81 protein-coding genes and 2 tRNA genes are annotated in these 86,936 nt (G+C 69.5%); 50 read left to right on the top strand and 33 right to left on the bottom strand.

All coding sequences use genetic code 11. From position 1 onward, the window contains the following. Window positions 1-99 precede the first annotated feature (99 nt). A tRNA-Pro gene (locus tag MK177_04615) sits at window positions 100-176 on the bottom strand. A 68-nt stretch (window positions 177-244) separates the two neighbouring features. Continuing rightward, on the bottom strand, window positions 245-619 hold the full coding sequence (locus MK177_04620) for a response regulator (GenBank protein MCH2426599.1): 375 nt from the start codon (window positions 617-619) through the stop codon (window positions 245-247). A 142-nt stretch (window positions 620-761) separates the two neighbouring features. Here MK177_04620 and MK177_04625 point away from each other — a divergent pair, with 142 nt between their 5' ends. The 3 genes from MK177_04625 to MK177_04635 all read left to right on the top strand — a co-directional run bounded on the left by MK177_04625 (window position 762) and on the right by MK177_04635 (window position 2,860). Further along, window positions 762-1,106, top strand: coding sequence for an STAS domain-containing protein (locus MK177_04625; GenBank protein MCH2426600.1), 345 nt, complete (start codon window positions 762-764; stop codon window positions 1,104-1,106). Window positions 1,107-1,185: 79 nt separating this feature from the next. Continuing rightward, window positions 1,186-2,493 (top strand): hypothetical protein, encoded by a 1,308-nt coding sequence (locus MK177_04630; GenBank protein ID MCH2426601.1) that lies wholly within the window; start codon window positions 1,186-1,188, stop codon window positions 2,491-2,493. A gap of 106 nt (window positions 2,494-2,599) precedes the next feature. Continuing rightward, a complete protein-coding gene (locus MK177_04635; GenBank protein MCH2426602.1) occupies window positions 2,600-2,860 on the top strand; it encodes a WhiB family transcriptional regulator in 261 nt (86 codons plus the stop codon). A 24-nt stretch (window positions 2,861-2,884) separates the two neighbouring features. Here MK177_04635 and selB read toward each other — a convergent pair whose 3' ends face one another. Further along, complete coding sequence (gene selB, locus MK177_04640; GenBank protein MCH2426603.1) at window positions 2,885-4,603, bottom strand: selenocysteine-specific translation elongation factor; 1,719 nt, start codon at window positions 4,601-4,603, stop codon at window positions 2,885-2,887. A 6-nt stretch (window positions 4,604-4,609) separates the two neighbouring features. After that, window positions 4,610-5,914 (bottom strand): L-seryl-tRNA(Sec) selenium transferase, encoded by a 1,305-nt coding sequence (gene selA / locus MK177_04645; GenBank protein ID MCH2426604.1) that lies wholly within the window; start codon window positions 5,912-5,914, stop codon window positions 4,610-4,612. Between the two features lie 81 nt (window positions 5,915-5,995). Between selA and MK177_04650 the strand changes: the two genes are divergently transcribed. After that, a complete protein-coding gene (locus tag MK177_04650; GenBank protein ID MCH2426605.1) occupies window positions 5,996-6,526 on the top strand; it encodes an FxsA family protein in 531 nt (176 codons plus the stop codon). On the opposite strand, the gene MK177_04655 is transcribed toward MK177_04650, so the two are convergent. Next, the gene (locus MK177_04655; GenBank protein ID MCH2426606.1) at window positions 6,523-7,698 is read right to left on the bottom strand and encodes an Mrp/NBP35 family ATP-binding protein; all 1,176 of its coding nucleotides are present in this window, start codon (window positions 7,696-7,698) and stop codon (window positions 6,523-6,525) included. The two genes, MK177_04650 and MK177_04655, sit on opposite strands and share 4 nt — an antisense overlap. Window positions 7,699-7,795: 97 nt before the next feature. Here MK177_04655 and MK177_04660 point away from each other — a divergent pair, with 97 nt between their 5' ends. From MK177_04660 to MK177_04675, 4 genes are all read left to right on the top strand, one after another. Next, window positions 7,796-8,116, top strand: a complete 321-nt coding sequence (locus MK177_04660) for an iron-sulfur cluster assembly accessory protein (protein ID MCH2426607.1) — start codon at window positions 7,796-7,798, stop codon at window positions 8,114-8,116. 122 nt (window positions 8,117-8,238) lie between these two features. Continuing rightward, complete coding sequence (locus MK177_04665; GenBank protein MCH2426608.1) at window positions 8,239-9,792, top strand: 2Fe-2S iron-sulfur cluster-binding protein; 1,554 nt, start codon at window positions 8,239-8,241, stop codon at window positions 9,790-9,792. A 57-nt stretch (window positions 9,793-9,849) separates the two neighbouring features. Then, entirely contained in the window at window positions 9,850-10,218 is a 369-nt protein-coding gene (locus tag MK177_04670; protein MCH2426609.1) for a Rid family detoxifying hydrolase, read from the top strand. 67 nt (window positions 10,219-10,285) lie between these two features. Next, the gene (locus MK177_04675; GenBank protein MCH2426610.1) at window positions 10,286-10,474 is read left to right on the top strand and encodes a hypothetical protein; all 189 of its coding nucleotides are present in this window, start codon (window positions 10,286-10,288) and stop codon (window positions 10,472-10,474) included. A gap of 39 nt (window positions 10,475-10,513) precedes the next feature. On the opposite strand, the gene MK177_04680 is transcribed toward MK177_04675, so the two are convergent. Next, window positions 10,514-11,290: a response regulator transcription factor gene (locus MK177_04680; protein ID MCH2426611.1), complete on the bottom strand. Its 777-nt coding sequence runs from the start codon at window positions 11,288-11,290 to the stop codon at window positions 10,514-10,516. A gap of 7 nt (window positions 11,291-11,297) precedes the next feature. Continuing rightward, entirely contained in the window at window positions 11,298-12,656 is a 1,359-nt protein-coding gene (gene glnA, locus MK177_04685) for a type I glutamate--ammonia ligase (protein ID MCH2426612.1), read from the bottom strand. A gap of 129 nt (window positions 12,657-12,785) precedes the next feature. Here glnA and MK177_04690 point away from each other — a divergent pair, with 129 nt between their 5' ends. The 4 genes from MK177_04690 (at window position 12,786) to MK177_04705 (ending at window position 17,353) form a co-directional block, all read left to right on the top strand. Further along, window positions 12,786-13,853: a glutamine synthetase beta-grasp domain-containing protein gene (locus MK177_04690; GenBank protein ID MCH2426613.1), complete on the top strand. Its 1,068-nt coding sequence runs from the start codon at window positions 12,786-12,788 to the stop codon at window positions 13,851-13,853. Between the two features lie 174 nt (window positions 13,854-14,027). Continuing rightward, window positions 14,028-15,719 (top strand): NAD+ synthase, encoded by a 1,692-nt coding sequence (locus MK177_04695; GenBank protein MCH2426614.1) that lies wholly within the window; start codon window positions 14,028-14,030, stop codon window positions 15,717-15,719. 36 nt (window positions 15,720-15,755) lie between these two features. Continuing rightward, window positions 15,756-16,169 (top strand): hypothetical protein, encoded by a 414-nt coding sequence (locus MK177_04700; protein MCH2426615.1) that lies wholly within the window; start codon window positions 15,756-15,758, stop codon window positions 16,167-16,169. A gap of 245 nt (window positions 16,170-16,414) precedes the next feature. Further along, complete coding sequence (locus tag MK177_04705) at window positions 16,415-17,353, top strand: sigma-70 family RNA polymerase sigma factor (protein ID MCH2426616.1); 939 nt, start codon at window positions 16,415-16,417, stop codon at window positions 17,351-17,353. A 120-nt stretch (window positions 17,354-17,473) separates the two neighbouring features. Here the strand turns inward: MK177_04705 and MK177_04710 are convergent. Both MK177_04710 and MK177_04715 read right to left on the bottom strand, forming a co-directional pair. After that, a tRNA-Sec gene (locus MK177_04710) sits at window positions 17,474-17,569 on the bottom strand. A gap of 162 nt (window positions 17,570-17,731) precedes the next feature. Then, complete coding sequence (locus MK177_04715) at window positions 17,732-18,520, bottom strand: HAD-IB family hydrolase (protein ID MCH2426617.1); 789 nt, start codon at window positions 18,518-18,520, stop codon at window positions 17,732-17,734. A gap of 392 nt (window positions 18,521-18,912) precedes the next feature. On the opposite strand from MK177_04715, the gene MK177_04720 reads away from it, so the two are divergent. The 7 genes from MK177_04720 (at window position 18,913) to MK177_04750 (ending at window position 27,540) form a co-directional block, all read left to right on the top strand. Next, window positions 18,913-19,260, top strand: a complete 348-nt coding sequence (locus MK177_04720) for an STAS domain-containing protein (protein MCH2426618.1) — start codon at window positions 18,913-18,915, stop codon at window positions 19,258-19,260. Between the two features lie 38 nt (window positions 19,261-19,298). Next, window positions 19,299-19,703 carry an ATP-binding protein gene (locus MK177_04725; protein MCH2426619.1) on the top strand — a complete coding sequence of 135 codons (405 nt, stop codon included), beginning with the start codon at window positions 19,299-19,301 and terminating at the stop codon, window positions 19,701-19,703. Window positions 19,704-19,815: 112 nt separating this feature from the next. Next, window positions 19,816-21,198 carry a Na+/H+ antiporter NhaA gene (gene nhaA, locus MK177_04730; GenBank protein ID MCH2426620.1) on the top strand — a complete coding sequence of 461 codons (1,383 nt, stop codon included), beginning with the start codon at window positions 19,816-19,818 and terminating at the stop codon, window positions 21,196-21,198. Further along, window positions 21,195-24,266 carry a type I DNA topoisomerase gene (gene topA, locus MK177_04735; GenBank protein ID MCH2426621.1) on the top strand — a complete coding sequence of 1,024 codons (3,072 nt, stop codon included), beginning with the start codon at window positions 21,195-21,197 and terminating at the stop codon, window positions 24,264-24,266. The genes nhaA and topA overlap by 4 nt, the downstream gene beginning before the upstream one ends. Before the next feature lie 96 nt (window positions 24,267-24,362). Continuing rightward, window positions 24,363-25,826 (top strand): MFS transporter, encoded by a 1,464-nt coding sequence (locus MK177_04740; GenBank protein ID MCH2426622.1) that lies wholly within the window; start codon window positions 24,363-24,365, stop codon window positions 25,824-25,826. Next, window positions 25,823-26,422, top strand: coding sequence for a dTMP kinase (gene tmk, locus MK177_04745; protein ID MCH2426623.1), 600 nt, complete (start codon window positions 25,823-25,825; stop codon window positions 26,420-26,422). The genes MK177_04740 and tmk overlap by 4 nt, the downstream gene beginning before the upstream one ends. A 38-nt stretch (window positions 26,423-26,460) precedes the next feature. Then, a complete protein-coding gene (locus MK177_04750; protein MCH2426624.1) occupies window positions 26,461-27,540 on the top strand; it encodes a hypothetical protein in 1,080 nt (359 codons plus the stop codon). 64 nt (window positions 27,541-27,604) lie between these two features. Here MK177_04750 and MK177_04755 read toward each other — a convergent pair whose 3' ends face one another. Then, window positions 27,605-28,402 (bottom strand): SDR family oxidoreductase, encoded by a 798-nt coding sequence (locus tag MK177_04755; protein MCH2426625.1) that lies wholly within the window; start codon window positions 28,400-28,402, stop codon window positions 27,605-27,607. A gap of 152 nt (window positions 28,403-28,554) precedes the next feature. Here MK177_04755 and MK177_04760 point away from each other — a divergent pair, with 152 nt between their 5' ends. Continuing rightward, complete coding sequence (locus tag MK177_04760) at window positions 28,555-30,627, top strand: molybdopterin-dependent oxidoreductase (protein ID MCH2426626.1); 2,073 nt, start codon at window positions 28,555-28,557, stop codon at window positions 30,625-30,627. Between the two features lie 37 nt (window positions 30,628-30,664). Beyond that, complete coding sequence (locus tag MK177_04765; protein ID MCH2426627.1) at window positions 30,665-31,528, top strand: MBL fold metallo-hydrolase; 864 nt, start codon at window positions 30,665-30,667, stop codon at window positions 31,526-31,528. Window positions 31,529-31,567: 39 nt separating this feature from the next. Here the strand turns inward: MK177_04765 and MK177_04770 are convergent, their stop codons facing one another. The 6 genes from MK177_04770 to MK177_04795 form a co-directional block, all read right to left on the bottom strand. Beyond that, entirely contained in the window at window positions 31,568-32,659 is a 1,092-nt protein-coding gene (locus tag MK177_04770) for a zinc-binding dehydrogenase (GenBank protein MCH2426628.1), read from the bottom strand. Further along, complete coding sequence (locus MK177_04775) at window positions 32,656-33,678, bottom strand: zinc-binding dehydrogenase (GenBank protein ID MCH2426629.1); 1,023 nt, start codon at window positions 33,676-33,678, stop codon at window positions 32,656-32,658. The genes MK177_04770 and MK177_04775 overlap by 4 nt, the downstream gene beginning before the upstream one ends. After that, entirely contained in the window at window positions 33,671-34,201 is a 531-nt protein-coding gene (locus tag MK177_04780) for a carboxymuconolactone decarboxylase family protein (GenBank protein ID MCH2426630.1), read from the bottom strand. The genes MK177_04775 and MK177_04780 overlap by 8 nt, the downstream gene beginning before the upstream one ends. 19 nt (window positions 34,202-34,220) lie before the next feature. Beyond that, complete coding sequence (locus tag MK177_04785) at window positions 34,221-35,051, bottom strand: TauD/TfdA family dioxygenase (GenBank protein MCH2426631.1); 831 nt, start codon at window positions 35,049-35,051, stop codon at window positions 34,221-34,223. Window positions 35,052-35,118: 67 nt separating this feature from the next. Then, a complete protein-coding gene (locus tag MK177_04790; GenBank protein ID MCH2426632.1) occupies window positions 35,119-35,832 on the bottom strand; it encodes an alanyl-tRNA editing protein in 714 nt (237 codons plus the stop codon). 31 nt (window positions 35,833-35,863) lie between these two features. Next, on the bottom strand, window positions 35,864-36,358 hold the full coding sequence (locus MK177_04795) for a hypothetical protein (protein MCH2426633.1): 495 nt from the start codon (window positions 36,356-36,358) through the stop codon (window positions 35,864-35,866). 179 nt (window positions 36,359-36,537) lie between these two features. Here MK177_04795 and sucC point away from each other — a divergent pair, with 179 nt between their 5' ends. The 10 genes from sucC (at window position 36,538) to MK177_04845 (ending at window position 48,767) form a co-directional block, all read left to right on the top strand. Next, the gene (sucC, locus tag MK177_04800; protein ID MCH2426634.1) at window positions 36,538-37,707 is read left to right on the top strand and encodes an ADP-forming succinate--CoA ligase subunit beta; all 1,170 of its coding nucleotides are present in this window, start codon (window positions 36,538-36,540) and stop codon (window positions 37,705-37,707) included. A 3-nt stretch (window positions 37,708-37,710) separates the two neighbouring features. Continuing rightward, window positions 37,711-38,598 carry a succinate--CoA ligase subunit alpha gene (sucD, locus tag MK177_04805; protein ID MCH2426635.1) on the top strand — a complete coding sequence of 296 codons (888 nt, stop codon included), beginning with the start codon at window positions 37,711-37,713 and terminating at the stop codon, window positions 38,596-38,598. 159 nt (window positions 38,599-38,757) lie between these two features. Beyond that, on the top strand, window positions 38,758-39,351 hold the full coding sequence (gene purN, locus MK177_04810; protein ID MCH2426636.1) for a phosphoribosylglycinamide formyltransferase: 594 nt from the start codon (window positions 38,758-38,760) through the stop codon (window positions 39,349-39,351). Next, window positions 39,348-40,898, top strand: a complete 1,551-nt coding sequence (gene purH, locus MK177_04815) for a bifunctional phosphoribosylaminoimidazolecarboxamide formyltransferase/IMP cyclohydrolase (GenBank protein ID MCH2426637.1) — start codon at window positions 39,348-39,350, stop codon at window positions 40,896-40,898. The genes purN and purH overlap by 4 nt, the downstream gene beginning before the upstream one ends. Window positions 40,899-40,956: 58 nt before the next feature. Further along, window positions 40,957-41,814 (top strand): bifunctional 5,10-methylenetetrahydrofolate dehydrogenase/5,10-methenyltetrahydrofolate cyclohydrolase, encoded by an 858-nt coding sequence (locus tag MK177_04820; GenBank protein MCH2426638.1) that lies wholly within the window; start codon window positions 40,957-40,959, stop codon window positions 41,812-41,814. A gap of 151 nt (window positions 41,815-41,965) precedes the next feature. Continuing rightward, on the top strand, window positions 41,966-43,162 hold the full coding sequence (icd, locus tag MK177_04825; protein ID MCH2426639.1) for an NADP-dependent isocitrate dehydrogenase: 1,197 nt from the start codon (window positions 41,966-41,968) through the stop codon (window positions 43,160-43,162). 64 nt (window positions 43,163-43,226) lie between these two features. Then, a complete protein-coding gene (locus MK177_04830; protein ID MCH2426640.1) occupies window positions 43,227-45,032 on the top strand; it encodes an ABC transporter ATP-binding protein/permease in 1,806 nt (601 codons plus the stop codon). After that, window positions 45,029-46,870, top strand: coding sequence for an ABC transporter ATP-binding protein/permease (locus MK177_04835; GenBank protein MCH2426641.1), 1,842 nt, complete (start codon window positions 45,029-45,031; stop codon window positions 46,868-46,870). Before MK177_04830 ends, MK177_04835 begins: the two co-directional genes overlap by 4 nt. 136 nt (window positions 46,871-47,006) lie before the next feature. Further along, entirely contained in the window at window positions 47,007-47,639 is a 633-nt protein-coding gene (locus MK177_04840) for a PIG-L family deacetylase (GenBank protein ID MCH2426642.1), read from the top strand. Window positions 47,640-47,777: 138 nt separating this feature from the next. Further along, window positions 47,778-48,767 (top strand): malate dehydrogenase, encoded by a 990-nt coding sequence (locus tag MK177_04845; GenBank protein ID MCH2426643.1) that lies wholly within the window; start codon window positions 47,778-47,780, stop codon window positions 48,765-48,767. A 47-nt stretch (window positions 48,768-48,814) separates the two neighbouring features. Here MK177_04845 and MK177_04850 read toward each other — a convergent pair whose 3' ends face one another. After that, the gene (locus tag MK177_04850; protein ID MCH2426644.1) at window positions 48,815-49,183 is read right to left on the bottom strand and encodes an SCP2 sterol-binding domain-containing protein; all 369 of its coding nucleotides are present in this window, start codon (window positions 49,181-49,183) and stop codon (window positions 48,815-48,817) included. Window positions 49,184-49,349: 166 nt separating this feature from the next. Here MK177_04850 and MK177_04855 point away from each other — a divergent pair, with 166 nt between their 5' ends. Together MK177_04855 and MK177_04860 are read left to right on the top strand one after the other, a co-directional pair. Next, on the top strand, window positions 49,350-49,700 hold the full coding sequence (locus tag MK177_04855; GenBank protein MCH2426645.1) for a PEP-utilizing enzyme: 351 nt from the start codon (window positions 49,350-49,352) through the stop codon (window positions 49,698-49,700). Then, window positions 49,697-50,884, top strand: a complete 1,188-nt coding sequence (locus tag MK177_04860; protein MCH2426646.1) for a hypothetical protein — start codon at window positions 49,697-49,699, stop codon at window positions 50,882-50,884. The genes MK177_04855 and MK177_04860 overlap by 4 nt, the downstream gene beginning before the upstream one ends. Window positions 50,885-50,890: 6 nt before the next feature. Here the strand turns inward: MK177_04860 and MK177_04865 are convergent, their stop codons facing one another. Both MK177_04865 and MK177_04870 read right to left on the bottom strand, forming a co-directional pair. Then, entirely contained in the window at window positions 50,891-51,835 is a 945-nt protein-coding gene (locus MK177_04865) for a DUF368 domain-containing protein (GenBank protein MCH2426647.1), read from the bottom strand. After that, entirely contained in the window at window positions 51,835-52,272 is a 438-nt protein-coding gene (locus MK177_04870) for an acyl-CoA thioesterase (protein MCH2426648.1), read from the bottom strand. The genes MK177_04865 and MK177_04870 overlap by 1 nt, the downstream gene beginning before the upstream one ends. A 95-nt stretch (window positions 52,273-52,367) precedes the next feature. Between MK177_04870 and MK177_04875 the strand changes: the two genes are divergently transcribed. Further along, window positions 52,368-53,222 carry an alpha/beta fold hydrolase gene (locus MK177_04875; protein ID MCH2426649.1) on the top strand — a complete coding sequence of 285 codons (855 nt, stop codon included), beginning with the start codon at window positions 52,368-52,370 and terminating at the stop codon, window positions 53,220-53,222. A gap of 400 nt (window positions 53,223-53,622) precedes the next feature. Here MK177_04875 and MK177_04880 read toward each other — a convergent pair whose 3' ends face one another. The 4 genes from MK177_04880 to MK177_04895 form a co-directional block, all read right to left on the bottom strand. Then, complete coding sequence (locus MK177_04880) at window positions 53,623-54,405, bottom strand: succinate dehydrogenase/fumarate reductase iron-sulfur subunit (protein ID MCH2426650.1); 783 nt, start codon at window positions 54,403-54,405, stop codon at window positions 53,623-53,625. A gap of 79 nt (window positions 54,406-54,484) precedes the next feature. After that, window positions 54,485-56,437 (bottom strand): fumarate reductase/succinate dehydrogenase flavoprotein subunit, encoded by a 1,953-nt coding sequence (locus MK177_04885; protein MCH2426651.1) that lies wholly within the window; start codon window positions 56,435-56,437, stop codon window positions 54,485-54,487. Window positions 56,438-56,439: 2 nt separating this feature from the next. Further along, the gene (locus MK177_04890; protein MCH2426652.1) at window positions 56,440-57,339 is read right to left on the bottom strand and encodes a succinate dehydrogenase cytochrome b subunit; all 900 of its coding nucleotides are present in this window, start codon (window positions 57,337-57,339) and stop codon (window positions 56,440-56,442) included. Between the two features lie 175 nt (window positions 57,340-57,514). Further along, complete coding sequence (locus MK177_04895) at window positions 57,515-59,662, bottom strand: hypothetical protein (GenBank protein MCH2426653.1); 2,148 nt, start codon at window positions 59,660-59,662, stop codon at window positions 57,515-57,517. A 189-nt stretch (window positions 59,663-59,851) separates the two neighbouring features. On the opposite strand from MK177_04895, the gene MK177_04900 reads away from it, so the two are divergent. Beyond that, entirely contained in the window at window positions 59,852-61,270 is a 1,419-nt protein-coding gene (locus MK177_04900) for a magnesium chelatase (protein MCH2426654.1), read from the top strand. A 54-nt stretch (window positions 61,271-61,324) separates the two neighbouring features. Here the strand turns inward: MK177_04900 and MK177_04905 are convergent, their stop codons facing one another. Next, window positions 61,325-62,179: an enoyl-CoA hydratase gene (locus tag MK177_04905; protein MCH2426655.1), complete on the bottom strand. Its 855-nt coding sequence runs from the start codon at window positions 62,177-62,179 to the stop codon at window positions 61,325-61,327. Between the two features lie 206 nt (window positions 62,180-62,385). On the opposite strand from MK177_04905, the gene MK177_04910 reads away from it, so the two are divergent. The 4 genes from MK177_04910 to MK177_04925 all read left to right on the top strand — a co-directional run bounded on the left by MK177_04910 (window position 62,386) and on the right by MK177_04925 (window position 65,447). Next, window positions 62,386-64,398 (top strand): hypothetical protein, encoded by a 2,013-nt coding sequence (locus tag MK177_04910; GenBank protein MCH2426656.1) that lies wholly within the window; start codon window positions 62,386-62,388, stop codon window positions 64,396-64,398. A 138-nt stretch (window positions 64,399-64,536) separates the two neighbouring features. Beyond that, complete coding sequence (locus tag MK177_04915) at window positions 64,537-64,821, top strand: WhiB family transcriptional regulator (protein ID MCH2426657.1); 285 nt, start codon at window positions 64,537-64,539, stop codon at window positions 64,819-64,821. A gap of 54 nt (window positions 64,822-64,875) precedes the next feature. After that, window positions 64,876-65,055: a twin-arginine translocase TatA/TatE family subunit gene (locus MK177_04920; protein ID MCH2426658.1), complete on the top strand. Its 180-nt coding sequence runs from the start codon at window positions 64,876-64,878 to the stop codon at window positions 65,053-65,055. Between the two features lie 116 nt (window positions 65,056-65,171). After that, complete coding sequence (locus MK177_04925; GenBank protein MCH2426659.1) at window positions 65,172-65,447, top strand: hypothetical protein; 276 nt, start codon at window positions 65,172-65,174, stop codon at window positions 65,445-65,447. Window positions 65,448-65,608: 161 nt separating this feature from the next. On the opposite strand, the gene MK177_04930 is transcribed toward MK177_04925, so the two are convergent. Beyond that, complete coding sequence (locus MK177_04930) at window positions 65,609-65,869, bottom strand: WhiB family transcriptional regulator (GenBank protein MCH2426660.1); 261 nt, start codon at window positions 65,867-65,869, stop codon at window positions 65,609-65,611. 110 nt (window positions 65,870-65,979) lie between these two features. On the opposite strand from MK177_04930, the gene MK177_04935 reads away from it, so the two are divergent. The 4 genes from MK177_04935 to MK177_04950 all read left to right on the top strand — a co-directional run bounded on the left by MK177_04935 (window position 65,980) and on the right by MK177_04950 (window position 70,277). Next, window positions 65,980-67,155 carry a Na/Pi symporter gene (locus MK177_04935; protein MCH2426661.1) on the top strand — a complete coding sequence of 392 codons (1,176 nt, stop codon included), beginning with the start codon at window positions 65,980-65,982 and terminating at the stop codon, window positions 67,153-67,155. Between the two features lie 141 nt (window positions 67,156-67,296). Next, window positions 67,297-67,983, top strand: coding sequence for a hypothetical protein (locus MK177_04940; GenBank protein ID MCH2426662.1), 687 nt, complete (start codon window positions 67,297-67,299; stop codon window positions 67,981-67,983). A 73-nt stretch (window positions 67,984-68,056) separates the two neighbouring features. Next, entirely contained in the window at window positions 68,057-68,914 is an 858-nt protein-coding gene (locus tag MK177_04945; GenBank protein ID MCH2426663.1) for a hypothetical protein, read from the top strand. Between the two features lie 73 nt (window positions 68,915-68,987). Further along, a complete protein-coding gene (locus MK177_04950) occupies window positions 68,988-70,277 on the top strand; it encodes an MFS transporter (protein MCH2426664.1) in 1,290 nt (429 codons plus the stop codon). 48 nt (window positions 70,278-70,325) lie between these two features. Here the strand turns inward: MK177_04950 and MK177_04955 are convergent, their stop codons facing one another. Together MK177_04955 and MK177_04960 are read right to left on the bottom strand one after the other, a co-directional pair. Beyond that, a complete protein-coding gene (locus tag MK177_04955; protein MCH2426665.1) occupies window positions 70,326-70,619 on the bottom strand; it encodes a DUF1330 domain-containing protein in 294 nt (97 codons plus the stop codon). A gap of 48 nt (window positions 70,620-70,667) precedes the next feature. Beyond that, complete coding sequence (locus tag MK177_04960; GenBank protein MCH2426666.1) at window positions 70,668-72,020, bottom strand: zinc-dependent metalloprotease; 1,353 nt, start codon at window positions 72,018-72,020, stop codon at window positions 70,668-70,670. A gap of 79 nt (window positions 72,021-72,099) precedes the next feature. Here MK177_04960 and MK177_04965 point away from each other — a divergent pair, with 79 nt between their 5' ends. From MK177_04965 to MK177_04980, 4 genes are all read left to right on the top strand, one after another. After that, on the top strand, window positions 72,100-73,134 hold the full coding sequence (locus MK177_04965) for an NAD-dependent epimerase/dehydratase family protein (protein MCH2426667.1): 1,035 nt from the start codon (window positions 72,100-72,102) through the stop codon (window positions 73,132-73,134). A 115-nt stretch (window positions 73,135-73,249) separates the two neighbouring features. Then, entirely contained in the window at window positions 73,250-73,765 is a 516-nt protein-coding gene (locus tag MK177_04970) for a molybdenum cofactor biosynthesis protein MoaE (protein ID MCH2426668.1), read from the top strand. After that, window positions 73,762-74,007: a hypothetical protein gene (locus MK177_04975; protein MCH2426669.1), complete on the top strand. Its 246-nt coding sequence runs from the start codon at window positions 73,762-73,764 to the stop codon at window positions 74,005-74,007. Before MK177_04970 ends, MK177_04975 begins: the two co-directional genes overlap by 4 nt. Before the next feature lie 9 nt (window positions 74,008-74,016). Further along, a complete protein-coding gene (locus MK177_04980; protein ID MCH2426670.1) occupies window positions 74,017-75,021 on the top strand; it encodes a rod shape-determining protein in 1,005 nt (334 codons plus the stop codon). A 70-nt stretch (window positions 75,022-75,091) separates the two neighbouring features. On the opposite strand, the gene MK177_04985 is transcribed toward MK177_04980, so the two are convergent. Continuing rightward, a complete protein-coding gene (locus MK177_04985; GenBank protein MCH2426671.1) occupies window positions 75,092-75,925 on the bottom strand; it encodes a HEAT repeat domain-containing protein in 834 nt (277 codons plus the stop codon). Window positions 75,926-75,927: 2 nt separating this feature from the next. Then, window positions 75,928-76,431: a hypothetical protein gene (locus MK177_04990; GenBank protein ID MCH2426672.1), complete on the bottom strand. Its 504-nt coding sequence runs from the start codon at window positions 76,429-76,431 to the stop codon at window positions 75,928-75,930. A 109-nt stretch (window positions 76,432-76,540) separates the two neighbouring features. Between MK177_04990 and MK177_04995 the strand changes: the two genes are divergently transcribed. Together MK177_04995 and MK177_05000 are read left to right on the top strand one after the other, a co-directional pair. Continuing rightward, window positions 76,541-77,539 (top strand): PDZ domain-containing protein, encoded by a 999-nt coding sequence (locus tag MK177_04995; protein ID MCH2426673.1) that lies wholly within the window; start codon window positions 76,541-76,543, stop codon window positions 77,537-77,539. Window positions 77,540-77,654: 115 nt separating this feature from the next. Continuing rightward, window positions 77,655-80,675: a UPF0182 family protein gene (locus tag MK177_05000; GenBank protein MCH2426674.1), complete on the top strand. Its 3,021-nt coding sequence runs from the start codon at window positions 77,655-77,657 to the stop codon at window positions 80,673-80,675. On the opposite strand, the gene MK177_05005 is transcribed toward MK177_05000, so the two are convergent. Beyond that, entirely contained in the window at window positions 80,672-81,124 is a 453-nt protein-coding gene (locus tag MK177_05005; GenBank protein ID MCH2426675.1) for a hypothetical protein, read from the bottom strand. The genes MK177_05000 and MK177_05005 overlap by 4 nt on opposite strands. A 122-nt stretch (window positions 81,125-81,246) precedes the next feature. Between MK177_05005 and MK177_05010 the strand changes: the two genes are divergently transcribed. Continuing rightward, on the top strand, window positions 81,247-82,098 hold the full coding sequence (locus MK177_05010; protein MCH2426676.1) for an RsiV family protein: 852 nt from the start codon (window positions 81,247-81,249) through the stop codon (window positions 82,096-82,098). Window positions 82,099-82,130: 32 nt separating this feature from the next. Here the strand turns inward: MK177_05010 and MK177_05015 are convergent, their stop codons facing one another. From MK177_05015 to MK177_05025, 3 genes are all read right to left on the bottom strand, one after another. Continuing rightward, window positions 82,131-82,811: an MgtC/SapB family protein gene (locus tag MK177_05015; protein ID MCH2426677.1), complete on the bottom strand. Its 681-nt coding sequence runs from the start codon at window positions 82,809-82,811 to the stop codon at window positions 82,131-82,133. Between the two features lie 56 nt (window positions 82,812-82,867). Continuing rightward, window positions 82,868-84,448, bottom strand: coding sequence for a trimethylamine methyltransferase family protein (locus tag MK177_05020; protein MCH2426678.1), 1,581 nt, complete (start codon window positions 84,446-84,448; stop codon window positions 82,868-82,870). After that, on the bottom strand, window positions 84,445-86,936 hold a 2,492-nt coding region (locus MK177_05025; protein ID MCH2426679.1), incomplete at its 5' end, for an FAD-dependent oxidoreductase. The genes MK177_05025 and MK177_05020, both read right to left, overlap by 4 nt.

The following is an 86,936-nucleotide window of genomic DNA, read 5'->3' on the forward strand; positions in this document are numbered from 1 at the left end:
GGAGCCTCGTAGGAACGTTTCGCTGGGTCACTCTCCACCTGAGTCGCCGCAACTTGGGGATGACCGCTAGGGGTGGTTGAAACCTGCAGAGAGACCCCTTGGTCGGGTAGGCGGGATTTGAACCCACGACCTCCTCGTCCCGAACGAGGCGCGCTACCAAGCTGCGCCACTACCCGTGTAGGCGGAGAAGGGTATCGGTCACCTGTCGGGACCGGTCGGGCCGACGGCGGCCCGGAACGACCGGTCAGGCGTCGACCATGGCGTCGCGGGCGGTGCGACGGAGGGCCAGCGGATCGACCGGCTTGACGATCCAGGCATCGGCCTCCGCCCGCCTGGCCAGGAACACGTCGGCGTCACGGTCGAGCAGCATCACCACCCGTTGCGGTGGGATCCGTTCGGCCCGCTGCTCGAGGCGCAGGTCCAGGCAGGCGGCCATGCCGCCCATGTTGCCGATCTGCAGGTCCAGGACCACCAGGACGGGATCATGGTCGCGGACAGCGGCCAGCACCTCGGCTCCGGCGTGTACACGGACCACCTCGTGGTCGCCGTCCAGCGCTGCCGCGACCTTCTCGTGGACGTGGTCCGCGTCCGTGGCCAGCAGGACTGTCGAGGCGCTCACGGACCGGATCGTACCGGTGAGCCGACCGCCAGGGCCGGTTCGGGAGCCGACCGGCAGGGCCCGTCGACGCAGTCCCGCTCCGGGCGTCTACATTCATCGCACGGGTCCGGCCACATGGGCCGGGCGAGCGGAGGAGGCCCCGATGCTGGAGATCACGGTAGAACGACATGACGACTACGTGCTGTGCCGGCCGGCCGGCGAGTTGGATGCCTACACCGTGGCGCAGTTCCGCGAGGCGCTCACAGAGTTGTCCGACGAGTCGTACGTCCTAGTCGACCTGTCCGACGTGCCGTTCATGGACTCGGCAGGCCTCGGAGCGCTGATCGGGGGCATCCGGCGGGCCCGGGAGAACGATGGCGACGTAGCCGTCGCCTGCAATCGTCCGGCACTCATCCGTCTGCTCCACACCACGGGGTTCGACCGAATCGTGCCCGTCCGTGAGACGGTCGAGGAGGCCGTGCTGGCCCTCGGTGAGGCTGCGGACTGATAGATCGGAGCCCCGGCGGCCGGCCGTAGGCTGGCCCGCCTGTCGCCCCGACCCGGGGTGACCGAAATGCACCTGCACCATGTCTCGCCTCCGCCCTGTCCATCCGTCGTCCAGCCGCCTGCTCGCCGCTGTCGTGCTGACCGGCGCGCTCGTGGGGCTGAGCGCCCCGACGGCCGACGCGCATGCAGAGCACGCCGAGCATCGTCCAGTGGTCGACGTCGTCGAGGTGAGCGGCTTCCTGGATCCGGTGCTGGTCGGGATGATGGTCGACACCCTTGAGGCCCTGGACCCGGCCGAGACCGTGGCGGTCGTGTTCCAGGTGGACAGCACGGCCTCGGTCGTCGCCGACACCGAGTTGCTCCGGCTGGCCCGACTCGTCGTCGGTTCACCGGTCACAGTGTCGTTCTGGGTCGGCCCGTCCGGTGCCCGCGCCACCGGTCCGATCGCCCAACTGGTGGTCCTCGGTGACGATGTGGGCATCGCACCCGGGGCACGCCTCGGTGCGTTCGGTGACCCCGTCCTGCCGGTCGGCGAATTCGGAAATCCGCTGGCCACACAGGGCATGGCCGACCTCCATGACCTGACCGTCGGCTACGACGAGGCCATCCAGAGGGGCATCGCCAGGCCAGCGCCGGTGCTGCTCGAGCAGCTGGCCGGTGTCCCCGGCTTCGAGGTCAGGACGCTGGCAGGCGACGATGGTGACGTCGTCCAGCCGGTCACCACGACCCGCTTCCGCCAGTTGGACGTGGTCGACCAGTTCTTCCACACCGTGGCAAGCCCGGCCGTGGCCTACCTGCTGCTCCTGATCGGCATGGGGCTGCTCCTCTTCGAGCTCTACACGGCCGGGGTGGGCATCGCCGGGGCGATCGGTGCCGGCTCGTTCCTGTTCTCCACCTACGGGCTCGGCGTGCTGCCGGCGAGGGGTTGGGCTGTCGCGCTGCTGGTCGTGGCCATGCTCGCCTACGGCATCGACGTGCAGGCCGGGGTCCCCCGCCTGTGGTCGGTGATCGGCACGGTCACCCTGGTGGCCGGATCGGTCTTCCTATTCGAGGGTCCGTCGTTCTCGTGGATCACCCTGCTGGTCGGCGTGATAGGCACGGTGATGGCCATGGTGGGCGGCATGCCGACGATGGTCCGTACCCGCTTCTCCACGCCGACCATCGGGCGCGAGTGGATGATTGGTGAGACGGGGAGCACGGTGGATCGCCTCGATCCCAACGGCACGGTGACGGTACGCGATGCGATATGGCGGGCGACCACGAACCGGGCCACACCGCTGGAGCCCGGCGACGACATCAGGGTGGTGGCGGTCGACGGCCTGTGGCTGGAGGTCGAGCCCATCGAGGGCGCTGCCCGTGACTACCGCAGCCGAGGCGACGGTTCCTGACGGGCCGACCTCCACTCGATCCCCCTTCCACCCTTGCCCGCGTCCGGACGCGCGCCGTAGGTTCGGCGGAGACCCGTGGCGACGGGTCGGAACAGGGGGCGGGGGAGTGCCAGGCGAGATCACCTATCAGGGCTGGAGGGTCAGGGCGGCATGCCGCGGACCCAGGCCCGAGGTCTTCTACCCACCGGCTGGTGGTGAGCGCCGGGACGAGAAGTTGATGCGGGAGCACCGGGCCAAGGCCATCTGTGACCTGTGTGCCGTACGTGGGCAGTGCCTGAAGTTCGCCGTGGAGCGCCGGGAGGCACATGGCATCTGGGGCGGGACCAGCGAATCCGAGCGCCGTGTGCTGATCGGGGCGACCGGCTAGGGCCGGTCGCAGGCAGGCGTCCGATCAACCCTCGGGGAGGCGCGGCCCCGCGATCCTGACGTCTCCGCGTCGGCGGGTTACCCCGGTTTCGTCCAGGCGGGCCAGGAGTGGCATGGCGTGCCTGCGGGTGTTGCCCGCCGCCACGCGAAACGTCGACACCGTGAAGCCCTCGGGATGTTCGGCCAGGATGCTGGCGGCCAGCCCGGCGGCGCCGTCCAGCGCCGAAGCGGCGAAGAAGATCCCCTCCACCTCCACCACGATCCCCCGGCGGACCAGTTCCCGGAGCTCACCGCGGTCCACCCCTTCCGGGTCGGGGGGTGCGAACGGCGAGGCGGCCAGTGCGGCCACGAACGGGTGGTCGACCAGCGGGTCGACGGCATCGACCGTAGTCAGTCGACCCGCCTCGACGACCACGCCGTCCAGCAGCTCCACCGCGGCCCGACTGTGTTCGTTGATCGTCGAAAGGTCCAGGCCCAGCGGACCGGCGTCTACCAGGGCGGCCCGCAGGTCGACCAGCGTCGTGTGGAGTTCGGTCGGATCGACCACCCAGCGGTCCACGTCGGGGTCACGGCGCTCCCCGGTCAGGCGCTCCAGCTCCTCGGCATCCACCCAGCCGCGTTCGCGGACCACACGGTCCACCGACCGGTCCGGGCGGGCCCTCGACGCCCGCTCGGTGGGATCCACGTCGAGCACCTCGCCGCCACCCACCGTCTCGGCCCTGCCCGACTCCCGCAGGACGAAACGGTCGCCGGGCAGCAGCGGAAGCGGCATCGGCAGGTGGAGCCGGACCGATCCCTCGTCGCCAGGCTCCAACGCCTCCGGGCCCAGGATCCGCATCCGCACCGGATGCTCGCCCGACCCCAGGTAGAGCACGTGCGCTCCCCGCCGTGACACAGGGTGGTCCAAGCGGTCCAGTACCCGGAGGGAGGCGTCCACCACCGTGGTGTGGTGCCACTGGCCGGCCCGGACCAGGACGTCACCCCGTGCCACCTCGTCGTGGGACACGCCGACCAGGTTCACGGCACAACGGCTGCCCGGAGGCAGCTCGTCCCTTTCGGCGTGGTGGTTCTGCAGCGCCCGTACCCGGACGGTGGCGCCCGACGGATGGACCTCCATCTCGTCGTCAGTGTGGAGCCGACCACCGGTCAGGGTGCCGGTCACGACGGTTCCCGAGCCCCGGGCGGAGAAGGCCCTGTCGACCCACAGCCGAGGTCGGCCATGGTCTGTGGCCATCGGCGTGGTGGCCAGCAGGTCGTCGAGCGCGGCGCGGAGTTCCACTACCCCGACGCCTGTCGGCGCATCGGTCCGGATCACCGGCGCCCCCTCGAGGAACGTGCCGGCCATGCGCTCCTCCACCTCGAGGTGGGCCAACTCGACCAAGTCGTCGTCGGCGGGGCCGACCTTGGTGAGGGCGACGATGCCGTGCCCGACTCCGAGCAGCTCGAGGATGCGAAGGTGTTCCTCGGACTGGGGCTTCCACCCCTCGGTAGCCGCCACCACGAAGAGGCAAGCATCCACCGCACCCACGCCGGCCAGCATGTTCTTGATGAACCGTACGTGGCCGGGCACGTCGACCAGCGAGAGGACGGCGCCCGATGGCAGCGTGGTGTCGGCAAAACCAAGGTCGATGGTCAGGCCGCGCGCCTTCTCCTCGGCGAACCGGTCCGGGTCAGTTCCGGTGAGGGCCTCTACGAGGGTCGACTTGCCGTGGTCGACGTGCCCGGCGGTGGCGACGACGTGCACGTGGCGTCAGGCGACGAGGGTGGCGATGGCAGCAGCCACCACGGCGTCATCATCCGGGTGGACGGTACGAAGGTCCAGGATCGTCGAATCGTCTGCCACCCGGGCGATCACGGGCGGGTCATTGGCCCGCAGGTCGTCCACGCGGTCGCCGGGCAGCAACAGGCCGGCGGATGGGATCTCCACCCCGGGCAGCGTGCCACCGCCCGGCACGGCAACGGTGTCCAGGGCCAGTTCCGGGTCGATGGTCCGGGCCCTGGCCCGGAGTTCCTCGACCGGAGTGGTGGCCATACGCCAGAACGGGATGGCCGCACCGTCGCGGGCCAGGTAGGCGAGCGCCAGGTCCTGGAGGGCGTGGAGGACCAGGCTGCCCGGGCGCAGGGCCCTGGCGAGCGGATGTGCCGCGCAGGCGGCGACCATGTCGGCCCGGCCGGCGATGATGCCGGCCTGGGGGCCACCCAGCAGCTTGTCGCCCGAGAAGGTGACCAGAGCAGCGCCGGCCTCCAGGGTCTGCCGGGCGGCCGGTTCACCCCGCAGCCATGACGGCGGCCCGTCGACCAGCCACGGACAGGCGGCGTCCAGCAGTCCCGACCCGATGTCGGCAACGACCGGCACGCCCAGGCCTGCCAACTCGGCGACCGATGCCGACTCCGTGAACCCCTCTATGCGATAGTTCGACCGGTGGACGTTGAGCGTCAGGGCGACGTCGGCGCCCGGCGCCCCGAGGGCGGTGGCGAAGTCGGCCCGCCTGGTCCTGTTGGTGGTCCCTACCTCGATCAGCCGGGCGCCCGACTGTGCCATCACGTCGGGGATCCGGAAGCCGCCACCGATCTCCACCAGCTCGCCGCGTGACACGGCCACCCCGCGTCCCTGGGCGAGAGCGGCGAGTACCAGGAGCACCGCCGCAGCACAGTTGTTGACCACCAGAGCCGCCTCGGCCCCACAGGCCCTGGCGATCAGGAGTGGGGCCCGCTCCTGGCGGGACCCGCGGTCACCGGTTGCCAGGTCGAATTCGAGGGTGGCGTACCGGTCGCTGCCGACGGAGGCACCCCAGGGGGCGCGCCCCAGGTTGGTGTGGAGCAGGACGCCGGTGGCATTGACCACCTCGGTCAGCATGGCCCGTCGCGTCGCCTCCGCGATCTCCCGGGCCCGCTCAGCAGCTTCGGTGGGATCACCGTCGGCCACCGCGGCGCGCGCCGCGTCGACGAGCAGGGGGTGGGGCAGGCCGAGGTCGGTCAGCGACCGGGCCAGCCGGTCGACGCTCGGCGGTCGTTCGGCCGGCGTGCCCGGCATGGGATCGACGGGATGGGTCATGCGGTCGCGAGGATAGGCGGACCCACCGGCGTGTCACCCGGGCGAGGCGAGGCGGACCCGCTCCCGCCGTAGCATGCGCAGGTGCTCCTCCTCCTCTTCCTGGTCTTCCTGGTGACGCCGATCGTGGAGTTGGTGGTGATCGTGCGTGTGGCCGGCTCGGCCGGGGTGCTCAACACGATCGGCCTACTGGTCCTGGTCAGCGTGGTCGGCGCCTGGCTGGTCAGGCGGGAGGGGCTGGGCATCCTGCGTCGGGCCCAGCGTGAGCTGGCCGACGGACGCATGCCCGGAAAGGAGCTGGTGGACGGCCTGCTCGTGCTGCTGGCCGGCGCCCTGATGCTCACCCCCGGCTTCGTGACCGACGCCGTCGGGCTGTTGCTTCTCTTCCCACCCGTCAGGGCGGTGATCCGCCATGTCACCACCCGTCGACTGGGCCGATCGGTCCGGGACGGTCGTACCCGGTGGCAGGTCGGAGGTAGTGGTGCCGGCGCCGGGCAACGAGGCGACGGTTCGTCGGGTGGTCCATCCGATGACGGTCTCCTCGACGCCGACTCCTGGGAGGAGGACCTTGGAGGTGGAGGCGCCGGGGACAGTCAGGACCGGTTGGGGTCCTAGGCCGATGCCTCTGCGGCATCGAGGGCGTCCTCGGCGACAGCCAGGAGGCGGGCGGTGCAGCCGGCCATGTCGATGGGCGGGGCCTCCTCCGTGACCAGTAGGTCGACCACGGCCCGGTAGGCGTCGGCCGCCGGACCCTCGCCGAGGGCAACCGGTCGGCCGTTGTCGCCGGCGGTTGCAACCGCGCCGTCCAGTGGGATGCTTCCCAGCAACGGGACACCGATATCGGCGGCCAGCGCCCCACCACCGCCGGCCCCGAACAACTCGTGGCGTCGACCGTCCTCGGAGACGTAGGCACCCATGTTCTCGATCACCCCGACGATCCGGAGGTAGTTGGCCCGTCCCATGTTGGCCACCCGGACCGCCACCTTCTGGGCGGCCAGTGCCGGCGTGGTGATGACGACCATCTCGGCTTGGGGAAGCATCTTGGCCAGGCCCATCTGGACGTCGCCGGTGCCGGGTGGCATGTCGATGAGCAGGTAGTCCATCGCACCCCATGCGACGTCCTCGCAGAAGTGCTGGACGGCCCGGTTCAGGATCAGGCCCCGCCACATGAGGGCCGACTCCTCGTTCTCCACCAGGAAGCCCATGGACACGACCTTCAGGAGCCCGTCGCCCATCGGCAACTGGATGGGATCGATCTTTCCGACCTCGGGCGATCCGCTGAGCCGACCCTCGATTCCGAGCATCCGCGGGACCGAGAAGCCCCAGATGTCGGCGTCCATCACCCCGACGGTGAAGCCGCGTGAGGCCAGCGATGCGGCCAGGTTCACGGTGACCGACGACTTGCCCACGCCCCCCTTGCCCGACGCCACCATGAGCACCCGGGTGTTCGTCGGGATCTCGGTCTCGGGTGCGTTCCGGCTGACGTTGAACCTGGCCTTGGCCATGGCGGCGGCCTTCTCCTCCTGGGTCAGCTCGTCCCAGGTGAGGTGGACCGCAGTCACGCCGGGGAGGCCGCCGACCCGGCTACGGACGTCCCGTTGGATCTGGGCCCTGAGGGGGCATCCGGAGGTGGTCAGGGCGATGGTGACGTCGACCGTGCCGTCGGCGTCGACGCGTACGGCCCGGGCCATACCGAGGTCAACGATGTCCGTGCCCAGTTCGGGGTCGATCACCCCGCGGAGCAGCCCGAACACATCCTCGACCGTGGGGAGCACGGGATCGACCATGGGTCCATCGTACGACGGCCGGGTCTGGGTTCCAGAGGAGTCCACGGTTATGCTCGGTGTCAGCAAGTACGAGCACCGGAGTCCTCTGGAGGATCTGATGATCACACTGACCGACGAGGCCACCGTCAAGGTGGGAGCGTTGATCGCCAGCGAGTCCGAGGAAGGCCTGGCACTGCGGGTCGCGGTCCGTCCGGGCGGCTGCTCCGGCTTCAGCTACGAGATGTACTTCGACACCGAGAGGACCGACGACGACCTCGAGCAGGACTTCGGCGACGTCCGCGTGGTGATCGACCAGTCCAGCGCACAGCTCCTGGAGGGCGCCACGCTGGACTACAAGGACGGCCTGAACGAAGCCGGGTTCTCGATCAACAACCCGAACGCCCAGCGCACCTGCGGTTGCGGCCAGTCGTTCAGCTGACCTCAGCGGCCCCGTAGGGGTAGGTACGCGGAGCCGGCGCTGAGGCGCCGGCCTTCGTAGTTTTCCCCGCTGCACCGGTTTCGGCTGTCGGCCCGACGGCGACCAGCGGGCACACTCATACCATGACATCCACCGATGGGCCCGACGTGCTCAGCCTGGTGGTCGACGGTGTCCAGGTCACGGTGCCCGACGACGGCGGCACCCTTCTGGACCTACTCCGCGACCGACTCGGCAACCGGTCGGTGAAGGACGGCTGCAGCCCCCAGGGCCAGTGCGGGTGCTGCACGGTGCTGGTCGACGGGCAGCCCCGGGTCTCGTGTGTGACGCCGGCCCGTCGGATGGCCGGTCGGACGGTGACCACCCTGGAGGGCCTGGATCCGGCAGAGCTGACCGCATGGGCCGACGCCTTCTGCACCACCGGTGGGAGCCAGTGCGGGTTCTGCACCCCGGGAATCGTGGTGCGGTTCGCCGGTCTGCGGGCATCGGCCCCCGACGGGTCCCCACCCGACCGGGACCGGGCCGCACGGTCGCTTCACGCCCACCTCTGCAGGTGCACCGGGTGGCAGACCGTTCTCGAGGCATGGGACGCCTACGGGACTGCACCTACCGGAACCGCCGGGAACGGAGCGTCCGGTAGGCGGGCTGCGCTGGAGGGCCGCACCCCCCAGGTCGTCGGCCCCGAGGTGGTGCTCGGTCGCGGCGGGTTCGCCGCCGACACGGCACCCGAAGGTTCGCTCGTGGCTGTTCCCGACGGCGACGGCGGGTGGGTGGTTGGAGCCACGCCGGCAGAGGCGAGGCTGTCCGCCGCCAGGGTCCAGGGCCGCCGGACCACCGCGGGCGCCGTCCCGCCGCTGGAGGCCCCGGATGGAGACTGGGAGGCCGTGCTGCGTACACCGTGGGTCGAACCGGCCTACCTGGAGACCGATGCCGCCTGGTGCGAGCCGGGCGGACGACCGTGCAGCCCGCTGGCCAACGGCGGGGCCTTCGGCGCCAAGCTCGAGTCGGTGGCGCCCGCCGCTGCCCGGGAGCTGGCCGACGAGCACGGACGTCCGGTTCTGGTGGTCCTCTCCAGGGAGGACACGGTCCGGATGGGGGCCAAGCGTCCACCGGTGTCCGGCGGTGCACGGGCCGACGGGACGGGCGTCCTACGGGTGGTACGCACTCCGGGCATCGTTGAGGCGGTGGCCGCCGTGGCCCCCGGTCTGGTCGTAGAGGAGGTCGACGTGGCCGGCCCTCCGACCTCGTCGTCGATTCGGGCCGCCGGGTGGGCCGAAGCCGTGGTGCTGCTGACCGGCGCCGGGGCGATGGATGGGCCGGTGGTATCGCCCGACGGCGCATCTGCCACCGCAGCGGTGGGCGACGACGGGATCTCCGTCACCGTCAGGTGTGGCGATCCGCTGGACGCAACCGTGCTGCGCTCCTACTGCGTAGGCGCGGCACACATGGCCTGGAGCTGGATCACATCGGAGGCCCTGTCGGTGGACGGTGACGGCACCGTCCACGACCTGACGGTCCGGTCGTTCGGGGTGGTGCGGGCCACCGACACCCCGACGATCTCGGTCGTCATCGAGGACGATGACGGCGAGCCGGTCAACGGTTCGGATGCCGTCTTCGCCGCGGTCGCCGCCGCCACATGGTGCCATCGAGGACGCCCCCACGAGCTGCCCACCGGATAGCCGTTCCGGCCGGGTTGTGGCAGGCTCGGCGCCGTTGCTGAGGAACGGAGCCCTCCCATGAGCAAGACCGTCGGTCCCTACACCCCGGTCGTCCGAGCCGGCGATCTGCTGTTCGTCAGCGGCCAGGTCGGCATCGTCGACGGCGGCGTCGGTCCCGTGAGTGGCACGCTCGCCGATGGCGGCGTCGAAGCCCAGGCGGCCCAGGCGCTGGCCAACCTGCGGACCCAGGTGGAGGCAAACGCGGCGACGCTGGACCAGGTTGTCAAGACCACGGTGTTCCTGACCGACATGGCCGACTTCGCGGCCGTGAACGAGGTCTACTGCGAGGCGTTCGGCGACCACCGTCCGGCCCGTTCGTGCGTGGCCGTGGCCGCGCTGCCCCTCGGGGCGCTCTTCGAGGTGGAGGCCATCGTCCACGTCGGCTGACCTGCCGGCTGATCTGGCGGCTGGAGCGGGAGTGCACAGGCCCAGGTCCAGATGGCAGACTGCGCCCATGCTCGGCGCGGTCCTGATGGTCATCCTGCTGGTCATCGTGATGCCGGTCGGCATCCTCATCAGCGGCGCGCTGGTCGCGTCGCTGCTGGGCAGGTTGTTGAAGTCCGACGTGGACGCCAGCCACGAAGGGTCGGAACTGCTCAAGGTGAGCGAGGCCAACCCCTATGCCGGCCCTGTCGGCGACTGACCCTGCCGGATCTGCGGGTCGCCTCGACGACCCGGGGGCCTACGGCGCTTGGACGCCCCAGCGGGACTGGCCGAACCGGTAGCCAACCGACCGCACGGTGTGGATGAGGCCGGCGTGCTCCTCGCCCAACTTGGCCCGTAGCCGCCGGATGTGGACGTCGACCGTCCGGGCACCGCCGTAGTAGTCGTAGCCCCAGACCCGACTGAGCAGGGTCTCGCGCGTGAACACCTTGCCGGGATGGGCTGCCAGGAACTTCAGGAGCTCGTACTCCATGTAGGTCAGGTCGAGCGGTTCGCCGTCGACGGCCGCCTGGTATGTCTCCAGGTTCAGGGCCAGCGGTCCGTACTCGACCAGCTCCGGACGGGTACCCCGCCCGGTTCGGTAGAAGAGGTGCTCGATCCGTGCCTGGAGTTCGGCGGGCCTGACAGGCGTCAGGCAGAAGTCGTCGAATAGGTCGTCACGCAGCTCCAGGTCGGGCAGCTGGCCGCCTCCGACCAGTAGCAGGAGTGGCGCCAGCGGCATCTCCACCTTCCGGAGCCGACGGCACAGGGCGAACGCTCCCTCCGGGTCGGTGTCGGCAACCACGATGGCGCCGGCCCAGCCCTCGTTGGGTTCGTCGGACATTGCGGCATCCGGGTCGGCGACGGACTTCCACGCCCAGCCATCCAGATCGAGGCACTGGGCCAGTTCCGGTGGCGGTGGGTCTGGGTAGACGAGGAGGGTGTCCATGGTGTGGGCGGGGTTTCCGTCCCTCCAGTCTGCCCGGTCGGGCCCGAACATGTCCCTGTCAGCAGGGTGGTCCCGGCCGGCGGGCACCGGCCGCCTACCAGTTGGGCAGGTAGGTCTCGAGCTCGAACGGCGTTACCTGCCGCTGGTACTCGCTCCATTCCGCCCGCTTGTTCCGGAGGAACCACTCGAAGATGTGGTCGCCGAGGGCGTCCCGCACCAGCGTCGACTCCTCCATCTCGTCCAGGGCCTCGCTGAGGTTCGCCGGGAGCCCGGCCACGCCCAGGTCCCGCTGCTCGCCCCGGCTCAGGTCGTACAGGTTGGCCCGTGCCTCCGGCGGGAGTTCCAGGCCATCCTCCACGCCGCGCAGGCCGGCGGCCAGGAGTACCGAGAAGGCCAGGTACGGATTGCATGCCGGGTCGACGGCCCGGTACTCGACCCGGGTGGAGTCGACCTTGCCGGGCTTGGGTATCGGGACCCGGACCAGCGCCGATCGGTTGTTGCGGGCCCACGACACGTAGCGCGGCGCCTCGTATCCCTCGTTGATGCGCTTGTACGAGTTGACGAGCTGGTTGGTGATGGCGGTGATCTCCCGGGCGTGTTTCAGCAGGCCGGCTATGAACGCCCTGGCGGTGTCCGACAGGCCGTTCTCCGCGTCGGGGTCGTGGAAGGCGTTCACCCCGTCGCGGAAGAGTGAGAGGTGGGTGTGCATCCCCGAGCCCTGAACGCCGTTGAGGGGCTTGGGCATGAACGTGGCGTACACGCCGCGGTCCATGGCGATCTTCTTCACTGCCAGCCGAAGGGTCATGATCGAGTCGGCCATGGACAGTGCGTCTGTGTACTGCAGGTCGATCTCGTGCTGGCTGGGGCTGTCCTCGTGGAACGAGTACTCGACCGGGATCGAAAGTGCCTCGAGCATGTGGAGGGTCTGCTTGCGGAGGTCCGATGCCACGTCGGCGGTGGTGAGGTCGAAGTACGACGCCTGGTCGAGTGGCACCGGAGCCGACGAGGTACTGGCGTCGGCGAAGTAGAAGAACTCGACCTCGGGGGCACAGAACATCTCGAATCCGGCAGCCCGGGCCCGGTCCACGTTGCGGCGCAGCACCTGCCGGGGGTCTCCCTTGAAGGGTGTGCCGTCCAGGTCGGTGATGTCGCAGAATATGGTGCCCGACGGTTCCTCGGGATCGGCCCACGGAAGCAACTCGAATGTGGCGGCGTCGGGCCTGGCCAGGACGTCGCTCTCCTGGATCCTGCTGAACCCGTCGATGGCAGAACCGTCGAACTGGAGTCCCTCGTCGAGGACGACCTCCAGCTCGGCCGGTGAGATCGCCACCGACTTGTGCCGACCCAGCACGTCGGTGAACCAGAGGCGGATGAGTCGGACGCCCCGTTCCTCGACGGTCCGCAGAACGTAGTCCCGCTGGTCCCGTCGTCGATCCTCTGCTGTCGTGACCATGGTCCCAGCATGTGGGGAGTGGGACCGGATCACCAGAGTTGGAGCCTTCGTTCACATTGCGTTCACAGTCAGAAAACGTTCATGAAACGGCTTCCGACGTAGGTTTGTCGGTGACCGGCGGCATAGCCGGTGACCGCTGAAGAGACGAACGCCGGCCTGACCGGCCGACCGGGAGAGACCACGATGGCCATCAGGGCTGAGTACATCTGGATCGACGGCACGGAACCGCTTCCGTACGTCCGCTCCAAGACCAAGATCATCGACGACGCCGAGCACCTCCCCATCTGGGGCTTCGACGGCTCGAGCACCAACCAGGCCCCGGGTGACAACTCCGACTGCGTGCTGCGGCCTGTGTTCTCGTGTCCCGATCCGCTGCGCGGCGGCGACGACATCCTGGTGCTGTGCGACGTGTGCCTCCCCGATGGGGAGATGACCCCGCACCCGACCAACACCCGGGCGGCATGCGTGGAGGTGTTCGAGAAGTTCGCCGACCAGGAGCCGATGTTCGGCATCGAGCAGGAGTACACCTTCTTCAAGGAGGGGCGCCCGCTGGGCTGGCCTGTAGAGGGCTACCCGGCCCCGCAGGGTCCGTACTACTGCGGCGTGGGTTCCATCGAGATTGCCGGCCGCGACATCGTTGAGGCCCATACCAAGGCCTGCATGGACGCCGGCCTTGCCATCTCCGGCACCAACGCCGAGGTGATGCTCGGCCAGTGGGAGTTCCAGATCGGTCCGGTGGACACCGTGGCTGCAGCCGACCAGGTCTGGATGGCCCGCTACCTGCTGTACCGGGTGGCCGAGGACTTCGGCGTCGACGCCTCGGTGGCAGCCAAGCCCATCAAGGGCGACTGGAACGGTGCCGGTGCGCACACCAACTTCTCAACCAGAGCCATGCGCGAAGGCTACGACCCCATCATCGCCGCCTGTGAGGCGCTGGGCGCCAAGGGCAAGATCGCCGAGCACATCGCCGGCTACGGGCTCGGGACCGAGGAGCGCCTGACCGGAGCCCATGAGACACAGCGCTTCGACCAGTACAACTACGGCGTGTCGGACCGCGGTGCCTCGGTCCGCATACCGTGGCAGGTCCACCTGGACCAGAAGGGCTACATCGAGGATCGTCGCCCGAACGCCAATATGGACCCGTACGTGGTCACCCGTCTGATCACGAACACCTGCTGTGAGGCCCTCGCCGGCTAGCGGTACATACGGACCTGGCAGGTTGCCCCCGGATGGCTGCTTTGGTCGTTCACTTTGTTGGTCTCCAAGACCACCCGCCTCCACCCTCAGCCCATAGTCGGTGCAAGCCGACTGAGGGCAGCCCGACCGGCCTCCGGCACGGGCCGACTTCAGGCCCGTCGGTACGCTGAGCCCATGAACCGGATCCGACTGGCGCTGGTGCAGATCGGCACCGTCGTGGGTGACCTGGCGGGCAACGTGGAACGAGTCAGGCGTCGGCTCGACGAGGTCGACGACTGCGACCTTGCGCTGTTCCCGGAGATGACGGTGACCGGCTATCCGCTCGAGGACCTGGTCCACAAGCCCGGCTTCGTGGCCGACAGCCGGGCAGCGGTCGCCGAAATCGCCGCTGCGAGCGGTCGTTGCGCGCTGGTGGTCGGATTCGCCGATCCCGGGCCCGACGGGCTGGTCCACAATGCGGTGGCCGTCTGCCACCGAGGTCGGATCGTCGGCACCTACCACAAGGAGTGCCTGCCCACCTACGACGTGTTCGACGAAGGCCGGGATTACGAACCCGGTTCGGGCCCTCTCCGGTTGTTCCGGGTGGGCGGCGTGCGGGTGGGGGTCGCCATCTGTGAGGACCTCTGGGTCGTCGGAGGTCCGATCGAGCGCCTGGTCGACGGTGGTGCCGAGCTGCTCGTGACGGTGAACGGCTCGCCGTTCCACCGGGGGAAGCAGGCGGCCCGGGAGTCAGTGGTGACAGCCACGGCGACCTCGTCGGGTCGCCCGGTGGCATACCTGAACCTCGTCGGTGGACAGGACCAACTGGTATTCGACGGCGGATCGATGGTGGCCGACCCGTCAGGGCTGGTTGTCGGTCGAGCTCCACGGTTTCGGGAGGCCGTGGTCATCCTCGACGTGGACGTTCCGACGGTGGAGGCGGGCGACGACGACCTTCCGGTGGTGGAGGTGTCCGGGGCAGTGGAACGCGACGACCACCTCATGGCGCCGCCCTTGCTGCCGCTGGACGAGGTGGCAGAGCTCTACGAGGCCCTGGTGACCGCGACGCGTGACTACGTCCGCAAGAGCGGCTTCAGCGACGTCTGCCTCGGCCTCTCGGGTGGGGTGGACTCGGCGCTGGTGGCCACCATCGCCGCCGACGCCCTCGGTCCGGAGCACGTCCACGCCGTGTTGATGCCGTCCAGGTACTCGAGCGGCCACTCGGTATCCGATGCCGAGGCCCTGGTCGCCGCGCAGGGACTAGACGTGACCACCCTGCACATCGAAGACGTCCACATGGCGTTCGCCGGAACCCTGGCGGTGACGCCAGACGGTGAGCCGGCCGGGCTGACCGACGAGAACCTGCAGTCCCGGATCCGCGGGGTCCTGCTGATGGCCCGCTCCAACGCCAACGGCTGGCTGGTACTGACCACCGGGAACAAGAGCGAGTCGGCTGTCGGCTACACCACGCTCTACGGCGACACCGCCGGTGCCTATGCCGTGATCAAGGACGTGTACAAGACCCAGGTGTACGAGCTCTGTCGCTGGCGCAATGCCGGTGAGCCGGGCTGTGACGGCCGCCCCGTGATTCCCGACGGGATCCTCTCGAAGCCGCCATCGGCCGAGCTCCGGCCTGACCAGCGCGACGATCAGAGCCTGCCGCCCTACGAAATCCTGGATCCCCTGCTGGAGGCCTACGTCGAGGGTGATCGGACCAGGGCCGAGCTCATCGCCGACGGTCACGACCCCGACCTCGTAGACCGGGTCGTACGGCTGGTGGACGGCGCGGAGTTCAAGCGTCGACAGACCCCGGTGGGCCCGAAGGTAACCGTCAAGGGGTTCGGCCGGGATCGCCGTATGCCCATCGTCAACCACTACCGGGGTTGAGGCGTCCAGATGGGAGATGGCCGGGTGTCGGATCCCGTGACCACCGTCGAAGGAGCGGGCGAGTTCATCGTGTTGGCCGAGCTCTCGACGGCCCTGTCCGGCCGGTTGGCCGGGTGGTCGACCGATGGCGCCGATCCCGACACGTCCGCGACCATGGCTTCGCTGGCCGCCAGGTTGGGTGAGCACGCCGGCTGGTGGATGGACCGGACACCCGAGTCGGCGCTCCTCGAGGGCGAGCGGACGGCGGCGTCAGGTGCCGGCCGGCTAACCGACATCCTTGCGCTCCTCGACGTTCCACCGTCGGACCGGCGATCGGCGGTGGCCCCGGTGCTGGATCGCCTGGTGGCGTATCTGGGCGTCTTGTCCGAACGCCTATCACCGGTCGGTGACGCACCCGCGCTCCGGACCATCCGGCTGGTGTTGGCCGACCTCGAGGACCGTCCCCGTTGACCGGTGCGCCCCACGGTCGACTACCGGGACATCGGTGACTCGTGGGGGACGTTCCGCCATGATTCGTGACAACGGTCACGTTTCCACGTTGTGGTCCTGAGGGCTGTGGATAGGGTGACCGCCGATCGGGAGAGTGGGCAGCACCGTCGAGGTGGGCCGGCTCATCCGGTCGGATGATCGGACAGAGCGAACGATTCGGTGAGCACCAGCGAGACCGGTGCTCCCCCGGCTGGAGGAGATCGAGCGTGGCCAAGGAACGGGTCGAACGGGACGAGGAAGACCTCGTCAGGCTGTATCTCACCGACATCGGGCAGTACCCGCTCCTGACCAAGGAGGGCGAGGTCCGACTCGCCCAGCAGATCGAGGCCGGGGTCGAGGCCCGCACCGCGCTGGCCGAGAAGGACGACTCCCTCGCACCGGCCCGTCGACGTGAGCTGAAGCGGAACCTCAAGCGGGGCGAGGACGCCCAGCGCACGTTCGTCCAGTCGAACCTCCGCTTGGTGGTGTCTATAGCCAAGAAGTACCAGGCATCGGGCCTGCCGCTGCTAGACCTCATCCAGGAGGGCAACCTCGGCCTGATGCACGCCGTAGAGAAGTTCGACTGGCGCAAGGGCTTCAAGTTCTCCACCTACGCCACCTGGTGGATCCGACAGGCCATCACCCGCGGCATCGCCAACACCGGCCGCACCATCCGCCTACCGGTCCACGCCGGCGACACGTTGGCGCGCCTGCAGAAGGCCCGCTCCCGCCTGGAGTTGAAATTGGGTCGGCAGGCCACGCTCGCCGAACTCTCCGCCGAGGTGGAGATGCCGGAGGAGAAGGTGACAGAGGCACTCCGCTTCGCAGCCGAGCCTCTCTCCCTGAGCGAACCGCTGAGGGAGGACGGCGACGCCGAACTCGGTGATGTGGTCCCGGACCACCACGCCGAGTCGCCGTTCGAGGAGGCGGTCACCTCCCTGCTCCCCGAGGAGATAAGCCGGCTTCTGGCCCCGCTGGACACCCGCGAGCGCGAGATCCTCAAGTTGCGATTCGGATTGGACCGCGGTGAGCCCCGGACCCTCGAGGAGGTCGGGGAGCACTTCAACCTGACCCGTGAGCGCATCCGCCAGATCGAGGCCCGTGCCATGTCGAAGCTCCGCCATCCGAGCAGTGACACGGGCGCCCGTGACCTGCTGGCCGTCTAGGTCTCCGGGCCCGCGACCTGACTTCCGGGCCGGCTGATCGGTAGCCCCGCTCCGGTCCCACGGTCCGGAAAGGATCCGACTGCAGTGCACCGGTTCGCCGGTCGGTGCCCGTGCCTCGACTGGCGGAGGTGGACGGGAATCGAACCCGCCGGACGGGGATCGCCCGTCCCACCCGCTTTGAAGGCGGGGGAGCCCACCAGGTACTCAGACACCTCCACCGGTGACGGTACGGGTGGAGGCCCTCGAACACCACTCCGGGCATCTCGCCCGGTGTCGCCCGCGGCATCCCGGCCGTAACATGTGGTCCATGAAGAAGCTCGTGATGTTCAGTGCCCTGGCCGCACTGGTGGCCGTGGCGGTCCGGAAGGTCCGCTCGATCTAGCCCCGCCGGGCCCGACGACGGAGTCGTCGGATGCCGGCCACCGCGCCCAGGACGATTCCGGCGGTGAGAGCGCTGGCCGCGATCCAGTTCCGGTCGATCGGGACCCGGTCGCCCAGCGGGACCGGGTTGTCGAACTCCAGGATCAGCCATCCCCTCTTCTCCGCTTCGCGGCGTAGGTCCCGGTCCGGGTTCACGGCTACCGGGTGGCCCACCAACTCGAGCATCGGCAGGTCGGTTGCCGAATCGGTGTACGCCCATGACCCCGTGAGGTCCAGTCCCAGCTCGTGGGCGAGGCGGAGGATGGCCTCTGCCTTGCCCGGGCCGTGTGCGTAGAACTCAACCTCCCCGGTGTAACGACCCTCGGCGTCGATCATCGGAGTGGTGGCCACATACTCGTCGACCCCGAGGTGGTCGGCCAGCGGGGCAACGATCTCCACCGGGGACGCCGACACGAGGACGAGGAGCCGACCCTCAGCACGATGGTGGGCGAATAGGTCGAGTGCCTCGTCGTAGACGATCGGCTCGATCACCTCGGCCAGGTGGTCGCGGGCGAACCGTCGCAGGCCCTCCTGCTCCCAGCCGGCCGCCAGGCGCAGCGCCGTACGGCGGGCACGGTCCATGGTGGCCTCGTCGGCGCCGAAGAAGCGGAAGAGCAGCTGGCCCCAGGCCGCCCGGAGCACCATGGGCGCACTGAGGTAGCCGGCACGACGGAGGGCGGGCCCGTAGGCGGCCATGGAGGCACGGGCTATGACCGTCTTGTCGAGGTCAAAGAATGCTGCCTCCACCTGGCCGAGCCTAGGGCGGGCCGAGGTGGCCGACCGGTACGGGTGTCGGACCGCACCACCGTGCTCGTCCACCATGCCGCCCGGGAGGGGGCCCGGGTCGCTGCCGTGGGCGGGTCGACCCGTCAGGTGGAGGACACGGTTGTGGGATCCAGCGGGCTCCGGCTTCCGGGCATCGACGTCGAGCGCGTGGTGGCGGGCGAGGTGGTCACCGTGACCGTGCGGCACCTGGCCCGGACAGATGTGCCGCTCATCGGCATGCTGCTGCCGGACGTGGTGCTGTCGGCCACCGTCTCGATGCGGCGCGAGCGCAGGGGCGGCTGGCAACGACGTCCGGGTGGTACGACGGTCGTCTACCGTTGGGATGGTCGTAACAGTCGGCGGCGGGAGATCAGGTGCAACTTGACGTCCACCGCTATCCACGCGACAACTGCGTGGTTCTGGTCGTCCTCGGCGACCTGGACCTTGCCGGCGCCCCACGGCTCCGGCAGTCGGTGGTGGCCGAGACCGCCACCGGTACCCGCCACCTGGTGCTGGACCTGACGGCGGTCGACTTCATCGACTCCACCGGCCTGGGCGTGGTGGTCGGTTCCCTGAGACGCCTCAGGGCCCACGACGCAGAACTCTCGGTGGTCTGTCCCGAGCAGCGGATCCGTCGCGTCTTCGAGATGTGCGACCTCGACCGGGTGTTCACGCTCCATGCCACCGTCGCCGATGCCGTGGCCGATCGGGAGTCGGTGTGAAAGGCGGCACCAGCCCGAAGGGGGCTGTCGAGCTTCTCGTGCCCCCACGGTCCGAGTACCTGCAGCTGGTACGGGCGATCGTCGGGGCGACCGCCGCCCTGGAGGACGGCCTGCACTCCGGTCGGGTCGCTGACCTCCGCCTGGTCGCGTCCGAGGCGGTCGCGAATGCCATCGTGGCCCAGGGATCGATTCTCGCCGCAGATCCGATCCTCGTGCGGTGCGAGTTGGCCGGTGACCGGATCGTCGTGGAGGTCACCGACCATGGCCCGGGATTCGACCTGACCGCCGTCCCCGAACTCCCGGAGGTCGAGACACCGGAGCGCCTCCGCCACGAGTCGGGTCTTGGGGTGTCGCTCATGCATCGGCTCTCCGACACCGCCGAGGTGGAGAGTGGGCCCGGGGGCACGCTGGTGAGGCTCGTGATCGCCGTCGGGAACGCCTGAGACCAGCCACCGTCGGACGGTTCCGGGTGGTCGCCCGTACTGTCATCCGGTGGCATGGGGTGGGGCGACCACTACGGTTTCCCCCGGCCGAACCCACCAGTGGACGGGACCGATGGCAGGCAGGCAACCGACGACAGACCTCACGTGGCTGGGCAGCAACCGGCCCCTGGCACGCGCCATCGGCCGGCCCATGGTGCGCTTCCTCGACATTGAGGCGTCTGGTGGAATCCTGCTGATGGTGGCCACCTTGGTGGCGCTGGTGTGGGCCAACTCGCCCTGGTCGGGGTCCTACTACGACTTCTGGCACACCGAGGTCCACCTGGCGTTCGGCGACGTGGTGTCACTCGACCAGGACGGGCACTCGCTCACCCTGGTGGGGTTCGTGAACGACGTCCTGATGGCCGTCTTCTTCTTCGTGGTTGGCCTCGAGATCAAGAGGGAGATGGTCACCGGCGAACTCCGGCGACCACGGGCCGCCATGCTCCCGATCGCCGCGGCCCTCGGCGGCATGGTGGTACCCGCCCTAATCTTCCTGGCGTTCAACCGATCGGGTGCGGCCTCGACCGGCTGGGGAATCCCGATGGCCACCGACATCGCCTTCGCCGTGGGCGTGGTCTCGCTGCTGGGTCGGCGGGTGCCGACCTCGCTCAAGGTCTTCCTCCTGAGCCTGGCTATCGTCGATGACATCGGCGCCATCCTGGTGATCGCCGTCTTCTACACCTCTGACCTCGCCATGGACTGGCTGTTCCTGGGTGTGGCGACCACGGTGGCCGTGGCGACGCTGACCCGGTTGAAGGTCTGGTACACCCCCTTCTACATCCTGCTCGGATCGGTTCTCTGGTACGCCATGTTCAGGTCGGGGGTCCACACAACCATCGCCGGCGTGGCCATGGGCCTCCTGGCTCCGGCGAGGCCCCTGCTGGACAGGGCCGTGATGCCGCCGATCGAATTTGACCAGTTGGATGCCGAGGACCTGCGGGAGGCGAAGTTCCGCCTCAACGAGTCGGTCTCGGTGGCCTCCCGCCTGGAGCACCGGCTCCATCCCGTGACCGGTTTCGTGATCATCCCGGTGTTCGCCCTGGCCAACGCGGGAGTCGACATCAGCTGGGAGTCGCTCTCCAATGCCATGACCTCGGGCATCACCCTGGGCGTCGCCTTCGGCCTGGTGGTCGGCAAGGTCGTCGGAGTGTCGTCCTTCAGCTTTCTGGCGCTGCGCCTCGGCCTGGCCGTCTTACCGGCCGGGACGACCCGTCGGCACCTCGTCGGCATCTCGGCCATCGCCGGCATCGGGTTCACCGTCTCGCTGTTCGTCACCGGCCTGGCCTTCGATGCCGTCGCCCTCCAGAACGAGGCAAAGGTGGGCATCCTGGGAGCCTCCATTGTGGCGGCGGTGGTCGGCGTGATGATCCTTCTGGGAGCCCGGCCCGTGGTCGCCGAGGGCGACGGTGGGGGCACGGCGACGGTCGACGCAACCGGTCAGGAGCCGCTGGCATGACCAGGGCCCTCGTCATCGTCGAGTCTCCTGCCAAGGCCAAGACCATCGCCGGCTATCTGGGCGACGGATTCGTCGTGGAGTCATCGATCGGCCACGTCCGCGACCTCCCCCAGCGGGCCTCCGATGTACCCGAGGGCCAGCGGGGCGCTCCGTGGGCCAAGTTGGGCATCGACATCGACAACGGCTTCGCGCCGTACTACGTGGTGAACAGCGACAAGAAGGAGCAGATCGCCCGGCTGCGCCGCCTCCTGAAGGAGGCCGACGAGCTGTACCTGGCCACGGATGAGGACCGGGAGGGGGAGGCCATCGCCTGGCACCTGCTGGAGCTCCTGAAGCCGACGGTGCCGGTGAAGAGGATGGTCTTCCACGAGATCACCCTGACGGCCATCACCGAGGCCCTCTCCCACACCCGTGAGGTGGACCGCAACCTCGTTGACGCCCAGGAGACCCGACGGATTCTCGACCGGCTCTACGGTTACGAACTGTCCCCGGTCCTGTGGCGCATGATCGGCAAGGGCCTGTCAGCCGGTCGGGTGCAGAGCGTGGCCACCCGGATCGTGGTGGAGCGGGAGCGGGAGCGGATGGCGTTCCTGGCTGCCGGCTACTGGGACCTGACGGCGACGGTCACGACCGCTGACGCCGGGTCGTTCACCACCCGTCTTGTCGCCGTCGACGGCACGCGGGTGGCGTCGGGTCGGGACTTCGGCGATGACGGCCGACCCACCCGCGACGACATGCTGGTGCTGGACGAGGCCGCGGCGGGCGCTCTCACCGCCGGCCTGGTCGGGCGCCGTCTGACGGTGGCGGGGGTCGAGCCGAAGCCCTATCGACGACGGCCTGCCGCACCCTTCACCACCTCGACCTTCCAGCAGGAGGCGGGCCGCAAATTGCGGATGTCGTCCTCGCTGGCCATGCACGCCGCCCAGGGTCTCTACCAGAAGGGCTATATCACCTACATGCGGACCGACAGCACCACGCTGTCGGACACGGCCGTGTCAGCCGCCCGGGCCGTGGCCCGTGAACGGTTCGGTGCCGACCACCTCCCGGACACCCCACGGACGTATGCCAACAAGGTGCGCAACGCCCAGGAGGCCCACGAGGCGATCCGGCCGGCCGGCGACCGGTTCCGCCATCCTGACGATGTGGCCGGCGAGGTGCCGACCAGCGAGGCCCGGGTCTACGAGATGATCTGGCAGCGCACCGTGGCATCCCAGATGACCGACGTCGTGGGAGAGACGGTCCGGGTCACCCTCGCCGGTCCGGTGGGCCCAGAGGGTGCCGGCGTCGGGGGGGCGGTCACCTTTTCGGCCAGCGGCACGGTGATCAGCCATCACGGGTTCCGCCGGGTCTACCGGGAGGACGTCGACGATCCGGAGGAGGGCGACGACGAGAGGGTGCTTCCGGCGCTACAGGTGGGGGCGACGGTCGACGTGGCCGAGGTGCTACCGGACGGCCACACGACCCAGCCGCCGGCCCGCTTCACCGAGGCCTCGCTGGTCAAGCGGATGGAGGAGTTCGGGGTGGGTCGGCCATCGACGTACGCCTCGATCATGGAGACCATCCAGCGCAACTACGTCTTCAAGAAGGGCTCGGCGCTCGTGCCGACGCTCAGTGCCTTCGCCGTGACCACCCTGCTCGAGCTCCACTTCCCCCGACTCGTGGACTACGACTTCACCGCCGCCATGGAGGAGGACCTCGACCAGATAGCCAACGGCCGAGCGGAGCGCGTGCCGTGGCTCGAAGCCTTCTACTTCGGGTCCGAGGACGACATCGGCCTGCATGCCAAGGTCACGACCCGGCTGGGCGACATCGACCCCCGCGGGGTCAGCACGGTAGAGCTCGGTGTCACGGACGACGGTGAGCTCGTGGTGGCCCGTTTCGGAAAGTTCGGACCGTACGTACAGGTGGGGGAGGACACCGCCTCGATCCCTGATGACGTGCCGCTCGACGAGCTGTCGGTCGCCCGGGCCCTCGGGTACCTGGACGCGCCGACCGATCGGGAGTTGGGGACCGACCCGGAGACCGGCCTGGTGGTCATAGCCCGCTCGGGTCGGTTCGGGCCCTACGTGTCGCTGGGCAGGCTCCCCGACCGTCCGAAGCCCGGGTCCCCCGAGGGTCGGCTCATGTTGGTCCCGCGGAACCGCAGGGAGGTCAAGGTGGCGCTGGCGTACCTCCGCCTGGCGGCCGGGCGACTCGACTGGGCGGCAGCGAAGCAGGTGTTGAATGTCCCCAAGCGGGGAATCGGCAAGGGGGCCGTCGAACGTCTGGCCGTCGCGGTGGAGGACGGGGCGGCGCCTCTGGACGCCCTTCGCCGGGCCGACGAGCTCGGGATCACCGGAAGGCCGTTGGCCGGCGTGCGGGCCTTCGTGGAGTTGGCCGACGACCTGGCGGTCGGGTCGGACGTCGCGCCCGACGAGGTGCTTCGTGGAGCGTTGCTGGCGTCGGGATTCCTGGCCGAGGTTCGCGACGGTGAGGGCTCCGACGCCCGACTGGCCAACCTGGACGTGCTGTTCGAGGCGGCCGGGAGCTTCGCCGACGCAGATGCGCTTCTGGACGAGCTGGATCGGCAGGCCGACGCCGACGAGGCGCCCCGCCCGAGGACGGCCTCGCTCTTCCAGACGATGACCCTGGAGCGGATCACCTTCGAGGATGCCATGCAGCTCCTCAGCCTTCCGCGGGTGGTCGGGGTGGATCCGACCGACGGCATGGAGATAACAGTGCAGAACGGGCGCTTCGGGCCGTACCTCAGGAAGGGCTCCGACAGCCGCAGCCTGGAGTCCGAGGAGCAGCTGCTCACCATCACCCTCGACGGCTGCCTGGCCGTCCTGGCCCAGCCCAAGCGTCGTGGCAGGACGGTGGCGAGGCCACCGCTCCGGGAACTTGGGGTGGATCCGGCATCGGGCCGCACGATGATCCTCAAGGACGGCAACTGGGGTCCGTACGTGACCGACGGTGAACACAACGCGTCCTTGAAGCGGGGGGACTCGGTCGAGGAGCTAACCGACGAGCGAGCCGCCGAGTTGCTGGCCGAGCGGCGGATGAAGGGGCCAGCCCGGAAGCGTCGGTAATTTTTGGGGGTGGTGCCCTTGGTGGGGGTGGTGCCCTTGGTGGGGGTGGCGGGTGCCGCCATCGGGGCGGGTGCCGCCCTCCCGTAGAGTGGCGGGGTGAGCGGATCGACCGGACGAGACTCGGCCGACAGTCGGGAGGATCCGGTTCCCGGCGACGAGTTCACGCCGTTCCGGATCCTCGGACGTCCCTCGGTTCTGCGGTCCCGGCTGTTCAGCACCCCGGCCTTCTACCGCCTCTGGCTGGCCCAGGTGGTCTCGGCCACCGGTGACTGGTTGGGCCTGCTGGCCATCTCCATCCTCGCCATCCGGCTCGGCTCCGGGAACGAGGGTGCCGCCCTGAGCCTGGTGCTGGCCGCCCGAATCGTGCCCGGCTTCTTCTTCGGGCCGGTGGCAGGCGTGTTCGTGGACCGATGGGACCGCAAGAAGACGATGGTGACCTGCGACATGGGCAGGGCCATGGTCATGCTGGCCCTCCCGTTCGTCGACACCCTGTTCGGGCTGTTCCTCGCCTCGCTGCTCCTGGAGGCGTTCACCATGCTGTGGGGCCCGGCAAAGGAGGCATCGGTGCCACACGTGGTCCCCGTCGAGTCGCTGGCCTCCGCCAACTCGTTGTCGTTGGTAGCCGCCTACGGGACCTTCCCGCTGGGTGCCGGGCTGATGGCCCTCTTCGGACGGTTGTCGACGGCCCTGTTCGACTCGTCGTGGGCCGACAACGTGCGCCTCGACGACATGGGGCTGGCGTTCTACGCAAACGCCCTGTCATTCCTCGTGACCGGCTACCTGATCTTCACCCTCGACCTCCCGAAGCGCCCCAGGGTCGAACGTGACCTGGCGAAGGGCCGCCGGGCCGTCCTGGCCCACCCGATCGATGAACTGCGCGAGGGCTGGCGCTTCGTCTTCGTCAACCCGGTGGTGCGCACCGTCAACATGGGCATGGCCACCGGGCTCATCGGAGGCGGCATGCTGGTTCCCCTGGGCGCTATCTATGCCGACGAGGTGCTGGGTGCGGGCAGGTCGGGTCTCGGGGTGCTGATCACCGCCCTGGGGCTCGGAGTGGCGGGCGGCGTGGCGCTCGTCTCGTGGCTCCAGCGACGGCTCGACAAGGCGCGGACGTTCACCTGGTCGTTGGTGGGTGCCGGTGTGTTCCTGGCCCTGGCCGCGTCCATTAGCCAGGTCCACCTCTCCACGACGATGGTGTTCGGCATCGGGATCTGTGCCGGGTCGGTCTACGTGCTCGGCTTCACCCTGCTCCACGAGAACGTCGACGACCAGTTGCGGGGCCGGATCTTCTCCACGTTCTACGTGCTGGTCCGGGCCTGCGTCCTGCTGGCCCTGGTGGTCGGACCCCTGATGGAGGACCTGCTGGACCGGCTTTCCAGCGCGCTGTGGGATCGTCACGTGGAGGTGTTCGGGGTGGCGGTGGACGTGCCGGGGGTGCGTCTCACGCTGTGGTTGGCATCCCTGATCATCCTTGCCTCCGGGGCGGTGGCCATCGCCTCGCTGCGGGCCGGTGAGCTCGGCTACCGATCGTCTGACCCGGACCGGGAGCAGGCGCCGTGACCGGACGCTTCATCGCCGTGGAGGGAGCAGACGGCACGGGCAAGAGCACGCAGGCCCGGTTGCTGGCAGAGCGGCTGGGGGCGGTGTTCACCCGGGAGCCGGGCGGGACGCCGCTCGGGGAGCGTATCCGGGCCCTAGTCCTGGACCCTTCCGGAGATTCTCCGGTGGACCGGGCCGAGGCCCTGCTGATGGCCGCAGCGAGGGCCCAGCACGTGGCCGAGGTGGTGGGACCGGCGCTGGCCGCCGGCCGGGACGTGGTGTCTGACCGGTACGTGGCGTCATCGGTCGCCTATCAGGGCTACGGCCGCGGGCTGGGAGCCGAGGCGGTCGCCGAGGTGAACCGCTTCGCCACCGACGACCTGCAGCCCGACCTGGTCGTCCTGATCCTGGTGGACGCACCGGTGGCGGGTCGACGCCTGGGCGATGACCTGGACCGGATCGAGCAGGCCGGCGATGGCCTCCAGGCAACGGTGGTGGCCGCCTATCGGGAGATGGCCGCCGCCGATCCCGACAGGTGGCTCGTAGTGGACGGCAACGGCCCTGTAGACGAGGTGGCCGCCAGGGTGGCCGCCGCCGTCGAGGAGCGATTGGGATGACGGGTCCACGGTGACTGGCTCCCGATGACCGGTCCCCGATGAACGACGACGCCCTCTGGGCGACGGTCGTCGGACAGGCCGCCGCGATCTCGCTCCTGCGGGCCTCCGTGGTCGCTCCGGTCCACGCCTTCCTGTTCGTGGGCCCACCCGGTGCCGGCAGGGAAGAGGCAGCCCGGGCCTTCGCCGGAGCGCTCTTCGCCGGGAGCGAATCGGCCGACGGTCCGGAGCCCGAGGCAGCCACGCGACACCGCCGGCTGGCCGTCGCCGGCCAGCATCCCGACCTCGTTCACGTGGAGCCCGACGGTCGCGCCCTCCTGGTGGCCGATACCGAGAGGATCACGGTCGAGGGTTGGCGGTCGCCGGTCGAGGCCGACCGCAAGGTGATCGTGGTGGATCGCTTTGACACGGCAGAGCCCGAGGCGGCGGCCAGCCTTCTCAAGACCATCGAGGAGCCGCCGGCCACGACGACCTTCGTGCTGTTGGCGGAGGAGGTTCCAGCAGAGCACGTGACCATTGCATCGCGCTGCTTCCGAGTGGACTTCCCGCCGCTGGCCGACGACGTGGTGGTCGCCGCCATGGTTGCCGACGGGATCGACGTGGACCGCGCGGCGGTGCTGGCGGAGGCGGCGGCGGGGAGTCTGAGCCGGGCCCGCCTGCTGGTCGACGATCCGGCCCTGCACGGTCGGCGGAACGCCTGGCATTCGGTGCCGTCCCGCCTGGACGGCAGCGGGGCGGCGGTGGCCGTACTGGTCGAGGAGCTCCGGGCCATGATCGATGACGCCCAGGCCCCCCTGGTGGCCCGCCACGAGGTCGAGCTGGAGGCGCTGGCCGAACGCGAGGAGGCGTTCGGAACTCGGGGGTCGGGCAGGCGCGAGTTGGTGGACCGTCAGCGACGCGAGGTGCGTCGCCTGCGTGACGACGAGCTCCGGTTCGGGCTGGCCACCATCAGCCGCGTCTACCGGGACACGGCTCGGGCGGCCAGCGAGGCTGGCCAGCCGGTGGACTCCGCCATGGACGCCACGGCCCGCATCACCGGAGCCACCGGCGAGCTGGTCCGCAACCCCAACGAGACCCTCCTGCTCCAGGCACTCCTCCTGGACCTGCCGACAGCCGGTTGAGCCGCCGGCGGACCTGCGGCGCTGGGCCACGCCCCGTCCACGGGGACGGTGCCCCCCATCGGGTCTACTCGGGGGTCACGTAGGCGGCGGTCAGGCCGCCGTCCACCGAGAAGTCGGTCCCGGTCACGTAGGAGGACTCGTCCGAGGCTAGCCAGAGGGCGGCACGCGCTATCTCACCGGCCTCCCCGAATCGGCCCATCGGCACGTGTACCAGGCGCCGCTGTCGCTTCTCCTCGGTGTCCAGGAACGACATCAGGAGCTCTGTGCGGAGCGGTCCCGGGCACAGGGCGTTGACCCGGATGCCCTCCCGGGCGTGGATCACGGCCAGTTCCCGCGTCATGGCCAGTACGCCGCCCTTGGATGCCGTGTAGGCCAGCTGGGGGGTGGCCGCCCCCACGAGGGCCACGAAGCTGGCCGTGTTGATGACGCTGCCCCCGCCGGAACGACGCAGTGCCGGAATGCCGTGGCGGCAGCCGAACCAGACGCCCTTGAGGTTTACAGCCATGGTCAGGTCCCAGACCGCCTCCTCGGTGGTCTGGGCGTCGCCGTCCCCCGGATGCATGATTCCGGCGTTGTTGAACAGGACGTCGAGACGACCGAACGCCTCCTCGGTGTCGGCGATCGCCCTAGCCACCTCAGCCTCGACGGCCACGTCGGCGGTGAGTGCGATGGCCTCGCCACCGGCGTCGGCGATCTCTCCCACGACCTGCACCGTCCCGTCGGCGTCCAGGTCAACCGCTGCCACCCGGGCGCCCTCGGCGGCGAAGAGAATGGCGCTCTCCCGGCCGATCCCCGATGCGGCGCCGGTTATGAAGGCCACCTTCCCGGCCAGCCGGCCACCGAGTGGGCCATCGGTCGTCATCGCGTACAGATCCCGGGACCAGGTCCTCCGCAGGGGTCGTGGGAGCAGGATGTGCGTACGGGCAGGCTCATGGCTGCGAGCCTGCCACACCGGCCCGGCGGATCGCCGACCGCCGTCGTGGCTGACGCCCTCCGGCTCTGAAAGGCTTGGGCATGGCCGATGCTGCTGCGGCGCAGACCGGGACCACCATCGTGAGGGGCGCCTGCCACCACGACTGTCCGGACACCTGTGCCTGGGAGGTGACGGTCGAGGGGGGGCGGGCCGTCCGACTCCGTGGAGCGGTCGACCATCCGTTCACCGCCGGCGAGCTGTGCCCGAAGGTGAATAGGTACCTCGACCGGGTGTACCACCCCGACCGGATCCTGCGACCTCTGCGTCGGGTGCCGGGACCGCGCGGGGGCGAGCCCCGGTTCGAGCCGGTGTCATGGGACGATGCGATCGCGGAGGTGGCCTCCCGGTTGACAGCGGCCATCGACCGCCATGGGCCTGAGACCGTGCTCCCCTACTCCTTCGCCGGCACCCAGGGCCTGGTCCAGATGGGGGTCATGTCCCAGCGCTTCTTCGATGCCCTGGGCGCCACCCGCGTGCACCGCCACCTGTGTGGGGTGACGGCATGGCTGGGGGCGGCCGACGTGCACGGGCTCCCACTGGGCATGGACCCCGAGGACCTCCGGCACTCCCGGACGATCCTGTTGTGGGGCACCAACACCCTGGTCACCAACCGGCACCTGTGGCCCACGATCGAGGCGGCCAGGGCCGACGGCGCCGTGGTTGTGGTGGTGGACCCCGTCAGGACCACGACTGCGGAGCGGGTCGACCACCACGTGCAGCTGCGGCCGGGGACAGACGTGGCCCTGGTCCTCGGCATGCTCCACGTCATCGACCGGGACGGCCTGGTGGACCGGGCGTTCCTGGACGACCACACCACGGGTTCCGACGAGCTCCTCGCCGATGCCCGACGGGTCGACCTGGACGCCACGGCCGCCACCACCGGAATCGACGTGGCCACCATCGAGTGGCTGGCCACCACCTTCGCCACCGGGCGGCCGGCGGCCGTCCGGGTCCTCGTCGGCCTCGAGCACCGGCAGCACGGCCAGGAGGCCCACCGGGCGCTGGCCATGCTGCCCGCCGTCACAGGTGCCTGGAGGGAGAGGGGCGGCGGTCTCTGCCGCTCCACCCAGCAGTACTTCGACCAGGTGCTGGTCGACCCGGTGCCACGGCGGACCGGGACGGTACAGCCGCGGGTGGTCAACATGGCCGCGCTGGGCGAGGTGCTGACCGATCCGGACCTGGATCCGCCGATCACGGTCCTGATCGTCCACAACTGCAACCCGGCGACCATCACCCCGGACCAGAATCCGGTGCTGGCAGGGCTGGCCCGCGACGACCTGTTCACGGTGGTCATGGAGCAGGCGATGACCGACACGGCCCGCCATGCCGACCTGGTGCTCCCGGCCACCACCCAGGTGGAGCACCTGGACCTGATGAACGCCTGGGGCCACATGTACCTGTCGTTGAACCGACCGGCCATCGCTCCTGTGGGCGAGGCGCTGCCCAACACCGAGGTGTTCCGCCGGTTGGCCGTCGCCATGGGCCTCGACGCGCCGGGCCTTGCGGACGACGACGAGACCATGGTCCGCCAGCTGCTGGACTCGGACCACCCATGGCTGGACGGCATCGACCTGGAGCGCCTGGACGCCGAGGGGTGGGTCCGCCTGAACGTCCCCGACGGCTTCATCCCGCCCATGGACGGGGCCACCGCGACGGCCGACGGCCGCCTAGCCCTGGGCCCACTGGAGTACCGGCCCGGAGACGAGACACCCGACGGCGACGCCCGACTGGTGGCCCGGTACCCCCTGGGCCTGCTCACCCGCAAGCAGCACGTCAGGTTCCTGAACAGCCACTACGGCGGGTTCGCAGACCACCTCCCGGCCGAAGGGGAGCCCAGGCTGGACGTCCACCCGGACGACGCCGACCCCCGTGGCATCGTCGACGGCGACAGGGTCCGAGTCTTCAACGACCGTGGATCGGTCGAGCTGCGGGCGGCGGTGGTCGACCGGGTACAGCCCGGGCTGGTGACCATGCCGTTCGGGTGGTGGTCGACCACGACATCGGACGGTCGCGGGGCCAACGTCTTGACCAACCCCCGTCCGGGTCGCAACATCGGCTCGGCAGCCTTCCACGACACCCTGGTCCAGGTGGAACCGGTCGGGCCGTCATCGTGACCGTTCGGGCTGCTCGAACCCGACGGCGGGCCGGTCTGTGACCACCACGGTCACCATCACGGGAACGGGTACGCCGATCCCCACGCCGGACCGCGCCGGGCCCGGGGTGCTCGTCACCCATCGGTCAGATGGCCGGCCACTGGACCTGCTGATCGACGCGGGGAGGTCCACGGTGATGCGCCTGCTGGGTGCCGGATCCGATCCCGGGCGACTCGACGCGGTCTTCCTCACGCACCACCATTCCGACCACCTCGTCGGCCTGGACGACGTGCTCCTCACCCGATGGGTGATGGACCGGGAGAGGAACCTCCCCACGCTTCCGGTCGTGGCGCCCGACGGACCCTGCATCCCCTTCGTGGACGGCCTGGCCGACCGGTGGGCCGACGACTTGGCGGTAAGGGCATCCCACTCCGGGCGCCGGGACGGCCCCTCGGTGGAGCCAGTCCCGTTCCCCTACCCGGGCGTTCCGACAGAGGTCTGGCGTGCTGACGGCGTTCGGGTGCTCGCCGGCCAGGTGCGCCACGAGCCGGTGCACCCGGCGGTCGGCTACCGGATCGAGACCCCGGATGGCGTCGTGGTCGTCTCCGGCGACACCCTGGTGTGTGACGAGGTGGCCGAACTGGCCACCGGAGCCGATGTGCTGGTCTACGAGGCCATGCGGTTCTCCGAGATCCGCAGCCTCCCGGAACGCCGTCGGTTCATCCTCGACTACCACGCCGACACGGTGGCCATCGGCCGCCAGGCCCAGGGCCTGGGCATTCCCCGACTGGTGCTCACCCACCTCATCCCGCCTCCGGGGTCGGTGGCCGCCGAACGGGCCTTCGAGGACGATGTCCGGTCCGGTGGCTACACGGGTGACGTGGTAGTGGCGCGGGACCTGACTGCGGTCACCCTTCCCTGAGCTGGCCCCCGCCGCCCGGCCTGCGGTAGTGCCTCCTGGTCAGTCGGGGACCACCACGGTCCGGCGCCCGGACGTCGGGGCGGCGAACCAGGCGGGTACCTCGGATAGGCCGATGGTCCCGCCGACGAACTCGTCTAACGGCAGCTCACCGCTCCGATAGAGGTCGAGCAGTTCGGGCACGCCGACCCGGGGCTCGGTATCCCCGTAGATCGATGCCGTGATGGTGGCCCGCTTGAGAAACAGCTGGGGTAGGGCGATGGGCAGGTGGTCGACCGGTCGGGGCGAACCGACCTGGACCACCGTCCCCCCGACGCCCAGGCAGCGGAAGGCCAGGGCCAGCACGTCGTGGTGGCCTGCCGCCTCGATGGCCACGTCCAGCCCCTCCCCGTCGGTGGCCCTCCGGATGGTGGTAGCGACGTCGTCGTCGGGGTCCAGGCAGAGGTCGGCGCCCAGCCGTCCGGCCAGGGCCCGCTGGTCGGGGTCGGGATCGATGGCCACCACGGTGGCTGCCCCCGCCCTGGAGGCGGCTACCACGGCAGCTGTTCCCACCCCGCCGCAGCCGAACACCGCCACGTGGTCACCGGTCTCCACGGCGGCCGTTCGGACGACCGATCCGTAGCCGGTCATCACACCGCACCCGACGATGCTGGTCGGGACGGGATCCAGGTCGTCGCCGACGGGGACGCACTGGCCGACGTGGACCAGGGCGTGACTTGCCATGCCGCCGATGCCGAACGCCCGGGCCAGGACCGCCTCGTCGGCGTCGACGGGAGCTGTGTCCGCGTGGACCGGTCGGAGGCAGAACGCCGGTCCCTGTCGTCGGCAGGGCCGACAGGTACCGCACGGGTTCCGCCACGCCAGCAGGACCCGCTGGCCGACCACCAGATCGACGCCGGGCCCGGTGGCCTCGATCCTGCCCACCGTCTCGTGTCCGAGGATCAACGGCGGCTGCTCGGGGATGCCGCCGTGGATGGCCAGCACGTCGCTGTGGCAGATCCCACACGCCTCCATGGCCACCCGGACCTCGCCGGGTCCCGGCGGGCCGAGGTCCACGTCGACGATCTGGACCGGTCCGTTCCGCTCCCGGACGACGGCCGCCCGTGTCCGGAGGACGCCGGCCGGGCCGGTCACCAACTGAACTCCAGGACGATCTTGCCCACGTGGGTGTCGGCTGTCATGGCCTCGGCGGCCCCAGTCAGGTCGTCGGCGGGCAGCACCCGGTCGACAATGGGCACGACGGTGCCGTCGGCCAGCAGGGGGAGGACGTCACGACCCGCCGACTGGATAACCGTGGCCGCCTCCTCCTGGCTCCGGGTCCGGAAGGTGGTCCCGACGAGGGTCAGGCGCTTCCTGGCCAGCTCGTCGAGGTTGACCTTGTCGATGACCCCTCCGACCCGGCCGACCGACACGATCCGTCCCCCGAGGGCCGCCGTGTCCACGCTGGCCCGGAGGGTGCCGGCGCCCACCACGTCGATGGTGACGTCCACGCCGTCCGGAGCCACGGCCAGCACCTCATCGGTGAAGCCGTCCGACGGGCCGACGATGCCCGCAGTCGGGGCGAGGCCCAGGTCGGTGAGGCGGGCCAGCTTGTCGGTGCTGCGCGAGACGGCCAGGACGGACCCGGCGCCCAGGTGGGGTGCCAGTAGCAGGGTGGCCACCCCGATCCCCGACGAGGCGCCGTTGACCAGCACCGTCTCCCCGGCCGACAGGCGCCCTGCGGTCACCAGAGCGTCGTGGACGGTGACGAAGTTGATGGGGACGGCAGCCGCCGTGGTCAGGTCCAGGGAGTCGGGAACGGGCAGCACTCGCCCGGCCGACACGACCAGTCGCCGACGGAAGGCGCTGTAGGTGAAGGCCATGGCCCGGTCGCCGACCTTCCAGCCATCGACGCCCTTGCCCACCGCCGTCACCCGCCCGGACACCTCGCCGCCGGCCACCGTCGGCCGGGACGACCGGTCCGGTTCGGACAGCGAGCGGCCTACCCGGTAGGCGCCTGCCAGGGCGTACACGTCGCCCCGGTTGAGTCCGCCGGCCACCGTCTCGATCTCCAGGTGACCGGGACGGACTTCGTGGAGCGGAACGGTCGAACGCGAGGGACCGTCGGGCCCAACCACGATGGCCTCGGTCTGCTCCGGGATCCGATCAGCCATCGGTGGGGATCCGGAGCGTCCGGACGAACAGGGCGATGCCGCGGTAGTTGGCCACGGTGAAGATCAGGTCGTGGACCTGCTCTCGGCGGAGGTGGCGGGACAGGTCCTCCCACGTGTCGTCGCCAACGTCGCCGTCCCGGGCCAACTCGAGGGCCGCTGCCACCACCGACCGCTCGGCCCCCCTGAAGGGGGTCGGGTCGCCGGCGATGGCCGCCTCGACCTCGTCATGCCGTAGGCCGACCGCCGAGCCGATCTCCCGGTGGTGGTACAGCTCGTAGTCGCTGTTCTCAAAGCCGGCCGTGCAGAGGATGGCCAGTTCGCGGGCCCGGGCCTCCAGCGTCGACCGGTCGAGCAGGTGGGAGGCGAACGGCGCCCACTTTCGGAACAGCCACGGGTGGGCCACCATGCCCTTGAAGACGTTGGGGACCTCGCCGTCGGCGCCCCGGGGCAGGTGCCGGATCAACTCTGGGTCGATCTCCGCGGTCGCCGGGAGGTTGACCCGGGGCGTTCGGTCGGTGGTCATCAGATCGCCCGGTCGGCCTTCAGGCTGGTCGGGGGGCGGCGGCCGTGCCGCTGCCGTCGTCGAGGGCCGAGACCCGCCAGAGCTCCCGCCTCGCCGACCCGTAGTCGTGGACGGCGTAGTGCTGGCACGTCCGGTTGTCCCAGATGAGGACGTCGCCGGCCGCCCACCGGTGCCGGTAGACGAGGTCGGGCGTGGTGGCGTAGTCGAAAAGGGTCCGGAGGAGTCCCCGTCCCTCCTCGACGGTCATGCCCTCGAACCGGTCCACGTAGGCGGCGTTCACGTACAGGAATCGCCTTCCCGAGCGGGGGTGGATCCGGACCACGTCGTGTACACGGCGCGGGGCGTCGGCCGGGTCGGCCCCCATGATCCGGGCGAAGGCCGCCCCCGAGTGGACGGCCCGGAGGCCAGCCAGGAGGTCCTTCATCCGGTCGGAGAGGCCATCGTGGGCCCGGACCTGGTCGGCGAACATGGTGTCCCCACCACTGGGCGGGACCTCGACAGCGTTCAGCAGGCAGACGGTCAGCTCGTCGGCGAAGTAGGTGCTGTCGGCGTGCCATCGCTCGGTGATCCGCTGCTCCTTGCGCACGTCGGTCACGTGGATGATCTCGTCATGGTCGGGGTGGCGGAGGCCGTAGTCGGTGCGCTGGAGCGGGCCGAACAGCCGACCGACGGCCAACTGCTCCTCGGGCGACAGTAGCTGGTCCGGGAGGTGGAGCACCCCGTGAGCATCCAGCAGGTCGAGGACCTTCTCGGCTCCCCGTGCGTCGAGGCCGGCCAGGGCAAGGCCCTCGACCCGGGCGCCGAAGGTACCCGTGTCGGGATCGCCGGTCAGCGGGGTCACGGTAGGCACGACGGCGATGGTAGTGATGCACGGTCGGGCCCGCGAGGCCGCTGGTCGTGGGTCCGGAGTTAAACGTTCAGGAGTCGTGGAGGACGAACCGGATCCGCTTGAAACCCTTCCCCTTGGACTCCGTCTTGACGACCTCCAGGCGCCCGACCTGGCCGGTGGACGACACGTGGGTCCCGCCGTCGGCCTGCTTGTCCAGGCCGACGATGTCCACCACCCGGATCTCGTCCACCGACTCGGGGACCAGGTTCACCTTGGTCCGGATGAGCTCCCGGTCCAGCACCGCCTCGCCACGGGGGAGGAACGACACCTCGATGGGTCGGTCGGCGGCGATCTCGGCGTTGCAGAGGGCCTCCACCTCTGCGGCGAAGCCCTCCGGGAGTTGGTCCACCTCGAAGTCCATGCGTCCCGAGAGGGCGTCCATGTTGCCTCCGGTGACCACCCGCCTCCAGTTCTTCCACATCACGCCGCAGAGGACGTGCATGGCGGTGTGGGTGCGCATCATCTGGCGCCGTCGGGCGTCGTCCACCTCGCCTGTAACCGTCGTGGCGACCTCGGGTACCGGGCCTGCCAGCGTGTGGAGCACCCGTCCGTCGACGGTACGGACGTCCAGGACGGCGGCGGCCCCGGTGGCCCACACCAGGTGGCCGGTGTCATGCGGCTGGCCACCGCTGGTGGCGTAGAAGGCGGTCCGGTCCAGTTCCACGCGGTCGCCGTCGACGGCAACGACGGCGGCCTCGAACGAGCGCAAGTCGGCGTCTCGCAGGTACAGCCGGTCGGTCATGGCCCGGCCTCCTGGCGTGCTGGTCGCCCGCTCATGGCCCAGCCTCCCAGTCGGCCGGGCGGGTATCGCCGACGTCCACCCGCAACTCGCCCTCCACCACCTGCCAGGCCATCTGGTCGAGGCCCTCGCCGTCCGGCGGCCAGGTGACTTCCGGAGCGCACGAGTCCGTGAAGACCGAGGCCGTGCCGTCCCACTGGACAAGGCAACGGGCTTCACGCCCCGGGACCCGGGCCGAGAACGCGGCCCAGCCGAAGGCCGGGTCGTCGCCTGCATGGGTGATCCAGATCGGCCGGTCCCTGCCGGCCAGGTCGGGGAACGGGACCGGTCCGTTCCGGGCGATCTCGGTGGCGAGGTCGGCGGCGTGGATGCCGCGGAAGTCTGGGTCACCCAGCTTCACCTCGATGGCGTCAGTCGAGCCGGCCAGCCACAGCACCAGCATTAGGGCTCCCACGGCGGCGGCCAGCCCGGTCATCGTCACGGCGATGGCCCGCGGCACGTCGAGCCGCATTCCCCGGGCGACGGTCATGGCTTGCAGGCCCCTCTCGATCGTCGGCCGGTGGTGTGTCGGAAACCCGGGCCGTAGTTCGGTCCCACTGGGTCGGTCCCGGCGGGGTGCTGCCTAGTATCGCTCCGGTCCGGCGTCGATGACAGCAGGCGGCGACCATCCGACGAGACCGACCGTGAGGTCCGCAGGAGGCGACTGGCGTGGATCTGTTCGAATACCAGGGCAAGCAGTTCTTTGCCCAGTACGGCATGCCGGTATCGGACGGCGAGATCGCCTTCACCGTCGACGAGGCGGTGACGGCCGCCGAGCGGCTCGGCACACCGGTCATGGTCAAGGCCCAGGTCCACACCGGTGGCCGGGGCAAGGCCGGTGGCGTCAAGTTCGCAGCGACCATCGACGACGTCCGGCAGCACGCGACGAACATCCTGGGCCTGGACATCGGTGGCCACGTCGTGGGCCGGGTGTGGGTCGAGCGGGCCTCGGACATAGCCGAGGAGTACTACGCCTCGTTCACCCTCGACCGCTCGGCGAAGAAGCACCTGGGGATGCTCTCGGCCGAGGGCGGCGTGGAGATCGAGACGGTGGCCGACGAGAACCCGGATGCCATCGCCAAGGTCTGGATAGATCCAGTGGACGGTCTAGACGAGGCGGGAGCCCGGGCCTGGGTGGCTGCTGCGAACCTGCCCGATGCCGCCGTCGAGGGCACGGTTGACGTCCTCCAGAAGCTCTACACCGCATACGTGGACGGTGATGCCGACCTGGTTGAGATCAACCCGCTCATCCTCACGCCCGATGGCCGGATCCACGTGCTGGACGCGAAGGTCACCCTGGACGGCAGCTCGGTGTTCCGCCACGAGGACTACGTGGAGTTCGATGAGACGCAGACCCGGGACGAGCGGGAGACGGCAGCCCACGCCCGGGGCCTGCAGTACGTGGGACTGGACGGCTCGGTGGGCGTGATCGCCAACGGCGCCGGGCTGGCGATGTCCACCGTGGACGTGGTCAACCAGGTCGGGGGCAGCCCGGCCAACTTCCTGGACATCGGCGGCGGCGCCAACGCAGACGTCATGGCCGGGGCCCTGGAGGTCATCAACAACGACCCGGCGGTGCGGTCCATCTTCATCAACATCTTCGGCGGCATCACCAGGGGCGAGGAGGTGGCCAACGGCATCATCGGGGCCCTCGAGCGGGTCCGGATCGACGCCCCGATCGTGATCCGACTTGATGGCACGAACGCCGAAGAGGGTCGGGCAATCCTGGAGCCGCACCTGTCCGACACCCTGCAGATGGCGCCGACGATGCTGGATGCGGCCCGACGGGCCGTGGAGCTGGCCACAGCGGCGGGCACCGACGAGAACCGGGGGGTCTGAGCCGTGAGCGTCTTCGTCGACTCTGCCACGAAGGTCGTCTACCAGGGGCTGACCGGCAGCCAGGGCCGCTATTACGGCCTGCTGAACCGGGACTACGGCACGCGGGTGGTGGCCGGGACGAACCCCAGGAAGGCCGGGACCGACGTTGACGGCATACCTGTCTACGCTTCGGTCGCCGAGGCGGTCGCCGAGACCGGGGCCACCGCGTCGTGCATCTTCATCCCGGCGCCCGGGGTGCGCGACGCCGTGCTGGAGGCCGCCCGGGGTGGCGTGGAGTTCATCGTGGCGATCACCGAGGGTGTACCGGCCCATGACGAGGCCGACCTGTACAACCGGCTCCGCCGGGACTTCCCGGGCGTGCGGCTGCTGGGCCCCAACTGTCCGGGGATCATCTCGCCCGGCCAGTGCAACATAGGCATCACCGCCGGTCACATCGCCCTGCCCGGCGGTCCGGTTGGCATAGTGAGCCGGTCCGGCACGCTCACCTACCAGGCGCTGTACGAGCTCAAGGAGAAGGGCATCGGCTGCACGACGTGCATCGGCATCGGTGGCGACCCGGTGCCCGGCACGTCGTTCATCGACTGCCTGGCCGCCTTCGAGGCTGACCCCGACACGAAGGCCGTGATGATGATCGGCGAGATCGGCGGGTCGGCCGAGGAGGAGGCCGCCGAGTTCATCGCCGACCACATGACCAAGCCGGTGTCGGCCTACGTGGCCGGCGTGACCGCTCCGCCCGGCAAGAAGATGGGCCACGCCGGTGCCATCGTCTCGGGAGGTCGGGGAACGGCCCGGGCCAAGATGGATGCGCTGCGGGACGCCGGGGTCAGGGTCGGCCTGAACCCGACCGAGGCCGGCGAGCACATGGCCGACATCGTCGCCGAGCTGGGCTGACAGGGACCCGCCTGCCGTCCACAGGGGGCACAGGTCCGCCTTTCGTCCACAGGGGGCACGCCTGCCTGCCCCACCTCACCGCAATCCAGGGGAACGCGCCCGGTTCCTACCGCCATTTCGCCATCAGCGGTTGCGGGGGCCGCTGGTACGGTCGCCCCCATGTCGTTGGCGGTGCTGGTCTCGGGTACGGGCTCGATCCTGGATGCGATGGTGTCGGCCGGCCTGCCGGTCGCCCTGGTCGTGTCGGACCGACCGTGTCCGGCCATCGGGATGGCGGCAGACCATGACGTGGAGGCCGTGGTGGTGCACCGGGACTCCTATGGAGACGACTTCGACCGGGACGCCTACACGTCCCGCCTGACCGACCTGCTGGTCGACCGGGGGGTCTCGCTGGTGGCCATGGCGGGGTTCGGCACGATCCTCGGCCAGCCGATCTACAACCGCTTCGCCGGACACATCCTCAACACCCACCCCGCCCTGCTGCCCGCCTTCCCCGGCTGGCACGCGGTACGTGACGCTCTCGCCCATGGGGTGACCGTCACCGGCTGCACCGTGCACATGGCGACCCTCGAGGTGGATGCCGGTCCGATCCTGGCCCAGGGGACCGTAGAGGTGCGTCCCGACGACGACGAGGTCAGCCTCCACGAGCGCATAAAGGCCGTCGAGCGGCGCCTCTACGTCGACACCATCCGATCCGTCCTGGGTGGCGAGCCGCCCGTTCCGGCGGGTGCCTCCGGTGGAGCATCGGCATGAGCGCCCCGACGGGCCGCCGGGCTCTGCTGTCCGTCTACGACAAGACGGGGATCGTGGAGCTCTCCCGCGGGCTGGTCGAGCTGGGGTGGGAGCTGGTCTCCAGCGGGGGTACGGCCTCGGTCCTGGTTGACGAGGGCCTGCCCGTCACCGAGGTCGCTCAGGTTACTGGCGCCCCCGAGATGCTGGGCGGACGGGTCAAGACACTCCACCCAGCGATCCACGGCGGGATCCTCGCCGACCGGTCCGACCCCGATCACATGGCCGAACTTGAGGCCCATGGCATAGACCCCATCGATCTGGTGGTGGCCAATCTCTACCCGTTCGCTGAATGGCCGGGCGTCGAGATGATCGACATCGGCGGGTCGGCCATGGTGCGGGCGGCGGCCAAGAACCATGCACACGTGGGGGTGGTTGTCGACCCGAGCGACTACCCGGACCTCCTAGATGAGTTGCGGTCAGGCAACCTCCTGTCCGAATCCACTCGACTGGCCCTGGCCCGTAGGGCTTTTTCCCATACCGCCTCCTACGACGCGTCAATTATGGCTTGGTTCGATTCCGGCCTCCCGGTTTCCGACACTGATTCCGGCTTCGCCGCAGCCCTTCCCGACACCCTGCATCTAAGCCTGGAGCGGGTCGATGAACTTCGCTATGGGGAGAACCCCCACCAAGCAGGAGCCCGGTACCGGTGGGCCGCCGACCTGACCGGTTGGTGGGATGCAGCAATCCTCCACGGCGGCAAGGCCATGTCCTACCTGAACGTTTTCGACACTGAGGCCGCATGGCGCCTGGTGAACGAACTGGGCGATGAGCCAGCCGCAGTGGTCGTAAAGCACGCCAACCCGTGCGGGGTGGCCGTGGCCGAGAACGTCTCCGACGCCTACCGGGCGGCTCACGGCTGTGATCCCGTCTCCGCCTTCGGGGGAATCGTGGCGCTCAACCGGATGGTCACCATGGCGGTTGCCGAACCGCTCTCCGAGGTGTTCACCGAGGTAGTCGTGGCCCCGGCCTACGAACCCGAGGCCCTCGAGGCGCTCCGAGCCCGGGCCAACCTGAGGATCCTTGAAGGCCCACCTCCCGGGCGAGCCGACTGGATCCTGGATTTGCGCAGTATTGACGGAGGGCTACTCGTCCAGACCGTCGACCAGGTCGATGATGATTCGCCGGCCTGGAGGGTGGTAACCGACCGGGAACCCACCGACTCGGAGTGGGCCGATCTCGCCTTGGCGTGGAAGGTGGCGGCCAGGGTGACCTCGAACGCCATCGTGCTCGTCAAAGACCGCCAGGCCGTCGGCATAGGGGCTGGCCAGCAGAATCGGCGCGACGCCGCCCGTATAGCCGCGGAGAAGGCCGAAGGTCGGGCCACCGGGGGAGCCTGCGCCAGCGACGCCTTCTTTCCGTTCCGCGACGGCCTCGATGCCGCCATCGACGCCGGTGCCACTGCGGTCATCCAGCCGGGCGGTTCGGTACGCGACGACGAGGTCATTGCGGCCGCTAACGAGGTCGGTTTGGCCATGGTGTTTACCGGCCGACGCCACTTCCGTCACTGACCGGCCCAGGTCGTCGGACCGACCCGCCCGGAGTCATCGAGGGATAGCGTGCCCCGCCATGACTGCACAACTGCTCGCTGGTGGGCCGGTCGCCGAGGCCGTGCTCGATGATGTCCGCTCCCGGGTCGAAGCGCTCGCCGCCAGGGGGGTCACGCCGGGACTTGGCACGATCCTCGTTGGCGACGACGGCGCTAGTGCCGGTTACGTACGCAAGAAGCACGAGACCTGTGAGTCGGTGGGCCTCGCCTCCAGCCACATCCAGGTCCAGGCCGGTGACCCCCCTGCGGCGCTGGACGAGGCCGTGGCCTCGTTCAACGAGGACCCGTCGGTCCACGCGTACATCATCCAGCACCCGGTGGCTGAAGGCTTCGACTTCAACGCCGCCCTGTCGGCCATGGATCCAGCCAAGGACGCCGATGGCCTCCACCCGACCAACCTCGGCAGGTTGGTGCTCCAGGAGGACGGTCCGGTGCCGTGTACGCCGGCCGGCATCCAGGCCCTTTTCGTGCACTACGACATCGACATCAGCGGCAGGCACGTGGTCGTGATCGGCCGCGGTCCGACCCTGGGCAGGCCGCTGTCGCTGCTGCTCACCACCAAGGCCCCGGGCGCCAACGCCGCGGTGACCGTGGTGCACTCGGCGGTTCCCGACCTGGCCGACCTGACCCGTGAGGCCGACATCGTCATAGCCGCCCTCGGCGTTCCGTCCTTCGTTCAGCCCGACATGGTGAGGTCGGGAGCGGTCGTGGTGAGCGGCGGCATCTCCTGGGAGGGTCGCAAGCTGCTGGCCGACGTCGACGAATCGGTGGGCGAGGTGGCGTCGTGGATCACCCCCCGCCTTGGTGGCGTGGGCCCGACCACGGTGGCCATGCTGCTGCGCAACACCGTCGAGGCTGCGGAGCGCTCCGTCTCCTAGCCGTACCGGCTCCCGGACCGGTGGCCCGGTCGGACCCCTGACCCGGCGGGTCGACGGCCCCGTTTGATGGCCCTGTGGCCCGGCGGCCCGACCCGACAGGCCGGCTGGTCCACTGGATGTTGACGGGTCGGGAATCGGTAGGGTCGGCCCCATGGCAGAGAAGATCACGATGGGCGCAGGCGGCGTCCTGAACGTTCCGGACGACCCGATCATCCCGTTCATCGAGGGTGACGGCACCGGGGTCGACATCTGGCCGGCAGCTCGTCTCGTGTTGGACGCCGCTGCGGCGAGGTACGGCCACTCCATCGAGTGGAAGGAGGTGCTCGCAGGGGAGAAGGCCTACAACGAGACCGGTGACTGGCTGCCCCAGGACACCGTCGACACGTTCTCCGAGTACATGATCGGCATCAAGGGCCCGCTGACCACGCCGATCGGTGGCGGGTTCCGCAGCCTCAACGTGGCCCTGCGCCAGATCCTGGACCTGTACGTGTGCCTGCGCCCCGTCCGCTGGTTCAAGGGTGTGCCCTCGCCGGTCAAGCGTCCCGATCTGGTCGACATGGTGATCTTCCGCGAGAACACGGAGGACATCTACGCGGGCCTCGAGGTGGAGGCCATGACCCCCGACGCCCTGAAGCTCCGGGAGCTGCTCGAGGACGCCTTTGGCTGGCGCATCCGTGAGGACTCCGGCATAGGGATCAAGCCCATCTCCAGGACGGGATCCCAGCGACTCCAGCGGGCCGCCCTGCAGTACGCGGTGGACCGCGGCCGTCCCCGCGTCCACTGGGTCCACAAGGGCAACATCATGAAGTTCACCGAGGGCGCATTCCAGAAGTGGGGCTACGAGCTGGTGCGCGACGAGTTCTCCGACGTGGCAGTCGGCTGGGACGACTGCGGCGGCGAGCCGGGCGACAGGATCCTCGTGCAGGACACCATCGCCGACATCGCCCTGCAGCAGGTGCTGACCCGACCATCGGAGTTCGACGTGATCGCCACCATGAACCTGAACGGCGACTACCTGTCAGATGCCCTGGCCGCCCAGGTCGGCGGCATCGGCATCGCGCCCGGTGGCAACACCAACTATGTGACCGGCCATGGAATCTTCGAGGCCACCCACGGCACCGCACCCAGGTACGCCGGTCAGGACAAGGTCAACCCGTCGTCGGTGTTGTTGTCCGGGGCACTCATGTACGAACACATCGGCTGGCAGGACGCCGCCGACGACATCGTGCGTGCCATCGAGTCTGCCGTCTCCGACAAGATCGTGACCTACGACTTCGCCCGGCTGATGGACGGAGCCACCGAGGTCAAGTGCTCGGAGTTCGCCTCGGCCGTAGCCGACCGGCTCTGACCTGACCTCCGGGGACGCAGCCGTGCCGCGGTCCAGTACCGCCTCGGGGATCCCTGAGAGCGTGGTGAGGCGCGGGTGGCGGCTGACCCGACGTTCGCTGCGGGCCCATCCGCTGGCCCACGCCACGGCCATCATGGGCGCCAACGTGTTCGCCCTGGCCGTGGTGGGCTTCACCGTGGTCATCGGTCGGGTAACCGACGAGGTGATCGTTCCGGGCCTGGACGGCGACGGCGTCACCCGCCGGTCCCTGCTGATCGCGGTGGCCACTGTCGTGGGTATCGGCGTCGTGCGCGCTGCGTCGATCATGGTCCGCCGATGGTTCAACATGCTGGCGATCAGCAGGACCCAGCGGACCTGGCGGCTGGCGGTCACGGACCGGTTCCTGGACGTCCCGCTGGACTTCCACCGTTCCAGGCCGGCCGGCCTCCTGCTGGCCCATGCCGATGCCGACGTGGAGGTGGCCACCTCCATGCTCATGCCGCTGGCGTTCTCCATGTCGGTCGTGGTGCTGGCGCTGGCCTCGCTGGCCAGCCTGCTGGCCGTCCACCCATTGTTCGCGTGCGTAGCCCTGCTCCTGTTCCCGACGCTGACGGTGCTGAACCAACGCTTCACCAGGGCCGTCGAGGCACCATCGGCTCGGGGCCAGGCTGCGGTCGGCGTGCTCTCGGGCATCGCCCACGAGAGCCTCGACGGCGTGATGGTGGTGAAGACCCTCGGCAGGGAGCGCGAGGAGCTCGAACGGTTTGCCGAGGTGGCGGACGAACTGCGCGGGCACCGCCTGGAGGCCGGTCGGCTCCGCAGTGGATACGCGCCGGTCATCTACTCGCTGCCCAACCTCGGGGTCATCGTCCTGCTGGTCCTGGGCACGTGGTTGGTGGGCCGAGGGTCGGTGTCGATCGGAGACGTGGTCCGGGCCATGTCCCTGTTCAGCATCCTGACCCTGCCCATGGAGATCCTGGGCTACATGTTCCAGGAGATGCCGCGCTCGGTGGTCGCCATGGACCGCATCGACCGTGTCCTGGCAGTCAGCCCCGAGTCCAGGCCGGACCCCGTGCCCGACGTACCGGATCCGGTCGCCGTGGAGTTCGACCGGGTGTCCTACGCCCACCCGCCTGCCGGATTGGTTGCCGGTCGGGCCCCGACCGCCAGGACGCCCGTCCAGGCCCCGGTGCTGGTAGACCTGTCCTTCCGGGTGCGGCCCGGAGAGTCGGTCGCCATGGTCGGTGCCACCGGCTCGGGTAAGAGCACCGTGGTCTCCCTGCTCTGCGGCCTCGTCCCGCCAACCGGTGGCCGGATACTGCTCGGTGGAGTCGACGTCGCCGACCTCGGTTCGGACGGCGCAGCCGGCGTCGTGGCTCCGGTCCTCCAAGAGACCTTCCTCTTCGCCGACACCGTTCTGAACAACCTGACCCTGGGGCGCGACGTACCGGCCGAAGAGATCCAGGATGTCCTGGCCATCGTGGCGGCCGACGGGTTCGTGGCGTCGATGCCCGATGGCCTCGACACCGTGGTCGGAGAGCGGGGCGTGACCCTGTCGGGCGGACAGCGCCAACGCCTGGCCATTGCCAGGGCCCTGCTCCGTCGGCCCCGGGTGCTGGTGCTGGATGACTCCACGTCGGCCGTCGACCCCACCATCGAGGCCGGGATCCTCCGAAACCTCAGGGTCACGCCGTCGGCCGGACCTGCCAGCTCGGACCGAGCGGTGCCGACCCTGCTCGTCATAGCCCACCGACTGGCCACCATCCGCTTGGCCGACCGGGTCCTGTTCCTGGACGGCGGGCGCATCGCCGCCTCGGGCACCCACGAGGACCTGCTGGACGTACCCGCCTATGCCGCCCTGGCCCGTGCCTACGAGGAGGACAGCCGGTGAGCAGCGCAGACCCGGCCCGCGAGGCGCGGGCGTTGGACGACATCGAGGGTGCCGGCGCCTTCGGCGTCCTTCGACGGGGGTTGGCCGCCTCGCCGGAACTCCGTGACGGGCTGGCCTTCACCGCCTGCATGGCCCTGGCCGTCGCAGGTTCCAAGCTGCTGGTACCGCTGACGATCCAGGCGGTGCTGGACGGCGCGGTCAGCGCCGACGGCGTACGGATGGGACGGGTGCTGGTGTTGTCCGGAGGGGCCGCCGCGCTGGTCATCGGCAGCATCCAGCTGGGCCGGGCCACCTACTACCGGTTGGTCCAGACGGCCGAGAACGTGCTCTACGGCCTGCGGGTGCGCACGTTCGAGCACCTCCACCGGCTGAGCCTCGCCGAGCACACGGCATCCAGCAAGGGCGCCCTAACGGCCAGGGTGACCAGCGACGTCGAGACCCTGACCAAGTTCGCCCAGTGGGGCGCCGTGGCGTGGATCATCAACTCGGTCCAGATCGTGGCCGTGCTGGCCATCATGGCCGCCTACTCGTGGCAGCTCACGCTGGTGACCCTCGGCCTGCACATCCCCCTGCTGCCGATCCTGCGCTGGATGCAGAAGCGCCAACTGCTCGCCTACGACCTGCTTCGTACCCGGGTCTCGGAGACCCTCGGGGTGATCTCCGAGACGGTGCACGGGGTCGAGGTGGTCCGTACCTACGGCTACCGGGAGCCGACCCGCCGTCGGATCCGATCCGCCGTAGACACCCAGTACCGACAGCAGATGGTGGCGGCCCGCTACTTCTCGCTGGTGCTGCCCGCATCCGACGCCTTCGGGGTGACGGCCATCGCCTCGGTCATCGGTGCCGGCGTCTGGTGGGGTGGTGGCTGGGGCGTGAGCTCGGGTGAACTGGTGGCGTTCGTGTTCCTGTCGAACCTGCTGGTGGGCCCGATCACCGAACTGGGCGAGGTGCTGGACCAGACCCAGACGGCGTTGGCTGGGTGGTGGAAGATCCTGGACGTGCTGGACACCGAGGTGGAGGTAGTCGACCCCGCCGAGCCGAGGCCGGTTCCCGGCGGGGCGCTGGAGGTGCGGGTCGAGGCCCTGGAGTTCGCCTACCGGACCGGCGACAGGGTCCTCCACGGGATCGACGCGGTGCTGCCGGCAGGTTCCTCGGTGGCGGTCGTGGGCGAGACCGGATCGGGAAAGACCACCTTCGTGAAACTGCTGGCCCGGCTGGCTGATCCGACGGCAGGTCTGGTGCTGGTCGGTGGGATCGACCTCCGGGACGCGTCACCCGACGACCGGCGAAGGGCCGTGCGGATGGTCCCCCAGGACGGCTTCCTGTTCGACACCACCGTCAGGGCGAACGTCCGCTTCGGCCGGACCGGTGCCACCGACGTCGACGTCGACGCGGCAATCAACCTGCTCGGCCTACGGGAGTGGGTGGACCGCCTGTCCGACGGCCTGGACACGAGGGTGGGCGAGCGGGGCGAGGGCCTGTCGGTGGGCGAGCGGCAGCTGGTGGCCCTGGCCAGGGCCCAGTTGGGCGATCCGGGGCTCCTGATCCTGGACGAGGCCACCTCAGCCGTCGACCCCGAGACCGAGATGGCCCTCGAGCGGGCGCTGGAGCGCCTTGCCGTCGGCCGGACCACGGTCAGCGTCGCCCACCGGCTTTCCACGGCAGAGCGGTCCGACTTCGTGCTGGTGTTCGACGCCGGCCGGATAGCCGAGCGTGGTACGCACGCCGAACTGTTGGACCGGGGCGGCATCTACGCAGGGCTCCACGCCTCGTGGATGGGCAACACCCGTGCCGTCGGGTCCGTCGGGACGTCGGACGTGGTTGGAACCGATGTCTGAGCCGCGGGAGCCGCTGGATCACCATGGCCCGGGAGAACCGCTGGACCCGGTGACGGGTCGGAGGGCCGGTGAGTGGGCCGCGGTGGTCGCCAGCCTTGCTCCCGTCGACGGGCCCTGGCCGCCTACGGGACCGATAGTGGTCGTGGCTCCCCATCCGGACGACGAGCTGCTGGCCGCCGGTGCCACCCTGGCTGCAGCCTCGGACGCCGGGACGGAGATAAGGGTGGTGGCCGTCACCGACGGCGAGCTGTCCCATCCGCACCTGACCGGGAGCGCCCGCGACGACCTGGTGGGTCGGCGGCTGGCCGAGACCGACCGGGCCTATGCGGCGGCCGGCATCGTGGCCTCCCGCCACCGCCTGGCGCTGCCCGACGGCGCCGCCTCGAACCATGCAGATCGGTTGGCCGACCAGTTGACGCCCCTGCTGGACGGCGCCGGCTGGTGCCTCGCTCCCTGGGAGGGCGACGGTCATCCCGACCACGACGTGTGCGGTCGGGTGGCCGGCGACGCCTGTCGGGACCTGGCGGTGCCGTTCGCGAGGTTCCCGATCTGGTCCTGGAACTGGGACGATCCGTCATCGCCGTCCATCCCGTTCGACGGGGCCGTGGCCTGGTCGTTCGATGACGACCTGAGGGCCCGCAAGCAGGCTGGCATCGCCGCCTACGCCAGCCAGGTGCGGCCCGTCGACGGTCACCGTCCGATTCTCCCGGCGGGGTTCCTGGAGCACTTCGCCCGGAACTCGGAGGTGTTCCTGCCGGTCGCCCGCTGAGCGGGCGACAGAACGATGCTGGCCTCATTCGGGCAGGCCCCGTACGTGAGCCGCGTGTCACGCCCACGCGCTGCGGACCGAGATCCGGGCGATCGGTAGCCTCGTATCCGTTCGACAGCCGCTTCCGAGGAGCATCCCGTGAGCCCCACCCCCGTCCGAGTCGCCGTAACGGGCGCCGCCGGCCAGATCGGCTACAGCCTCGTCTTCCGAATCGCCAGCGGTGCCATGCTGGGCCCGGACCAGCCGGTCGTCCTCCAACTCCTGGAGATCCCCCCGGCCATGGGAGCCCTAGACGGCGTGGCAATGGAACTCGACGACTGTGCCTTCCCGCTCTTGGCAGGTCTGGAGTTGAGCGACGATCCCGGGACCGCCTTCAACGGGGCGAACGTCGCCCTCCTGGTCGGTTCCCGTCCCCGGTCCAAGGGCATGGAGCGCCAGGACCTGCTGGAGGCCAACGGTGCCATCTTCACCGGCCAGGGGCGTTCCCTGAACGACCACGCGGCGGACGACCTGCGGGTCCTGGTGATCGGCAACCCGGCCAACACGAACTGCCTGATTGCCATGAACAGTGCACCGGACGTGCCCGACGAGCGCTTCACGGCCATGATGCGCCTGGACCACAACCGGGCCCTGACCCAGGTGGCCCAGAAGCTCGGCACGAGTGTCAACGACGTGTCGCGGATGACCATCTGGGGCAACCACTCCGCCACCCAGTATCCGGACCTCGTCCACTGCGAGGTTCCAGGTGGCACCGCCGCCGCGGTGATCGACGACCAGGCGTGGCTGGAGGGCGACTTCATCCCGACCGTGCAGCAGCGTGGGGCGGCGATCATCGAAGCGCGGGGAGCTTCCAGCGCAGCCTCGGCGGCCAATGCGGCCATCGACCACGTGCACGACTGGATGTCGGGTACCCCGGCTGGCGACTGGGTCTCCATGGGAGTTACGTCCGATGGCAGCTACGGCGTGCCGGAGGGGCTGCTGTGCGGGTTCCCGGTCACCTGCGCGGACGGTGCCTACGAGGTCGTCCAGGGCCTAGAGATCGACGACTTCTCCCGGGCCCGCATCGATGCCTCGGTCGCAGAGCTGGCCTCCGAGCGGGACATGGTTCGGGATCTCGGGCTGATCTAGGCGGAGCACCCGGCCAGCGGGAGGCCTGCCGGTCGGCGGTAACCCGGTCAGCCGGCGCGGACCGCGGCGAACACGTCTCCCAGGCCGTCCATCACGGCCCGATGGTCCACCAGCACCCGTGGGTCGCCGCCCAGGACCACGTCGCCGTCGATCACCGCCCGTAGCGGGTCCAGGGTGCCGTTGGCCATGGCGGTGGCGGTGGACGAGTTGGTGGTGAAGCGGAGGTCCGGCTCGTCCGCCGGACCGGCGATAACCCCGACCGTTCCCCGCTCCATACGTACGTGCCAGGTGGCGCCGTCGACCACCCGGTACTCGAGGACCAGGACCACTTCGGTGGTGGCCTTCCGGAGCCCGTTATGGGTCGACGCCGCCACGTCCATGGCCTCGATCCAGGCGTCGGTGAGGGGCTCGACCACGGTTGCGCAGCCTAGGTGCCGGGTTCAGGCCGGTGGCTGCCGCATGGCGGGTGTGCAGCCTGTTCCGCTCCGCCCGGACACCGCGGTGACGGCTACGGTCCGCTCCACCATCCCGGTCGCCACGGCCGGGAGCGGAGCCGAGGTGGGATTACGAAGGGATGACCGCGTGACCGAGATCGGGCGTGGCCAGAAGACCTACGACTACGGGCCCCGTCGCGGCCGGTGGCGTCGCCTGGAGGGCCCCGATGACGTCCTGGACCTGATGGACCACGGCGCCGACGGAATCGTGGCCGTGATCAGGGATGCGGGTGCCACGTTCCTGGGCCCCATCTTCGAGGAGTTGGCCGGCGTGGTGTGCACCGGTGGCACCATCCGGAGCCACATCGGGATAATCAGCCGGGAGTATCGGATCCCCGGTGTGATCGCCGCCGGGCTCACCTACGACCCGGACGACGGGACCGAGGTGGAGTTGGATGGCTCGGGCGACGAGGGCGTGATCTCTCTGGTGGCCGGATGATCGCCGATCCGGGCGGGGATGCCGACGGTGGTTCGGGTGGACCGGCCGCCTATGCCGACGGCGGGAACGGAGGCTCGGACCGTGACCGGGTGAACGCCTGGCTGGCCGCCATCAACCCGGTCACGAAGCGGCTGGTCGCCGAACGCACGTCCTACTCGTCCCAGCTCATCCCGGTCACCCCGTACGTGACCGTGTCGTGCATCGAGGCATTCCTGCGGTACCCGGAGGCGGTGGCCACGATCACAGCCGCCATGTCGCCAGAGGAGATCGGTGCAGCAGCCCGACGGCCCGGTTGCCAGGTCGACTCGGTGTTCCTGTGGGGGCTGGCCAACTTCTTCCTCATCGGCCGAAACGTCATGGCCATGGTCGACCCGACGCTGGACTCCGTCGAGCGGACCCACACCGTGCTCGACTTCTGGGCCCGCGCCTCACGGGCCTACAGGGGCGGCCGGCACCTGCATGCCGCCGAGGTGGGAAACCGCCTCGACGTGTTCCACCCCGACATGGTGTCCCACCTGGCCGCCGGGGCCGGTTGGGTGGACGACGAACGCCGTGACCGGATCCGTCGTGCCAACGCCACGATCATCAACCACCTCTTCCTGCTCTACTTCGACACCCGCGTGGGCCACGCAGACACCGGTCCGTACCGCCTGGATGATGGGCGCACCCTGATAGTCCGGGACTTCTACCGCCTGGCCGAGAGTGACTTCGCCTGGTCCGGCGTGGCCGCCAACGTGCCCCACCGGAACCTCACCGCGGCCCTGGTCCTGGGTCCGGAGGTGGACGTGACGATCACCGACTACGGGACGACCATCTCGACGCCCGAGAACTACCTGGACCACCTGACGGGGTTCGGGCTGTTCAGGACCGATGGGGTCGTACCCGGTGGGCTGCCGGTTCCGCTCTCGGACCGGGACCTGGAGGCCACTGCCGTTGCGGCGAAGGCCGCCCAGAGGCAGCACTACCGGGACATAGTCGCCATGGGCCGCGACGAGCGGATCGCCTGCGGGTCCTACGTCTACTTCACCTTCCTGCGACCGTTCGCCGAGATGGCCGGCGTAGCCGACGACATCGACTGGACGTGTCCCCGGGACACACCGGCAGATCTGTACCCGCTGGTCACTGCCGACATGGATCCGCCGGAGCGCGATCCGGACGCCGACATCTATCCGGCCTTCGCCTGAGGCGGATCAGCCTTCCGAACGGGCCAGGTGGTCGACGCCGAGCACCACGACGACGGCCGCCACGGCCAGGGCGGTCGGCACCACCAGGCCACCCGCGGCGTCCGGCCATCCGAGGCCGGCGCCTCCCACCGTCTCTTCAGCGTGGCGGCTCACCACGCCCACCCCGTAGGGCCATGGCCAGAGCACCCGCAGGGAACCCGCCATCAGCCCGACCATCACTGCCAGCACGTCGTCGTGGCGCCGTTCCAGCAGGCCGGCCAGCACCGAGGAGAAGCACGCCAGGCCGACCACCGCACCGATGCCGAACACTGCTGCGTCGACGAGCAGGCGCTCGTCCACCACCGCGATCACGGCGGAGTACATCCCGAGCATGAGCAGCAGAAATGAGCCGGAGATGCCCGGCAGGACCATGGCGCACACGGCCACCGCCCCGGAGGCCAGCAGCGCCAGGAGTGGCGGATCGGTTACCGGAGCACCCTGGAGTCCCAGTCCGGCGAACACCAGGACGGCCACCAGCGCGCCAGTGCCGAGACGCCCAGGTGTCCACGCCACGTTGCGACGTGTCACCAGCACCGAGGCCACCACCAGGCCCAGGAACAGGCCGGCCATGGGCTCCGGGTGGTCGACGAGGGCGTCCTCGATCACGCCAGCCAGCAGGACGACCGTGGTCAGCAGCCCGACCAGCAGGGGGACGAGGAACCACCAGTCGACCTCGCCCAGATGTCGGAGGCCGCCACGGAGATCGCCCCGGGCGAACCGGCCCAGCGCCCGGGAAGCGCAGCGAATGGCATCCAGCAACCGCTCGTAGATCCCGAACAGCAGGGCCAGCGTTCCGCCGGACACGCCGGGGACCACGTCGGCGGCTCCCATGCAGGCACCGCGCCCCACCTGGGTCAACACCGTGCGGGTGTCGGGACGGGTCGGGTCGTGGTGCTGCCCCGTGCCCGCCATCAGGCCCCTGTATCCCCGTCTGACACCAGGTAGGGGGCCAGGCGGGAGGCCATGTCCGCGGAGAAGCGGGTGGGCCTCCCGTTGGTGCCGGTCACCGCCGCGACCACCTCCTGGGTGGCGAGCACCTCGTCTCCGCGGAGGAGCCGTTGGCCCCACCGGGACGAGGCCCGACGCAGTTCCAGAACCTCCGTCTCGATGACCAGTGCATCGCTGGCGATTGCCGGGACCAGGAACCTGGTGGCGATCCGGGAGACGACGAACCGGTAGCCGTCGCCCTCCAGGTCGTGGAGGCCGAGCCCCGCCTCGTCCAGCAGCTCGATTCGGCCGGTCTCGAACAACTGCACGTAGACGCTGTGGTTCAGGTGGCCGTAGGGGTCCAGCTCGTAGAAGCGGACCTTGACCGGATGGCGATGGGGAGCGGTCGGAGCATTCGGCACGCAGGTGACGCTAGCCGTCGGCGTTCCCGGGGCCGGGGCCGCCCAGGGGCTGTCGGCGGGCTGGCGTCCGATGGCACAGGGCTACCCTCGACTCCATGGCAGGTACAGGCTCACCGTTCGAAGTCGAGATCCATTCCGAGGTGTTCGAGCCGGAGTCCGCGGCATCGGAGGGCGGCGCGGTTCTGCTGGTCTCGGGAGCCGATTCGCACTGCACGCGCTGGACGCCGGAGTTGATCCAGCCACTGCTGGCCCTCGGCCATCGCGTCGTGCGCTACGACCACCGGGACAGCGGCCTCTCGACCAAGGTGCCTGTGGAGGTCGGCTACACGCTGGACGATCTTGCCGATGACGCCTGCGCGGTCATGGACGGCCATGGGATCGACCGGGCACATCTGATCGGCCGATCCATGGGGGGCATGGTCGGTCAGGTCATGGCGCTGGACCATGCCGACCGGGTGGTCACGTTGACGCTGCTGGGCTCCACCCCGGGTCTGGGCGACGAGAGCCTGCCCCCGGCCGCCGACTGGCTGGTCGACAGGATGGCAGAGCGGCTCTTCGCCCCACCCCCGGCCAGCCATGGGGAACGGGTGGCCTGGATCGTGGAACTGGACGAGATGTTCGCCGGGAGTCGCTATCCGGTGGCCATCGAGGACCGGATCCGGGTGGCCCTCGATGAGGTGGAGCGGTGCTGGTATCCGGAGTCCGGACACGGTCCGGCGGTCAACTCCTCGCCCTCCCGGCTCGACCGGTTGGGTGAGGTGGTGGCGCCGACCCTCGTCGTGCACGGAACTGCGGATCCGGTGTTCCCGGTCGAGCACGCCCTGGCTTTGGCCGAGGGGATTCCCCGCGCCGAACTCTGGCTGGTGGAGGACCTGGGCCACGAGCTGCCCGATGGCCTCGTGCCCGAGTTCATGGACTGCATGAGGGCCCACCTGGTCCGCGGGGCGTGACTTGACCCACCTGCAGGCCGGCCTGCCGGCCTGAACGCGTGGACCGACCATGCCGGACGCGGAAACGACGCCCTCCCGGCGGGTGGGAAGACGCCGTTCCGTCGGGGCCCTGTTCGAGTCGTCGCGCATCAACGTTCTCCATGGCCCAGCAGGGCTTTGGTCGCGAGAGCGTGAGGGGACCGGCTCGGTGCAGGGGCCTCGGGCTCACCCGCCAGGCGGGGCTCGACACCGTCCTTCGAACCGGTCGGATCGCACGTCGTGCCCTCCCTCGATCGCGATTGGGGACTGCGTCGATCACCACCCCGCCGAAGGGGCGAGACAACTTTGAAACCGTCGCGCCACGGGGCTCATCTGTCAACCGCTGTGGCCATCTTGATTGGCGAATGCCGGGTGCCGGCCGTCAGCGCTGACCGGCCAGGGCCCGGTTCCTGACCTTCGCCTTCACGTAGTCGCGGTTCATGAAGGCGATGAAGTCGAGCGAGATCTCCTTCGGGCAGGCCTCCGAGCACTCGCCGTGGTTGGTGCACGAGCCGAAGAACTCCTCCATTGTCTCCACCATGGACTCGGTCCTGCTCCACCGCTCGGCTTGGCCCTGCGGGAGCAGCCCGAGGTGGCCGAGCTTGGCCGATGTGAACAGCTGTGCCGCCGAGTTCGGGCAGGCGGCCACGCAGGCGCCGCACCCTATGCAGGCGGCGGCGTCGAATGCCTGGTCAGCGGCCACCTTTGGCACCGGGATCAGGTTGGCATCGGACGCCGCACCCGTACCGACCGAGATGTAGCCTCCGGCCTCGATTATCCGGTCCAACGGGGAGCGGTCGACGGCCAGGTCGCGAATCACCGGGAATCCGGCAGCCCGGAACGGCTCGACCACGATCTCGTCGCCGTCCCGGAACTCCCGCATGTGGAGTTGACACGTGGCCGTGGCCTTCTGGGGGCCGTGGGCCCGGCCGTTGATCATGACGCCGCAGGTGCCGCAGATCCCCTCACGGCAGTCGCTCTCGAAGGCCACCGGCTCCTCGCCGGCGCCGTTGAGCTGCTCGTTCAGCAGGTCGAGCATCTCCAGGAACGAGGCGTCGGTGCTGATCGTCTGCTGGTGGACGTCGAACCGGCCCGCGTCGTCGGGGCCGTCCTGGCGCCACACCCTGAGGGTGACGCTGATGGTCTCGCCGTGTCCTCCGGCCATGTCGTCGTGGTCCTCTCCGGTTCCGGTCTTTCGGTCTATTGGTCCCTGTCGTGCGGTGCGCCTGGCCGGCCCTGCCGCCCTACTTGTAGGAGCGCTGTGACAGCGCCACGTTCTCGAAGGTCAGCTCCTCGCGGTGGCGGGTCTGGGCCATGCCCTCGCCGTGCCATTCCCATGCCGCCACGTGGGCGAAGTTCTCGTCGTCCCGCTGTGCCTCACCATCAGGGGTCTGATGCTCCTCACGGAAGTGGCCGCCGCAGGACTCCTCCCGTTGGAGGGCGTCCCGGGCCATCAGCTCGGCCAGGTCGAAGAAGTCGGCCACCCTGCCGGCCTTCTCGAGTGACTGGTTGAGCGTCGCCGCGCTGCCCAGCACGCGCACGTCCCGGCGGAACTCGTCGCGGAGCGCCGGTATCTCGGTCAGGGCCTTCTCCAGCCCGGCCCGGTTGCGGGCCATGCCGATGTACCCCCAGACGAGCCGCCCCAACTCCCGGTGGTAGTGGTCCACCGATCTGGTGCCGTTGATCGACAGCCAGCGCTTCTGCTCCTCCTCCACGCCGCGCACGGCCTCGGTGAACACGGGGTCATCGGTCGGAACCGCCGACTGGCCCAGGAGGCCCGCCAGGTCGTCGCCGATGGTGTACGGGAGTACGAAGTAGCCGTCGGCCAGGCCCTGCATGAGCGCGCTGGCCCCCAGCCTGTTGGCCCCGTGGTCGGAGAAGTTGGCCTCGCCGATGGAGTACAGGCCGGGCACCGTGGTCATCAGGTGGTAGTCCACCCAGAGTCCACCCATCGTGTAGTGGATCGCCGGGTAGATACGCATGGGCTTCTCGTACGGGTTCTCACCGGTGATCCGGTGGTACATGTCGAACAGGTTCCCGTACTTGGCCGCGATGGCCTCCACCCCGTCGCGGGCTATTGCCGCCTGGAAGTCCAGGAACACGCCGTTCTTGAGCGGGCCCACGCCGCGCCCTTCGTCGCACACCGTCTTGGCGTTCCGGGAGGCCACGTCACGCGGTACCAGGTTCCCGAAGGCCGGGTACTTGCGCTCCAGGTAGTAGTCGCGCTCGGACTCGGGCACGTCGGCCGCAGCCCTGGCGTCATCGAACGCCGTGGGGACCCAGATCCGTCCGTCGTTGCGGAGCGACTCGGACATGAGGGTCAACTTTGACTGGAAGTCGTCGCTGACCGGGATGCACGTCGGGTGGATCTGCGTGTAGCAGGGGTTGGCGAAGAAGGCACCCCGCCTGTGGGCCCGCCAGGCCGCGGTGACGTTGCACATCATCGCGTTCGTGGAGAGGAAGTAGACGTTGCCGTAGCCCCCGGTGGCCAGCACGACGGCGTGTGCCGAGTGTGGCGTGACCTCGCCGGAGAGCAGGTCGCGGGTGACGATCCCGCAGGCCCGACCGTCTTTGAGGACAACGTCGAGTAGCTCCGCGCGGCTGTGCAGCTCGACGGTTCCGGCCGCCACCTGGCGCATGAGGGCCGAGTAGGCACCGATCAGGAGCTGCTGTCCGGTCTGGCCCCGGGCGTAGAACGTGCGCGACACCTGGGCGCCGCCGAACGAACGGTTGTCCAGCAGCCCGCCGTAGTCGCGTGCGAACGGCACGCCCTGGGCCGTGGCCTGGTCGATGATGTTGACCGACACCTCGGCGAGCCGGTGGACGTTGGCTTCCCGGGACCGGTAGTCGCCGCCCTTGACGGTGTCGTAGAAGAGGCGGTGCACCGAGTCGCCGTCGTTCGGGTAGTTCTTCGCCGCGTTGATGCCGCCCTGTGCGGCGATGCTGTGCGCCCGTCGGGGGCTGTCGTGGAAGGTGAACGCCTTCACCCGGTAACCCAGCTCGCCGAGCGAGGCGGCCGCCGAGGCGCCGGCCAGGCCCGTGCCCACGACGATGATGTCGAACTTCCGCTTGTTGTTGGGGTTGACCAACTTCATGGAGAACTTGTGGTTCTCCCACTTGTCCGCCATGTCCCCGGCCGGGACCTTCCCGTCCAGGCGTGGGCTGGTTCTCGTGCCGGTGTCCACGTGGGTATCCATGGTCACGGTGACACGCTCCCCGCCGAATCGGTCGTGTTCCCATCGGTGGTATGCCGGTCGGCCGCCGAACCCTCGGCCTCCTCGGCCAGGCAGGCGTTGCCCTCGACCTCACCGACCGGACAGACCCGTTCATCCTCGTCGATCAGCCCGGCCTGGGTGAGGATCGGGAAGCTCAGGTTTCCAACCAGGATCAGGCCTGCCAGCGCCGTGGCCAGGGTGCGTCGCAGGTGGTTGTAGCGGGGGTTGTTCACCCCGAGGCTCTGGAACATCGACCAGGCACCGTGGAATACGTGCCACGCCAGGGCGATGTTGGCCGCCACGTAGATGATGGCCACCGGTAGGTAGCCCATCGACTCGGCGACGTTGTGGTACGGGTCGCCCGACACGAAGTCGTCGCCCAGCCACCAGCCCCAGGTCAGGTCGGCCAGGTGGAACAGGACGAACAGGGCGATGATCGGACCGGTCCAGCGCATGGTCCGGCTGGCATAGGTGGCGGCCACGTGGTCCCGGCCGCCCTCGTACTTCTTGGCGCCGCTGATGCGACCAGCCTTCTCGCTGGCGTTGCCGCTCATACGACTGAGGGTGATCGCCGAGTGGAGGTGGACGACGAACATGGTGAACAGGCCGAGGCGCATCAGCCACAGCACGCCACCCTTGGGGACCAGGCCACCGCCGATGGTCCGCAGGGACTCGGCGTACTCGTGCATGCGGGCCGGACCCTCGTACACGTGGAGGTTGCCGACCATGTGGACGATGACAAAGCCGATAAGGCCGATGCCGGTCAGGGCCATGACCCACTTGCGGCCGACCGCCGACTGGTAGAGGTTCAACGGGAAGGGCCATTCCCGTCCGCGTGGTTGGACCGGTGCCACGCGGTAGCGCTGGTCGGTGGTTTGTGCCATGGACTCTCTCCTCGGGAGATCACCGTGGCGGCAGGCGGGCCGGGATGATCGCCGGGACGAGGGTAGCGCGTGGTCGTTGGGACGGTCCGTGCGGATGGTGGGGCCAGATAGCGGATCGCCGGGCTGGATGACGGGCCCGGTGGACCGCCGGGTGACGTGTCGCGTCGGCCGACCTTCAGCCTGCGCCGATGCGGCCCCGGTAGTGGTTGGTGGCGGTCCGCCCGCCGTCCGGGCCGGAGCGTTCTCCACTGCGTGCTCCGCCATCTGGTCCGGGCTGCGTCACCTGCAGGTCCAGCACCACCTCGCCGGTGGCGTCGCCGAGTCGATGTTCGACCGTCCCTATCAGGGTGACGGAGTCCGCCTCGATCGAGCCACCCCACGACCATGTCTCATCCCGGCCGGCCACGGTGAGCACGGCGTCCACCCGGATGTGGTCTATCGGAGTCCGGCCGTCGTGGACGACCAGTATCCGGCAGCGCATCGTCGACCTCGGGGTGATGGACACGGGTGGAGGGTCCGCCACCACGATCGTCTGCGCGCAGGCTGCGGCGACGGCCTCGAAGGCCGGCTTCGGAACCCGACCGTGGTCCAGCAGGGAACCGGAGATGGCCGGGGACCCGTCCAGCAGGCGGTCGAGGGCGAAGCCCCCGGTGGGGAGGTACTTGCGACGTCGCAGTGACTCGATCTGGATCCGCAGCAACTCGGCCTGATGGCGGCGGGTGGCTGCCGCCCATGATCCGGCGTCCGAATGGTCGGCCGGCGGGAACCGCCGGATCAGCACGTCTGCTTCGGCTCCGTACTTGGCGGCCAGACGCAGCATGTCGACGTCTGGCCAGGTGGCCGGGTCGAGGGTGCCGTCGTCGAGGGCGGGAGAGCCCTCCGGAACCGACTGGGACCCGAATGCCGACACGAAGCGGCCGACCCGGGGCAGGCGGTCCAGGTAGTCGTCCAGGTCACCGCGCCGACCGCTGTACCAGCCGAACCACAGGTGGCTGTCGGCGTCGTCCAGGTGGGGCAGGTTGGGGAGTACCCCTGAATGGCTGATGACCGGTCGGGATGGGTCGGCCTGGTCCAGTGCCCTGCGGACCGTGCGGTCCAGGACGGTTCGGTTCCAGGTCGGCCGCTGTTGCTCCAGCAGCCGCGGCGCTGCCCTGGTGCGGTCGACCGGGTCGGGAGAATCGTGCCCGCACCACACCACCACCGACGGATGGTGGCCCAGCAGGTCGACCATTTCCCGGGCCTGTCGGGCCGCCTGTCCGCGTACCTCCCGGTGGTAGCCGCCGGTCAGGGGCATGTCCTGCCAGAGCAGCATCCCGGAACGGTCGGCCGCCTCGTACAGGGCTGGCGCCGATACGTGGCCGGCCACCCGCAGCAGGTTCAGGCCGGCCTGGCGAGCCCGGTCCAGGTCGGCGGCGGCCGATTCGACGGTCACCGATGACAGGCGGCGGTCCAGGGGCGGGACGATTGCCCCACGCAGGAACAGCCGCTCGCTGTTCACCTGCCAGATGTGGTCGCGCATCCGGACCGACCTGAAGCCGATGGTGCGGACCGCGGTGTCGCTGACCAGGCCGTCCTCGGTGGCCACGTCCAGCACCACGTCGTTGAGGGGCTGGTCGCCGAGCTCGGCAGGCCACCACAGGGGGGGGCGGGGTACCCGAACCGTCCACTCCACCCGGTTCTCACCCCCGGCCAGCGGTTGGCCGTGGCGGTGGTCGATGCCCAGAACCCGGGTCCGGAACACAGCGGACCGTGGACGGTCGGCGTCGACCACTGCGCGCAACGCCAGGGTGGCCACGTTGTCGGTGGCGTGGGTGCACACCACGCGGACGTGGCGGAGGTGGATCGGTCCGGTCCGGTGGAGGCGTACCGGTCGCCAGATGCCACCCGGGTTTACGTCCCCGGGGCCGCCCTGGGTAGAGCCGGTGAGGGTGCGCTTCTCGTCGGGGTTGCCGACCCTTGGACATGTGACCTCCACGGCCAGCAGGTGCTCGGATCGGGAGCGGGCGGCATCGGTGACCTCGAGGGCGTGGCGGTGGAAGTACCCCTCGGTGGGGCCGAGGTAGGAACCGTCCAGCCAGACGTCGCCCTGGTAGGCCACCCCGTCCAACTCCAGCCAGAGCCGCTGGTCGGTGGCCGGTTCCACGGTCGGGAACCGGGTCCGGTAGAGCAACGGGCCCTCTTCCCCGCTGAAGTCGGCCTCGTCCTGCCAGTGCCCGGGGACGGCGACCTCCGTCCAGTCGCCATCGTCCAGGTCGTCGGCGGGGAAGGTCCGGCGGAGGGCGTCGTCGGCCACATGGGCCCGCCAGGGCCCCGGGAGCTCCATGACGGCGACGCTACCGGTGGCTCGGCGGTTGGGCGGGGCGACTGCGCGGCTTCCCGACGTGGCTGGACGGCGGCGAGAACTCTCCTACCAGGGTGACCGCTACCGGGGTGCGGTTGCCAAGGTGTCTGTAACAGGGGTGCGGTTACCAAGGTGCCGGTCACCGGGGTGCCCGTCACTAGGGTGCCCGCCATGACGCGACCGACCACGCTTGGTGAACTGCGTTCGGTCGGCTGGGAGTCGGTGCCGGTAGCCGAGGAACTCCGCCGCAACGCGGCGGCAAGGATCCGGTCCGGGGAGCCGTTGTTCCCGATGGTCCTGGGGTTCGAGGACACCGTGCTCCCACAACTCGAGAACGCCCTGCTCGCCGGGCACGACGTGATCTTCCTGGGCGAGCGGGGTCAGGCCAAGACCCGACTCATCCGGAGCATGACCGGGCTCCTGGACGAGTGGATGCCGATCGTCGTCGGCTCGGAGATCAACGACGATCCGTACCGGCCGGTGTCCCGCCACGCCAGGGTCCTGGTGGCCGAGCTTGGCGACGACACCCCGTTGGGCTGGGTGCACCGCGATGACCGCTATGGGGAGAAGCTGGCCACCCCCGACACCTCGATCGCAGACCTGATCGGTGAGATCGACCCGATCAAGGTGGCGGAGGGCCGCTACCTGTCCGACGAGCTGACCCTCCACTACGGCCTGGTGCCTCGGACCAACCGCGGCCTGTTTGCCATCAACGAGCTCCCGGACCTGTCGGAGCGCATCCAGGTCGGCCTGCTGAACGTGCTGGAGGAACGGGACATTCAGATCCGGGGCCACCGGATCCGCCTACCCCTGGACGTGGTGATGTTTGCCTCGGCCAATCCCGAGGACTACACCAACCGGGGTCGCATCATCACCCCGCTGAAGGACCGCTTCGGCTCCCAGATCCGGACCCACTACCCCCTGGACGCCGATGTCGAGATGGACATCGTGGAACAGGAGGCGTCCATCCCCGAGGTCGACGGGCTGACCGTGGCCGTGCCCGAGTTCATGAGCAGGGTTGTGGCGACGATCAGCCACGAGGCCCGACGCAGCCCGCACCTGAACCAGCGGTCCGGGGTGTCGGTGAGGATGAGCGTCGCCAACCAGGAGGCGATGGCGGCCAGCGCCATCCGTCGGGCCCTGCGGTCCGGTGAGACCGTGGCGGTGCCCAGGGTGTCGGACCTGGATGCCCTGACCGCCTCGATGGCCGGCAAGGTCGAGGTCGACAGCATTGACGAGGACCGGGACGGCGAGATCCTGGATCGGATCGTCCGGGCGGCCGTCCTGGGGGTGTTCCGTGAGGTGGTCCCCGGCGAGCTGCACCGGGGCGTGGTTGAGGCCTTCGAGGAGCACGATGGCGTGTCGGTCGGTGAGGCCGTGGGGTCAGCCGCCTACGTGGAGGTGGCCCTGGAGATTCCGGCGCTGGCCACGGCGGCCGCCGTCCTCCTGGGAGACGAGCCGGATGGGAGCGATCCTCCACCGGCGCTGGTCGCCAGTGCCGTGGAGCTGGTGCTCGAGGGCCTGCACCTGTCCAAGCGCCTCAACAAGGTGACGACCGGAAGCGGGTCCCGGTACCGGAACCGCGGTTGACCAACCCGCCGGGCGGGTTGCCCTGCGGGGAGGCGCATTTCGATGTGTGGCGCGTCACGCCCTACGGGTCATGACACCGGCGTCGAAGACCACGCGGTCGCCGACCCGGGTCTGGAACAGCACCCGCTCGCCATCGGGCCCGTCGTCCACCCAGGCGCGTACGTCCAGCGTCTCCCCGGGCATGACCGGCGACCTGAACCTGCCACCCATGGAGGCGAACCGTGCCGGGTCAGAGTCGCAGAGCGCGTGTAGGAGCGCGCGGCCGATGAACCCGTAGGTGCACAGCCCGTGGAGGATCGGGGTGTCGAAGCCCGCCCCAGCGGCGAAGGTCGGATCGGAGTGCAGCGGGTTGCGGTCGCCGCTGAGCCGGTAGAGGAGGGCCTGGTCGCGCCTGATGTCGTAGGTGACCACGTGGTCGGCCTCGCGGTCGGGGAGTTCCCAGTCGTTGGACGGGCCACGGTCGCCACCCCAGCCGCCCTCGCCGCCGATGAACAACCCCGAACGGGTGGACCACAGCGGGTTCCCGTCGGGATCGGTGACGTCGGTCTCCAGGTACACGAGCGCCGCCTTGCCCTTGTCGTATATCTCTCCGACCTTCCCCGTGGCGATGCCCGAGCCCGCGGCGGAGATCTCCCGGTGGCAGGTGATCTCCTGCTCGGCGTGGAGCAGGAACATGGGGTTGAAGTCGCCGAAGCCGGGGCTCCGACCGCCGGCGATGACCACACACTGGGTGGGAAAGGCCCGTTGCGCGATGCCGTCCGAGTTCTCGGTGGTGAATTCCAACTCGAAGCCGGTGGGGTCGGCTACGCCGGCACCGATGCCGAGGGAGTAGAGCAGGCTCTGCTTGGAGGTCCAGGAGATCTCGGTCGGTTCGCCGACCGAACCGGCGGCGTCGGGGTTGATGGGCATGGGAACTCCATGGTTTCGTGGCGGCTAGTCGTTGTCGGCCGTCGTGGCGGTCGGTGTGGGCCGACGCTACGGGAGGGTTCCGGTGACGGCCCAACCGCGGAGCGAGGGTGGGGGCCGAGCCGACAGGGCGCCGTACGGAACGTCGTCCGAAGGTGGTCGCCTAGCCGACGGGTAGCCGTCCGGAACGCCGGGGCTAGGGTCGATCCGTGACACGTTGGCGACGTTGGACACGCCGTCGGGTGACTCGACGGTCCACCTACTCCCGGTGGGACGGCACCCAGGACGTCCCGGACCTCGATGCCGATGCCCTCCTCCAGGCCATGGGCGACGAGCTCATAGAGCACGGTGACCCCGAGGCGGCCCTGCGACACATGATGCAGCACGGCCTCGACGTCGGGGGTCACCATCTCCAGGGCATCCGGGAGATCCTCGAGAAGTTGCGCCGTGCCCGGCGGGAGCGCCTGGAGCGCGACGACCTGGGCGGTGTGTTCGGCGAGATCGACGACGCCCTACGCGAGGTGATTGACGTGGAACGGACCGCCCTGGATGGTCCCGGACCGGATGCGACTGATCGGGGTGCGCCCGTCGTGGACGAGGCCCGGCAGGCCCGCCGGGACCACCTGGACCTCCTGGAGCACGAGAACCTGGCCGGGAAGGTCCGCGGACTCCAGGAGCACGACTTCGCATCGGAGGAGGCCCGGCGAAACTTCGAGGAGCTCCTGGAGAAGCTCCGCAACCAGCTCATGCAGCAGTTCGTGCAGCAGGTCTCCGACGCTACGCAGGCCATGACGCCCGAGGACCGATCCCGTATGGCCGACATGCTGGCCGAGCTGAACCGGATGCTCGGGCAGCGGGCAGCGGGCCTGGAGCCGGACTTCTACGCCTTCATGGAGCGGTTCGGGGACTTCTTCCCCGAGAATCCGCGGACGCTGGACGAGCTCCTGGAGGTGCTGGCCCGTCGCATGGCGGCCATGCGGCAGGTCCTCAACTCGATGGCGCCCGAGCAGCGTGCCCAGCTCCAGGAGCTTTCCGACCAGCTGATGCAGGACCTGGACCTCCAGTGGCAGGTCTCCCGACTGGGCGACTCGCTGCGCGACATCTTTCCGCGGATGGGATGGGATGAGTCCCACGAGTTCACCGGCGACCAGCCCCTCGACCTGGGCGGAGCCCTCGAGGCGATGGAGGAGCTGGCCGAGCTCGGGCAGCTCGAGCAGATGCTCCGGGGGGCGTCCTCGCCCGGCGCCCTGGCCGAGGTGGACACCGACCGCGTCCGGGACCTGCTCGACGAGGAGTCGGCGGAGAGCCTGAATCGCCTAGCCGAGATGACACGGCTGCTCACCGAGGCGGGCCTGATCGACAACACCGAGGGCCACCTGACCCTCACGCCGAGGGCCATCCGGCGACTCGGGCAGAATGCCCTGGCCGACCTCTACCGGCGACTCAGCCTGGACCGGTCCGGACGTCACGAGCAGCCCCGGGCGGGGCTGGGCCACGAACGTGAGTTCACGACCCGCCCGTGGGAGTTCGGCGACCCCTTCGACCTGGACATCGAGCAGACGGTCCGCAATGCGGTCTCCCGGGCCGGTGCCGGCGTCCCGGTGGTTCTCGCTCCCGAGGACTTCGCCATCGAACGCACCGAGTCCGAGGTCAGGGCCTCCACGGTCCTGATGCTGGACCTCTCCCTCTCGATGCCGATGCGGGGGAACTTCCTCCCGGCCAAGAAGATGGCGATGGCCCTGCACTCGCTCATGTCCACCCGGTTCCCCAGGGACTTTCTGGGCGTTGTCACGTTCAGCGAGGTGGCCAGGGAGATCCGACCGGAGCGACTCCCCGAGGTGTCCTGGGACTACGTGTACGGCACCAACATGCAGCACGGCTTCGCGCTGGCCCGTGCGATCCTGGCCCGCCAGTCGGGTAACAGGCAGATCATCATGGTCACCGATGGCGAGCCGACAGCCCACCTGGCAGATGACGGCCGGCCGCTGTTCAGCTATCCGCCCACCCGGGAGACCGTGGACCGGACGCTTCGCGAGGTGCGACGGTGCACCCGTGAGGACATCCGCATCAACGTCTTCGTGCTGGATGCCACACCGCACCTGGCCCGGTTCATCGAGGACATCACCCGGATGAACGGGGGGCGGGCCTTCTTCACCACCAACGAGAACCTGGGCGACTACGTCCTGGTCGACTTTGTGGAGAACCGCAGGGTGGCCCGCTGAGCCCGGAGTTTCCCGTAAAACCGTGATTCCCCTTGCAATTCCGGGAATCACAGTGGTGTAATTCCACTGCTGGGACTTCCTCACGGGGATTTCCCCCATCGGGGGGACGTGCAAGCCAGCGGAAAGGCGGCAGTGACGATGGGAATCATCGCGAAGCCCAATCTGGACACGGACTGGAAGGACTACTCCAACTGCCTCGGGGTGGATCCGGACCTGTTCTTCCCGGAGCGCGGTGCGAGCACCAGGGAGGCCAAGGAGGTCTGCCGGAGTTGTGTCGTCCAGAACGACTGCCTCGAGTACGCCCTGCAGAACGGCGAGAAGTTCGGCATCTGGGGCGGTATGAGCGAGCGCGAGCGGCGCCGCATCCGGCGCCAGCGCGCGCTGGAGCGACAGGCCGCAGAGCGGGCTGTCGAGGCGGTCTGACCGGCGGCCGTGGGCGGGCGGTCAACGAGCTAGGCCCATGAGTAGGGTGTATCCATGAACGCTCTAGCAGTGCTGGGTACCCAGGAGCTCCTGATCGTGGGCATAGTGGTTCTGGTCATGTTCGGTGGTAGCCAGATTCCGAAGCTTGCCCGCAACCTGGGCCGGGCCCAGAAGGAGCTCCAGAAGGGGCTGGCCGAGGGCCAGGCCGAGGTCGACGGCGACACCGACTCCTGAGCCAGCGGTGCCATCGGCCCGACCGACCCGGTGAGGTGATGGGTACACTGCCGGGCCGCCAGTCGACCAGCGGGCACCGCCGTGCCGGCCCCTCTCTCCAGGAGTGATCCACGCCGATGAGCAACTTCACCGAGGAACTCCCGCCACAGCCGCCGATCGGCGACGTGAGGGTCGTATACCTGGGCCCGGCCGCTCCCCACTGGGAGGTCCGTTCCACCTTCGGCGATGCTCGGTTGATCGAGTCCTTCCGGGACCGGGTACACGCCCGCCTGATGCTGCTCCCGCCGCATGACCCGCAGTTCCGACGCAACCGCGAGCGCATCAACCGCGATGCCGAGCGCGAGAACGTCCTCATCTCGTGGGACCTCGGCTACGAGGAAGACGAGGGCTAGAACCCACGCATGGGCCACCGTCCCTCGACCAGCGGACACCTGCCCCATGTGGCGAGATCAGCCCCGGCTGGAACGGGAGCATCCCCGACCAAAAGGACAGCAACCCCGACGATGGTCGGGGCTGCTGCCGGAACGGGGCGTGGAGGGGTCGCCCCGGGGGATCAGGCGGCCACGGCCACCAGCTCGTCCTTGCGTGCCGCGGCACGTCGGGCCTTCAGCATTCGGCGACGCTGGCGTTCCGAGCAGCCGCCCCAGACGCCGTGCTCGACGCGGTTGGCCAGCGCGTACTCCAGGCACGGCGCGGTGACGGTGCAGTCTGCACAGACCAACTTGGCTATCTCGACGCCGATGCCGTCGTGGGGAAAGAAGACCTCGGGATCGCTGCTCGCGCAAACCCCCCGTGCCATCCAGATCGTGTCCATGGGTCGTTGTTCTCTACTTTCTCGTCGGCTCCGCCCGTGATTGGTGTATTTCTCCCACATCGGACCGAAAACCTCGGTAAAGCCCGGATATTCCCGGATTCCGGTGGCACGTGGAACCCCCCGCGACGCTGATGGACACCGGACGCTCGGCCCTCTCTCCCATGGGGTCCTCCCGACGCGAGGTTTCAACCCCGGCGCGGGCGCTCCTGGTAGTTGCGCTGCTCTACCTGTTCCTGACAGGTGTGGAGCTGCTCAGCGGCGGCTTCAGGACCATGGGAGCGGGCTTCGTCGACAGCCTCTTCGAGGGGGTCTCGAACCCGTTGGGTGGTCTCTTCGTGGGCCTGCTGGCCACGGTGCTGGTCCAGTCGTCGTCGGTGTCGACCTCGGTCATCGTCGGCCTGGTGGCCTCCGGCGTCGTAGGCGCCGACGACGCCGTGCCGATGGTCATGGGTGCCAACGTGGGTACGACGGTCACAGCCCTGTTGGCTTCATTGGGGCACATCCGTCGCGATGTCGAGTTCCGTCGAGCATTTGCCGCGGCGACCGTGCACGACTTCTTCAACATCCTGGCGGTACTCGTCTTCCTGCCCCTCGAGCTGGCCACCGGCTACCTGTCCGAGACCGCCGGCTGGATCACCGAGCGCGTGATCGGGAGTTCGGGTGCCGAGTTCAAGAGCCCGTTGAGGGCTGCGGTGAAGATGCCGGCCGGCTGGGTCGAGGACCTGCTGTCGAGCTTCGGGGCAGGCGGGAACTGGAAGGGCGGGCTGATGATCGTCATCGGCCTGGTGTTCATCTTCCTGGCACTGGCGTACATCACCCGCAACATGCGCCTGCTCGTGGCGGACCGGGTCGAGGCGGCCATCAACCGGACGTTGGGTGCCGGCTCCGGTGCCGTGGCGATCCTGCTGGGTGCCGTCATCACCATCTCGGTGCAGTCGTCGTCCATCACCACCTCGGTTCTGGTGCCGCTGGCCGCTTCCGGCGTCCTCACGCTGGAGAACATCTACCCGGTAACCCTCGGGGCCAACGTCGGTACCACCGTCACGGCCCTGCTGGCCTCGTTGGCCACCGGCAATCCGGCCGCGGTCACCGTGGCCATCGTCCATACGTTGTTCAACGTGAGCGGGATCGTCCTCTTCTATCCGATCCGCGCCATGCGTCGCATACCGCTGCGCCTGGCGACGGGCCTGTCGGATCTGGCCGTCGAACGACGCAGCACGGCCATCGTCTATGCGGTGGGCATGTTCGTGGTCATACCGCTGCTCGGCGTGCTCATTCTTCGTTGATCTCATGTACACAGGATCGAACCACTGGAACATCCGACGAGACGTGACTAGACCCGACCCCACAAGCGGCAAGGGCCCGCCTTCTAGGGGACCCGGACCCCGCAGGACCGCCAGGACACCCAGCAACCAGGAGAACATCCCATGGTCATGAGCTTCTTCCGCCGCAGCGAGGACAGCGGCATAGATCACATTGAGGCACAGGTACAGCGCATGGTGACCGATGCCCGTCACACCTTCGACCTGGCCATGAACGCCATCACCGGTGGTTCGGTGGCCTCGGTGGGGGAAGAGGTCCGGCGCACTGACCGCCGGATCAACGTCACCGAGATGGAGATCCGCCGCGAGCTGGTCGTCCACTTCTCCGTCCACGCCGACGGTGACGCCACCGAGATGCTCGTGTTCATGAACATGGTCAAGGACCTCGAGCGGATTGGCGACTACAACAAGAACGTCTTCGACCTGGCCGAGCAGGGCGTGTCGTTCCTGGACGCCGACGACCTGGACCGCATCCTCGGATTCCGTGACGAGATCTCATCCCGGATCGCCCTCATGGGCGAGATCCTCACCATGAGAGACGTCGAGGCGGCCCGGGCCTACATCGCCCGGGGCGATGAGATGCGCCACGAGTTCGACGACCTCGTCACCGAGCTCGTCCACTCGACCGGGTCGGCGCACCATGCGGTGCCCAGGGCGCTCCTCTACCGGTTCCTGAAGCGGATTACCGCCCACTCGCTGAACGTGGTGACCGCCGTGGTCATGCCGGTGGACCGCCTTGACTACTTCGACGAGGACGACGAGGACGACGAGGGCCGCGAGGGCGACGCCTGAACAGGTTCGGATCCGATCCCCGGACCGCCGCTGATCCCCGGGAACGGGACCGGCAGCCGTAGGGTCGACGACCATGCGCATCCTCGTCACCAACGACGACGGGATCACCTCGTCCGGCCTGCACTCCCTGGCCGCAGCGGTCGTCGCCGCAGGGCACCAGCCGTTGGTGGCCGCACCGTCGTGGGACTGGAGCGGAGCCTCGGCCTGCCTGGGACCGCTGGACGACCCCGACCGCGTGCCGGTCGACCGGGTGGACCTTCCGGGTCCGGACGGATCGACGACGACCGGGTACTCGGTGGGCGCTCCACCGGCCCTGATCTCGATGCTGGCCGACCTGGGAGGGTTCGGCGAGCCACCTGAGATGGTCGTAGCCGGGATCAACCGCGGTCCCAACACCGGTCGATCCACCCTGTTCTCCGGGACGATCGGCGCCGTCCTGGCCGGCGAACGGTTCGGCTGGTCGGGCCTGGCCGTCAGCCTCGACGTGGCCGTGTCCGACGTGGCAACGTCGGTCGGGGACGGGCCCGGCGCCCGGGCCGGCCGGCCGGAGCCACACTGGGAGACGGCGGCAGACCTTGTCCGGACCGTGCTGCCGTGGCTGGTGGCGGCACCGGCGCGGACCATGCTCAACCTGAACGTGCCCGATGCGCCGCGGGTCGACGTGCTGGGCCTGCGGTGGGCCGGGCTGGCCCCGGTGGGCGGCGTGCGGACCGTGATCACCGGGCGGGACGACCACGGGCTGGACCTGGACCTGGTACCCAACGACCGACCGGTGCCCGAGGGCACCGACAGCGCTCTGCTCCGGGCCGGGTGGGCGACCGTCACCCCCCTCGTACCGGCCAGCGCCGCCGACGTGCAGCTTCCCCTGGTGGAGTGGTCTGCATCCTGGCTGGATGGTCGGGCAGAGGGCGGATCGACCGGCGGCCCGTAGCCTCCGACCCGTGGCAGCCGACCTCCCGGGGACCGATCCCGCCGATGGGCCCGACCCGGCCCACAGGGGCCCCGTGAGCCCCTTCACGCGATTCGCCCGGATGCATGCGATCGGGGCCATGTCGGACGCCATGATCGCGGTGGCTCTGGCCAGCTCGATCTTCTTCTCCATCGATCCGGATGCAGCCCGGTGGCGTGTCGCCGTCTACCTGGTCCTGACCATCGCCCCGTTTGCCGTGGTCACCCCGTTGATCGGACCGCTGGTGGACAGCGTCAGGGGCGGGCGCCGGGGAATGATCCTCATAACGGTCGTCGGACGTGGGCTCATCGCATGGCAGATGGCCGCCTACCTGGACGGCCTGCTGCTCTTTCCGCTGGCCTTCGGCCTGCTGGTGCTGCAGAAGGGCTACTCGGTCGCCAAGAGTGCCGTGGTGCCGTCGCTGGTCCGCAACGAGCTGGAGTTGGTCGAGGCGAATGCCAAGCTGGCGATGCTGAGCGCAGTTGGGAGCATGCTCGGTGCCGGACTGGGTGGAATCGCCCTGCTGGTGGGACCGGCTGCTCCGACGAGGGTCGCGATGGTCGGCTATGCGCTCACGCTCGGCCTGGCATGGAGGGTGCCGACGGTGCTTGTGGCGGCAGCCCGGGCCACCGCAAGCGAGATCGCCGCACTCCGCCAGAAGGGCATCAGGGCCGCGTCGGCGGCCATCGGCGTGCTCCGGTCGGTGGTCGGGTTCACGTCGTTCCTCCTGGCGTTCGAGTTCAGGGGCGGCGAGGAGGGCGTTCCGATCGATGGAGCGGGCCGCGCCGCCGGTGCCTCCACCGGCATCGTGCGGGGTCAGGACGTCCTGGGGAGTCCGGCCGCACCGGTCTGGCACTTCGGCCTGGTGCTCCTCTCGGTTGGCGTCGGGGCGTTCCTGAGCGCCACCCTGGCGCCGAGGCTTCGTCTCCGATTCTCGGAGGAGCGGCTCATCCGCGGGGTCCTGTTCGTCGGGGTGAGCGGCGCGGCGCTAGCCACATGGCTCGGGGGCATCCGGGGCGCCGTGGTGATAGGGGGGATGGTCGCCCTGTGCAGTGGGACGGCCAAGTTGGCCTTCGATTCGCTGGTCCAGCGGGACGCTCCCGGGGCGAACCACGGTAGGTCGTTCGCCAAATTCGAGGGGCGGTTCCAAATGGCCTGGGCGGTCGGGGCCTTCCTGGCCGTCTTCCTTCCGTTGCCGGTGGAACACGGCTACCTCATCGTGGGGGTGGCGATGGCCATGGCCCTGGCGTGGTTCCGGTTCGGGTCCCGGCCGCAGCAGCCCGTGGTCACCCCCGATGAGCCGGATCGTCCCGATGGACAACTTGGTTTCTGGCGCCGGGACTGACCCGGGCGTGGCACGTAGTCCGGTTCCCGATCCGGGGACCTGACGGGTTCAGTCGGTGCCCTCGACGATGACTACGGTGCAGTCGGCGTTGGCGTGGCGCAGCGCGGCGACCGGTGCGTACTCCTCGGAGTTCACGAACCGGCGGGCCGCCTCGATGTCTGGGAACTCCACGACCACGATGCGGGTGGGCGACCAGAGGTCGTCCTCGATGACGTCGAGTTCTCCGCCCCGGGCCCGGTAGGTGCCCCCGTACCGCTCGACCATCGGGCCGGCGAGGGCCTTGTACTCCTCGTAGGCCTCCGGGTCGGAGATCCTCGTGTCGACGATCACCCACGCGCTCATGGGATCCTCCCTCCGGTCCAAGGCATGCGGCCTAAACCCGTAGGCCTGTCACGGCACGTCGGGCACATCGGGCAGGTCGATGCGGGCCAGCCACAGACCCGGTGCGTCGACCTCGGCCGGCGTCGGCAGGTTCCGCTCATCGGCCCAGAGGCGGTCCAGCCCCTCGCCACCGCTCCGCTCGACCACACCGTCGACGAAAGCCGCACCACGATCCACCTGTTCCTGGGTGAGGTCGAGGCCCAGGATCCGCTCCACGAACCGGTCGGCCTCGCCGGTGCCCACCCGACGCCGACGGACGGCCTCGGTCACCTGTCGGTACGACCCGATCAGGGTGCTGCCTATGTTGTCCATCACGTGGTCGACGTAGCCGATCACCACGGCGACCAGGGCCTCCAGCCGAGGAAGAAGTGCTTCCTGCTCCGGCGAGCGGACGGCCCCCAGCACCATCTCCGGGTCGAGCGACTCCTGGAGGCGGACCAGGGCCTCCGGACCACCGGTCAGGTCGATGTCGCCCAGCCGGTCCCGGAGGGCTGACGGGTCGTTGCGAAATGCCCCGGCGTGCCGGGTGAGGAGGTCGGTGAGCACGGTCCGGAGGTGGGGGACGCCGAGCACCGCGTGGTGGGCGACCTCGTGGAGGCAGATCCACAGCCTGAGGTCTTCGGCCGGCAGGCTCCAGTCGGTGGCGAATGCCTCGACGTTGGGAACGACGATGAGCAGCTCGTCGCCGTCCCGTGGGATGGGCAGGTCATAGGTGCCAAGGCTGCGAAGGGCGAGCCGACCGACCATCGTGCCTGTCGTGATGCCGGCCATCATCGGCGCCATCGCGGCCAGGAGGCCCGAGAGCCAGGCAGTCGAAGGGTCGGCGTCCTGGCCCGACGGGTCGAGGTGGGGACCGGAGCCCATGTCCGACGGGCCACCCGGGTCGCCGGAGTCGCCCGGAATATGGGACATCCTGGTCAGGTATGGGCGATAGGCGTCGACCGATGCGGAGGCCCATGCCGTCCGGGTCACGGGCCGGAGGTGCAGGGCCGCTGCGTGAGCCACCTGCAGCCCGGTTCGGTCGGCGATCTGGAGCTCAGCGACCCGGAGCAGCGACTCGTAACCGATGCGGACCACCGGGTCGACGTTGGGTTCGCTACCGCCCTCGGAGGCGACGGCCATGGCGATCTGGCGGGCCGGATCCGAGCCGCCGGTCCCGCCACCGGTCGGAAAGCCGCCGGGGAGTCCGGGGAGGCCGCCCGTGCCGGGAATACCGCTGCCGAACATCTCGCCGAGGGCCCCGAACAGCCCGGCGAACGGGTCCTGCGGATCGTCGGATGCCCCCGGACCCTCCGTGAAGTCAAGGTCCTCCGGATCTCCGGGACCGTCGCCGGGTGACTCTGGTGGATCCTCGTTGCTCACGAGGGCACTCTATGACGGTGACCAGCCCCGCCTTCCTGCGCCCGACACGTTCCGGCGGGCCTTGCATGGGGTGCCTGGCATGAGGGTCGTCGTCACCGGGTCCACCGGTGCCGTCGGGCGACGGGTCTGCGCCCGGCTGGCTGCCGATGGCCATGAGGTGGTGGGCCTGGATCGGCGCTCCAGCGTTCCACCCGCTCCGGGGGTCGAGATCAGGGTGGTGGACCTGGCTGTGGCCGACCTGCGGGACCTCCTTGCCGACGCCGACACGGTGGTCCACCTGGCGTCCGGCGTGACGGCAGGGGACGTGGGCGAGAACACCGGCCACGACCGACTGGCGGTGGTGGAGAGGCTGTTGGCCGCAGCTGGCGACGTGGGGGTCGGCCACCTGGTCGTGCGGTCCTCGGCCATGGTCTACGGGGCGTGGCCCGACAATCCGGTGCCGCTGACCGAGGATGCGCCGGTCCGCCCGTGTCCGGACTTCCTGTTCGCCGTCCATCGGGCACGATTGGAGGAGATGGCCGCCTCATGGGCCGCCGGCGACCCTGCGCGGGCGCTGACCGTGCTGCGCCCGGCGGTGACCGTGGCCGAGGAGCGACCGGGTGGGTTGGCCAGCGTGGTCGGTGCGGCGACATCCATACGAAGCCACGAGGGGGAGCCGCTCGGGCAGTTCCTGCACTCGGACGACCTGGCGGACGCCGCCGTGTGCGCGGTGGCCGCCCGATATCACGGCCCACTCAACGTGGCTCCTGATGGCTGGATAGGCGTGGACGTGATGGCCGAGTTGGGTGGGCCGGGGCCACGACTCCGCCTGCCGGGCAACCTGGCTGCACTGGTGGGTCGGGTGCTCTTCCGGGTCGGCCTGTCGCCGGCGCCACCGGGGGTGTTCCCGTACACGGTGCACCCGTGGGTGGTGTCCAACGACCGGTTGTGCGAGCTGGGCTGGAGGCCATCGCATTCCAATGAGGAGGCCTACGTGGCGGGCCACGAGCCGGGCGTGCTGGACCGCCTGGATGTCCGGGCCAGGCAGCAGTTGTCGCTCGCCGCCGCGGGGCTGCTGGTGGTGTCCCTGCTGGGGTTTGTCGTGTGGCTGGTGCGCCGCCCGCGCCGCCGTTGAGATCAACCGGTCGTGTCGGCTAGGCCGCGCCACCGGCGACCGGTCCGGCCCCATACGATTGCGCCCGATGCTCGCTGGAACGTCTTCTGATTCGGAATCCGATGTGTCGGAACGCATGTCGTCCGCCGCGGGCGGTCCGACGGCGGAATCGACGGATCCGGATACCTGGCTGGGCCTGAGCGCCGAACCCCTCCCGGTTGATGAGATCACCCGCTGGGTCGGGCGCCCGGACTGTGGAGCGGTGGTGGTCTTCAGCGGCAACGCCAGGGACCATGCCGATGGGCGGGTAGGGGTCACAGGCCTGGAGTACGAGGCGTACGAGTCCCAGGTGGTCCCGCGTCTGTCCAGGATCACCACCGAGGCCCGTCGCCGCTGGCCGGCGCTTGGGAGGGTGGCGATGGTCCACCGTGTGGGCCCGTTGGCGATCGGCGAGGCGGCGGTGGTCGTGGCCGTATCGTCGCCCCACCGGGACGTGGCGTTCGACGCCGGACGGTGGTGCATCGACAGCCTCAAGTCGACCGTTCCGATCTGGAAGCGGGAGAAGTGGGAGGGTGGCGAGAGTTGGGGCCTGGACGCACAGCACGTGGCCGACGTGGACGGGCAGGCCGGCACGTCGGAGGCCCGTCGGTGAACCCGGCGGTGCTGTTCCTGTTGGGCGGCGCGGCGCTTGCCGTCGTGCTCTCGGTGGTCGTGTGGTTCTTCAGCCGACCGAAGAACCGTGTCGACGACCCGAACCACCTGCGACTCACGTTGCGCACCCTGCGTACCGAGTCCAGGAGTCGTCCCAACCCGGCCCACGGTGAAGGTGATGTGCGGATCCTGGGTCAGGAGGGCCACGAGTCCCGATCCGGTAACGACCGGCGGGACGGCTAGGAGCAACGGATGGCCCGCGACCTGGCGATCGACCTGGGGACGGCCAACACGCTGGTCTATGCGCGCGGCGAGGGCGTGGTACTGGCCGAGCCGTCGGTGATTGCCATCAACGAGCGCTCCGGCGAGGTCCTGGCGCTTGGTGAGGAGGCCTGGCAGATGATCGGGCGCACCCCGACGCATGTGGTCGCCAAGCGACCGTTGCGCCATGGTGCCATCACCGACTTCGACGTGACCCAGCGCATGGTGCGCCTCTTGATGCAGCGGGTGGGGGTGAGCCGGTTCAACCGGCCCAAGGTGCTCATCTGCGTGCCGTCGGCGATCACGGCGGTGGAACGACGGGCGGTCAGCGAGTCAGCCCGCAGGTCGGGCGCCGCCGATGTGCAGCTCATCGAGCAGCCGATTGCTGCGGCGATCGGGGCGAACCTTCCGATCAGCGAGCCGGTCGGGAGCATGGTTGTGGACGTCGGGGGCGGGACCTCCGAGTCCGCCCTGCTGTCGCTGGGCGGGGTGGTGGCCCTGGAGGCGGTAAGGGTCGGATCGTTCGATATCGATGCGGCAATCCAGGCCTACGTGCGTCGTGAGTACGGGCTGTCGATCGGCGAGCGCACCGCCGAAGAGATCAAGTGCCACATCGGCTCTGCGGCACCGACGCCCGACGAAGTCCGGGCCGAGGTGAAGGGCCGGGAGCTCATGAGCGGTCTGCCCAAGACGGTGATCCTGTCGCCTGTCGAGATCCGCCAGGCAATAGAGGAGCCGGTGGCCACGATGGTGGAGTCGGTGGTGACCTGCCTCGCCCAGGCTCCGCCCGAACTCGCCCAGGACCTGTTGGCGCAGGGGATCTGTCTGGTGGGAGGTGGGAGCCTGCTTCGGGGCCTCGACGCCAGACTGGCAGAGGAGACGGGGGTCCCGGTGGTCTACGTGGACACGCCCATGGAATGCGTGGTTAAGGGTGCAGGCCAGTGCATCGAGTCGTTCGAGGCGATGCGGGCCATGTTCATGGAGGGTCGCCAGTAGCACTGCCGGCCTGCCGGCGTGTTGGGCGTGTCGGGCCGCTCCGGCCTGATGCGCGTGCCGTGACCCCGGCTCAGCTGGTGGTGGAGTACGGGCCTGGCGTGACGTGTCCGTCGAAGGCCCGGCTCACGCCGAGCAGGTCCTCTGCGGCCTGCTGGACCTGCCAGTCGCGGTCGCTCAGGGCCCGCTTCAGGGCAGCCTCCACGTCGTCGCCCTCGAACGCGGCCAGGGCCAGGACGGCTCGACGGCGGATGGCAGGCCGATCCTCGAGGCCGCCTAGGACCGCTGCCCGGCCCCTTTCGTGTCCGAGTGCTCCGAGTGCTGCAACGGCGGCCTCTCTGCACAGCGCATCCTCGTGAGCCCCTTGTCCCCGAGCCGGTCCGGCGACCTCCACGAGGGCGTCGACGGTCGCCTCGGCGATCTCCGGGAGCTCGCCGGCCGCCCAGCAGGCCACCTCCAGGACGGAGTGGTCCGTATCGCCCAGGCAGGCCAGAAGCGGCCCGAGGAGTCGGGTGGCGCGGTCGTCGTGGTCACGCCTGCTTCCACCTGGCTGGTTCGGGTCGCTGAGCCGTCCCGGGCCGGCCAGGACCTCCAGTGCCCGCTGTCGGACGGCCGGTGCCGGGTCGGCCAGGCTCGCCGCCAACTCGTCGGTCGTCGGCCCGTCGGCCCTGTTGGTACGGGCGATCCGGTCCAGGGCGCCGAGGGCAGCTGCCCTGACGGGTGCCGCCGGGTCGGTCAGGAGGTCACGTGCCGCCCCGGCGTCGCCGTTGTGGCCGACGAGGATCGCCCTTCGACGGCGTGCCGCCACCTCGACGTCGGGTGCTGGATCGGGGTGGACGTGACGGCCAACCGGCCTGGCGGCACCGGTCGGTGCATCGGCGATCTCAGGGTGGTCGGGCTCGGCCACCGTCAGCCGATGGCCTGTTCGACGAGGAAACCCGAGAGGAACACCGTGATGCCGATTGCCGTGGCGGTGGCCACGCCGCCCATCACCACGAACAGGGCGAGCAGCACCACGGATCGGACCCGGTGCCACCAGCGGATGTGGGCCTGTCGGCCGGTGGGCACCCGCCGCGGTGGCTGGAACCAGATGCCCAGGCGGGCGGCCGGGCTCCATGGCCGGTCTATCGCGTACTCGAGGTCTCCAGTCGGTGGGAGGAGTGAGCTCCGAGCCTGGTGGACCATGCGCCGGAACCCGGCTGGCTGGTCCACCAGGATCGGAGCGATTCTCCAGGTGTCGGCGCGGGTGCTGGTGCCGGACGCGGCCGGGACCGTGGCAGGCTGGATGGCCCCCGGTGGGAACCGGCGAGATCGCCCGTAGCCGACGGCGCCCAGGACAAGCACCATCAACGACCAGGACACCAGCAGCGGCATCGGTACCGATCCGACGGGAATCGCCGACAGCATCTCCACGACGGGAAAACTACCCGCGGTCGAGGGCGTTGCCGGGCGCGTTACCCGCCGATGGGGACGCTCCGGACCGACCTACGGCTCCGTCGCCCGCAGGTTGACCGGGGCAATCGTGCTCCTCATCGTGGTAGCGGCGCTGCTCCTCACCTTCCTCAGGCTGCCCTACTTCGTGTTCCGACCGGGCTCTGTCCAGGCGCTGAGCGACAGGGTGGTCATCACCCGCGGTGAGCGGTTCGACCCGGTCGGCGAGGTGTACTTCACGACGGTCCGCCAGGACTCCACGGTCAACGGGTGGGAGTACCTGGAGGCGAAGTTGAAGGGGTCCCTCACCCTCATCGAGGAAGACAAGGTGCTGGGCGGCCGGAGCCGCGACGAGAATCGGGTCTTCAACATGAGGCTGATGCGGGTGTCCAAGTCGACGGCGGTAGCGGTCGCCCTCCGCCACCTCGGCATCGAACCGATCGTGGCGACCGGTGTGGGCATGGCCCAGGTCGGCGGTCCGTCCACCGGACTGCTGACCACCGATGACGTGATCCTCTCGGTGGACGGCATGCCCATACGCGAGGCGATGGACCTCGTGCGAGCCATCGGTGGCCGGACCCCCGGTGACGTGGTGAGCCTCGAGGTGGAGCCGGTACGCGGCGGGAGGTCCCGGGTCGTCGAGGTCACCCTTGGTGCTCGGGAGGATGACCCGGCGGTCGGCCTCCTCGGGGTCGTGCCCCAGACGCGGTGGGAGGACGTGGAGGACCTGCCCGTCGACGTGCTGGTGAACACCGGGGGCGTTGGAGGCAACTCGGCCGGCCTGGCCCTGACCCTCTCCATCCTCGACCTTGTGACCCCGGGGGAGCTCACCGGTGGCCTGAGGGTGGCGACGACCGGCACCATCGACATGGATGGCAACGTTGGTTCGATCGGGGGGATCATCCAGAAGGTCGTGGCGGCTGAGCGTGGCGGTATCGACCTGTTCCTGGTGCCGGTGCGCGAGCTGGGTGATGCCCGGGAGCACTCCGGTGGCCTCACCGTGGAGGGCGTGGCGACCCTCGACGATGCCCTGGCGGCCCTGGCCCGTCACGGCGGCGAGACCCGCGACCTGACGCTTCCCGCGACCTGAGCCGCCCCGGGGTCGAGACGCAGCCCCGCTACTCGTCCCGGCTCCCGTGAGGCTCCGGCAGGATTCCCGTCAGGCCACTGCCCGGTGGTCGGAGCCCGCCCCATAGGCTCTCTACATGCGCCCCGAAGATGCCCCGCCACCCGGTCGGCGTCCCTTCCGCGGTCCCCGGCGGCGCCGCTCCCAGAGTTCCACGAAGTTCCGCTTGCTGGTCGGTGGCGTCGTGTCGGCGTTCTTCGTCCTGCTGTTGTCGTTGCGGGGCATAGCGGGCTTCTGGACCGACTACCTGTGGTTCGACGCCCTCGGCCACGAGGACGTGTTCGTCTCGGTGTTCGGCGCCCAGGTCGTCCTGGTGGTGTTGTTCACAGCGCTCTTCTTCGGGATCCTGTTCGGCAACCTCACGATGGCCGATCGCCTGGCGCCGCGCATCCGACCGCCGGGGCCGGAGGAGGACCTGCTGCGCGGCTACCACATGATGGTGGGCCATCGGAGGCTGCTGGTCCGACTGGTGCTTTCCGGCCTATTCGCGCTGATCTCGGGGCTCAGCGTGTCGGGGCGCTGGCAGGAGTGGCTGCTGTTCACCAATGCCGTGGATTTCGGCATCCTCGATGCCCAGTTCGATCGCGATCTCGGCTTCTACGTCTTCCGCCTACCGTTCATGAGTTTCGTGGTCGGCTGGTTGTTCGCCACGCTGATCATCACCCTCGTCCTCACCACGATCTTCCACTACATCAACGGTGGCATCCGGCTCCAGACGATCGGCGAGCGCGTCCAGCCACAGGTCAAGGCCCACCTGTCGGTGCTGCTGGGCCTCATCGCCCTGGTGCGGGCCGGTGACTACTGGCTGGCCCGTTTCGAGTTGACCACCTCGGATCGCGGCGCCGTGGTGGGAGCCACCTACACCGACATCAAGGCGCAGTTGCCGGCCACGAACCTGCTGATCCTCATCTCCCTCTTCGCAGTGGCGCTGCTGCTGGTGAACATCAGACGGCGGGGCTGGGTGCTGCCCACGCTGGCCGTCGGGCTGTGGGCGTTTGTGGCTCTGATCATGGGCAACATCTATCCGGCTGTCATCCAGAACCTGCGGGTGGAGCCGGCGGAGTCCGAGAAGGAACAGCCCTACATAGCCCGCAACATCACGTCCACCCGGCTGGCGTTCGGACTCGACGGGATCACCGCGGTGCAGCTCGCCGACTTCGACAACGAGATCACCGCGGCCGACCTGCGGGCCAACGGGGGGACGGTTCGCAACATCCGCATCCTCGACCCGCTGGTCGTCCAGGGCACCTTCGACCGCCTGCAGGGCGAGCGCGAGTACTACTCCTTCGCCGCCGAGATGGACACCGACCGGTACACCATCGACGGCGAGACCACCCAGGTGCTGTTGGGCACCCGTGAGTTGGACCTCAACGAGACACGATCGTGGGAGAATCAGCATGTGGCCTTCACCCACGGCTACGGCGTGGCCATGGCGCCGGTCAGCCGGGTGAAGGGTTCGGGCGACCCGGACTTCCTGGTCGGGGACCTCCCGGTGGTCATCGATCCGTCGGTCGAGGTGACCCTGGACCGGCCGCAGCTCTACGTGGGCGAGGGCCTCGGTGGCTATGCGGTGGTCGGTGCCAGCCGCTCCGAGGTGGACTTCACCGACGAGAACCAGGAGACCCAGACCGTCCGGTATGCGGACATCGGCGGCGAGGGTGGTGTCGGCATGGGATCGATGACCCGGAGGGCGGCGTTCGCCCTGCGGTTCGGCCAGTTGGAGCCGCTGATCTCCAACTTCGTGACCGGGGATTCACGCGTCTTCTACGTGCGCGACGTGCGACAGCGAGTGGAGAAGCTGGCTCCCTTCCTGCACTTCGACGCCGATCCGTATCCGGTGCTGATCGATGGCCGGATCGTCTACGTGGTGGACGGGTACACGACCACCGACCGGTATCCGTATGCCCAGTTCGCCTCCACCGTGGACCTGTCGCGGTCCAGCGGCCTCCGCCACCGGTTCAACTACGTGCGGAACTCGGTGAAGGCGACAGTGGACGCATTCACCGGTGAGGTCGTGCTGTACGTGGTGGACGTAGACGATCCGCTGGTGGCTGCGTACGGAGCGGCCTTCGACGGCCTGTTCACCCCGGCGTCGGAGATGCCGCCGTCTCTGGTCGAGCACCTGAGGTACGCCGAGGACCTGTTCCGGGTCCAGACCGAGATGTGGGGTCGCTACCACGTCGAGGACACCGAGAACTTCTACCAGCGGGCCTCGGAGTGGGCGGTCTCCCAGGATCCCGGCCGGACCGGCGAGGGTGCGGCGAGCCTGGCGCTGGTCGACGATCAGGGCTTCAGGATCGGCACGGCGCGCAGGCGCATGGCGCCGTACAGGACCATGGTCGCCCTGCCCGACGGCGACGATGCCGAGTTCGTGATCATGCGGGCCTTCGTGCCGCTGGACGAGGATGACGCTCGCAAGGAACTGGCCGCGTTCATAGTGGGCCGGAGCGATGGCGACCACTACGGCGAGCTGGTGGTCTACCGCCCGCCCTCGTCGAACTTCGACGGTCCGGCACTGGCCGAGGAACGGATCCGAAACGACGAGGCGGTGGCGAGCCTCCAGACCCTGCTCAGCCAGCGCGGGTCGAACGTGCTGTTCGGCGAGCTGCTGCTCGTGCCGATCGAGAACTCGATCCTCTACGTGCGCCCGCTGTACGTGCAGGCCGAGGGCGACAACACGGTGCCCGAGCTGGAGAGGGTGATCGTGGCGGCGGGCGAGAAGGTCATCATGGCCAGCTCGCTGCAGGAGGCCCTAGAAGAGCTCACCATGTCGCGTCTGGGAACCCTCTTCTCCGGCATCGACGGTGGGGCCGTGGGCTCGGAGCCGGCCTCGACGGATCCGGGAGACGGAACCGCGTCGGGAACCGGCGGTGTGGAAGATGCGGGCGGTTCGGACGTCGAAGCCGGGGATTCCTTGCCTGACGGCGAGGTCCCCGAGGACGTGGAGTCGATCGTGGCCGAGCTCTCGCGCCTACAGCGGGCTACCGCTGTCGCTCTCTCCGAGGATCCTGCCGATTGGCGGGAGTTCGGGCTCATCCAGGCACGGATGCAGGATCTGCTGGACGCCCTGCTGGACGCCCTGGAGGTGTCCGTCGACTAGCCGGCTGGTTGCCAGCCGCTGGTGCGCCGGCTGGATCCGGCCTCATCTGCCGGAGGTGTGCCGGTGCGGGCCCGGGCCGGCGAGTCGGCGGTGAGGTCGACGAACGATTCGTCGGCTGCCAGGTCCGGGGTGGGTACGGGGGCGACGGAGTCATCGCTCAGCGCCACGCCGGCCGATCCGGCTACCTCGGCGATGCGGGCGTTGATCTCCACGGCGACGCGGGAGAGCTCAGCTGACAGCCGGGCAATCTGGAGTCGGAGGTCCATGATCCCGTCGTCGTCGTGACCGGTGGTTCCGGCCGCGGGGTTACCGAGCACGTCGAACTGTCGTTCCATGGTCGAGACCCGTTCGGTGAGGTCCCGTAGCCCGTTGACCAGGTCGAGGAGGGTCTGGTCCGGGGCGGACAGGTCAGCGTGGGCACTCGTCCTGTGGGAGCGGCGGAAGGCCATGGGGCGACTGTACCCATGGCCGGTGGTGGGTCCGGGGCACGCCTAGGTCAGGCACGCTCTGGCCCGGACCCGATGCCAGGCTGCGCCATGTCGCGTCATGCCATGTCACTACCCTGCCGACCGTGACCAGGTTCCGGATCTCCGTGCTTCTGCTGGTCGTCGTCGTGGTCGGTCCGTCGTGCTCAGGGCACGACGGCCGGGAGATGGTCGCCAACGGCATCGGGTTCACCCCCGAGCCGAGCGTGCTGGTCGGCGAAGCAGTGCCGACGCATTCGGTCTCGGCGGATCGTGCCCGTGTCCAGGGTCAGAACACCGTCGGCGCGGTGGTCCTCGAGACGACTTCGGGAACGGTCGGGACGCTCGGTTCCCTCGGTTCCTACGAGGTCTCCACCCTGCAGTTGGGCGGCGTATGGGAGGACGATCCGCTCAACGTGGCCCTCAGGAAGCCGGTGCTGGCCGAGATCGCCAGGTTCGCCGACGACCTGGTCGTGGACGAGGAGGCTCCCGCTGTGGCGGGTCTCCTGACCGGTCGGCCGGTAGTGCACCTGCTGGACGACCGGCTGCTGAGCGTGGTGTACGACTTCGAGGTCATCCCAGGTGGTGCCGCCCGCCCGTCGGCGGTGGTCCGGTCGGTACTGCTGGACCTGGAGACGAGCGAGCCTGTGGCGATCGGCGACCTGTTCTTGGCCGGGAGCCCGTGGCCCGAGACGGTCGCCTTCCTGGCCAGGCAGGACCTGCAGGCGCGGCTGGGAGCGGGAGCGGTCTGGGACGAGGGCGCCGGCGATCGGTACGGGTTGGGGGCGGAGTCGGGGAACTTCCGCCTCTTCGGGGTCACGACGGAGCACCTGGTGCTGCGCTTCGAGCAGTATCAGGTCGGCCCGGGCGCGTTGGGGGCACCGGAGGCGACGATCCCGTGGTCGTCGCTGGTCGGGCTGGTTGATCCCGGCGGCCCGGTGGGGCATCTGCTGCCGTAGCCGGCTCGTGCCGTAGGCGGGCACGCGCCCGATCAGGTGCCGTTGCTGGGGGCGTGGTCGATCTCGATGACCTCGTCCCGGTCAGCGATGGTGGCAAGGGCCTTCGCCAACTCGACGTCCGCCAGCCCGCGGACGTCGATCGTGGTCTGGCGGAGGTCCTGGGACGGATCGTCGGACTCGGTGGTGAGGACGCCCATGATGCGACCGCCGCCGGATTCGAGGCCGATGAACAGGGCGTCGAGCGTGCCGTGGCCGGGTCGGTACCGGACCTCGAACCGTCGTCGGGAGCGTCGGAACAGGACGTACGGCTTGAGTGGGCCGAAGGTGACGACGACAACGAGCGCCATGGCGCCGGCCACGACGGAGACGGTGTAGAGGCCCATGGCGGCGGCTATGCCGAATGCGGCTGCCATCCAGAGGGTGGCCGCCGTGGTGATGCCGGTGACGGTGAAGCCACTCCGGATCATGGCACCGGCCCCGATGAAGCCGATGCCGGTGACCACCTGGGCTGCGACCCGGGATGGATCGTTCTGGGGACCGATGACCGCATAGGCGCCGGCGATGGTGAACAGGGCGGCGCCAAGGGCCACCAGCGAGTGGGTGCGTAGACCTGCCGTCTTGTGGCGGGTCTCGCGCTCCAGGCCGAGAACGGCGCCGAGGGCGAGCGCCAGGCCGAGGCGCCCGATCAGTTCGAGTGAGCTGGGTGCGTCCACGACGTCGAGCCTGCCACAACGGGTGCGGTGGACTGGAGAGGGTTGCCCGGTCGGCCTCAGCCCCAGCGGCTGGAGCGGGTGAGCTCTTCGGCGGGGAGCCGGATGTCGAACCGTTCGCGGACCCGAGCGTCGACCTCGGGCGACACGTGTGCCGGGAAGTGGCTGGAGAGCACCCCCGAGGCTATGACCCTGGCCCGCTCGTCGACGCTCGTGGCCCCGGCGTCGAACCAGTCGGCGGGGCTGAGCCGGTCGCCGACCTGCGGGTAGATGTACTCGGACTGCATGAGCGACAGGGTCTGGTCCTGGCCCAGGAAGTGGCCGGCCCCGAAGATGACCGACTTGATCGTCTCGATGGAGAGCTTGTCGGGGGTGATCTCGATGCCCCGGACGGTCCGGTTGACGGCGCCCAGCATGTCGTTGTCGATCACGAGGGCCTCGTAGGAACAGGCCAGCAGGCTGGCCAGCATCCCGGCCGACTCGTAGACGAGGTTGGCGCCGGCGTGCCCGGCCAGGGCCACGGTGAGGCCCTTCTCGTGGCCGGCCTGGTTGTCCGGGACCTTGGAGTCGGCCATCCCGGCGGCGACGCCGGACGGCAGGTCCAGCCAGTTGGCCACCTGGGCCGCCGCGGCGTTCAGGACTGCCTCTTCGCCCGACCCGCCGGTCATGGCGCCGGTCCGCAGGTCGGACACGAACGGCCACAGCCCCATGACGCACGGGTGGCCCGGGTTCAGCAGGTTGACGCAGGTCAGGGCGGAGAGGCACTCGGCGAGCGCCTGGGCCAGGGAGCCGGCCAGGGCGGCGGGTGACGTGGCACCGGCCTGTCCTGCCGAGAGCAGGTTGATGGGCATGCCGGTGCGCACCTGGGCGACCATGGAGCGCACGGCGTCCTCGGCGTAGCGCAGGGGTGGGACGACGAACGTGTTGTTGGCTACGCAGAACGGCCGCTCGGCGAAGGAGCCGGATCGGCCGCCCAGCATGTGGTCGAACATGTCGACGACCTCGACCACGTGTTCGGGCTGGAAGAACGACGTTCCCATCGGCTTGGAGGTACCCATGGCCACGGCGTAGGCGGTGTTCACGTCGAGGTCCCGCGACTCGACCATGTCGCGCGCCACCAGGGTTCGGACGTGGAAGTGGACGTGCTCGAGCGTGTCGACGAGGCGGGCCACGTCGTAGACGTCCTGGAGGTCCGACGGTCGGTGCTTCCGGGTCTCGTGATCCCACACCGAGACGGCGGCGCCGGCGGTGCCGAAGTGGACCCGGTCGCCACCCACCTGGATGGACCGGTCGTCGTCGAACCCGTGCCATGTGAACGACTTGGCGGCCATGGCGATGGCGTCCTCGACGAGCGAGCGGGGGAAGTGGAGGCGTTCGTGCTCGTCCACCCAACCTCCGGCCGGCACTACGACCTCGATGAACTCGGGGATTGGTGTGCCCATCCCGAACTCCTCGAGGAGGGTTAGGGCGGTGTCGTAGACGGCTCGGCACTCGGCGTCGGTCAGCGGCTTGTAGGCGCCGCCGGCCTGTCCGGGGTGGACGGCCTTCTCGTCCTCGGTGGGACCGGCGGCCCGCGCCGCCACCCGGGCCGCCCGCCCGCCGGCCCGTCCGCCCCGCTTCGGTGTGGTGGTCCCACTCATGCCCTGAGCCTCTCGTTGGATGGATCGTGGGCAGCCTCGGCCAGCACGGTGGCGGTGTGCCGCCCGCCGAACAGGGCGATCTCGAAGGTGGAGCCGGGTTCCCGGAAGGCCGGGTCGACGTAGGCGAAGGCGAGCGACTTCCCGACGGTGTGGCCCCAGGCCCCGCCGGTGGTGATTCCCATGGCTCCCGAACCGTCGCCGGCCGGGTCGTAGGTGGGCTCGTTGCCGCGACAGTCGGAGTCGGTGGCGTCCACCTCGCAGTAGACGAGGACCATGTCCAGGCCGGTCAGGTCGGTTCCGGCGGCGTCCCGGCGGACCAGCGTGGCGTCGCGGCCGATGAAGTCGCGGCCGGGCGTGTCGAGGTCGACGAACCTGTCGAGGCCGGCCTCGATCGGGGTGATCTCGGTGGTGAGCTCGCCGCCCCAGGCCTTGTAGGCCTTCTCGATGCGCATGGCGTTCATGGCGTACGAGCCGAAGTGGACCATGCCGTGGGGCTCGCCTGCAGCCACGAGGGCGTCGTACAGGTCGGGCATGCGGTCGATGGGGTGGTGGAGTTCCCAGCCCAACTCGCCGACGTAGCTGACCCGCATGGCGGTGACGGGCACGCCGGCCACGTGGATCTCCCGGGCGGTGAGCCACGGGAAGGCGTCGCAGGAGAGGTCGGCGTCGGTGCAGGCGGTGAGAACGTCGCGGGCCCGGGGTCCGGTTACGGCGAGGATGGCGGTGCCGTCGGTGCAGTCGGCGACGCTCACGTCCTCGCCGGGGAGCACGTGCTGGACGAGCCAGTCGTGGTCGTGGGTGGTGCCGGCGATGGCCGAGTTGAGGTAGAAGCGGTCGTCGGCGAGGCGGGTGACCGTCATCTCGCATTCGATGCCACCGAGGTCGGTGAGCATGTGGACCAGGCGGGTGCCACCGTCCCGGGTGGGCAGCCGGTTGGCTGAGAGGCGGCCCAGCAGGGCGGCGGCGTCGGTGCCGGTCACCTCGAACTTGGCGAATGCGGTCAGGTCGGCGATCCCGACCCGTTCACGCACGCCGGTGCACTCGGCGGCGACGATGTCGTGGGCGTTGGAGCGCCTCCACGAGTAGTCCTCGGGTTCGCCGTAGTAGCGGGGGCGTTCCCAGCCCCAGACGTCCTGCCACTGGGCGCCGAGGGCGTCGAGTCGTTCGGCTATGGGGGTGCGCTTCAGGGGGCGCCCGGCGGACCGGTACTCGCCGGGCATCCGCACCTGGTACATCTCGTGGTACTCGTCGACGGACTTGGCGATGGTGTAGTCGACGTCGGACCACGGCCCGAAGCGACGAGGGTCCATCTCGCGGACGTTGATCTCGGTCTGGCCGTGGACCATCCACTGGGCCAGGAACTTCCCGGCCCCGGGGCCCTGGGTGATGCCGATGGAGGCTCCGGCGCACATCCAGTAGTTGCGCACTCCGGGGGCCGGGCCCATGAGGTAGCCGCCGTCGGGGGTGTGGGTGATGGGGCCGCTGACCACCTGCTTGATGCCCGCCTCGGCGAAGATTGGGAACCGTTCGGCCGAGATCTCCAGCCACGGGGCGAGCTGTTCGAGGTCGGGTGGGGTGAGGTGGAAGTGGAGGTTCCAGTCGATGCCGTCCAGTCCGTAGGTGATGGAGTTCCGGGTCTCGTAGGGGCCGATGAGGAGGCTGTCGATCTCGCGGCGGTAGTAGCACGACGACCGGGGGTCGCGGACGACGGGCATCTCGTGTTCGCAGGCGGCCATGGCGGGGAGCGACTCGGTGATGAGGTACTGGTGGATCAGCGAGACGATCGGGACGTCGAGTCCGACCATGGCGCCGACCTGGGGTCCGTAGTGGCCGGCGGCGTTGACGACGTGGTCGGTCACGATCCGGCCCTTGTCGGTGACGACCTCCCAGCGGCCGTCGGGCAGGGGGTTGACGTCGGTGACGAGGGTGTGGCGGGCGATGGTGGCGCCGAGTTGGCGGGCGCCGGCGGCCATGGCGTTGGTGGTGCCGGTGGGGGCGGCCCATCCGTCGTGGAGGGTGTGGAACCCGAGGACGACGTCGGAGGTGTCCTCGATGAGCGGGGCCAGTTCGCGGATCTCGTCGGGTCCGATGAGGTGCGACTCGATGCCGATGAGCTCGAGGACGCCCTGGACGTAGCGGTACCACTCGGCCTGTTCTGCGTTGACGGCGAGGCGGACGGCGCCGCAGCCGTGCCAGCCGGGGGAGATGCCGGTCTCGGCTTTGAGGGTCTTGTAGAGGTTCGTGGCGTCGAGGTGGACCTTGGCCATGTTGAGGCTGCCGATGAAGTGCGGGATGAGTCCGGCGGCGTGCCAGGTGGAGCCCGCCGTGAGCTCCTTCCGCTCGACGAGGACCACGTCGGTCCAGCCGGCACTGGTGAGGTGGTACAGCACGCTGCAACCGACGACGCCGCCGCCGATCACCACCACCTGTGTCTGTTCCTTCACCGGATCGACCCCCTGCTGGCCTGCATCTGTCTCAGTAGCCTGCA

The sequence above is a fragment of the Acidimicrobiales bacterium genome, from assembly GCA_022452145.1.
Classification (GTDB): domain Bacteria; phylum Actinomycetota; class Acidimicrobiia; order Acidimicrobiales; family MedAcidi-G1; genus UBA9410.

Coding starts and splice junctions, on each gene's coding strand:
- MK177_04625 (MCH2426600.1), top strand. CDS start 762: ATGCTGGAGATCACGGTAGAACGACATGACGACTACGTGCTGTGCCGG.
- MK177_04630 (MCH2426601.1), top strand. CDS start 1,186: ATGTCTCGCCTCCGCCCTGTCCATCCGTCGTCCAGCCGCCTGCTCGCC.
- selA (MCH2426604.1), bottom strand. CDS start 5,914: ATGACCCATCCCGTCGATCCCATGCCGGGCACGCCGGCCGAACGACCG.
- MK177_04655 (MCH2426606.1), bottom strand. CDS start 7,698: ATGGTCGATCCCGTGCTCCCCACGGTCGAGGATGTGTTCGGGCTGCTC.
- MK177_04660 (MCH2426607.1), top strand. CDS start 7,796: ATGATCACACTGACCGACGAGGCCACCGTCAAGGTGGGAGCGTTGATC.
- MK177_04665 (MCH2426608.1), top strand. CDS start 8,239: ATGACATCCACCGATGGGCCCGACGTGCTCAGCCTGGTGGTCGACGGT.
- MK177_04670 (MCH2426609.1), top strand. CDS start 9,850: ATGAGCAAGACCGTCGGTCCCTACACCCCGGTCGTCCGAGCCGGCGAT.
- MK177_04675 (MCH2426610.1), top strand. CDS start 10,286: ATGCTCGGCGCGGTCCTGATGGTCATCCTGCTGGTCATCGTGATGCCG.
- glnA (MCH2426612.1), bottom strand. CDS start 12,656: ATGGTCACGACAGCAGAGGATCGACGACGGGACCAGCGGGACTACGTT.
- MK177_04695 (MCH2426614.1), top strand. CDS start 14,028: ATGAACCGGATCCGACTGGCGCTGGTGCAGATCGGCACCGTCGTGGGT.
- nhaA (MCH2426620.1), top strand. CDS start 19,816: ATGGCAGGCAGGCAACCGACGACAGACCTCACGTGGCTGGGCAGCAAC.
- topA (MCH2426621.1), top strand. CDS start 21,195: ATGACCAGGGCCCTCGTCATCGTCGAGTCTCCTGCCAAGGCCAAGACC.
- MK177_04750 (MCH2426624.1), top strand. CDS start 26,461: ATGAACGACGACGCCCTCTGGGCGACGGTCGTCGGACAGGCCGCCGCG.
- MK177_04755 (MCH2426625.1), bottom strand. CDS start 28,402: ATGACGACCGATGGCCCACTCGGTGGCCGGCTGGCCGGGAAGGTGGCC.
- MK177_04760 (MCH2426626.1), top strand. CDS start 28,555: ATGGCCGATGCTGCTGCGGCGCAGACCGGGACCACCATCGTGAGGGGC.
- MK177_04775 (MCH2426629.1), bottom strand. CDS start 33,678: ATGGCTGATCGGATCCCGGAGCAGACCGAGGCCATCGTGGTTGGGCCC.
- MK177_04780 (MCH2426630.1), bottom strand. CDS start 34,201: ATGACCACCGACCGAACGCCCCGGGTCAACCTCCCGGCGACCGCGGAG.
- MK177_04790 (MCH2426632.1), bottom strand. CDS start 35,832: ATGACCGACCGGCTGTACCTGCGAGACGCCGACTTGCGCTCGTTCGAG.
- MK177_04795 (MCH2426633.1), bottom strand. CDS start 36,358: ATGACCGTCGCCCGGGGAATGCGGCTCGACGTGCCGCGGGCCATCGCC.
- purN (MCH2426636.1), top strand. CDS start 38,758: ATGTCGTTGGCGGTGCTGGTCTCGGGTACGGGCTCGATCCTGGATGCG.
- purH (MCH2426637.1), top strand. CDS start 39,348: ATGAGCGCCCCGACGGGCCGCCGGGCTCTGCTGTCCGTCTACGACAAG.
- MK177_04820 (MCH2426638.1), top strand. CDS start 40,957: ATGACTGCACAACTGCTCGCTGGTGGGCCGGTCGCCGAGGCCGTGCTC.
- icd (MCH2426639.1), top strand. CDS start 41,966: ATGGCAGAGAAGATCACGATGGGCGCAGGCGGCGTCCTGAACGTTCCG.
- MK177_04860 (MCH2426646.1), top strand. CDS start 49,697: ATGATCGCCGATCCGGGCGGGGATGCCGACGGTGGTTCGGGTGGACCG.
- MK177_04865 (MCH2426647.1), bottom strand. CDS start 51,835: ATGGCGGGCACGGGGCAGCACCACGACCCGACCCGTCCCGACACCCGC.
- MK177_04875 (MCH2426649.1), top strand. CDS start 52,368: ATGGCAGGTACAGGCTCACCGTTCGAAGTCGAGATCCATTCCGAGGTG.
- MK177_04880 (MCH2426650.1), bottom strand. CDS start 54,405: ATGGCCGGAGGACACGGCGAGACCATCAGCGTCACCCTCAGGGTGTGG.
- MK177_04885 (MCH2426651.1), bottom strand. CDS start 56,437: ATGGATACCCACGTGGACACCGGCACGAGAACCAGCCCACGCCTGGAC.
- MK177_04890 (MCH2426652.1), bottom strand. CDS start 57,339: ATGGCACAAACCACCGACCAGCGCTACCGCGTGGCACCGGTCCAACCA.
- MK177_04895 (MCH2426653.1), bottom strand. CDS start 59,662: ATGGAGCTCCCGGGGCCCTGGCGGGCCCATGTGGCCGACGACGCCCTC.
- MK177_04900 (MCH2426654.1), top strand. CDS start 59,852: ATGACGCGACCGACCACGCTTGGTGAACTGCGTTCGGTCGGCTGGGAG.
- MK177_04905 (MCH2426655.1), bottom strand. CDS start 62,179: ATGCCCATCAACCCCGACGCCGCCGGTTCGGTCGGCGAACCGACCGAG.
- MK177_04915 (MCH2426657.1), top strand. CDS start 64,537: ATGGGAATCATCGCGAAGCCCAATCTGGACACGGACTGGAAGGACTAC.
- MK177_04920 (MCH2426658.1), top strand. CDS start 64,876: ATGAACGCTCTAGCAGTGCTGGGTACCCAGGAGCTCCTGATCGTGGGC.
- MK177_04925 (MCH2426659.1), top strand. CDS start 65,172: ATGAGCAACTTCACCGAGGAACTCCCGCCACAGCCGCCGATCGGCGAC.
- MK177_04930 (MCH2426660.1), bottom strand. CDS start 65,869: ATGGACACGATCTGGATGGCACGGGGGGTTTGCGCGAGCAGCGATCCC.
- MK177_04940 (MCH2426662.1), top strand. CDS start 67,297: ATGGTCATGAGCTTCTTCCGCCGCAGCGAGGACAGCGGCATAGATCAC.
- MK177_04945 (MCH2426663.1), top strand. CDS start 68,057: ATGCGCATCCTCGTCACCAACGACGACGGGATCACCTCGTCCGGCCTG.
- MK177_04955 (MCH2426665.1), bottom strand. CDS start 70,619: ATGAGCGCGTGGGTGATCGTCGACACGAGGATCTCCGACCCGGAGGCC.
- MK177_04965 (MCH2426667.1), top strand. CDS start 72,100: ATGAGGGTCGTCGTCACCGGGTCCACCGGTGCCGTCGGGCGACGGGTC.
- MK177_04970 (MCH2426668.1), top strand. CDS start 73,250: ATGTCGTCCGCCGCGGGCGGTCCGACGGCGGAATCGACGGATCCGGAT.
- MK177_04980 (MCH2426670.1), top strand. CDS start 74,017: ATGGCCCGCGACCTGGCGATCGACCTGGGGACGGCCAACACGCTGGTC.
- MK177_05000 (MCH2426674.1), top strand. CDS start 77,655: ATGCGCCCCGAAGATGCCCCGCCACCCGGTCGGCGTCCCTTCCGCGGT.
- MK177_05005 (MCH2426675.1), bottom strand. CDS start 81,124: ATGGCCTTCCGCCGCTCCCACAGGACGAGTGCCCACGCTGACCTGTCC.
- MK177_05020 (MCH2426678.1), bottom strand. CDS start 84,448: ATGAGTGGGACCACCACACCGAAGCGGGGCGGACGGGCCGGCGGGCGG.